Source organism: Thalassospira sp. A3_1 (assembly GCF_017744215.1).
In the GTDB taxonomy this organism is placed as follows: domain Bacteria; phylum Pseudomonadota; class Alphaproteobacteria; order Rhodospirillales; family Thalassospiraceae; genus Thalassospira; species Thalassospira lucentensis_A.
The window spans coordinates 1325745-1441087 of the sequence record NZ_JAGHQQ010000001.1 but is presented as its reverse complement, the minus strand read 5'-3'; the positions used below and the strand labels follow the sequence as shown (position 1 = coordinate 1441087).

The 115343-nt window shown below is 54.3% G+C and carries 104 protein-coding genes, 1 tRNA gene and 1 riboswitch (2 of these 106 cut by a window edge); of the genes, 46 read left to right on the top strand and 59 right to left on the bottom strand.

The features are described from left to right. The 4 genes in view from rapZ to J7395_RS06495 are tightly spaced (at most 60 nt apart) and all read right to left on the bottom strand, a layout consistent with a single transcriptional unit that may run on beyond the window. Positions 1 to 561, bottom strand: the 5' portion of a protein-coding gene (rapZ, locus tag J7395_RS06510; protein ID WP_097053273.1) for an RNase adapter RapZ. 372 nt of this gene lie to the left of the window's left edge; only the first 561 of its 933 coding nucleotides appear in the window; it begins with the start codon at positions 559 to 561; its stop codon lies off the left edge, out of view. Continuing rightward, positions 558 to 1052, bottom strand: a complete 495-nt coding sequence (locus J7395_RS06505; RefSeq protein ID WP_209220928.1) for an HPr kinase/phosphatase C-terminal domain-containing protein — start codon at positions 1050 to 1052, stop codon at positions 558 to 560. The genes rapZ and J7395_RS06505 overlap by 4 nt, the downstream gene beginning before the upstream one ends. Before the next feature lie 40 nt (positions 1053 to 1092). Then, positions 1093 to 2751: a stimulus-sensing domain-containing protein gene (locus tag J7395_RS06500; protein WP_062949672.1), complete on the bottom strand. Its 1659-nt coding sequence runs from the start codon at positions 2749 to 2751 to the stop codon at positions 1093 to 1095. A 60-nt stretch (positions 2752 to 2811) separates the two neighbouring features. Beyond that, positions 2812 to 3528: a response regulator transcription factor gene (locus J7395_RS06495; protein WP_082824671.1), complete on the bottom strand. Its 717-nt coding sequence runs from the start codon at positions 3526 to 3528 to the stop codon at positions 2812 to 2814. A gap of 322 nt (positions 3529 to 3850) precedes the next feature. Between J7395_RS06495 and J7395_RS06490 the strand changes: the two genes are divergently transcribed. From J7395_RS06490 to J7395_RS06465, 6 genes are all read left to right on the top strand, one after another. After that, complete coding sequence (locus J7395_RS06490) at positions 3851 to 5638, top strand: cache domain-containing protein (RefSeq protein ID WP_209220927.1); 1788 nt, start codon at positions 3851 to 3853, stop codon at positions 5636 to 5638. After that, a complete protein-coding gene (locus tag J7395_RS06485; protein ID WP_209220926.1) occupies positions 5638 to 7047 on the top strand; it encodes a sigma-54 dependent transcriptional regulator in 1410 nt (469 codons plus the stop codon). The genes J7395_RS06490 and J7395_RS06485 overlap by 1 nt, the downstream gene beginning before the upstream one ends. Positions 7048 to 7583: 536 nt before the next feature. Next, positions 7584 to 8549, top strand: coding sequence for a TAXI family TRAP transporter solute-binding subunit (locus J7395_RS06480; protein WP_209220925.1), 966 nt, complete (start codon positions 7584 to 7586; stop codon positions 8547 to 8549). Continuing rightward, entirely contained in the window at positions 8546 to 9052 is a 507-nt protein-coding gene (locus tag J7395_RS06475; protein ID WP_062949680.1) for a DUF1850 domain-containing protein, read from the top strand. Before J7395_RS06480 ends, J7395_RS06475 begins: the two co-directional genes overlap by 4 nt. Positions 9053 to 9064: 12 nt before the next feature. Further along, positions 9065 to 11080, top strand: a complete 2016-nt coding sequence (locus J7395_RS06470) for a TRAP transporter permease (protein WP_209220924.1) — start codon at positions 9065 to 9067, stop codon at positions 11078 to 11080. A 174-nt stretch (positions 11081 to 11254) separates the two neighbouring features. Continuing rightward, the gene (locus J7395_RS06465) at positions 11255 to 12529 is read left to right on the top strand and encodes an MFS transporter (RefSeq protein ID WP_209220923.1); all 1275 of its coding nucleotides are present in this window, start codon (positions 11255 to 11257) and stop codon (positions 12527 to 12529) included. Positions 12530 to 12717: 188 nt separating this feature from the next. On the opposite strand, the gene J7395_RS06460 is transcribed toward J7395_RS06465, so the two are convergent. Beyond that, positions 12718 to 12900, bottom strand: coding sequence for a hypothetical protein (locus J7395_RS06460; RefSeq protein WP_114121642.1), 183 nt, complete (start codon positions 12898 to 12900; stop codon positions 12718 to 12720). Positions 12901 to 13042: 142 nt separating this feature from the next. Here J7395_RS06460 and J7395_RS06455 point away from each other — a divergent pair, with 142 nt between their 5' ends. Beyond that, a complete protein-coding gene (locus J7395_RS06455) occupies positions 13043 to 14032 on the top strand; it encodes a LysR family transcriptional regulator (protein WP_062949686.1) in 990 nt (329 codons plus the stop codon). A 12-nt stretch (positions 14033 to 14044) separates the two neighbouring features. Here the strand turns inward: J7395_RS06455 and J7395_RS06450 are convergent, their stop codons facing one another. The 4 genes from J7395_RS06450 to rmuC all read right to left on the bottom strand — a co-directional run bounded on the left by J7395_RS06450 (position 14045) and on the right by rmuC (position 17753). Further along, positions 14045 to 14560, bottom strand: a complete 516-nt coding sequence (locus tag J7395_RS06450) for a GNAT family N-acetyltransferase (protein ID WP_062949688.1) — start codon at positions 14558 to 14560, stop codon at positions 14045 to 14047. Positions 14561 to 14564: 4 nt separating this feature from the next. Continuing rightward, positions 14565 to 15494, bottom strand: coding sequence for a methionyl-tRNA formyltransferase (gene fmt / locus J7395_RS06445; RefSeq protein ID WP_209220922.1), 930 nt, complete (start codon positions 15492 to 15494; stop codon positions 14565 to 14567). A 161-nt stretch (positions 15495 to 15655) separates the two neighbouring features. Then, positions 15656 to 16174 carry a peptide deformylase gene (gene def / locus J7395_RS06440; RefSeq protein WP_209220921.1) on the bottom strand — a complete coding sequence of 173 codons (519 nt, stop codon included), beginning with the start codon at positions 16172 to 16174 and terminating at the stop codon, positions 15656 to 15658. A 118-nt stretch (positions 16175 to 16292) separates the two neighbouring features. Next, positions 16293 to 17753: a DNA recombination protein RmuC gene (gene rmuC / locus J7395_RS06435; protein WP_062960187.1), complete on the bottom strand. Its 1461-nt coding sequence runs from the start codon at positions 17751 to 17753 to the stop codon at positions 16293 to 16295. A gap of 194 nt (positions 17754 to 17947) precedes the next feature. Here rmuC and J7395_RS06430 point away from each other — a divergent pair, with 194 nt between their 5' ends. The 4 genes from J7395_RS06430 to J7395_RS06415 all read left to right on the top strand — a co-directional run bounded on the left by J7395_RS06430 (position 17948) and on the right by J7395_RS06415 (position 23372). Continuing rightward, positions 17948 to 18256: a hypothetical protein gene (locus tag J7395_RS06430; protein ID WP_209220920.1), complete on the top strand. Its 309-nt coding sequence runs from the start codon at positions 17948 to 17950 to the stop codon at positions 18254 to 18256. Positions 18257 to 18811: 555 nt separating this feature from the next. After that, positions 18812 to 20758, top strand: coding sequence for an acetate--CoA ligase (gene acs / locus J7395_RS06425; RefSeq protein ID WP_209220919.1), 1947 nt, complete (start codon positions 18812 to 18814; stop codon positions 20756 to 20758). A gap of 256 nt (positions 20759 to 21014) precedes the next feature. After that, positions 21015 to 22505 (top strand): SulP family inorganic anion transporter, encoded by a 1491-nt coding sequence (locus J7395_RS06420; protein WP_209220918.1) that lies wholly within the window; start codon positions 21015 to 21017, stop codon positions 22503 to 22505. Between the two features lie 12 nt (positions 22506 to 22517). After that, positions 22518 to 23372 carry a universal stress protein gene (locus J7395_RS06415; protein ID WP_209220917.1) on the top strand — a complete coding sequence of 285 codons (855 nt, stop codon included), beginning with the start codon at positions 22518 to 22520 and terminating at the stop codon, positions 23370 to 23372. A 61-nt stretch (positions 23373 to 23433) separates the two neighbouring features. Here the strand turns inward: J7395_RS06415 and J7395_RS06410 are convergent, their stop codons facing one another. The 5 genes from J7395_RS06410 to J7395_RS06390 all read right to left on the bottom strand — a co-directional run bounded on the left by J7395_RS06410 (position 23434) and on the right by J7395_RS06390 (position 28351). Then, positions 23434 to 24030, bottom strand: a complete 597-nt coding sequence (locus J7395_RS06410; RefSeq protein ID WP_114121649.1) for a hypothetical protein — start codon at positions 24028 to 24030, stop codon at positions 23434 to 23436. 116 nt (positions 24031 to 24146) lie between these two features. Continuing rightward, on the bottom strand, positions 24147 to 25100 hold the full coding sequence (locus J7395_RS06405) for an Hsp33 family molecular chaperone HslO (RefSeq protein ID WP_209220916.1): 954 nt from the start codon (positions 25098 to 25100) through the stop codon (positions 24147 to 24149). Positions 25101 to 25237: 137 nt separating this feature from the next. Continuing rightward, on the bottom strand, positions 25238 to 26155 hold the full coding sequence (gene argF / locus J7395_RS06400; protein ID WP_062949704.1) for an ornithine carbamoyltransferase: 918 nt from the start codon (positions 26153 to 26155) through the stop codon (positions 25238 to 25240). Between the two features lie 11 nt (positions 26156 to 26166). After that, positions 26167 to 27324 (bottom strand): aspartate aminotransferase family protein, encoded by a 1158-nt coding sequence (locus J7395_RS06395; protein WP_082832766.1) that lies wholly within the window; start codon positions 27322 to 27324, stop codon positions 26167 to 26169. Positions 27325 to 27556: 232 nt separating this feature from the next. Next, positions 27557 to 28351: an ABC transporter permease gene (locus J7395_RS06390; RefSeq protein ID WP_062960196.1), complete on the bottom strand. Its 795-nt coding sequence runs from the start codon at positions 28349 to 28351 to the stop codon at positions 27557 to 27559. 94 nt (positions 28352 to 28445) lie between these two features. On the opposite strand from J7395_RS06390, the gene J7395_RS06385 reads away from it, so the two are divergent. The 5 genes from J7395_RS06385 to J7395_RS06365 all read left to right on the top strand — a co-directional run bounded on the left by J7395_RS06385 (position 28446) and on the right by J7395_RS06365 (position 31670). Further along, positions 28446 to 29156 (top strand): RecX family transcriptional regulator, encoded by a 711-nt coding sequence (locus tag J7395_RS06385; protein WP_209220915.1) that lies wholly within the window; start codon positions 28446 to 28448, stop codon positions 29154 to 29156. 127 nt (positions 29157 to 29283) lie between these two features. Beyond that, positions 29284 to 30024, top strand: a complete 741-nt coding sequence (locus J7395_RS06380; protein ID WP_114109140.1) for a MauE/DoxX family redox-associated membrane protein — start codon at positions 29284 to 29286, stop codon at positions 30022 to 30024. Between the two features lie 77 nt (positions 30025 to 30101). After that, on the top strand, positions 30102 to 30443 hold the full coding sequence (gene arsC / locus J7395_RS06375) for an arsenate reductase (glutaredoxin) (RefSeq protein WP_062949712.1): 342 nt from the start codon (positions 30102 to 30104) through the stop codon (positions 30441 to 30443). Positions 30444 to 30576: 133 nt separating this feature from the next. Continuing rightward, entirely contained in the window at positions 30577 to 30945 is a 369-nt protein-coding gene (locus J7395_RS06370) for a CidA/LrgA family protein (RefSeq protein WP_062949714.1), read from the top strand. Continuing rightward, positions 30945 to 31670, top strand: a complete 726-nt coding sequence (locus J7395_RS06365) for an LrgB family protein (protein WP_209220914.1) — start codon at positions 30945 to 30947, stop codon at positions 31668 to 31670. Before J7395_RS06370 ends, J7395_RS06365 begins: the two co-directional genes overlap by 1 nt. 29 nt (positions 31671 to 31699) lie before the next feature. On the opposite strand, the gene J7395_RS06360 is transcribed toward J7395_RS06365, so the two are convergent. The 3 genes from J7395_RS06360 to J7395_RS06350 all read right to left on the bottom strand — a co-directional run bounded on the left by J7395_RS06360 (position 31700) and on the right by J7395_RS06350 (position 35709). Beyond that, on the bottom strand, positions 31700 to 33403 hold the full coding sequence (locus tag J7395_RS06360; RefSeq protein ID WP_062949718.1) for a Cache 3/Cache 2 fusion domain-containing protein: 1704 nt from the start codon (positions 33401 to 33403) through the stop codon (positions 31700 to 31702). Between the two features lie 256 nt (positions 33404 to 33659). Next, a complete protein-coding gene (gene truA, locus J7395_RS06355; RefSeq protein ID WP_097053402.1) occupies positions 33660 to 34406 on the bottom strand; it encodes a tRNA pseudouridine(38-40) synthase TruA in 747 nt (248 codons plus the stop codon). 82 nt (positions 34407 to 34488) lie between these two features. Continuing rightward, positions 34489 to 35709 carry an argininosuccinate synthase gene (locus J7395_RS06350; protein ID WP_062949720.1) on the bottom strand — a complete coding sequence of 407 codons (1221 nt, stop codon included), beginning with the start codon at positions 35707 to 35709 and terminating at the stop codon, positions 34489 to 34491. Positions 35710 to 35929: 220 nt separating this feature from the next. Between J7395_RS06350 and J7395_RS06345 the strand changes: the two genes are divergently transcribed. Then, positions 35930 to 36646: a SprT family zinc-dependent metalloprotease gene (locus tag J7395_RS06345; protein WP_097053294.1), complete on the top strand. Its 717-nt coding sequence runs from the start codon at positions 35930 to 35932 to the stop codon at positions 36644 to 36646. Positions 36647 to 36664: 18 nt separating this feature from the next. Continuing rightward, a complete protein-coding gene (locus J7395_RS06340; RefSeq protein ID WP_209220913.1) occupies positions 36665 to 37297 on the top strand; it encodes a LysE family translocator in 633 nt (210 codons plus the stop codon). A gap of 5 nt (positions 37298 to 37302) precedes the next feature. Here J7395_RS06340 and J7395_RS06335 read toward each other — a convergent pair whose 3' ends face one another. Then, on the bottom strand, positions 37303 to 38208 hold the full coding sequence (locus J7395_RS06335; RefSeq protein WP_097053296.1) for a LysR substrate-binding domain-containing protein: 906 nt from the start codon (positions 38206 to 38208) through the stop codon (positions 37303 to 37305). Between the two features lie 152 nt (positions 38209 to 38360). On the opposite strand from J7395_RS06335, the gene J7395_RS06330 reads away from it, so the two are divergent. The 4 genes from J7395_RS06330 to argE are packed head-to-tail and all read left to right on the top strand — an operon-like array spanning position 38361 to position 42641. Then, positions 38361 to 39350: a tripartite tricarboxylate transporter substrate binding protein gene (locus J7395_RS06330; protein WP_062949728.1), complete on the top strand. Its 990-nt coding sequence runs from the start codon at positions 38361 to 38363 to the stop codon at positions 39348 to 39350. 37 nt (positions 39351 to 39387) lie between these two features. Beyond that, complete coding sequence (locus J7395_RS06325; RefSeq protein ID WP_209220912.1) at positions 39388 to 39918, top strand: tripartite tricarboxylate transporter TctB family protein; 531 nt, start codon at positions 39388 to 39390, stop codon at positions 39916 to 39918. Positions 39919 to 39935: 17 nt separating this feature from the next. Then, the gene (locus J7395_RS06320; RefSeq protein WP_209220911.1) at positions 39936 to 41435 is read left to right on the top strand and encodes a tripartite tricarboxylate transporter permease; all 1500 of its coding nucleotides are present in this window, start codon (positions 39936 to 39938) and stop codon (positions 41433 to 41435) included. Between the two features lie 27 nt (positions 41436 to 41462). Beyond that, complete coding sequence (argE, locus tag J7395_RS06315) at positions 41463 to 42641, top strand: acetylornithine deacetylase (protein WP_209220910.1); 1179 nt, start codon at positions 41463 to 41465, stop codon at positions 42639 to 42641. Between the two features lie 276 nt (positions 42642 to 42917). Here argE and J7395_RS06310 read toward each other — a convergent pair whose 3' ends face one another. The 9 genes from J7395_RS06310 to mutM all read right to left on the bottom strand — a co-directional run bounded on the left by J7395_RS06310 (position 42918) and on the right by mutM (position 56522). Next, entirely contained in the window at positions 42918 to 44795 is a 1878-nt protein-coding gene (locus J7395_RS06310; protein WP_247741976.1) for a PBP1A family penicillin-binding protein, read from the bottom strand. A 334-nt stretch (positions 44796 to 45129) separates the two neighbouring features. Further along, positions 45130 to 47049, bottom strand: coding sequence for a transglycosylase domain-containing protein (locus J7395_RS06305; RefSeq protein ID WP_209220908.1), 1920 nt, complete (start codon positions 47047 to 47049; stop codon positions 45130 to 45132). A 137-nt stretch (positions 47050 to 47186) separates the two neighbouring features. Further along, positions 47187 to 49646, bottom strand: a complete 2460-nt coding sequence (gene gyrB / locus J7395_RS06300; protein WP_114109148.1) for a DNA topoisomerase (ATP-hydrolyzing) subunit B — start codon at positions 49644 to 49646, stop codon at positions 47187 to 47189. A 19-nt stretch (positions 49647 to 49665) separates the two neighbouring features. Further along, positions 49666 to 50826: a DNA replication/repair protein RecF gene (recF, locus tag J7395_RS06295; RefSeq protein WP_209220907.1), complete on the bottom strand. Its 1161-nt coding sequence runs from the start codon at positions 50824 to 50826 to the stop codon at positions 49666 to 49668. A 64-nt stretch (positions 50827 to 50890) separates the two neighbouring features. After that, the gene (dnaN, locus tag J7395_RS06290; RefSeq protein WP_062949740.1) at positions 50891 to 52009 is read right to left on the bottom strand and encodes a DNA polymerase III subunit beta; all 1119 of its coding nucleotides are present in this window, start codon (positions 52007 to 52009) and stop codon (positions 50891 to 50893) included. A gap of 311 nt (positions 52010 to 52320) precedes the next feature. Further along, positions 52321 to 53901 (bottom strand): chromosomal replication initiator protein DnaA, encoded by a 1581-nt coding sequence (gene dnaA / locus J7395_RS06285; RefSeq protein ID WP_209220906.1) that lies wholly within the window; start codon positions 53899 to 53901, stop codon positions 52321 to 52323. A gap of 392 nt (positions 53902 to 54293) precedes the next feature. Next, positions 54294 to 54554 carry a 30S ribosomal protein S20 gene (gene rpsT, locus J7395_RS06280; RefSeq protein WP_062949743.1) on the bottom strand — a complete coding sequence of 87 codons (261 nt, stop codon included), beginning with the start codon at positions 54552 to 54554 and terminating at the stop codon, positions 54294 to 54296. Between the two features lie 176 nt (positions 54555 to 54730). Further along, on the bottom strand, positions 54731 to 55507 hold the full coding sequence (locus J7395_RS06275; RefSeq protein WP_062960207.1) for an enoyl-CoA hydratase: 777 nt from the start codon (positions 55505 to 55507) through the stop codon (positions 54731 to 54733). A gap of 175 nt (positions 55508 to 55682) precedes the next feature. Further along, the gene (mutM, locus tag J7395_RS06270; protein WP_209220905.1) at positions 55683 to 56522 is read right to left on the bottom strand and encodes a bifunctional DNA-formamidopyrimidine glycosylase/DNA-(apurinic or apyrimidinic site) lyase; all 840 of its coding nucleotides are present in this window, start codon (positions 56520 to 56522) and stop codon (positions 55683 to 55685) included. A gap of 194 nt (positions 56523 to 56716) precedes the next feature. Here mutM and J7395_RS06265 point away from each other — a divergent pair, with 194 nt between their 5' ends. Next, positions 56717 to 57520, top strand: coding sequence for a TSUP family transporter (locus J7395_RS06265; RefSeq protein WP_209220904.1), 804 nt, complete (start codon positions 56717 to 56719; stop codon positions 57518 to 57520). Positions 57521 to 57605: 85 nt separating this feature from the next. Here the strand turns inward: J7395_RS06265 and J7395_RS06260 are convergent, their stop codons facing one another. The 8 genes from J7395_RS06260 to aroA form a co-directional block, all read right to left on the bottom strand. Beyond that, positions 57606 to 58814, bottom strand: coding sequence for an MFS transporter (locus J7395_RS06260; protein WP_209220903.1), 1209 nt, complete (start codon positions 58812 to 58814; stop codon positions 57606 to 57608). Between the two features lie 234 nt (positions 58815 to 59048). Beyond that, a complete protein-coding gene (gene pyrF / locus J7395_RS06255; protein WP_209220902.1) occupies positions 59049 to 59771 on the bottom strand; it encodes an orotidine-5'-phosphate decarboxylase in 723 nt (240 codons plus the stop codon). 125 nt (positions 59772 to 59896) lie between these two features. Then, positions 59897 to 60211 carry a LapA family protein gene (locus tag J7395_RS06250; protein WP_209220901.1) on the bottom strand — a complete coding sequence of 105 codons (315 nt, stop codon included), beginning with the start codon at positions 60209 to 60211 and terminating at the stop codon, positions 59897 to 59899. Between the two features lie 190 nt (positions 60212 to 60401). After that, positions 60402 to 60677: an integration host factor subunit beta gene (gene ihfB, locus J7395_RS06245; protein ID WP_007088342.1), complete on the bottom strand. Its 276-nt coding sequence runs from the start codon at positions 60675 to 60677 to the stop codon at positions 60402 to 60404. A gap of 73 nt (positions 60678 to 60750) precedes the next feature. Continuing rightward, positions 60751 to 61674, bottom strand: a complete 924-nt coding sequence (sppA, locus tag J7395_RS06240) for a signal peptide peptidase SppA (protein ID WP_062960211.1) — start codon at positions 61672 to 61674, stop codon at positions 60751 to 60753. Between the two features lie 254 nt (positions 61675 to 61928). Continuing rightward, positions 61929 to 63632, bottom strand: a complete 1704-nt coding sequence (rpsA, locus tag J7395_RS06235) for a 30S ribosomal protein S1 (RefSeq protein ID WP_209220900.1) — start codon at positions 63630 to 63632, stop codon at positions 61929 to 61931. 225 nt (positions 63633 to 63857) lie between these two features. After that, positions 63858 to 64502: a (d)CMP kinase gene (cmk, locus tag J7395_RS06230; RefSeq protein ID WP_209220898.1), complete on the bottom strand. Its 645-nt coding sequence runs from the start codon at positions 64500 to 64502 to the stop codon at positions 63858 to 63860. Positions 64503 to 64604: 102 nt separating this feature from the next. After that, positions 64605 to 65951, bottom strand: coding sequence for a 3-phosphoshikimate 1-carboxyvinyltransferase (gene aroA, locus J7395_RS06225; protein WP_114109155.1), 1347 nt, complete (start codon positions 65949 to 65951; stop codon positions 64605 to 64607). A gap of 346 nt (positions 65952 to 66297) precedes the next feature. Here aroA and J7395_RS06220 point away from each other — a divergent pair, with 346 nt between their 5' ends. After that, positions 66298 to 66603, top strand: coding sequence for an FYDLN acid domain-containing protein (locus J7395_RS06220; protein WP_007088347.1), 306 nt, complete (start codon positions 66298 to 66300; stop codon positions 66601 to 66603). Between the two features lie 100 nt (positions 66604 to 66703). Next, a tRNA-Ala gene (locus J7395_RS06215) sits at positions 66704 to 66779 on the top strand. A gap of 392 nt (positions 66780 to 67171) precedes the next feature. Here J7395_RS06215 and J7395_RS06205 read toward each other — a convergent pair. Together J7395_RS06205 and J7395_RS06200 are read right to left on the bottom strand one after the other, a co-directional pair. Next, a complete protein-coding gene (locus J7395_RS06205) occupies positions 67172 to 67789 on the bottom strand; it encodes a hypothetical protein (protein WP_209220894.1) in 618 nt (205 codons plus the stop codon). Between the two features lie 91 nt (positions 67790 to 67880). Further along, positions 67881 to 68855: a methyltransferase domain-containing protein gene (locus J7395_RS06200; RefSeq protein WP_114109734.1), complete on the bottom strand. Its 975-nt coding sequence runs from the start codon at positions 68853 to 68855 to the stop codon at positions 67881 to 67883. 310 nt (positions 68856 to 69165) lie between these two features. On the opposite strand from J7395_RS06200, the gene J7395_RS06195 reads away from it, so the two are divergent. The 6 genes from J7395_RS06195 (at position 69166) to J7395_RS06170 (ending at position 73866) form a co-directional block, all read left to right on the top strand. After that, positions 69166 to 69597 (top strand): YeeE/YedE family protein, encoded by a 432-nt coding sequence (locus J7395_RS06195; RefSeq protein WP_209220892.1) that lies wholly within the window; start codon positions 69166 to 69168, stop codon positions 69595 to 69597. After that, a complete protein-coding gene (locus tag J7395_RS06190) occupies positions 69527 to 70051 on the top strand; it encodes a YeeE/YedE family protein (RefSeq protein WP_247741974.1) in 525 nt (174 codons plus the stop codon). The genes J7395_RS06195 and J7395_RS06190 overlap by 71 nt, the downstream gene beginning before the upstream one ends. Before the next feature lie 207 nt (positions 70052 to 70258). Next, positions 70259 to 70984 (top strand): gamma-glutamyl-gamma-aminobutyrate hydrolase family protein, encoded by a 726-nt coding sequence (locus tag J7395_RS06185; RefSeq protein WP_209220891.1) that lies wholly within the window; start codon positions 70259 to 70261, stop codon positions 70982 to 70984. Positions 70985 to 71172: 188 nt separating this feature from the next. Further along, the gene (locus J7395_RS06180; RefSeq protein WP_209220890.1) at positions 71173 to 72843 is read left to right on the top strand and encodes an adenylate/guanylate cyclase domain-containing protein; all 1671 of its coding nucleotides are present in this window, start codon (positions 71173 to 71175) and stop codon (positions 72841 to 72843) included. A 236-nt stretch (positions 72844 to 73079) separates the two neighbouring features. Continuing rightward, the gene (locus tag J7395_RS06175) at positions 73080 to 73583 is read left to right on the top strand and encodes an Hsp20 family protein (protein ID WP_062949777.1); all 504 of its coding nucleotides are present in this window, start codon (positions 73080 to 73082) and stop codon (positions 73581 to 73583) included. 16 nt (positions 73584 to 73599) lie between these two features. After that, on the top strand, positions 73600 to 73866 hold the full coding sequence (locus J7395_RS06170; protein ID WP_062949779.1) for a DUF1150 family protein: 267 nt from the start codon (positions 73600 to 73602) through the stop codon (positions 73864 to 73866). Positions 73867 to 73946: 80 nt separating this feature from the next. On the opposite strand, the gene J7395_RS06165 is transcribed toward J7395_RS06170, so the two are convergent. The 7 genes from J7395_RS06165 to cobA all read right to left on the bottom strand — a co-directional run bounded on the left by J7395_RS06165 (position 73947) and on the right by cobA (position 81014). Beyond that, positions 73947 to 74699 (bottom strand): MBL fold metallo-hydrolase, encoded by a 753-nt coding sequence (locus J7395_RS06165; RefSeq protein ID WP_231886987.1) that lies wholly within the window; start codon positions 74697 to 74699, stop codon positions 73947 to 73949. Positions 74700 to 74891: 192 nt separating this feature from the next. Further along, entirely contained in the window at positions 74892 to 76382 is a 1491-nt protein-coding gene (locus J7395_RS06160; protein ID WP_209220889.1) for a PAS domain-containing methyl-accepting chemotaxis protein, read from the bottom strand. Between the two features lie 183 nt (positions 76383 to 76565). Beyond that, the gene (locus tag J7395_RS06155; protein ID WP_209220888.1) at positions 76566 to 77027 is read right to left on the bottom strand and encodes a YcgN family cysteine cluster protein; all 462 of its coding nucleotides are present in this window, start codon (positions 77025 to 77027) and stop codon (positions 76566 to 76568) included. Positions 77028 to 77111: 84 nt separating this feature from the next. Next, a complete protein-coding gene (locus J7395_RS06150; protein WP_209220887.1) occupies positions 77112 to 78449 on the bottom strand; it encodes a cobyrinate a,c-diamide synthase in 1338 nt (445 codons plus the stop codon). Positions 78450 to 78500: 51 nt separating this feature from the next. Continuing rightward, positions 78501 to 79121, bottom strand: coding sequence for an SCO family protein (locus J7395_RS06145; RefSeq protein WP_209220886.1), 621 nt, complete (start codon positions 79119 to 79121; stop codon positions 78501 to 78503). Positions 79122 to 79277: 156 nt separating this feature from the next. Further along, the gene (locus tag J7395_RS06140; protein ID WP_209220884.1) at positions 79278 to 80066 is read right to left on the bottom strand and encodes a sulfite exporter TauE/SafE family protein; all 789 of its coding nucleotides are present in this window, start codon (positions 80064 to 80066) and stop codon (positions 79278 to 79280) included. Positions 80067 to 80144: 78 nt separating this feature from the next. After that, positions 80145 to 81014, bottom strand: coding sequence for a uroporphyrinogen-III C-methyltransferase (gene cobA, locus J7395_RS06135; protein ID WP_062960221.1), 870 nt, complete (start codon positions 81012 to 81014; stop codon positions 80145 to 80147). 234 nt (positions 81015 to 81248) lie between these two features. On the opposite strand from cobA, the gene J7395_RS06130 reads away from it, so the two are divergent. From J7395_RS06130 to J7395_RS06120, 3 genes are all read left to right on the top strand, one after another. Then, positions 81249 to 82382: a cobalt-precorrin-5B (C(1))-methyltransferase gene (locus tag J7395_RS06130; RefSeq protein WP_209220882.1), complete on the top strand. Its 1134-nt coding sequence runs from the start codon at positions 81249 to 81251 to the stop codon at positions 82380 to 82382. A gap of 26 nt (positions 82383 to 82408) precedes the next feature. Continuing rightward, complete coding sequence (locus J7395_RS06125) at positions 82409 to 83194, top strand: cobalt-precorrin-6A reductase (protein ID WP_209220880.1); 786 nt, start codon at positions 82409 to 82411, stop codon at positions 83192 to 83194. 114 nt (positions 83195 to 83308) lie between these two features. After that, positions 83309 to 85456, top strand: coding sequence for a methyl-accepting chemotaxis protein (locus tag J7395_RS06120; RefSeq protein ID WP_209220878.1), 2148 nt, complete (start codon positions 83309 to 83311; stop codon positions 85454 to 85456). Between the two features lie 77 nt (positions 85457 to 85533). Here J7395_RS06120 and J7395_RS06115 read toward each other — a convergent pair whose 3' ends face one another. Together J7395_RS06115 and J7395_RS06110 are read right to left on the bottom strand one after the other, a co-directional pair. Then, a complete protein-coding gene (locus tag J7395_RS06115; RefSeq protein WP_209220876.1) occupies positions 85534 to 86541 on the bottom strand; it encodes a complex I NDUFA9 subunit family protein in 1008 nt (335 codons plus the stop codon). A gap of 151 nt (positions 86542 to 86692) precedes the next feature. Beyond that, complete coding sequence (locus tag J7395_RS06110) at positions 86693 to 87598, bottom strand: SDR family oxidoreductase (protein ID WP_062949803.1); 906 nt, start codon at positions 87596 to 87598, stop codon at positions 86693 to 86695. Positions 87599 to 87840: 242 nt separating this feature from the next. Between J7395_RS06110 and J7395_RS06105 the strand changes: the two genes are divergently transcribed. Further along, positions 87841 to 88653, top strand: a complete 813-nt coding sequence (locus tag J7395_RS06105; RefSeq protein ID WP_209220874.1) for a tetratricopeptide repeat protein — start codon at positions 87841 to 87843, stop codon at positions 88651 to 88653. A gap of 72 nt (positions 88654 to 88725) precedes the next feature. Continuing rightward, a complete protein-coding gene (locus tag J7395_RS06100) occupies positions 88726 to 89757 on the top strand; it encodes a substrate-binding domain-containing protein (protein WP_062949807.1) in 1032 nt (343 codons plus the stop codon). 32 nt (positions 89758 to 89789) lie between these two features. Here the strand turns inward: J7395_RS06100 and J7395_RS06095 are convergent, their stop codons facing one another. The 9 genes from J7395_RS06095 to cobU form a co-directional block, all read right to left on the bottom strand. Next, entirely contained in the window at positions 89790 to 90596 is an 807-nt protein-coding gene (locus J7395_RS06095; RefSeq protein WP_209220872.1) for a class I SAM-dependent methyltransferase, read from the bottom strand. Beyond that, positions 90593 to 91264 (bottom strand): glutathione S-transferase family protein, encoded by a 672-nt coding sequence (locus J7395_RS06090; protein ID WP_209220870.1) that lies wholly within the window; start codon positions 91262 to 91264, stop codon positions 90593 to 90595. Before J7395_RS06090 ends, J7395_RS06095 begins: the two co-directional genes overlap by 4 nt. 192 nt (positions 91265 to 91456) lie before the next feature. After that, positions 91457 to 92971 carry a cobyric acid synthase gene (locus J7395_RS06085; RefSeq protein ID WP_209220868.1) on the bottom strand — a complete coding sequence of 505 codons (1515 nt, stop codon included), beginning with the start codon at positions 92969 to 92971 and terminating at the stop codon, positions 91457 to 91459. Between the two features lie 48 nt (positions 92972 to 93019). Further along, positions 93020 to 93646, bottom strand: a complete 627-nt coding sequence (gene cobO, locus J7395_RS06080) for a cob(I)yrinic acid a,c-diamide adenosyltransferase (protein ID WP_097053329.1) — start codon at positions 93644 to 93646, stop codon at positions 93020 to 93022. A 53-nt stretch (positions 93647 to 93699) separates the two neighbouring features. Next, positions 93700 to 94497, bottom strand: coding sequence for an endo alpha-1,4 polygalactosaminidase (locus tag J7395_RS06075; RefSeq protein ID WP_209220867.1), 798 nt, complete (start codon positions 94495 to 94497; stop codon positions 93700 to 93702). A gap of 167 nt (positions 94498 to 94664) precedes the next feature. Beyond that, positions 94665 to 95351 (bottom strand): hypothetical protein, encoded by a 687-nt coding sequence (locus J7395_RS06070; protein ID WP_209220864.1) that lies wholly within the window; start codon positions 95349 to 95351, stop codon positions 94665 to 94667. Between the two features lie 199 nt (positions 95352 to 95550). Further along, positions 95551 to 99318 (bottom strand): cobaltochelatase subunit CobN, encoded by a 3768-nt coding sequence (cobN, locus tag J7395_RS06065; protein WP_209220863.1) that lies wholly within the window; start codon positions 99316 to 99318, stop codon positions 95551 to 95553. A 102-nt stretch (positions 99319 to 99420) separates the two neighbouring features. Beyond that, positions 99421 to 100461, bottom strand: a complete 1041-nt coding sequence (gene cobW, locus J7395_RS06060) for a cobalamin biosynthesis protein CobW (RefSeq protein ID WP_062960231.1) — start codon at positions 100459 to 100461, stop codon at positions 99421 to 99423. 32 nt (positions 100462 to 100493) lie between these two features. Next, complete coding sequence (cobU, locus tag J7395_RS06055; RefSeq protein ID WP_197467401.1) at positions 100494 to 101033, bottom strand: bifunctional adenosylcobinamide kinase/adenosylcobinamide-phosphate guanylyltransferase; 540 nt, start codon at positions 101031 to 101033, stop codon at positions 100494 to 100496. Positions 101034 to 101092: 59 nt separating this feature from the next. Then, positions 101093 to 101304, bottom strand: a riboswitch (cobalamin riboswitch). A gap of 59 nt (positions 101305 to 101363) precedes the next feature. On the opposite strand from cobU, the gene J7395_RS06050 reads away from it, so the two are divergent. Together J7395_RS06050 and J7395_RS06045 are read left to right on the top strand one after the other, a co-directional pair. After that, entirely contained in the window at positions 101364 to 101570 is a 207-nt protein-coding gene (locus tag J7395_RS06050; protein ID WP_209220861.1) for a hypothetical protein, read from the top strand. Between the two features lie 59 nt (positions 101571 to 101629). Continuing rightward, positions 101630 to 102205, top strand: coding sequence for a hypothetical protein (locus J7395_RS06045; RefSeq protein ID WP_247741973.1), 576 nt, complete (start codon positions 101630 to 101632; stop codon positions 102203 to 102205). Between the two features lie 59 nt (positions 102206 to 102264). Here the strand turns inward: J7395_RS06045 and J7395_RS06040 are convergent, their stop codons facing one another. Together J7395_RS06040 and cobS are read right to left on the bottom strand one after the other, a co-directional pair. Beyond that, on the bottom strand, positions 102265 to 102876 hold the full coding sequence (locus J7395_RS06040) for a histidine phosphatase family protein (RefSeq protein ID WP_062960232.1): 612 nt from the start codon (positions 102874 to 102876) through the stop codon (positions 102265 to 102267). Between the two features lie 70 nt (positions 102877 to 102946). Next, the gene (cobS, locus tag J7395_RS06035; protein ID WP_209220860.1) at positions 102947 to 103807 is read right to left on the bottom strand and encodes an adenosylcobinamide-GDP ribazoletransferase; all 861 of its coding nucleotides are present in this window, start codon (positions 103805 to 103807) and stop codon (positions 102947 to 102949) included. A gap of 114 nt (positions 103808 to 103921) precedes the next feature. On the opposite strand from cobS, the gene cobT reads away from it, so the two are divergent. Continuing rightward, on the top strand, positions 103922 to 104953 hold the full coding sequence (cobT, locus tag J7395_RS06030; RefSeq protein WP_209220859.1) for a nicotinate-nucleotide--dimethylbenzimidazole phosphoribosyltransferase: 1032 nt from the start codon (positions 103922 to 103924) through the stop codon (positions 104951 to 104953). Between the two features lie 44 nt (positions 104954 to 104997). On the opposite strand, the gene J7395_RS06025 is transcribed toward cobT, so the two are convergent. Next, a complete protein-coding gene (locus J7395_RS06025) occupies positions 104998 to 106227 on the bottom strand; it encodes a hypothetical protein (protein WP_062949827.1) in 1230 nt (409 codons plus the stop codon). A gap of 256 nt (positions 106228 to 106483) precedes the next feature. Between J7395_RS06025 and J7395_RS06020 the strand changes: the two genes are divergently transcribed. Both J7395_RS06020 and rfaE1 read left to right on the top strand, forming a co-directional pair. Continuing rightward, entirely contained in the window at positions 106484 to 107068 is a 585-nt protein-coding gene (locus J7395_RS06020) for a D-sedoheptulose 7-phosphate isomerase (RefSeq protein ID WP_062949829.1), read from the top strand. A 45-nt stretch (positions 107069 to 107113) separates the two neighbouring features. Continuing rightward, on the top strand, positions 107114 to 108586 hold the full coding sequence (rfaE1, locus tag J7395_RS06015; protein ID WP_209220857.1) for a D-glycero-beta-D-manno-heptose-7-phosphate kinase: 1473 nt from the start codon (positions 107114 to 107116) through the stop codon (positions 108584 to 108586). Here rfaE1 and cbiB read toward each other — a convergent pair. After that, the gene (cbiB, locus tag J7395_RS06010; RefSeq protein ID WP_247741972.1) at positions 108583 to 109602 is read right to left on the bottom strand and encodes an adenosylcobinamide-phosphate synthase CbiB; all 1020 of its coding nucleotides are present in this window, start codon (positions 109600 to 109602) and stop codon (positions 108583 to 108585) included. The two genes, rfaE1 and cbiB, sit on opposite strands and share 4 nt — an antisense overlap. A 423-nt stretch (positions 109603 to 110025) precedes the next feature. Here cbiB and J7395_RS06005 point away from each other — a divergent pair, with 423 nt between their 5' ends. The 5 genes in view from J7395_RS06005 to cobJ are tightly spaced (at most 36 nt apart) and all read left to right on the top strand, a layout consistent with a single transcriptional unit that may run on beyond the window. Next, the gene (locus J7395_RS06005; RefSeq protein ID WP_209220854.1) at positions 110026 to 111060 is read left to right on the top strand and encodes a sirohydrochlorin chelatase; all 1035 of its coding nucleotides are present in this window, start codon (positions 110026 to 110028) and stop codon (positions 111058 to 111060) included. Positions 111061 to 111096: 36 nt separating this feature from the next. Beyond that, positions 111097 to 111789 (top strand): precorrin-8X methylmutase, encoded by a 693-nt coding sequence (locus tag J7395_RS06000; protein WP_209220853.1) that lies wholly within the window; start codon positions 111097 to 111099, stop codon positions 111787 to 111789. After that, complete coding sequence (gene cbiE / locus J7395_RS05995) at positions 111786 to 113039, top strand: precorrin-6y C5,15-methyltransferase (decarboxylating) subunit CbiE (RefSeq protein ID WP_209220845.1); 1254 nt, start codon at positions 111786 to 111788, stop codon at positions 113037 to 113039. The genes J7395_RS06000 and cbiE overlap by 4 nt, the downstream gene beginning before the upstream one ends. Next, positions 113036 to 113776: a precorrin-2 C(20)-methyltransferase gene (cobI, locus tag J7395_RS05990; protein WP_209220843.1), complete on the top strand. Its 741-nt coding sequence runs from the start codon at positions 113036 to 113038 to the stop codon at positions 113774 to 113776. The genes cbiE and cobI overlap by 4 nt, the downstream gene beginning before the upstream one ends. Beyond that, positions 113773 to 115343 carry the 5' portion of a precorrin-3B C(17)-methyltransferase gene (gene cobJ, locus J7395_RS05985; RefSeq protein WP_247741971.1) on the top strand. It continues 379 nt past the right edge of the window, so 1571 of the gene's 1950 nt are visible here — the first part of the coding sequence; its start codon is at positions 113773 to 113775; the stop codon falls past the right edge of the window. Before cobI ends, cobJ begins: the two co-directional genes overlap by 4 nt.

Sequence of the window (115343 nt, the reverse complement as noted above, 5' to 3'; positions counted from 1 at the left end):
GACAAAGACCGCCATCGCATCCTTTTCGCCAATGGCAAACTGGTCCTGAAGGATCTTGCGAAGCTCGGCCGATTTAAGCCGTGAAGTATCGATAATCATGTCCGCCGTCGCGGCAATCGGCGCCATCAGGCGTTTTTCATGTTCAATCGCATCGACAAGTGGCCGGTCATGGGTCAAGGGATGAGGACGTCTGCTTTCCGTAAAGCGGCGCTGCAAAATGCCGGTTTCCGCGTCGACAAAAACCACCATCGGATTGACACCGGGCTGCTTGCGCAAATCGCTGACAATGTCGACAAACTGATCGACACCAAAATCGCGTGTACGGATATCAAGGCCAATCGCCAACGGCTGATCAAGGTCCGTCCCCCCGCTCAGCAATGCAGGCAATAACCGCAGCGGCAGGTTATCCACCGCGTCAAAGCCGAAATCCTCAAAGATTTTCAGCGACGTCGTCCGACCGGCACCGGAAACTCCGGTCACCAGCACAAGTCGCGTATCCCCGGCAGTGTCGCCGGTGCCATTACCCTCTTGTTTCGGGCCTATTGCATCTGCATCGGTCATGTTTCGAGCTGCATCTCACCTGTTGCCAAAGCCAAGGCTACTTCAATCTTGGCCTCGACGGCCATATCGAATGGCCAGATTTTCCAGGACGGAATCGAAATACCACAAAACGTTTCTGATCGGGGTTCAGGCATCCGTTCGACCCCGGCCGGGTCGGCCACCAGATCAAACAAAACCCGCACATCGCCTGCCGCCTGATGGGCAAGCCCGCGGACGATACCAATCCCGCGCACTTCGCACAATCGTGCAATCTGTATCGGCGCGCTGGCAATCAGTTTGCCCTCATGCGCCACAAGATCGGTTCTGTCATCGGAAACAAGCCGCCCGCCAGCCCGGACAAGCCGCAGAGCAAGGTTGGATTTGCCGCTGCCAGATGGCCCGCGCAAAAGGATCGCATGAGGGCCAAGCGCGACACAATTTGCATGGATTTGTGTCATATCGGGCAAAACGATGCGCGGGTCATCCGGCCTTGTCAAATCGGAAACATGCATATCTATCCTCACGGATAGAAATTACTGCCAATCGGGGAACTCATGCACCTTCTTCAAGCGGCAGGCGCAGGGTAAAGATCGCCCCTTTGACCTCGCCGTTGAGGATTCGGTTTGTCGCCGTCAGGTCGCCGTTATGCGCTGCGGCAATCCGTTTGGAAATCGAAAGTCCAAGACCGGAATGCTGGCCGAATTTCTCGCCCGAGGGACGCTCGGTATAAAAACGATTGAAAATCGCTTCTTCCTTGCCTGGTGGAATACCCGGTCCGTCATCCTCGACCGTCACCACAGCCTGATCCTTGTCACGCCATGCACGCACCCGCACCGACCCGCCTTCGGGGGTAAAGGTGATCGCGTTTGAAATCAGGTTGCGGAACACCTGCACCAATCGACTTTCAAGGGCTGGCACAATCAGGTTTTCGGGAACGGATGCCTTAACCGGCGGACCGTCTGCGTCAGCGTTATAAAGCTCACACAGGGTTTGCAACAGCACGCGCAGATCAACCTCCTCGGTCTCGGCGCGCGACAATTCGGCATCCATACGCGAATAATCTGAAATATCACTGATCAGTCGATCAAGGCGCTGCACGTCTTCGGCAATGATTTCCATCAGACGGCGCTGGCGTTCCGGGTCTTTCAGGCGGGTCGCGGTTTCAACCGCACTGCGAAGCGACGTCAGCGGGTTCTTGATTTCATGGGCAACATCGGCGGCAAAACGTTCAATTGCATCCATGCGATCCCAAAGCGTTTCGGTCATATCGCGAAGCGTCGTCGAAAGATCGCCGATTTCATCGCGACGATCCGAAAGATCGGGAATGGTAAACTGACGGTTCTTGCTGCGCCGGACGCGTTCGGCCGCACGTGCCAGCCGATTCAACGGCCGGGTAATAACCCCGGCCAGATAGATCGACAACAGAACCGTGATACCAAATGCAAAGACAAAGATTTTCAGGATATCAAGCCGCACCGCATGCAGGGCGTTTTCGATTGCATCGCCATTCTTCGTCAGCATGATCGATGCCAGAACCTGCTTGAAGCGCTGCACGGGTACAGAAACCGAAAGTACACGACGGCCCTGACTATCTACCCGGACCACCCCGCGCGAATAACCGGCAAGGGCAGCGCGCACTTCGGGATAATCACTGGCACTGGCAACCGGTGGATCAACGTAAAGCGGAAGCGGCTGTTCGCCTTCGAAAATCGAAAGCACGCCTTCGGTCAGCTTGCGCATGATTTCCGCAAGCTTGTCATCTTCACCCGGCGCTGGAAGTTCTTCTGCCTGAACCGCGCCGGTGCCAAATGTCCGGACATTCCGGCTATCCGCAATCAGCTGGCCATTCGCCCCGAACAGTCGCGCCCTGGCACCGGTAATCCCGACCAGCCGGCGCACCATTTCACGCGCGACTTCAAGCTTCACACGGTTGGTGGCGTCATCCCCCTGTCCGACAGCAGATGTCGACAATGCGGCGGCATACATTTCCGCCTGCACGGCCATGGCTTCAAGTTCGGAATGGATCAGTTCCTGCTTGTAACGGCCAAGATAAAGAATACCCGCAACAAGCACAAAAAGAGCCAGCGCATTCACGGCCAGAATGCGCCAGGTTAACGGGGAAAAAAGTCCGTGACGTTCCTCTATCCGTGCGACACGGATTTCGTGTTGCGGCACGGATTGCTGTTCAGCCGAGGCAGGTAAATCGCTCATTCAGACCCGCAATTCTGGCCGGGCCAATCGGCCCGGCACTGCGACAAGAGTGTTATGCTATCAACCCGCAACCGTTGCCGTATCGCGGTAACGGTAACCGACACCATAGAGGGTTTCGATTTCCTTGAATTCCTTGTCTGTCTCGCGGAATTTCTTGCGCAGACGCTTGATGTGGCTGTCGATGGTACGATCATCAACATAAATATGTTCGCCATATGCCGCATCAATCAGCTGATCACGGTTTTTCACGTGGCCAGGATGTTTTGCCAGCGCCTGAATCAGAAGGAATTCCGTGACCGTCAGGTTCACATGCTGGCCTTTCCAGCTGCACATGTGGCGGGACGGATCAAGAACCAGTTCACCACGCTGAATGACATCTTCCGAACCGCTCGGACGAACACCGCCTGCGCGCATGATTTCGGCACGGCGCAGCAAGGTACGGATACGTTCGATCAGCAAACGCTGCGAGAACGGCTTTTTAATATAGTCATCTGCCCCAAGACGCAGACCGGTCAGTTCGTCGACCTCGTCATCCTTGGATGTCAGGAAAATGACCGGCATCTGGGTCTTTTTGCGAAGATGCGTTAGAAGTTCCAAACCATCCATGCGCGGCATCTTGATATCGAGCACGGCAAGATCGGGTTCTTCCTTGGTCAACGCATGCAGCGCCTCGGACCCGTCGGAATATGTCTGGACCTCATAGCCTTCTTCTTCAAGCGCCATCGAAACCGATGTCAGGATATTACGGTCGTCATCAACAAGTGCGATCTTACTCACCTGAACCTCGTCAGTTGGACAGATTAAAATTTGAAACAAGCGTAACAAAATACATCCCATTGTGGCGAAAAAATAACCACTTGAGGCATATTTGAGGCTTTGTTCATGTACGATACAAAGACCCTACCTGATTTCTGCCGTTCCACCCTATGGGAAAGCGACATTCAATACCGGTATTGCCATGCGTCTTTATTGACTCCCCGTCCCGATGCCACATAACTATCGTGCACCCGAACAGGAAGCCGGAGTCCCGTCACCCGACAGGGCAATCAAAACGTCTGGCCGGATCAACGAACCACACTCTAACGCGCGGGAGGCAGGATTGTTCTACTGGTTAAGCACCTATAGCCGCGCGTCGCTGAGTTTTGCGGGGATTGTCATCGCCGGTCTGGTCGTCTGGCTTGCCGTCAACTCGACCGGAAACCTTGCCATCAGCCAGTTGCAGCAAACAGCCCAGGCCCGTCTTGCACTTTATGAAAGCACACTTCGTGCCGCTGTCGACCGGTATCGCTATCTGCCTTATGTCGTGGCCCGCAATCACGAAATCGTCGATGTCGTTACTGGCAATGGCACTGTGGATATAGCCAACCAGTATCTGCAAAAGGTCAATCAGCGCTCGGGTGCTGCCGCGCTTTATGTCATCGACAGGTCCGGCAACACGGTTGCGGCAAGCAACTGGAACACACCGGACAGTTTTGTCGGCCAGAATTACAGTTTCCGCCCCTATTTCACCGAAGCCTTTGCAGGGCAGGAAGGCTTTTTCTATGGGATCGGCGTTACCACCGGGCGATCCGGCCTGTTTATTTCCCACCCGATTGCAAAATCCGGTGAAATTGTCGGCGTGGTCGCAGTCAAACTTGAACTCGATGAACTAGAGCGGAACTGGCAGGACGGGGGTGAAACCGTTTTCGTCTCGGACGCTGACGGCGTCATCATGCTGACCAGTCGCGGGGACTGGAAATATCGGACCATTCGCCCGCTAACCAATCAGGAGCGCGAGCGGATTCTGCGCAATCGCCAATATTCCGGACAGGAACTTTTACCCCTGAATATGGATGAAAATCCATCTGGCGAGGATGGCTTGCTTGAAATCGGCAATGAACGTTTCCTGTTTGAGGTCAAACCGATCAGTGGCAGCGAATGGAACCTGTTTTACCTGACCCCGATGGATTATGTGTCCGAACGGCGCACCAGTGTCATGCTGATCACCCTGATCGGGTCGGGCCTGATCATCCTGATTGTCCTATTCTTGCGCGAACGTGAATTGAAACTGGCGTCACAGCGCAAATCCATGGAATTTGCCCGCATTCAGGCACTTAACACCCGCCTGGAACAGGAAATAACCGAACGCCGCAAGACAGAGGCCGAGTTGCGCGGCACACAGGACGAGCTGGTTCAGGCCGGAAAACTGGCTGCATTGGGTCAGATGTCGGCCGCAATTGCCCATGAAATCAATCAACCAATTGCCGCGATCAGAACCTTCTGCGCCAGCGCCAAACTGATGCTTGAACGCGGAAAATCCGAAAATCTCGGCCCCAATATCGAACAGATTTCCGCCCTGACCGAGCGCATGGGATCAATCACCGGGCAACTTAAAACCTTCTCGCGCAAATCGACCGGCGTGCTTGAACCCGTCAATATCCGGGCCGCCCTTGATAATGTGATACAGCTGCTGTCATCGCAGTTGCATAACGAGGGCTGCGTACTTGAACAGTCCGATTTTGCTGGCGATCTGATCGTCCATGCCGATCTGGTGAGGATCGAACAGGTTTTTGTCAATATCATCCGCAACGCGCTTGATGCGATGGCCAGCATCGATGACAAGGATCCAAAGGCAAAAAAACGGATCATCATCGACCTGTCAGGAACACGCGATCAGGCCACCATTCGCATTTCCGATACCGGTCCGGGCATTGGCGAGGAAACCCTTGGCTTGCTGTTCGACCCATTCTTCACCACCAAGGATCCGGGTCAAGGAGTAGGGCTCGGGCTTTCGGTGACTTACGGGATTGTTCGTGACTTTGGCGGCAGCATCCGTGCCTACAACCGTGCGGGCGGCGGAGCCTGCTTTGAAATACAATTGCCACTGATGCGGGGGACGCAGAAGTAATGCCGCAACCGACAATCGATACCGCCACTGCAAATCCGCAAACGTCACAGGTAATCATCGTTGATGACGAAGAAGCCCTGCGCCTTTCCCTGTCCCAATGGCTTGATTTGTCCGGATACACCATCAGTGTCCATGCCGATGCGATTTCGGCACTTGAACATATTACACCCGATTTCGCGGGCGTGATCCTGACCGATGTTAAAATGCCAAAGCTTGATGGCATTGCCTTTACCAAATCGGTTCTTGAGATCGACCGCGACATTCCGGTGATCCTGATGACCGGTCATGGCGATGTCCCGATGGCCGTCGAGGCGATGAAAAGCGGGGCATATGATTTCGTCGAAAAGCCGTTTGAACCAACCGATATTCTCGAAAGCCTCGAGCGCGCGATTGAAAAACGCAAACTTGTCATCGAAAATCGCACACTCCGTTCACAAATCGCCCAGCAGGGCACGCTTGACAGCCGCCTGATCGGCAACAGCCCGTCGATGCGTGCCCTCAAGGCCGAAATCGCCAATATCGCCCCGACCGAAGTCCCGGTTCTGGTTTCCGGAGAAACCGGCACCGGCAAGGAACTGGTCGCGCGCGCCATTCATGACCTCAGCACCCGGAATGATCGGCGATTTGTTGCCGTTAACTGCGCGGCAATTCCAGAAAGTACCGCCGAAAGCGAGCTTTTCGGTCATGAAAAGGGAGCCTTCACCGGTGCTGCCAGCCGCCGGATCGGCTGGATCGAACATGCCGATAACGGCACCCTGTTTCTTGATGAAATTTCAAGCATGCCACTGGCGTTACAGGCCAAGCTTCTGCGTGTCATCGAACAGCGCGAAGTCGTGCGCCTTGGGTCAAACACCCCGGTAAAGGTCAATTTCCGGCTGATCTGTGCCACCAACGAAGATTTGCCCACCGCCGTTATCGACAAGCGTTTCCGGGAAGACCTTCTGTTTCGGATCAACACATTCGAACTGGAAATCGTACCGCTCCGCCAGCGTAAGGATGACCTGCCGTTACTTTTCGATATTTTTGCCGAACGCGCGGCTGAAAATTTTGATCGCCCTTATGAAAAACCGCATGCAAGTCTGTGGGGCAGTCTTTTGGGGCATGAATGGTCCGGCAATGTGCGCGAACTTAAAAATCTGGCGGAACGCTATGTGCTTTTGACCGGCATGCCCGAAGAACGCTGGGCACGGTTGTTTGGCAATAATGCTGCGATGGATGCATCTGCTGCATCCGATAAAACCGGATCGCTGGCCGATCAGCTCCGCCATTTCGAGCAGCACATAATTCGTGATGCCCTGATCCGCCATAACGGCAATGTCAAAACGGTCATGGATGAACTCGACATCCCGCGCCGGACTTTGAATGAAAAAATGAAGAAGCTGAATATCCGTCGCGACGATATCGAATAGCAGTAATTTATCATGCGGCCATAAAATGTTACGATGACTGCAAATCGGCTCAATCGGCAAGATTTCGCCGACATGAAAACCATCCATCGGCAACAATCCGCCGAAACTATCGGGCATATATTTGTATCTGCCTGATATATAAAGATAAAAAATCATCTTTGGGTTGGCACAACAATTGCCAATCAGAAGGGCAAAACAATAAAAATATTTCGTCAGGGAGAATAACCAATGTCCGGGAAGGCATGCTTTCATTGCATGACATTTGATCGGCCCAAATCCGGGTCAATCGCATCATACCAGCATCGTGTGCTGTCAGGGTTCTGACATCTGCCTTGTGAAGCTGTTTCACGAGGTGTTTGCGCGTGCCGTATTTTGCAACCTGATCGGACAGGATTTTCATCCCCGACACGATATTCGTTAGAGAAGTAAGACGACCAACAACTGAGGAGATACCAAAAGATAACTGCCAATATTCGATTATTGACCGTTTCTGTTGTTATCAATGCAGTGAACATTGATCCTAGGGAGGACTAAGTATGAAATTGCGGAATCTGCTTTCTGCAGCAGCAGCACTGATGATGTTCGGTGCCCCGGCATTCGCCCAGACCCAGCTTTCCATCGCGACCGGCGGTACCGGTGGTGTTTACTACCCGTATGGTGGTGGTCTTGCCGAACTGATCGGTAAATATATTGATGGCTATGACGCCGTTGCCGAAGTTACCGGCGCGTCGGTCGAAAACATGGGCCTGATCGCACGTGGCGACAGCGACCTTGCCATCGGTCTGGCTGACACCGTTTATGCCGCTTATCACGGCACCGGCAAATTCGAAGACCGCAAGCTCGACAATATCCGCGCAATTGCGTCGATCTATCCGAACGCAGTCCAGCTCGTGACTCTTGCTGACAGTGGTATCACCAGCCTTGCCGATCTGAAAGGCAAACGCGTTTCTGTTGGTGCACCGGGTTCGGGAACCGAAGTTTCGGCAAAAGTTCTGCTCGAAGCCAACGGCATCACCTATGACGACATCGAAGAACAGCGCCTGAACTTCAACGAAACCGCCGATGCAATCCGCGACGGTGATATCGATGCAGGCTTCTGGAGTGTTGGCCCGCCCACCAGCTCGATCCTCAACCTCGCAACCACGCGCGACATCAAACTGATTGCTCTGACCGAGGAAGAGGTTGCTGCCGCCATCGACGCGGAGCCGACCTTTGCACCTTACTCGCTGCGTAAAGGCATCTACGAAGGTGTCGAGGCACCGGTTCTGACGATCTCCACCCCGAACGTTCTGGTCGTCAATGCCGACATGGACGAGGAACTGGCTTATCAGATCACCAAGACCCTGTTTGACAAGGTTGACGAACTGATCGCCATTCACCCGGCTGCAAATGACACCACGGTTGATTTCTCGGTCGGCTCGACCCCGATCGTGATGCATCCGGGAGCAATTCGTTATTACGAAGAAGCTGGTGCACCATTCCTGGATCACCTGCGTCCATGACCTCTGCCATGTGGGGGCGGCCGTTTCTGGCCGCCCTTTTCCTCCTTGCTTTGGCACCCTCCGGTCATGCCGGTGACGCCGCCAAAGAAGAAACCGACAAAACCGATCGCCTTGAAATTATCGGGGCGGATGGTCGCATTCTGGCTGAAACCGGCATCCCGCGTCAGGGGGAGTGGTGTCTTTACTGGAACCATTCAGTCACCGGCGATGGTGTGATCGATTGCTATGTCGACGATCACGGCAAGATGGTCCTGCACCGCGCCTATCAGCCCGATTTTGCTGCAGGACTGGGCCATTATCCGGGACGCGGCAAACTGACCAGCGCGGAAAATGGTGGTTATTGGATTGAAGACATTGATGAAGCCGTGCCGGGAAATGCCTATGTCCTTCGGGTCGGCAGCCTCGCGGTAAATCATCGCATCGTCACCGAAAATGACGAGATCAATCTATCGAAAATGGCCGAACATACCCGTGTCACCATACGGCTTGATACCGGGGATTAAGGATTTTAATTGATGACTGAACCGGCTCCTCTTCCGTCCATGCAGGACACAGTTGCCCAGCCCAAAATTGTTCTGGGGCTGATCACCGTGGTCGCGGTTGCGCTTTCACTGTTCCAGATGTATGGCGCGGGTATCGAACCGCTTGGCCTGTTTTATCAGCGCTCGATCCATCTGGCCTTTGTGATGTTTCTGGCTTTTCTGATGTTTCCGGCATTCGGATCGAACCGTAAACGGGGCGTTCTTGGTTGGGTCATCGATTTGGCATTTCTGGCCGGTGCGTTCGTTACCGGTTTCTATCTGTCCTTCTATCTGGACGAGATTTTCAACCGTGCCGGTTTCTGGACCAGTACCGATCTGATCGTCGGCATCATCGCAACCGTTACCGTCCTCGAAGCCAGCCGCCGTGCTGTTGGCCTTGGCATGACCGTAATTGGCATCGTTGCCATCATCTATGCGCTATCGGGTCCGCGCGGTTCGCTGCCATGGCTTGGCGAATGGCTACCCGGTATTCTTAGCCACCGGGGCGCTGATGTAGACCGCCTTGTCGGTCAGCTTTACCTTGGACAGGAGGGTATTTACGGCCTGCCGATGGGGGTTGCAGCAACCTATATCTTCATGTTCGTCCTGTTTGGTGCGTTCCTTGAAGTGACCGGTGCTGGTAAATTTTTTATCGACATGGCCTATGCCGCGACGGGCAGAAAGGCTGGTGGTCCGGCCAAGGCCGCTGTTCTGGCCTCGGCCGGAATGGGTTCAATCAGTGGTTCGGCCATTGCCAACGTTGTCACGACAGGCGCCTTTACCATTCCGCTGATGAAGCGCCTTGGCTATCGCCCCGCCCAGGCCGGTGGGATCGAAGCAGCCGCATCGACTGGCGGGCAAATCACCCCGCCGCTCATGGGGGCGGGTGCCTTCCTGATTTCCGAATATACCCAGGTGCCGTATCTCGAAATCGTCATGATTTCGATCTTCCCGGCGATCCTGTATCTCGGCACGGTTTATCTGTTTGTGCATATTGTCGCGCTGAAGAACGGTATGCGTGGCATGCCGGTCTCAGAATTGCCGGACTGGAAGCAGGTACTTAAAGAAGGCTGGCAATTCATCCTGCCGCTTGGCGTTCTGATTTACCTTCTGGTGCTGAACATTTCTCCGATGCGCGTCGGTTTCTGGGCGATTATTTCGGTCCTTGCGGTTGCCGCCCTGCGCTACGCGATCTGGTTCTTCTACGTCGCACCACAGAACGGTGAAAAGGCCAGCCATGACCGCCTCAAGGCTGCACTTGCCAATGGCGTCAGGATTACAATCGCTGCCCTTGAACTCGGCGCAAAGAACGCGGTTGCCGTCAGCATGGCCTGTGCCGTTGCCGGGATTATCGTTGGCGTTGTTGGTCTTACCGGTCTTGGCCTGAAATTCTCGTCGATGATGATCGCGTTTTCGGGTGGCAATATCGTTCTTGCACTGGTTCTGGTGCTGCTCGCCAGTCTGATCCTTGGTATGGGCCTGCCGGTAACGGCATCCTATATCGTTCTGATCGTTCTGGTCGGTCCGGCCCTGTCCAACGAGTTCGGCATCCCGTTGCTGATCGCGCATCTGGTGGTGTTCTGGTATTCCCAGGACAGTAACGTGACCCCGCCCATTGCCCTTGCCGGCTTTGCCGGGGCCGCGATAGCCGGGGCCAGTCCATTGGAAACCAGTATGCAGGCGTGGAAATTTGCCAAGGGCCTGTATCTGATCCCGGCCTTCATGGTGTTCAATCCGGAAATCATCACTGGTGGCCCGCTGCCGCTCGTACTGTGGACCGGCTTTACCGCGATCCTGTCGCTAGCTGCCTTTGCCGCAGCACTCGAAGGGTTCATGTTTGCCAAGATCGATCTGGTATCACGCATTCTGATTGTTCCGGCGACCATTGGCATCTTCTATCCGGACCTTCGGGCAGAGATCGCAGGGACAGTCGTCATTCTGGCGATACTGGGCCTGAACTGGTGGAAAGGCCGCCATTCGGATGGTCCGGCAGCCAAAATAGCCACCTGATCTTCCATTAAAACGGCATACTTGATCCAAAAGCCCTCGCAAGAATATTTGCCTTGCGGGGGCTTTTTCACTTTATGCACGCACATAATACCTATGCATTCGGGCAGTAGACGCAATTACCCTCGATCGATAAGATCGGCGGAAAATAATTCCTCATACTATTGATTGAACCCCATGCAATTCCTTAGCCTTTTGCGTCAGGCACCCCGCCCGCTGGCATTCGGGGCGCTGCACAGTTTCGGTTCGTCATTCGGTCAGACCTTTCTGGTAGCCCTTTTCGTTCCGTTCATCGGCGCCAGCCTTTCGATCAATGAAACCGAATTTGCCAATATCTATGCCGGGATCACCATCGCAAGTGCGTTGTGCCTGCCTTTCATCGGGCGATTGATCGACCGCATTGATATGCTGCGATACAGTCTGGCAACCATGGTGTTGCTGACCATCGGCTGCCTTGCGATTGCCTCGGCTCAATCGGTCTGGATGCTGATCGCGGCCCTGTTCATTCTGCGTCTGGCCGGGCAGGGATTAATGAGCCATGTGAGCATGACTGGCATTGCGCGCTATTTTGATCGCAGCCGCGGACGTGCCCTCGCCATTGCAAGCTTCGGCTTTCCGTTGGCAGAGGCAATCATGCCTGTAACTCTGCTGGCACTTATCGCCGGATTTGGCTGGCGGGCGACCTATGCCGGGGCCGGTATTTTTATCGTGGTTATCCTGATGCCGATTGCGATCCTGCTGATCCGTGATAATGCAAAATTCCGCGAGGCACCGGGCAAAACGGAAAAGGATGGCAAAGCCGCCAGTACTGATCACAGCACCGATCAGGACGCATCCCCCGCAAGCAGCCATCCACGCCTGTTCCGGTCACGCTATATCTGGTTCTGCATGCCGATGCTGGCCGCCCCGCCGCTGGTGATGACCGCCCTGTTTTTCCATCAGGGATCGATTTCAGCGAGCAAAGATATCGACCTTGCCTGGTTTGCCGCCGGTTTTACGGTTTTTGCCATTACATCCGTGATCGGGGCGTTTGGTAGCGGTCCGCTGATTGACAGCCATACCGCTCGCAAGCTGTTCCCCTATCACCTGATCCCGGCCATCGGGGCGGTGTCGCTACTGGCGATCACTGAAACACCGGTCATGATCCCGGTTTATATGGGGATGCTGGGCGTCACCACCGGCTTTGCCACAACATTGCGCACGGCAATCATTCCGGAACTGGTGCCACTTAGTGAAATCGGCGCAGTCCGCAGCACATTGACCGCGGTCATGGTTCTGGCATCTGCGATTGGACCTGCGATCTATGGCTGGATGTTTGCCGCCAATATCGATATCGCGACGACGCTTTGGATCACCATCGTCGCAATGGCGGTTGTGTCAATGCTGTCCTGGATGTCGGAACGGCCCGGATTTTATATCCCGCCGGGTGTCGCACGCCAAACCGGCGAATGAGGCAGCGGGATTGCAAAGCCTAAGATCGGCGATGAGACAAAAAAATGGCCCGGAGCTCAAAAGAGCCCGGGCCAGTCGGGAAAACAGCGTCGTCTAGGGAGGAAGACGCTAGAAAAAACGCGGTAGTCCATCGCGGGAGCGTCGTCTGGGGAGGAAGATCAAACGTCGCTCGACCGCGAGGTCGTCAATTAGGCAGCACCGCCAACGGTGCCAGCCGGATGCTTGATGTCGGCGGACTTGTCAGCGCCTTTGAACAGGCTGCGGAACAGGCTACCGATATATTCAGCACGAAGCTGTTGGCCTTTGCGCACGCCAGCTTCAATCTCGCTGGTTTTGATGTTCAGCTTGGTGATGTCAGCATAAGTGGTCATGGCAGACCTCCTTTGAGAATTTGGTTCATTGCGACAACGTGTCGCGTTTGATGAACCCAATCTAATTTCCTTTACGGCAGAAGAGAATTACCTCAATATGCACATTACTTGTGAATATGCGTCATAAATAGGAAACATGCCGATGGATCGCGCCGCAGAAATGGAAATCTTTGTCCATGCCGTTGAAGAAGGCAGCTTTTCAGCTGCTGCACGGACCATGCGTCTGTCACCTTCGGCGGTTTCAAAATACATTTCGCGTCTTGAAGACAGGCTTGGCGCACGTCTTTTGATGCGCACCACCCGCCAGCTTAGCCTGACCGAAGAAGGCCGTGCCTTTTACGAGCGCGCCCGCACGATCCTAAACGAGATCGAAGAAGCCGAAGAAGTCGTAACCCAGCTTTATGCCGCCCCGCGCGGAACGTTACGTATCAACGCATCGGTGGCCTTCACCAAATATCAGGTCGTGCCGCTGATTCCGGAATTTCTGGCGCGTTATCCCGATGTAAGGATTGAATTGACGCTGGATGATAAATTCACCGATCTGGTCAACGATGGTTACGATCTGGCGATTCGCCTGTCCGCCCTTGAAGATTCATCCCTGATCGCACGCAAATATGCGGTCAACCGCCGCATGATCGTCGCATCGCCGGAATATCTGGAAAAGAACGGTATCCCGCGCAAGCCGCAGGAACTTGAAAACCACGACTGTCTGCATCTGTCATCACGCGAAAGCTTTAACGACTGGCATTTCGACACCCCCGAGGGCCATGTTTCGTTCCGCGCACAGGGCAGTTTTTCCGCCAATGACGGCGACGCATTGCACGAAGCGGTGGTCGCCGGCCTCGGTATGGCACGACTGGCAGAGTACCTCGTGCATGAAGATATCCGGGCAGGTCGCCTGACGCCGGTTCTGACGGAATATGTTCACGATCTGGCATGGATTTCGGCTGTGTATCCGCACAAGCGTCACCTGTCACCAAAGGTCCGTGCCTTTGTGGACTTCCTGGCCGAAAAATTCACCCCCATCCCGCCATGGGAGCTTGGCCTGCGCGATGCGCGTTCGGTCCGCAAACCCGAAGCCGTTGCCGAAACCAAGGCCATTGCAGCCCCGGTAACCGAGCAGCAAGGCTAGACGCAGAATAGCTTAGCCAATCCGAAACCGGATATCGCCCGGACGGGCTTTGAAGCAATATTCAGACGAAGCGCTAAGATCATCAAGAGTGCGGGTTTCGCCGGTTCGGGCGAACCCGCATTTTTCATAAAAGCGATGCCCGGCTTCGAACCGTGTGTCGGTCCAAAGGACAAGATCGGTGCAATCGGGATGGGTTTGCTCCAGCCAATCAAGGGCGGTTTTCAACATGCGCTGGGCAATGCCCTTCCCACGGGTGGCGCGATCCAGATAGACCTTGTGCAATTCGGCCTGTTTTTGTGCCGGATCGAATTTGATGCCAAGGCATCCCAGGACACGTCCATGCCCTTCGACCACCCAGATGCAGCCGTGATCAGCGCTAAAATCATCAGCGATGGCATCAAGTTCGGGAAACTCGCCCGCACGATCAAAGATGCAACCGGGATAATCAGCAAAGACCTCCGCAATCAGGGTTGCGATTTGATCACCATCCCGATTGGTGGCTTTGCGAATGTCGAATACCATTTCCATAGACCTAACCCTGTAAGACAATGCCCTTGGCAAGCTTGTCATAACCCCGCAGAACGGCATCGGTATCCATAACCGCCTTGCCCGGCCGTTGAATACGGGTCGGGCGCAGGGCGCCGCTACCGCATGCAATCGTCAGATGATCGTCAAGGATGGTGCCTGCCGGACCGGATTGATCGGTAACGATGGCAGCCTGCACCTTGATGCGTTCCTTGCCAAATTCGAAATAGGCACCCGGCCATGGTGTGAAAGCACGTACTTTGCGTTCAAGTGCCGCGGCATCATCGGTGAAATCAAGCTTGGCCTCGGATTTCTCCAGCTTGGCGGCATAGGTCACACCGTCTTCTGGCTGTCTGATTGGGCTCAGTACGCCACCCGGCAGCTTTTCAAGCGCCTCCACGATCATTTTGCCCCCCAGTTCGGCAAGATCGTCATGCAGGGCATTGGCATAGGTTTCGGACGTGATCGGGATGTCACCAACCAACAGCATATCGCCGGTATCAAGCCCGACATCCATCTGCATGATGGTCACACCGGTTTTGTCGTCACCGGCCAGAATGGCCCGCTGGATCGGGGCCGCACCGCGCCAGCGCGGTAAAAGGGACGCATGAATGTTCAGACAGCCATATTTCGGCGCATCGAGAATAGCCTTTGGCAGGATCAGGCCATAGGCCGCGACCACCGCAACATCGAGATCAAGGTCGGCAAAGGCCTTTTTCTCGTCATCGGATTTCAGGGAAACAGGCGTGCGGACCTCGATACCCTGTTCTTGCGCCCATGCATGAACCGGGGTCGGCGTTTCCTTTTGCCCGCGACCGGCAGGACGGGGTGGCTGGGAATAGACGCAGACAACATCATGACCGGCTGCGACCAGTTTCTTAAGCGCCACAAGGGCGAAATCCGGGGTTCCCATAAAGGCAATGCGCAGCTTGGTCATTGGTCACGTCCTATCGTCATCAATCAGGTAGCTGGCGGCAATTTGGCGTTATCTTGGCCAAATGACAAGCCAAGCCTTAAAAGGCGGGCACCCGCTTTGTCAGATTTCCAAAACAAAAGGGCCGGAAAATCCGGCCCCTGAATTCTGTGATGCGTTTCTGATCAGGCAGATTTTTTCGTCTTTTGCAGCTTCTGCACTTTTTTCAGGATCATGTTGCGCTTAAGCGCACTCAGATAATCGGTGAACAGGATGCCATCAAGGTGATCAAGTTCATGCTGGATGCAGGTTGCGAGAAGGCCGTCGGCCTCGATTTCGTGTTCCTTACCGTTTTCATCCAGATAGCGCAGGCCGACTTCGGCCGGGCGTTCAACATCGGCATATTGTTCCGGGATCGACAGGCAGCCTTCCTGATAAACCGATGTATCCTCGGACTCCCAGATGATTTCCGGATTCACGAGTTTCAGCGGCTGGGGCTTTTCCTTGTCATCGGAAACGTCCATGACAACCAGGCGCTTCATCACGCCGATCTGGGGCGCGGCAAGTCCGATACCCGGTGCCGCATACATGGTTTCAAGCATGTCATCGAGCAATTCACGGATTTCGTCATTCACCTCTGCCACCTCTTCGCATTCCTGCTTGAGGCGGGGATCGGGAACAATGAGAATGTCGCGCAGGGCCATGTGTCTTCTGTCCGGGTTTGGAAATCTATGCGTTCATCGCATTATAGCGAAATCAGCGCTCCGAGATAAGGTTTCGTCGCACTTTAGTCAAGCAAACAGCCCTGTATTAACGCGCAACTCACCCATGATCGGTACCGGTATGGGCCGTTTCGTCGTCATCATCACCGGTTTGGCCCGTCAATAAATCGGAAGGAGCCCCAAGCAATTCGGTTTTGGTGATTTCACGGACATGGGTTTCGGCATGAAGCGGTTCTTCGATGGCGCGATCATCGGCAACGATATGCTTTTCCTTAAGCTTGCGGGCGGACACCAGTACCGTGCCTTCAAGCGTGCCAAGAGTCTTGTTGTAGTTTTTGACCGTACTTTCAAGCGACTTGCCCATAGAGGCAAAGTTTTTGGCAAGGGTCCCCAGACGATCAAAAAGCTGCTGACCGATTTCGCTGATATCGCGGGCATTTTCGGCAAGAGCTTCCTGACGCCAGCCATAAGCCACGGCCTTCAGAAGCCCAAGCAGGGTCGTCGGCGTTGCCAGAATGACGCCATCGCGGAAGCTGTCTTCGATCAGGCGTGGATCGCGTTCAAGTGCTGCCGAGAAGAAGCTTTCACCGGGCAGGAACAGAACAACAAATTCCGGAGAATCGACTGATTTCCAATAGGATTTCTTCGAAAGGTCCGAAATCACCTTGCGCACATTGGTGACATAGGTGCCCATCAGAGCCTCGCGGCGGATATCGTCGTGCTTTTCCTCAATCGCCTCAAGATAGGCCGATGTCGGGGCCTTGGCATCGACGACGATGTTTTTGCCGCCCGGCAGATGAATGACCATGTCCGGCTTCTGCGCGCCTTCATCGGTATTGAAATGTACCTGTTCTTCGAAATCGCAATGTTTGAGCATCCCGGCCAGTTCAACGATCCGGCGCAACTGCAATTCACCCCATTTGCCTGATACCGACGAACTTGACCGCAGGGCGGAGCTTAACGTCTGGGTTTCCTTGGACAGGCGGGTTTGCGATTCAACCAGCTGGCCGACCTGATTGCGCAATTCGCCGTAAGCTTCCTTGCGCGAGTTTTCCAGTTCGTTGACCTTGGTATCGAAAGCCTGCAAGCGTTCCTGAATCGGTTTGACGAGCCCGTCAATTGCCTGCTGGCGTTTTTCCAGATCGCCTTTGGCCCCTTCCTGCATGCGCGAGAAATTCTCACGCGCCAGCTTCATGAACTCGTCATTGTTGACTTTAAGCGCGTCAGACGACAGCGCCTTGAAACTATCAAGCAGTTTGGTGCGCGCATCATCAAGCATTGCGAGCTTTTCGGTGGTGGCCTCGCGTTCCTTTTCCAGTCTGGTTTCGGCAATGGCGCGTTTTTCGGCTTCTTCGGAAAGCCGGTTACGCGTCATTGCCAGTTCAGATACCAGTTCGCGACGGGCTTCATCAGCCTGATCAAGTTGCGCCGCCAGCAGGGCGGTTCGCGACTCTGCCTCGGCCATCGCCGCTTCTTTGGTGCGTTTGACCATCAGCACACTGAAAACCAGTGCGACGACAAATGCCGCAATTGCGCCCGCTGCAAGAGAGATCGGATCCATATTCCCACCGTTTGGTTATAACCTGATTTCTTTGTATCTGTTTTGTTCTTTCAAATCCAGTCTCAGGAAGGGAATTTCCCTCGAGGATTGGCGTGACAGACCTAACAGATCAACATTTCTATTTTAGATAAAATTTGATTAATATTTTCTAATATATATAATTTGCTATCTTTAATATTCAATCTGAGGATGTCATGCCAACAGTCTATGCTGAACTTAGAAATGCAATACAAAACAAGCAGCAAGTTTCTTGCACATACCATGGTCTGCAGAGAGAAATTTGTCCTCATGTTATCGGAACTAAAAATGGACAAAGCAAAGTATTAGCTTACCAATTCGGCGGACGTAGCTCCAGAGGCTTGCCACCAGATGGTGAGTGGAGGTGCATGTTTGTTGATGAAATCACTAACGTAAGTGTTGCCAACGGCGAATGGTACACAGCCGAGAATCACTCCAAACCGCAAACCTGCGTGGACGAAATTGATTTAGAAGTTGCGTACTAAACTTTTCCGCATAAGCCAATGCTGACGCAATACCTTTGCCTCACAATTTCCTGCTACAGATCCGCAAGAGTTGGGGTCTCTAAAATTGTGTCATAGTGAAACCGGCAAATCGCCAGATCGTGACTGGCGAAATTACGATAATATCACTATGTTTCAATTACCTACTTCAGGGAATTCTCGTGTTCCGGTATCCAGACGGGATCACCGGGAGGTATTGGTTGCGCCCCCGCAACCGGACCGGTTACAAGGCAGGGAAAGCAGGACGGTATCGCGCCCATTGCGAACCATTTTGCCCCCCGTCTTAAGTTGTATTCCCTGAAATCCATCAGCGCACTAGCATAGGGCGCAAGCGACAGGAACCGATTTACGCCATGCCGTCCGGCTGATCTTGCATCGCCCGTTCGGTTATCCTGCACCGGTTGTAATAACTGTTATTCCAACTGCAAAAATCGGCATCTGGCACGCACAAGAATATCGTACCGGCCCAAAGACCTTTCAGCGGGCAGGTGACCGGTACGAGCGTACAGACAACAGGAAACGAACAAGAGGCCACATATGTCTGCGAACGTTTATCCCGTCTCCGACGACATCGCGAAGGGCGCGCTGATCGACAAGGCAAAATACGACGCCATGTACAAGCAGTCGGTCGAAGATCCCGAAGGCTTCTGGGGCGAACACGGCAAGCGCATCGACTGGATCAAGCCGTTTACCAAGGTCAAGAATGTCAGCTTTGATGCCAAGGACCTTTATATCAAGTGGTATGAAGACGGCACGCTGAACGTTGCAGCCAACTGCCTTGATCGTCATCTGGCGAAGCGCGGTGACCAGACCGCGATTATTTTCGAAGGCGACGATCCGTCCGTTTCCGAACATATCACCTACAAAGATTTGCATGAACGTGTCTGCCGGTTTGCCAATGCCCTGAAATCGATGGGTGTCGGCAAGGGCGACCGCGTTGTCATTTACCTGCCGATGATCCCGGCCGCAGCGGTTTCGATGCTGGCCTGCGCGCGCATCGGTGCGATCCATTCCATCGTGTTTGGCGGCTTTTCGCCTGAAGCCCTCGCGGGCCGCGTGGAAGATTGCGGTGCGAAGGTTGTCATCACCTCGGACGAGGGCCTTCGTGGCGGGCGCGGTGTGCCGCTGAAACGCAATGCGGACGAAGCCCTTTCCCATCCGGGTGTCAAATCCGTCGAAAAGCTTGTTGTCGTCAAACATACCGGCAAGGACATCGCATGGAATGATGCGCGCGACGTCTGGTATCACGAGGTTTGCGAGGCAGCATCACCTGATTGCCCTCCGACCGAGGTCAATGCCGAAGACCCCCTTTTCGTTCTCTATACTTCGGGTTCGACCGGCAAGCCGAAGGGTGTTCTGCATACGTCGGGCGGTTACCTTGTTTATGCGTCGATGACCCATCAGTATGTCTTTGATTATCACGAAGGCGATATTTACTGGTGCACGGCCGATGTCGGCTGGGTTACCGGGCACAGCTATATCGTTTACGGGCCGCTTGCCAACGGGGCAACGACCCTGATGTTTGAAGGTGTGCCAAGCTATCCGGATGCATCGCGTTTCTGGCAGGTGTGCGAGAAGCACAAGGTCAATATCTTCTATACCGCGCCAACCGCGATCCGTGCCCTGATGCGCGAAGGCGAAAGCTTTGTGAACAAAGCTGATCTTTCGAGCTTGCGCATCCTCGGCTCGGTGGGCGAGCCGATCAACCCCGAAGCCTGGGAATGGTATCACGAACATGTCGGCAAGCGGAATTGCCCGATTGTCGATACCTGGTGGCAGACCGAAACCGGCGGCATCCTGATTACGCCGCTTCCGGGTGCGACCGACCTTAAACCGGGTTCGGCAACCTTGCCGTTCTTTGGTGTTGAACCGGCCCTTCTGGATAATGAAGGCAAGGAACTGACCGGCGCAACCGATGGCAACCTTGTGATCAAGGATAGCTGGCCGGGTCAGATGCGCACGGTTTATGGCGATCATGAACGGTTTATCCAGACCTATTTCAGCACATTCGCCAATGTCTATACCACCGGCGACGGTGCACGACGGGACGAGGATGGCTATTACTGGATCACCGGCCGTGTGGATGACGTGATCAACGTTTCGGGTCATCGCATGGGCACTGCCGAGGTTGAAAGTGCGCTGGTCGCGCATGCCAAGGTGGCCGAAGCCGCCGTGGTCGGCGTACCGCACGATATCAAGGGACAGGGCATCTATGCTTATGTCACGCTGAATGCCGGTGAAGAACCGACCGAAGAACTGCGCAAGGAACTGGTTCAGTGGGTGCGCAAGGAAATCGGCCCGATTGCCAGCCCCGATTATATCCAGTGGTCACCGGGACTTCCGAAAACCCGTTCGGGCAAAATCATGCGCCGTATCCTGCGCAAGATTGCCGCCAACGAATATGACCAGCTTGGCGATACATCAACCCTTGCCGATCCGGGCGTGGTTGATGATCTGATCGAAAACCGTCAGAACCGGAAATAGTCTGATCTGCCTAAATCGCAGAGATCAGAACTTCAGGACAAAACCCGCCGCTATTCCGGCGGGTTTTTCCGTTCCAGACTGGGTTTTGCACAAAATGCCCGGCAAAGATCACGCCCCCTGCGGTTGTGCCATATTTTAAATTGGTATAGGTACAGCCTTCTGCATTGCAATACTGACCGTTAGGGACGGCTTTCATGCCGCCAGATGACACTCCAGCCCCGGGGACAGACTGGGCTGTTTGATACGGAGAAGTTCTGTGAATACCGATTTCCTTCCGCGTTTGCGGGCCGAATGGCTTGGCAATATCCGTGGTGATGTGCTTTCAGGCCTTGTGGTGGCACTTGCACTAATCCCCGAAGCCATTGCGTTTTCCATCATCGCCGGGGTCGATCCCAAGGTCGGGCTTTATGCATCCTTCTCGATTGCAGTGATTACCGCGATCTTTGGTGGACGGCCGGGCATGATTTCGGCTGCCACCGCGGCAACCGCCGTGCTGATGGGATCGCTTGTGCGCGATCACGGACTTGATTACCTGCTGGCGGCAACCGTGCTTGCCGGGGTGATCCAGATGCTGGCCGGGGCGCTTCGGCTTGGAAACCTGATGCGGTTTGTCTCGAAATCGGTGATGACGGGCTTTGTCAACGCGCTCGCCATTCTGATTTTCATGGCACAATTGCCGGAACTGACCGGTGTCAGTTACATGACATATGTGATGGTCGCGGGCGGCCTTGCGATTATTTACCTGTTCCCGAGGATCACGAAAATTGTCCCCTCGCCATTGATCTGCATTATCGTTCTGACGATCCTGTCCCTGTTTATTGATGGTGATCTGCGCACGGTCGGTGATATGGGCGCATTGCCTGATGCCTTCCCGGCGATTTATCTGCCTGATGTGCCGCTGAACCTTGATACCTTCCTGATCATCCTGCCCTATTCGGCGGCGGTGGCGGCGGTCGGGCTTCTGGAAAGCCTGATGACGGCACAGATCGTGGACGAGCTGACCGATACACCATCGAACCGCATCCGCGAATGCTATGGTCAGGGGATTGCCAACTTCTTTACCGGTTTCATCGGTGGCATGGCTGGTTGTGCGATGATCGGCCAGTCGGTAATCAACGTAAAATCGGGTGGGCGGTGCCGACTTTCGACCTTCCTTGCCGGTATTTTCCTTCTGATCCTGATTGTGGTCCTGGGCGATCTGGTGGCGATCATCCCGATGGCCGCCCTTGTAGCGATCATGATCATGGTATCGATCGGGACATTCAGCTGGTCTTCGATCAAAAACCTGCGCGAACATCCGCGCAGTTCATCCATCGTGATGCTGGCAACCGTTGTGACCGTGGTCGGCACGCATAACCTTGCAATTGGCGTTCTGATCGGTGTTTTGCTTTCGGGGATATTCTTTGCATGGAAAATCGCGCAGATCTTCCGGGTTACCAGCACGCTTTCAGCCGATGGCACATGGCGGACCTATGAAGTACGCGGGCAGATTTTCTTTGCCTCGGTCGAGGATTTCACCAAGGCATTCGATTTCCGCGAGGCACTTGATAAAGTCACGATTGATGTCAGCCACGCCCATATCTGGGACATTTCAAGTGTTGCGGCCCTTGATATGGTCGTGCTGAAATTCCGCCGTGAGGGAGCCGAGGTCGAGTTGATCGGTCTCAATGAAGCCAGCGAGACAATTGTTGATAAGCTGGCGATCCATGACAAGCCCGGCGCGCTTGAACGCCTGATGGGCCACTAAGGGGAACGTTCAATGACACGTCTGATCGCACTGATCGATGGATCGGGCTATTCGCAAAGCGTTCGCGACCTGACCTGCTGGGTAGCCAAACGCACCGAAGCATCAGTTGAGCTGATGCATGTGCTGGGCCGTCGTGGCGTGGGCTCCGAACCCGCCGACCTTAGTGGTAACCTCAAACTTGGTGCTCGTACTGCCCTTTTGCAGGAACTGGCCGACCTTGATGAACAGAAGGCCAAGCTGGAGCTGAAACGCGGTCGTTTGCTGCTTGAAGAAGCCAAATCGGGCCTTGAAGAAGCCGGACTTTCATCGGTTTCGACCAAACTTCGCCATGGCGATCTGATTGATGCGATTGGTGAGTTTGAAGGCGATGCCGACCTGATCGTGATTGGCAAGCGCGGCGAGGCCGCCGATTTTGCCAAACTGCATCTGGGATCAAATCTTGAACGGGTTGTCCGGTCCGCGACCAAACCGGTTCTGGTCGCATCGCGCGCATTCAAGCCGATCAACAAGTTCCTGATTGCGTTTGATGGTGGTGAAAGTGCGATGAAGGCCGTGCGCCACATTGCGGGTGGCAAGCTGTTTACAGGACTTCCGTGCGTCTTGCTGTGCGTTGGCAAACCAACTGACAGCCTTCAGGAAAAGCTTGATGACGCAGCAGCCCTTCTGCGCAAGGCGGGCTACGAGGTTGAGGCCAGTTTCGAAGCCGGAGAACCTGAAGACGTGATTAAAAACCGTATCGAAAGCGACAATATCGATCTTCTTGTCATGGGCGCCTATGGCCATTCGCGCATCCGCAACCTGATCATTGGCAGCACGACGACCGAAATGGTCCGGTCCTGCCAGGTGCCGGTAATGATGTTCCGCTAATGACCAAAAGCCCGGCAGTTTTCCGGCCGGGCTTTTGGTATAGCAATATGGATACCGGAACTTAGCGCAACAGGAAACGCCCGAAATTGGCATTGATCTGACGTTCGAGTTCACGATCAAGGTCCATCAGGAGCGTTGCGGTTTCATCATAAACCGCCTTTTCACGTTCGGCGACGGACATCGATTCCGCAAGGGTCCGGGTGCGAACCGCGGTTGCGGCAACTTCGCCCTTCTGGGTGCCATTCGGATCAAGAACCTCAAGCTTGGCCGAAACTTTCATTTCGACTTTTTCGGACTGATCATCGGTAAAGACGCCCGAAAAACCCTTGGTGGTTTTAAGCGCGTTTGAGGTGATGGATGCCTCGGTCACGCTATAACGCAGAATATCACTGGTGCCTGCCGTCTGGATGCGGTCATCGGGCCAGTTCATTGCCATCTTGCCTAGGCTGAACGGCAGATAGCTTTCAAGGTTGTTGTCACCCCCGGCCGGATAGGCCGCCACTTTTTCAATTGGCCCGGCTGCAAATACAATCGGGTCAAGATGGCGCCAGGTCACATCGGGATAGGTCTGCACCGGTGCGCTGGTACAGGCCGCCAGAAGGGCAACAACTGCACCCGCCAGGGCCACGCGCATTCCATTGATGGACAATGCCTTCATCAAGTCTTTCTCCTGCCTCAAATAAAAACGCCACCATACCTTTGTGTGGGCATGGTGACGTTGCTTGATGATTAAGGCAAGGCTGTGACAATCAAAAACCGCGCCGATGCAGCAAGTTATGCGTCATCGCCGGATTTAAGTGCACGCAGGTCGGCCTCGTTGAAGCCATATCGCGTGTTGCAGAACTGGCAGGAAACCGCGACTTCGCCGCTATCGGGTTCGCGCATGTCCAGAAGTTCTTCAAGCGGATAGGACACAAGCGCACCTTCGATTTTCTGACGCGAACAACGGCATTTGAACTGCAACGCCGTCTGATCAAACACGCGCGGTTCTTCGTCGTGGAACAGACGCCAGATCAGGTCATGCGCCGAAAGCGAAATATCGACCAGTTCGTTTTCAGTGGCACTCGCCATCAGGATCTTGGACCGGTTCCAGTCCTCGGTAATCTTTTCGGCTTCTTCCGGAGTTGCCGCTTCGCCCGACGCACTGGCCGGAAGACGCTGCAGGAACAGCCCACCAACCCACCAGTCATTGGCCTGTTCGCCCTGATGGACTTCAAGCTTGAAGGCAGCTTCGATCTGTTCGGACTGACGGAAATAGGACTCAGCACATTCCGAAAGCGTATTTCCTTCGAGCGACACAATACCCTGATAGCGTTCGTGATCGCCGCCCTGATCGACGGTGAAGGCGATGTGGCCATGCCCCATCAGCTTGTGCACCTGCCCGCGCAGAGCATCTTCACCACCGTCTTCGGCCGCAATCATGGTGCTGAGGCAGTCTTCGTCTACACGCACACAGGCGCGAATGTTGCCGTCGCTATCGACGTCGACAACCATCATGCCAATTGGACCGTCAGACGAGGTCTGAAGGGTAAACAGGCCTTCATATTTCAGCGCCGAGGACAGCAGAACAGCCAGCCCGATAATCTCGCCCAGCAGATGATTTGCAAGCGCAGGATAGCTGTGCTGACCGATGATGGTCTGCACGGTCGGGCCAAGCCGTGCGAAACGGCCGCGAATATTGGAATGATCCAGCGTGAAGGGCTGACAAAAATCGACAGCGATCTGCATTTTCGGGTTCCGCGTTTTTACGTGTTCCGGGGCGTATAACAACAGCAGAACCGCATTGTCCAGCCATGTCACGCCAAAACAAAGGGGCGAACATCACTGTCCGCCCCGAAATTCTGATGCTTATTTAGTCTGCACCGTCAGGAAGGCAAGCCATTAAAGCAGTATAGCAGAACCCCTTTCTGCGCATGCAGACGGTTTTCAGCCTCGTCAAACACCACCGATTGCGGCCCGTCGATCACATCGTCGGTGACCTCTTCGTTACGATGGGCAGGCAGGCAATGCATGAAGATCGCATCCTTGTTTGCCTTTGCCATCGCGGCCGAGTTCACCTGATAGGGGGCCAATGCTTCCATGCGGGCGTCGGCGTCCTCGTCCCCCATCGAAACCCAGCAATCGGTAACGATGACGTCGGCCCCGTCCAGCGCGCTGTCCATATCGGTCATGCGGACCTTGCCACCCTCGGCATTGGCCGTTTCGATCAGACCCTGATTGGGGCGATAACCCGCCGGGCAGGCCATATCAAGCGAGAACCCGAATTTCGGCGACGCATGAATAAAGGACGCCGAAACATTGTTGCCATCGCCGACCCAGGCGAATTTCAACCCATCAAGGCGTCCCTTGTGTTCCTTGACGGTCATAAGGTCGGCCATGATCTGGCAGGGATGGCTTTGATCGGTCAGGCCATTGATGACCGGAACGGTGGCATATTTCGCCAGTTCCAGCAGTTTCGATTCGTCCGTCGTACGGATCATGATCGCATCGACAAAGCGCGACAGAACGCGTGCGGTATCGGCAATGGTTTCCCCACGGCCCAGCTGCGAACTTGCCGCATCAAGGATGACAACATCACCGCCTAGCTGGCGCATACCAACTTCGAATGACACGCGTGTACGGGTCGATGGTTTTTCAAAAATCAGAGCAAGTGTCTTGCCCGCAAGCGGCTTGTCACCAAACGGTGCCTTGCCTGCCTTTTCCACAGATCCAAGTTCAAGAATATCGTTCAGCGTTCCCGCCGACATTTTGTCGAGATCGAGAAAGTGCCTGATATCAGTCATTTCAGTCTTCCTTATTGCGCCAAGGCTGCCGCGGCGGCATCGATTGCTGCCAGCGCCTCGTCAACATGGGTTTTGGTGATGTTAAGCGGCGGCAAAAGACGCACCACGTTATCGCCCGCCGGAACGGTCAAAAGACCCAGTTCACGCAGTTTTGCGACAACATCAACATTGGTCGGCACAGTTTTCATACCCAGAAGCAGGCCCATGCCACGGACTTCCGCGATAAAGCCCGGATGTTTTCGGGCAATGGCCGCAAGGCCGTCACGGATCAACTGGCTCATGGCAAGAACATTGTCCATGAAACCGGGTTTAAGGATGACGTCAAGAACCGCATTGGCCGCCGCCATGGCAAGCGGATTACCACCAAAGGTCGTGCCATGCATCCCCGCAGGCAATGCCTGTGCCGCGCGTTCGGTCGCCAGCAACGCGCCAACCGGGAAACCACCGCCAAGCCCCTTGGCCGATGAAATCAGATCGGGCTTCATGTCCGACCATTCATAGGCATAAAGCTTGCCCGTGCGGCCAACGCCGGTCTGGACCTCGTCAAACATCACAAGCAGGCCGAATTCGTCAGCCGCTTTTCGCAGACCCTCAAGGTAACCTTCGGGGGCCTTGCAGATACCGCCTTCGCCCTGGATCGGTTCGACCAGAATACCTGCGGTCTCAGGCGTGATCGCATCGCGCAATTCGTTCAGATTGCCAAATGCCACACGATCAAAACCATCAGGCATCGGGCCAAAGCCCTCGCGGTATTTATCGCTATAACCGGCGGTCAGGGTACCAAGCGTCCGACCGTGGAAGGCATTGGTTGCCACCAGAATCCGGTTCTTTTCGGCATGACCGCTGACATACTGGTAGCGGCGCAGCATCTTGATGCCGGCCTCGTTGGCCTCCGCCCCGGAGTTACAGAAGAACACCGTGTCGGCAAAGGTATTTTCAACCAGACGTGCCGCCAGTTTTTCCTGCCCCGGAATCCGGTACAGGTTCGACGTATGCCAAACCTTTTTCGCCTGTTCGGTCAGGGCTTCGACCAGATGCGGATGCGCGTGGCCAAGGGTATTCACCGCAATACCCGACCCGAAATCGAGGAATCGTCGGCCATCCTGCGCATAGAGATAAGGTCCTTCACCTTTCTCAAAGGCCAGATCGGCCCGCGCGTAGGTCGGCATGACGGGAGTAATCACTTCTTCATTCCTCAATCAGGGATAAAAAATCATTCCTGACCAGAAGGTCAGTTCCGGCAGAATACCGGGAAGCCGCGGAGTATCAAGAGATTCCTGACCTCTGTCAACGACGCAAAACCCCGTATACGAACAGGGCTGATATGAAAAAGAGCAGCATCCGATGCGGAATGCTGCCCTTAAACGGAATTTAATGCTGAAAGCCGCACTGTTTTGGCGATCAGGCCTTAAGCTTGTAGCCGCTTTTGATCATGCGATAGCACAGAATCCAAAGCAGGACATTGACCACGGCCAAGACCACAACTCCGGTCATTACCGTGCCGTCCGAAACCCCGGTAAAACCATAGCGGAACCCGTCAATCATGTAGAAGAACGGGTTGTAATGGACCAGTACCTTGCCAGCTTCGGGCAGGTTTTCGGCGCTATAGAATGTGCCCGACAGGAAGGAAAGCGGAGTAATGACAAAGTTGGTGACAACCGCGATATGGTCGAATTTCTCGGACCATACACCACCGGCAATACCCAGCAGCGACAACATCAGCGACGCCGAAATCCCGAAATACAGGATTGCCCAGATATTATGGACGCCGACATCAACAAAGAACGCCATGACAATGGTGGTAGCAACGCCAACCATAATCCCGCGTGTCACCGCACCGAATGCAAAACCGGCAACCATTTCACCGGCCGAAAGCGGCGGCATCAGAACATCAACAATGTTGCCCTGTACCTTCGAGATGATGATCGAGCTTGAGGTATTGGCAAAGGCATTCTGGGCCATGGTCATCATGACCAGACCGGGGGCAAGGAAGGTGGCGAAAGGAACGCCGTTTACCGTCTCGACCGCGCGCCCGAGTGCCAGAAGGAAGACCGCCATGAATAACAGGCTGGTAACCACCGGTGCTCCGATGGTTTGCAGATGGACGTTCAGAAAACGTCGAACTTCCTTGGCATAAAGCGTCCACAGACCGAGCCAGTTGATCGCGCCCATTTGACGCGGTGCTAGCTCTTGCATGAAAAATCCTTCGGAAAAATGCAGACAATTGCCGGTAAAATAGGGAGAGTTGGGCATCAAGTGCAAGGGTGTGTATTGATCAGCATTGGATGAAATGAAAGAATCACACGAAAACCGCAGTGATTTAGCGCCTGACAGCAAGGCGGAAAAATTTGGCAGTAACGCCAGTTTTTCCCGCAAAAGTGCCGCCAAAGGCAAAGATCGCAACCCGCGCGAACCCCAAAAGCCGCGCAGGGTAACGCGCGACTATCTGATGAATTATGCCACCTGGTATCTGGAACGCTTTGCCACATCACGCGCGCGGCTTGAAAAACTGATGCGCGGTAAAATCAGGCTTTCGATCGCGGAATACGGCACCGATCCCCAGGAAGCCGAAGAATGGATGAAAAGCGTTCTGAACACTTGCGAGAATGCCGGCTTTATCAATGACACCGCCTATGCCAAGGGACGTGCCAGATCGCTTTTGCGCAAGGGCAAGGCCATGCGGGTTATCGCCGCAGATCTGAACGCACGCGGCATTGCATCGCACATGATTGATGACACCATCACCGACCTCAGACAGGAAGCCGATCAGGCGGCCTATGAAGATATCCGGGGTACCGATCCCAACCTTGCCGCCGCCGCGGCCTACGCCCGACGCCGTCGGCTTGGACCATTTCGTCGGCCTGACCAGCGCGATGAAAAACGCGACAAGGATCTGGCCGCACTTGCCCGGCAGGGATTTGGCTATGACACCGCCACCCGGATCATTGATGGCGATCTGGATCACCTGAACGATCTGTTATCCATGATTGACGGCATCTGATTGCTGGGCGGGCGTTTTTTTTTTTCGGGCACCGAAAGACTACCTTTCAGCGTTGCGTGGAACAAATGTCTCCCCGACAAGTTCCATAAAAGCGTAGACCCAAGGGCAAGACGAGAGAGATCAAGTCATGACCGCACATACACGCAAGGCAACGCTTTACCGGATGGTGATGGACGACCATATCTGTCCGTTCGGCCTGAAATCGCGCGACCTTCTAAAAAGGGAAGGATACGCCGTCGATGATCACTGGCTGACCACCCGGAAAGAAACTGACGACTTTCAGGCAGAATACAATGTCGAAACGACCCCTCAGACATTCATTGATGGAGAGCGGATCGGCGGCCATGACGAATTGCGGGAATATTTTGGCAAGCCGGTAAATGATGGCAATTCGGTTACCTATCAGCCGGTCATTGCCGTTTTCGGCATGGCGGCACTTATGGCGCTGGGCCTTAGCTGGGCCGCATTTGGCGATTTCCTGACGGTTCGGGCGGTTGAGTGGTTCATCGCGACGTCGATGTGCATTCTTGCCATCCTGAAGCTTCGGGATCTGGAAAGCTTTTCGAACATGTTTCTGGGTTATGACCTGCTCGCGCAACGGTGGGTACGATATGCCTATCTTTACCCGTTTGGTGAGGCACTGGCAGGGGTCCTTATGATTTTTGGCGCGCTCATGTGGCTTGCCGTTCCTGTTGCCCTTTTCATCGGGACAATCGGGGCTGTATCGGTTTTCAAGGCGGTTTATATCGATAAGCGTAACCTCAAATGCGCCTGCGTCGGTGGGGACAGCAATGTTCCGCTTGGTTTCATTTCACTGACGGAAAACATCATGATGGTCGCCATGGCGATCTGGATGATGGTGAAATAGACAACAACGGGCTGGTGCAATCGGGATCGAGCCCCTAAAAGAGCCGATACAGGCTACCTTTTGCGTGAAGGAGAACCATGAATATGATGGTCCGCATCTATCACAATCCGCGTTGTTCCAAGTCGCGCCAGACCCTTGCACTGATCGAGGAACAGGGAATTACCCCCGACGTGATCCAGTATCTGGATACACCACCCACCCCACAGGAATTAAAAGAAATTCTTGGCATGCTGGGCATGGCCCCGGAAGATATCCTGCGCAAGAAAGAAGCCAAAGAAGAAGGCATTGCTGATCTTCGTGGTGACACATTGATCGAGGCCCTTTGTGCCCATCCGCGCGCGATTGAACGCCCGATTGTGGTCAATGGCCACAAGGCGGCCCTTGGGCGACCGCCGGAAAGTGTTCTGGAAATCCTTTAGAACGACCTGAAATATCGAATGACTTCAAACGCCTGTGCCATTTCCGCACGGGCGTTTTTCGTTATTAATAAAAGTCGAACGGGCGCAAAGTCATTATGTCTAATCCAAAGACATAAATGTCGGGAGGTTGCTGATGATTGCTGCGTTTGCCCTGATCCTTGTCTGCCAGCTGTTTGGCGAGGTGATATCGGAACTGTTTGACCTGCCTGTACCCGGCCCTGTGATCGGGCTTGGGCTTTTGTTTATCGGACTGATCGTCAAACGCCACCCGCCCAAGGTTCTGACCGATGCCGCCGATAACCTTCTGATCCATTTTTCGCTGCTGTTCGTTCCGGCCGGTGTCGGGGTGGTGACACAGCTTGACCGGCTGCGTGGGGACTGGTTGCCGATTACGGCCGCCCTGATCTTTTCTACCTTGCTTGCGATGGTTCTGACCGCCCTTCTGATGTCGAAACTTCTTCCCAAACCGAAGGCATCCATCGGCGACGGGGACGCAAAATAATGGACGAGACAGATATCACGCAGCTTTGGGTTTATCTTTCGACCAAGCCATTGACCGGCCTTACCATTACGCTTGTCGCCTATTCCATCGGGTTCTGGCTGTATCAGAAAACCGACCGCAATCCGGTTTGCAATCCGGTGGTCATCGCCATTGCATTGATTGCGTTGCTGCTCGAAAGCACCGGCACCCCCTATGCGACCTATTTCGAAGGGGCACAGTTCGTGCACTTCCTTTTGGGGCCGGCGACGGTGGCACTTGCCGTACCGCTGTTTCGCCAGATGGAAACACTGAAACGGGCATTGCCGGTGATTATTTTCGGTGTGCTGTTCGGATCGCTGGTTGCGAGTGTCAGCACAGTTGTTCTGGCCTGGATCCTTGGCGCGAGCCCGGAAACACTGGCTTCCCTGGCACCGAAATCGGTCACGACACCGGTTGCTATGGGTATTGCCGATGAAATTGGTGGTGTCCCGGCCCTGACTGCGGTTTGCGTGATCGCAACCGGCATTGTCGGGGCAACACTGGGCCCGATGGTGATGAATTTGGCCCGATTGAAAGACTGGCGCGCGCGCGGATTTGCCATGGGGGTTGCCGCACACGGAATCGGAACGGCACGGGCATTTCAGGTCAATGAAACAGCCGGGGCGTTTTCAGGATTGGCGATGGGGTTAAATACGCTGGCCACCGCCCTGACCCTGCCATTCCTGTGGCATTGGTTCTTCGGGTGAGCCGAAACTCACCCGAAGCCACAAAACCCTTAACCGGCACGTAGCTGTTTGAGGAAGTCGGAGACCGTTCTGTGAAGGGTTTCGATCTGCCCTGACAGGGCACCGACATTTGTATCAAGCTCGCTTGCGGCAGCACCGCTGCTGCTTGCGGCCTGATGGATTTCCTCGATATTGCTGACAACCTCGCTTGAACCGCTCGACGCGGTCGCGGCACTGTTGGCGATCTCACTGACGGCAGCATTCTGTTCGGAAACAGATGCTGAAATACCGTTGGTGATATCGTTGATGGTCGCGATGGTCTGGGTCACTTTTTCGATGGCCTCGACCGTCAGTTTGGTTTCGCTTTGAATCGCCCCGATCTGCTGGGCGATTTCATCTGTCGCCTTGGCTGTCTGATTGGCAAGGTTTTTGACTTCCTGCGCAACGACGGCAAAGCCTTTGCCTGCTTCGCCGGCACGGGCGGCCTCAATCGTGGCGTTTAGTGCCAGCAGGTTGGTCTGGGCCGCAATGTCGTTAATCAGACTAACGACTTCGCCGATCCGTTCCGCTGCATCGGCAAGACCGCTGACCATTTCGTTGGCCCGCGATGCTTCACCCACCGCGGTATCAGCGATTGATGTCGATTCGTCGACCTGGTTTCCGATGCCGGTAATCGATGCGGAAAGTTCTTCGGTTGCGGCGGCAACAGTCTGCACGCTTCGGGCTGACTCGTTGGCCGCTTCGCTGACATGGCTGCTTTGGCGAACCGAATGATCGGCAGAATCCCGCATCTGACGGGTCGAGCGCATCATGCCCTCGGTTGCCTGACGGACCGAGGAAACGATCTGCCCGACAGATTCCTCAAGCTCCTTCGCAAGGCGGTTACGCTGCTGAACGCGTTCATCCTCGTTGCGTTTTTCAGCCGAAATTCTGGCTTCCTCGGCTTCCTTGATCTGGCCTGCTGTTTCTTTCCAGCGAACAAGACCATCAGCAATCACACCGATTTCATCCTTGCGCGCCGTGTAGGCAACATCGCCGGAAAAATCACGATCCACAAACCGGGCAATGGTATTGCCCAAAACATGAAGCGGACCGAGCTGCCAGCGGAGCAGAACCACCAACAGGACACCGGCAATCAGGGCAACGATAATACCCGCAATCGCAATGCGAAGCTCAATAGCCGATGCGACCTCGGCAACTTCGGCCTTTTTGATCCCGACATACAGAATGCCGATCACATCGCCAGCCGGATTGAAGATCGGCGTATATTGCGTGACATAGGCGGTACCAAGAATGACAGCCTCACCGCGGAAGGTTTTCCCCGATGTTGTCGGCGCATAGGCCGCACTGCCATTGCCAAGCATCGTCCCGACCGCGCGCTGGCCATCCGGTTTGATGATGTTGGTGGAAACGCGGATAAAGTCCTTTTCCGCAGGCACCCAGGAAAACACGGTTGCCGTCTGACCGGTTGCCGTTCCGATACGATCAATCAGACTGTGCGATGACAGATCGGGAATTTCGGGCATGACCAGCTTGGTGGTTTCGCCGTCGGCACCGATCGTTACCTTCAAATCCGGATAAGCATCCTGCAGCAACAGGGCCGCAACACGCAGATTGAGCTTTTGCGATTCCAGGCTGGTATCACTTACCTGCTGATCAATACGCTGCATGATAACCACGCCAAGCAGAAAGATACCGCTGACGAGGATGATCAAGGCTGCCAGCGCAACCTTGAAAACAATACTTCTGGACATAATTATTCGTCCCCTGACCCCAATGCATCGAGCCCAATGGGACCAATGCAAATAACTGCCCACAACCCAAAAACCTGACCGATAGTCAGGCTGGATCAGACTTCAACACTACAGCGATTTAATAATCGCACTTATGTCTTTGGAATCTGGTGATCTTTATTTGGCAGTTCAAGAATGTAAAATCAAAACAGCTGAACATTTGTGCAAAAAATGATCAAAACTGCCAGAAATCCGGGACTCACTCAAAACAGAATGCTCAGTAATCGACTTTTACGAAATAAAGCCCATCGGCTGGTGCCGTTGGCCCGCCTGCCTTACGATCGCAAGCTTCCAATGCTGTTTTGACGTCAATCGGCTTCCAGTTGCCCTTGCCCACCAGAACAAGAGTACCGACCATATTGCGAACCTGATGATGCAGGAAGGACCGGCTTTCGGTGTAAACACGAATATCCAGCGGATCGTGTTCACCCCGGGTCACGACAAGCTTTTCCAGAGTCTTCACCGGACTTTTGGCCTGACATTCACTGGCGCGAAACGTGGTGAAATCATGCGTGCCGATAAGGTGGGCGGCGGCTTCGTTCATCGCATCAATATCAAGCGGTTTGAAAATGCCCCATGCAAGGCCGGCATCAACGGTCAGCGGCGCACGACGATTGATGATGCGATACATGTAGTACCGTTTCTTGGATGAAAACCGGGCATGGAAGTTTTCATCGACCTCAACACAGTCAATCACAGCCACCGGATCGGGTTTGAGGTGATGATTGATTGCATTCATCACGGTATCCGCCGGATAGGTGCGCGGCAGATCAAAATGCACCACCTGGCCAAAGGCATGTACCCCGGCATCGGTACGGCCAGATACATATACGCGCACAAATTCGCCGATGAACTTTTCCAGTGCGGTTTCAAAAACCTGCTGGACCGAGATCACCTCTTCCTGGAACTGCCACCCGTGATAGGGACGTCCATTATATTCGACGGTACATTTATAACGCTGCATCGGGTGCTTATAACCAAGCTTCAAAACAAAAACGAGGGGTGATGAACACCCCTCGTTTCGTAACGGATCACGACAGTGAAACTTACTTCACGCCGTCGCGGTCAAAACCAAGACGCAGGCGAAGAGCATTCAGCTTGATGAAGCCTTCTGCGTCGCGCTGGTTGTAAACGGTGTCGGCTTCGAACGTGACATGCTCTTCGGAGTAGATCGAGTTCGGCGACTTGCGGCCGGTAACCGTGACGTTACCCTTGTAAAGATCAAGACGGACAATACCGTTGACGGTTTTCTGGGTTTCGTCGATCAGGCGCTGCAGGGCCTGACGTTCCGGCGACCACCAGTAACCGTTATAGATCATCTCGGCGTAACGCGGCATCAACTCGTCCTTGAGGTGACCTGCGTTACGGTCAAGCGTGATGCTTTCCATTGCACGATGCGCGACCGACAGGATGGTACCGCCCGGGGTTTCATAAACGCCGCGTGACTTCATACCGACATAACGGTTTTCGACCAGATCAAGACGTCCGATGCCGTTTTTGCCGGCAACATCGTTCAGCTTGGTCAGAAGGGTGGCCGGGCTCATACGTTCGCCATTCACGGCAACCGGGTTACCCTGTTCGAACTCGATTTCGATCGTGGTGATCGCATCGGGTGCATTCTGCGGCGATACGGTGCGTTCAAACATCTGTTCGTTCGGCTTGACCCACGGATCTTCCAGCGCCTTGCCTTCATAGGAAATGTGCAGAAGGTTGGCATCGGTTGAATAGGGGGGCTCGTCCCCGCCGAGTTTATCAGCCGAAATCGGAATCTGGTGTTCGCGCGCAAAGTTCAGAAGTGCGGTACGCGAATTCAGTTTCCATTCACGCCACGGTGCAATGACCTTTACGTTCGGCTTAAGCGCATAATAGCCAAGCTCGAAACGGACCTGATCGTTGCCCTTGCCGGTCGCGCCATGGGAAACGGCGTCGGCACCGACTTCTTCGGCGATTTCGATCTGGCGCTTGGCAATCAGCGGACGCGCAATCGAAGTGCCGAGCAGATACACACCTTCGTAAAGGGCGTTCGCACGGAACATCGGGAAGACATAGTCGCGAACGAATTCTTCGCGCAGATCTTCGATGAAAATCTGTTTGACGCCAAACATCTCGGCTTTCTTGCGGGCGGGTTCAAGTTCCTCGCCCTGGCCGAGATCGGCGGTGAAAGTCACGACTTCGCAGTTATATTCTTCGCGCAGCCATTTCAGGATGATGGAGGTATCAAGCCCGCCTGAATAGGCAAGCACCACCTTTTTGACCTGATCGCTCATTGGAGTGACGCCTTTCTTCTTCCGATGTAAACCGGGGCGCGGCACATGCAAGCCAACGTCCCTTGCGGGGCTGCAACAAATACATTGCAAAAGTCCCCTAGACCTTGAGCGCGGAGTATAGGAAAACACTAGTGCCGGGCAAGGGGCAAGATGCCCTTCCGGCCAAAAAGGCGCAAAAAGTACGAAAATTCCACCCCGCTTTTGGAAAAATTCACTCTGAATGCTGCGAAATATCGAAGAAACCGAAATCGATCTGCCGCAAATCGGCCCCCTGCCGGTCCGTTTGCGCCCGAGTGCGCGTGCGACGCGACTCAAATTGCGGATCGATCCGGCGTTTGACGGTGTTGAAATTGTCGTTCCGAACGGCATATCGCGCAAAACGGCGATCTCGATGCTGTATCAACATGGCGACTGGGTCACTGCCCATATGAGCCGCCTGCCCGAACGCGTACAGTTCGTTCCGGGCGCATGGGTGCCTTTCATGGGAAATGAACATGCCATACGCACCGTTCCCGACGCCAAGCGCGGCGTCTGGGCCGAAGCAGGTGTGATCTGGGTTTCGGGATTGCCCGAGCATACCAATCGTCGGGTTTCTGATTGGCTGAAGAAACAGGCCAAACTTGAGATCTCCCCCCGTGCGCATGCCTATGCCGAACGGATCGGCAAAAAAGTAAACCGTATTTCATTAAAAGATACGCGCACACGCTGGGGCAGTTGCTCATCCAACGGTAATCTGTCTTTTAGCTGGCGACTCGTTCTGGCCCCTGAAGATGTGCTGGATTACGTGGTTGCCCACGAAGTTGCTCATCTTCAGGAACTGAACCACAGTGCGCGTTTCTGGGCTGTCGTCGAAAACCTTTATGGTCCATCAAAAAAGCAGCAGCACTGGTTAAAAAAGAACGGTTCAGCCCTGCATCGATATGGCGCAGGTACTTGACCCTAACGGAGTCCCGATATGCTGATCCCGATTGAAACCCTGCTGATTTTCATTCCGACCGCACTGGCGCTGAACATGACACCGGGCAACGACATGCTGTTTTGCCTTGGTCAGGGTATCAAGTCAGGACCACGGGCCGGTCTGGCCGCCAGTTTCGGGATCGCAACAGGTGCCATGATCCATACTCTTCTTGCCGGTCTCGGACTGGCAGCAGTGGTCACTGCCCACCCGGTGGCGCTGGAGGTTCTGCGATGGGCCGGGATTGGTTATCTGGTGTGGCTGGCGTTTCAGTCGTTCCGGGACGGTGGCGGCGTTTTAAAACCGGCGAAAACTGCACCGGCAACCGCCATGAAAGCCTGGCGCGACGGCATCGTGGTTAACCTGCTTAATCCAAAGATCATCGTTTTCGTGTTGGCCTTTATTCCGCAGTTCGTCGATCCGGCACGTGGATCGGTTCTGGCACAGTTTCTGATCCTTGGTGTGATCCTGAATATCGGTGGCACGATTATCAATTGCCTGGTTGGTGGTTTTGCCGGAAAGCTTGGCCAGTTTCTGTCGCGTTCGGCCCGTCTGGCACGCACGTTTCAGATTTTTACTGGTTGCGTATTTCTGGCACTTGCCGCCCGGCTGGCTTTTGACAAGCGAGCATAATCGCATCACAAAACACAACCCGCCTTGCGCAGGTCGGGCAATTCCGCACGCAGGAAGCTTAGAAAACTACGTTCGACCGCGCTGAGTTCGCCTGAAGACCGGAACAGGGCAACGTCCCATTCGATTGCAGGGGTCAGGGGACGGGCAACAACCTTTTCTTCGTCCACCAGCAAAGTCGCAAACGGATCAATAACCGCAATGCCGACATTGCGTTCAACCAACCGGGAAATGGTTCGGATGGTCCGGGCTTCGACCGCAATTTTGCGCGGCCAGCCTGCAATCTGAAAAATGTAGTCGATCTTGGTGCGGAGCGGCGATCCTATCGAGAGTTCGACAAAACTTTCACCACGCAGTAAATCGATATCGATGGTTTCAAAACCGGCCAGCCGATGATTGCGCGGCATCAGGCACACCGCCCGGCATTGCGCCAACGGCATAACTTCCATATTCGGATCCTGAAGATCAAGCGTGATGCCGATACCCAGATCACATTGCCGGGTCGTGACCATATCCAGCATACCTTCAAGACCGGTATCGGCAATACTGACCGAAACGTTGGGGTGAGCACGCTTAAACTTGGCCACCACATCAAGAAGATAGGTGTCAACATAGATCGGTTGTGCCGCAATCCGGATACTGCCAAGCTGCTCATTGGCGATGGCACGCGCCTGTGTTTCGATTTCACGCAGAGAATTGAGCGACCGCAAGACGGTTGTATGAAACTGCAATGCCTCGGTCGTTGGCGACAACTGGTTTCGTTTGCGGTTGAACAACGCGAACCCGACAGATTTTTCAAAACTGTTTAGCAAACGGCTGACCATGGGCTGACTGATATTCATGGCCTGTGCTGCCTTGGTGACGGAGCCATAGGTCATAAAGGCATTGAAGCTTTCAAGTTCGCGCAAATTCATTGTCTGGCTCAAAACTAATTTCAGTATGTAAATTAGTTATACTGAAATTAATTTTTTGCGTCACGAGTTATAGTTTGCGATGAAATGTATACAAAATAAAAAACCGACGAGCTCGGGCAATCCTGCCACCAACCATCCAGGGAGACATGAAAATGTTTCGACAGCTCAAAAAGGCCGCGACATTTGCGGCTGCAGTTCTTGCAACCACAACACTGGTTTCAACCGCACAGGCCGCTGACTACCCGGAAAAAGCCATCACCCTTGTCGTGCCTTATGGCGCGGGCGGTGCATCGGATCTGGCCGGTCGCGCACTGGCTGAAACCGCACGCAACTACACCGACGAACAGCCGGTCGTTGTTGTGAACAAAACCGGCAATGGCGGCATGAACGGTGCACGTTACGTCACCGAACAGAAGCCGGATGGCTATACCCTGCTGCTGTCGCGCGTCGGCATGGCACTTTACCCGGCCGTTTATACCGATAGCCCGGTTGGCTGGGACGATTACACCTTTCTTGGTATTCTGGAATCGACCCCGATGATCCTTGCGGTTAACGCAAACTCGGACATCAAAACCGTCGACGACCTGCTTGCCAAAATCAAATCAAGCAATGGCGCAACCACCTATGCCGCATCCGGCCCCACCGCGATTGACGGCTTTACGGTTCAGGCCCTTCTTGCCGATGCCGACCTGGATCCGCTGTCTGCCTCCACCCTCGTGCCATACAAAGGCGGCAGTGCCCTTGCCGCAGCCCTTCTCGGTGGACATGTCGACTTCCTCGCCATCGCAGCCGGTTCTTTGATGCCCCATATCGAAGCCGGTAAAATGCGGGCGCTGATGGTTTATTCGCCCAAGCGCATGGACGCCCTTCCGGACGTCCCGACCGCCAAGGAACTTGGTTATAACCTGGCCGGTCAGGTTGACGGCTGGAGCGCCTTGTTCGCCCCGAAAAATCTGCCGGAAGACGTTGTTGCAAAGTGGAAAGACATTCTGTCGAACGTTGCAACCAACGAACAGTGGCTTGACCTTGCCAAGAAACGCGGTTCGGTCTCGGTCGTTGGTGACCAAGACCCGGCTGCCTTCGTCAAGAGCCAGTACGAACTCTATAACGGCATGGCCAAGAAGTTCGGTTACATTCAGTAATCCCCATCCCTTAAACATCTGAATGCGAGACGGAACCATGACCCCAAATCGCGATTTTTATACCGGACTGGTTGCAACAGCCTTCTTTGCTTTTGTCCTGTTCGTCCTGATCCCGATCTATGTGAAGGTTCCGTCTTTCATCCCCGGTTTTGCGCCGCCGCCTGATATGTGGCCACGCGTGATTACCGGTGTCGGGCTTGCCATGGGCATCCTTGCCATTATTTTTGCCATTCCCAAAATGCGGCTGGCCAGCGGTGAGCGTGTCACGACCATTGGTCAGACCTTGAACCGCAACCGTAAACTGATTGCGCGCTTTGTTGCCGTACTGATCGGATTTGCCGCCTTTACCTATGGCATGCCGGTGATCGGTTTTGTTCCTGCAACCATTTTACTTCTGGCCTACCTGTTCCTGATGACCGGCAATTACAGCCGGAAAATCTGGATGATCGGATTGTCCATTATCTTTCCGATCCTGCTTTATCTTGTTTTCACCGAAGTCACCCATACGCCTTTCCCCGAAGGCCATCTGTTTTCGGCCTATATCGCCGATTCCGTGACCCTGATCTGATTTGAAAGCGCCCCTTCATGTGGAACGAATTGCTTTACGCCTTTGAAGCCGTCGCAACGCTGCCCAACTTTATTGCCATGGCAGCGGGAATCTGGGGTGGTGTGATCATCGGTGCCATTCCGGGCATGACCGGTACAATGGCCGTGACCCTTGCCCTGCCATTCACCTTCTATCTGCCCCCTGTCACCAGCATTTTGCTGCTGGTTGCCCTATACAAGGGATCGACCTATGGCGGATCAATTTCAGCGATCCTGATCAAGACACCAGGTACCGCATCCGCAGCCTGCACCGTTCTTGACGGTTATCCACTGGCCCAGCAGGGAAAAGGTGGCAAGGCGCTGAATATGGCGCTGGTTTCAAGCTGCATCGGCGACTTCGTTTCGAACATCTCGCTGTTCTTCCTGGCGATGCCGCTTGCGTTATTTGCGCTTCGGGTCGGTCCGCCTGAATATTTCATGCTGATGGCGTTCTCGCTGACGATTGTTGCCAGCATTTCCGGTCGTTCGCTATTGCTGGGTATCATTTCAGCCTGCATCGGTTTGCTTTTGGCGACCGTCGGCGAAGATATCTATGGCTCGTTCCGCTTTGCCGTTACCGAAGACATGAAATCCGGTCTTGGTGTCGTCCCGGTCCTGATCGGCCTGTTTGCCTTGCCCGAACTGATAAAAATGATCGTCTTCCGGCCCGAGGACAACAATGCGGCGATGAAGCTTGGTGATAACCGCCTGACCATGTCAGAATTCCGCGGCAGCCTGAAATCGATCCTGCGCGGCAGTGTTATCGGCGTGGTCCTTGGTGCCATTCCGGGGATCGGCCCGTCGACGGCCGCCTTCTTTTCCTATAGCGAAGCACGCCGCACATCGAAAAACGGTGACAAGTTCGGCGAAGGTGAGCTCGAAGGTGTTGCTGCATCCGAGTCCGCCAATAACGGCTGTTGTGGTGCGACCATGATCCCGCTTCTGGCACTTGGCGTGCCGGGGGATGTGATCACGGGTGTCATGCTTGGCGCGTTCATGATTCACGGCCTGACACCAGGTCCACTGTTGTTCCAGAACAATATCGGCGAAGTCTATTCGCTGTTTATCGGCATCCTGTTCAGTTCCGTCTTCCTGTTTGTTGCCGGAAAACTGACCGCCGGAGCCTTTGCCAAAATTTCGCGTATTCCACAGATGCTGCTTTTACCCTGCATTCTGGTTCTCTGCGTGTTTGGCATCTATTCCATCGGTGCCAGCCCGTTTGACGTCACTGTGCTTCTGGTCATGGGCGTTGTGGGCTTTGCAATGATGATCCTCAACATCCCGGCAGCACCATTCCTGATCGCCTTCATTCTGGGGCCGATGTTCGAAGACAATATGCGCCGCTCGCTCGCGATTTCGCGCGGTGATCTTGGCGTCTTTTTCCAGTCATGGATTTCATGGGGGTTCTTTGCCCTTACCGTTCTGTTCATCGCCCTGACCATTCGCCGCGAATGGCAGAAATGGCGTGAGAAATCCCGAAATACGGCGCAGTCAGCCTAATATTCCGAGAAACGAGAAGCGATAAAAATGAGCAAACCCAACATGTCCCGTCTGCATAATGCCATCGATCTGCTTGGCAAACTTGTGGCGTTTGACACCACCAGCAAGAACTCGAATCTCGGTCTGATCCATTTTGTTCGCGACTATCTGGCGCAGTATGGCATTGAAAGCACCCTGTTTCATGACGAGACAGGTGAAAAAGCAAACCTTCTGGCGACCATTGGCCCGAAAGACGTTCCCGGTATTGCACTTTCGGGACACACAGATGTTGTACCCGCCCTTGAAAAAAGCTGGATCAGCCCGGCCTTCGAACTGACCGAGCGTGACGGCAAACTGTTTGGTCGCGGTTCTGCCGATATGAAAGGCTTTTCTGCATGCGCGCTGGCGATGGTGCCCGAACTGGTCAAACGCGACCTGACAATCCCATTCCATCTTTGCCTGTCTTATGACGAGGAAGTCGGTTGCCTTGGCGTTGGTTCGATGGTTGATCATCTGGCCGCCCTTAAAACCCCGCCACGCCTTGCCGTTATTGGTGAACCGACCGAGATGAAGGTCATCAACGGGCAGAAAGGCAAGTTTTCGATGCGGGTATCGGTTACCGGGACAGCCGGGCATTCGTCCTTCGCACCGCGCCACGTCAATGCCATCGAATATGCGGCACGCGCCATCGCAATGATTTCCGACCTTGCGCGCGAGTTCGAGGAAAACGGCCCGTTTGATAACGACTTCACGGTCCCGCACAGCACCATGCTGACCACCACCATCGGCGGTGGTACAGCAACCAACGTGACCCCGGATTTCTGCGAATTCACGTTTGAAATTCGCCATCTGCCGGAACATGACGCCAAGGCCGTTCTTGACGGTATCAAAGAAAAGATCATTTCGACCCTTGATGCCGAAATGAAAGCCAAGGAAGCCGAAACCGGGTTCGAGTGGGAAGAAATCTTTTCCTATCCCGGCATGGGCGATTGCACGGATGCCGAGGCATTCGCGCTGGTTCGCAACATCATCCCCGAAGTATCGGGCAAGGTTTCCTATGGGTCCGAAGGCGGGATTTTCGAAAAACAGGGCAATATCCCGTCCATCATCTGCGGACCGGGCAGCATCAAACAAGCCCACAAGGCCAACGAATTCATCGAAATTTCGCAGATCGAGGAATGTCTCGAATTCCTCGAGAAGCTCAGTGATCAGGCTGTAGCGGCCTGATGCTCTCGCCGATATACCGCCCTGAACGGTGCATGCGGATATTCATGCGATGCAAGGGAAAGATTGCACCCCTGACCCTTGATCACATCGCGATATTCGACAGGTGAGATCTCCCTCGGCTTCATCGGTCTCCCCCGATGAAGCCATGCAAACTGCAAACTTGATGGCCGGTTCATCCCCCCAGGATACCGGCCATTTTTTCTTGGACGAAACGCAAACGGGTCGATGCATCAGCACCGACCTAAATTACATTTGCAATCAAGACATCAAAGCCAGTTACTGCTTTGTATTCCCGGTTGTGAAGCCGGATGTAAATTCACGCCAACTACCGTCCTCACCGACTTTCTGCGACCGTGCAAGTGCCGCCTTGCCAAGAGAACGAACCGGCAGGTTCTGATGCGCATGAAGCATGAAATCATGCCAAAGCTTGGCTGGCAGATCACCGCCGGAAACATCATCCATCGGGCTGCCGTTGTCGTTCCCCATCCAGACCCCTGCAACCAGTTCGGCGGTATAACCGATGAACCATGCATCACGTGAATCCGACGTCGTGCCGGTCTTGCCCGCAGCAGGGCGATCAATGATCGCATTTCGTCCTGTGCCCTTGGCAACCACCGAAGACAGCATATTGTTCATCTCACCGGCATGCAGCGGGTTCATCAGACGCACAGGGAACTCATCGCTGCGTTCAAACAGAACCACGCCACCCTGACCGACAATTTTACGAATTGCGTGCGGGAAGACGGAAAAACCGCCATTGGCGACGATTGCATAGGCACCTGTCAGATCAAGCATCGATACCTCGCTGGTACCAAGTGCCAGACTGGGTTCCCGTCCAAGCTCGGACGAAACGCCCATATCGTGGGCCTTTTTGATCACATTATCCAATCCGACTTCCATCGCGACCTGAACAGCAATCGAGTTGTTCGAGGTTGCCACCGCGTCACGGATTGACATCGTACCATGATGCTTGCGATCAAAGTTGCGCGGCTCCCAGCCATTGATCGAAATCGCCATATCACGCATCCAGTCATTCGACCCGATGCCTTTGTCCAGCGCCGCCAGATACACAAACAGTTTGAACACGGAACCGGGCTGCCGCCGGGCCTGTGTCACACGGTTATACTGGCTTTCGAAATAGTCACGCCCGCCAACCATCGCACGCACCGCGCCATCCGGCGTCATCGCCAGAAGTGCAGCCTGCCCGACATGTTTTTGCTGGGCAACCGGACTTGCCAAAGCACGTTCAAGGTTGAGCTCCGCGATTTCCTGAAGACGGGAATCAAGCGTTGTATGGATCGTCAGGTCCTGATCGACATAGCCGATGTAATCACGAACGCGATCAAGGACCCAATCTGTGAAATACCGGACACCCGGCCCACTTTTGCCCTGTCGCGTGGTGCGCACGGTGCGCTGCTTGGCACGTTCCGCACGTGCGGCAGTGATGACACCGTTTGATGCCATCGCGTCAAGAACGACGTTGGCACGTTTTGCGGAATCTTCGGGATCAACCAGCGGGTTGTAACGGCTTGGTGCCTTTGGCAAACCGGCCAGAACAGCAGCTTCGTAAAGATTAAGCCGTCGCGGGTCTGTTCCGAAATAATGTCGGGATGCGGCATCAATCCCGTACATCCCCGATCCGAAATAGATGCGGTTCAGATAAAGCGACAGGATCTGTTGCTTGGTAAATTTGAATTCCAGCCACAATGCAAGAAGCACTTCTTCGATCTTGCGCCCGAAATTGCGTTCGGGTGACAGGAACAGGTTTTTTGCAAGCTGCTGGGTAATCGTGCTGCCGCCCTCGGCAATGCGCCCCGATGTCAGATTAACCCAGCTGGCGCGCAGGATGCCCAGAATATCGATACCAAAGTGATCATAAAAACGACGATCTTCAATGGATACAAAAGCCTGCCCGACATGATCAGGCAGATCGGAAACCTCCACCGGACTGCCGTAACGATCACCATAAGACCCAAGTACGGCGCCATCCACACTGATCACACGGATGGATGGTTTACGTTCGCTGGCAACTTCGAAGCTTATCTTTTCCGGTAGTCCATAACCGTAATAGGCAACGATCCCGCCACCAATAACCAGTCCCCAAATACCCATAATGACAATAAAACGTGCAATCGCCTCGGGTCCGGGTATCATCCCGCCGATTTTACTTAAAATACCCGACCCGCTTTTCTTGCTGCCGCTACTGCCCGAACTGCTAACGCGTTTCTTGCGTTTTCGCGGCGTCGTTGCACCCTTGCGTACGGTCTGTTGTCTTTTGAATGGTCTTTGGGCCACTAAGCACCTTTGATATCATATAGGGACGCCGGTTTGTGCCCGTGAACGCCTGATCTGTCAACGTATCTGCCAGACAGGCAGAAGACAGGCGAACAAGGCCTCAAACCGCGCCACTCAGCCATTTCGGCTGAAATTTATATGGTTATGCCCCAACGTCTGCGGGAGACCCCGATCCCCCGGTTCTTCGGCAATTTTACTGCTGTTCATTCAACAAGTCGTGTTTCCACATATCCGTCACGCCATCATTTTCACGTCGGCGTTGCGAGGCGGCACGAATCATCGAACGAATAGGCAAACCGTCATGTGCATCCAGCATAAATAACCGCCAAAGAGACGCAAGCTCTACATCGCCGCGGATCTGAGGAATTCGGCTATTATCATCATTTCCGGCCCAGACAACCGTTATCAGATCGGATGTAAAACCGGTAAACCATGCATCAGATGCCCCGGTATCCTGCGTACCATAGCCCGCAAACGGTCGATCCAGACGAAGTTGCGGATCTGTCACACTGGAAAACAGTGTATAGGCCCCCTGAATGGCTTCGTCAGTCAGACGTTTTTCAACGGTTTGTTCGACCCGCTGATAGACCAGTTCACCAGTTCCGGCGAAGGCAACACGGTTAACCAGACTGAGTTGCACCGGCTTACCCGAGTTTTGTGGCAAGGCATGAATTGAAGCAATGTCTGCCAAGGACACCGGATCAAGCCCGACAACGGTTCGGATATCGTTTGATAGCGGACTTTGAACCCCTATGGCACGGGCATAATCCTTGACATTTAGCAAGCCGAACTGATCGGCCAGATTGACCGGAACAGTATTAACGTCGCGAACGAATGCCTCGCGCAATGAAATCTGGCCACGATATTCGTGATCCGGATTAACCGGACGCCAGCCTCCCACCGCCATACGGTTGTCACGCACCCATTGGGCCGGATCGCTGTTTTCGTTCAGCGCGTAGTAATATGGCACGATCTTGATCATTCGGCCGGGGAAATGGCGCACATCCCAGGCGCGGTTCGGACGGAACGGGCTGTAATTCACCCCACCAACAATCGCACGAATACGCCCGTCCGGGCTCATGGAAAGCAGTGCAGCCTGTTCGACCCCCTTGGGCCTTAGACGCAGATTGGAAACTTCACGCACAACATCCTGTGCCAGACTCTGAATGGTTAGATCTATGCTGGTGATAACTTCGATATCGCGACTGGTATAGCCGATGCGCGCAGCGACTTCGTCCATGACCATGTCGACAACATAGCTTGAAACCACGCCATCCTTGTACTGAACATCCAGCTTGGGCTCCACCAGGGTAAGGGCGGATACGCGATCAAGTTCGATATATTTATAGCGCCCCATATTCAGAAGGATCTCGTTGGCCGCATTGGCCGCATCCTTGGGGTGGTATAAGGGATCAAACTTTTTCGGATCATTGATTGCAGCCGCCAGAACAGCGGCCTGATGCAATGTTATCCGCTCGGCAGGGCTTCCGTACCAGATGCGTGATGCCGCGGTGATCCCGAATATGCCGCGGCCCATATAACTGCGCTCAAGATAACTGCGCAGGATGGTTTTCTTGTTGAACTTGAATTCAAGCCAGAGCGCGACCAGAAGCTCCTGCAGATGACGGCCTGCACTGACTTCAGGGGTTTTAAAGAAGCTTCGCGCAACCCGCATCGTTATGGTCGATCCGGGGATATCGTTGCTTGTGAAAACACGCACGAAATCGCTGGCCGATACACCAAAATGCCCATAAAAACCGGGATCAGTACCTGCGACGAACACATTCTGTATCCGTTCGGGAATGGTCGTCAGCGAGACGTCCTGGCTATAGCGCCCCTGAACAATTTCAAGCGTCGCACCGTCAAAACCCATGATCCGGACTTCGGGGCTTCTGATCATGTTGCGGCTGAAATCAAGATTGGACTGGATTGTCAGAACAATCGCCATCACCGCAGCAAAACCGGTCAACGCGAAAAGACCGATCATCAGCATACGCCGCCGACGACGGCGGCGCCTGATGATGCGCAGTTCACGTTCTGCAATTTCCTGCATCGCCGCATGGGCGGCGTTTGCACCGCCGCGTTGCGGTTCGTCCTGCTCTTCTTCTGCCACGCCCGGTTCCGCTTTTATCAACAGATTGACTATGCCAACGTACAGTAAAGCGCCAAGCTATTAAGAAAGTACTTCATCCAAACGCAAACAGGGCAGCCCGATGGACTGCCCTGTACGAATTGCGCACCTGATGCCACTTATACGTCGAGATTGGCAACTTTAAGCGCATTGGACTGAATAAAATCGCGACGCGGCTCAACGACATCACCCATCAGGGTAGAGAAGACTTCTTCTGCCTCGTCCGCGTGATCAACACGCACCTGAAGGAGCGAGCGGACATTCGGGTCAAGGGTGGTTTCCCAGAGCTGATCCGGGTTCATCTCACCCAGACCTTTATAGCGCTGGATCGAAATACCGCGACGGCCATATTCCATCACCGCATTGACCAGATCGACCGGGCCACTGATTTTCCAGACCTTGTCCTTGGCACCGAATTCGGCACCAGTTTCAAACAGTTCGCGCAACTCGCCAAGCAGGCCGGCAATCGCGCGGCTTTCGGCTGAACGCAAAATATTGCCGTCGATAACATAGCGTTCCTCAACCCCGCGCAGCATACGCCACATGACGATTTCATCCTGCGATGCTTCGCCCTTCCAGCCGCGATCAAAATCTTCCGATAGAAGATCAAGACGACTGGCAAGCGTATTCGCCGCTTCCTGACGTTTGGCATCATCGTCAAGCAATGCCGGGTTCAGGGCACCCGCCAAGACAGCCTGCTCAAGAACCGAGATCGGCAGTTTCAGCGAAAGCGGCTCAAGCAGCCCCTTGGCCTTGCGCGCCAGTTCGACAATCCGGACCAGGTCCGGACCGGCAACCTGAACACCACCACTAAGCGTCAGCAATGCATCTTCGGTCCCCTGCGCAGTCAGGTACTGTTCCATCTCGCGGTCATCTTTGAGGTACTGGACCGAGTTACCGCGTTTGGCACGATAAAGCGGCGGTTGCGCGATATAGAGATACCCGCGTTCAACCAGTTCTGGCATCTGACGGTAGAAGAAGGTCAGAAGCAGGGTCCGGATATGCGCACCATCGACGTCGGCGTCAGTCATGATGATGATTTTGTGGTAACGCGTTTTTTCAATGTTGAAATCGTCACGACCGATCCCGGTGCCAAGGGCGGTAATCAGTGTGCCGATTTCCTGACTTGATAGCATTTTATCAAAACGCGCACGCTCAACGTTCAGGATTTTACCACGCAATGGCAGAATTGCCTGGAAACCGCGTTCACGACCCTGTTTGGCTGATCCACCTGCGGAATCACCCTCCACGATGAACAGTTCGGCTTTGGACGCATCGCGTTCCTGACAATCGGCAAGTTTGCCCGGCAGGGACGAGATATCAAGCGCGCCTTTGCGGCGGGTCAGTTCACGTGCCTTGCGGGCGGCTTCGCGTGCCGATGCGGCTTCGACCACTTTGGTGACGATTTTGCGCGCATCCTGCGGATGCTCTTCCAGCCATTGCTGAAGCCTGTCGTTCACGATGTTTTCGACAACCGGACGGACTTCGGACGAAACCAGTTTGTCCTTCGTCTGGGACGAGAATTTCGGATCCGGCACCTTGACCGAAATCACACAGGTCAGACCTTCGCGGGCATCATCCCCGGAAAGGCTGACCTTTTCCTTCTTCACGATCCCGCTTTCCTGCGCATAGGAATTGATCTGACGGGTCAGTGCCGCACGGAAACCGGCCATGTGCGTTCCGCCGTCACGCTGCGGAATGTTGTTGGTAAAGCACAGCGTGGTTTCGTGATAGCTATCATTCCACTGCAAGGAAACTTCGACGGTAATGCCGTCTTTTTCGCCGACGATCGTAATAGGTTCTTCGATCTGCGGAGCCTTGTTACGGTCGAGATATTCCACAAAGGCGCGGATACCGCCTTCGTAATGCAGTTTGGTTTCAACCGGTTCGCCATGGCGTTCATCACGCAACGTCAGGATCACGCCAGAGTTCAGGAAGGCCAGTTCGCGTAGACGATGTTCAAGCGTCGGCAGGTTGAACTCGGTCATCGTGAAGATTTCGGCATCGGGATAGAAGGTAACCTCGGTCCCGGTCAGCGGCTTTCCCTCTGCCGTCATTGGCGCATCACCGACAATTTCCAGCGGCTTGATCGCATCGCCACCGGAAAATTCCATGTAATGCTCCTTGCCGTTGCGCCAAATACGCAGCTTCAGCAAGGTTGAAAGCGCGTTCACAACCGACACACCCACACCGTGCAGGCCACCGGAAACCTTATAGGAGTTCTGGTCAAACTTACCGCCGGCATGCAGCTGGGTCATGATGACCTCGGCCGCCGAAACGCCTTCTTCCTTGTGCAGGTCAGTCGGAATACCACGGCCGTTATCGCGGATCGTTGCCGAGCCATCGCCATTCAGCTGTACCCAGACGGTATCGCAATATCCGCCCAGCGCCTCGTCAATCGCGTTATCGACGACTTCATAGATCATGTGATGCAAACCGCTGCCGTCATCGGTATCACCGATATACATGCCCGGGCGTTTACGCACCGCTTCAAGACCCTTGAGAACCTTGATCGATTCTGCACCGTAATCCTGCGCCTGTTGTTCGGCGGTTTTCGGAGCTTCTGTTTCGTTGGTCATAGCGTCACAACCTCGGCATTCACGGAGTGGTTTCAGCGGTCAGTGTGGCATCTTCCACGCGAAAGAATTGCGCACGTCCGTCCAAACCTTCAAACAGCGCCCGGTCCGTACCTGTCATCCAGGCCTGGACGCCAAGCGCCACGATTTCATCAAACAGGTAGCTGCGACGTTCTACATCCAGATGCGCCACAACCTCGTCAAGCAACAGCAATGGGCCAGCTCCGCGCGCTTTGCTTTGCAAGCGGGTATTGGCCATGATCATCGATAGCAACAGAGCCTTCTGCTCGCCGGTAGAACACTGATCTGCGGACTGGTTCTTTGCATCATGCCACACCAGCAAATCACTGCGCTGCGGCCCAACGGAAGCCCCGCCATAGGTGGCATCGCGTGACCGTCCGTCGCGCAATGCCGCCCGCATCCTGTCTTCAACCTCGATCGCCGGTAGCTGTTCCAGCCAGTTTTCAAGGTCCCCTGCAAGCGCAAGCCTTGCCGCCGGAAACGGTCCAACAACCATTGTTCCGGCGCGGCCAAGCTTTGCCAGCAACTCAGCACGTGCAACCGCAACGGCAATCCCGTGGCGAACCATCGAGTCTTCGATCGAGGCCAGCCACTTGTCGTCCCCTTTGCCTTCTTTCAAAAGCTTGGCCCGGCTGCGCAGGCTGTGCTCATAGGCCGCTACCCGGCTGCTATGTTCGGGATCAAGGCCGTAAACCAGCCGATCCAGAAAACGGCGGCGCGCCGACGGACCATCCAGAAACAGACGATCCATTTGCGGCGTCAGCCAAACCGCGGCACAAACCCGCCCCAGCGACGCCTGACCGCGCTGGTTTTCACCATCAATACGCACAGCCCGTTTTTCACGCCCCTGCGCAAGAGCCGCAGGATCAAGGCCCGATCCGACCTGATAGTCCCCATCCGGCGTGGTCAGTTGTGCCGACACGGCCCATGCCCTCACGTTTCCCTCGTCTTCACCGGGAACCCTGCGCGATATCTCGCCCAGCTTGGCCCGTCTTAAGCCGCTTCCCGGCGATAAAAGCGATACCGCTTCAAGCAGATTGGTCTTTCCTGCCCCGTTCGGGCCGGTCAAAACCACCGGTGCCCCGTCAAGCGACAGGCGCAGACTTTCGTAACACCGAAAATCACCCAGTTGTATACGGGAAACGGCAAGACGGTTCGTCATGGACGTACCGTCTTGGGGTGGAAGATTATGGGCAAGAACAGCCACAGCAAAAGTGCGCTAACCGTCAGACGCGCATCGGCATCAGAACGTACAATGCCGAAAGATCATCGGTATCACGCAGAATGGTTGGCGATGACCCGTCCGACATCAGAAGGTTCAGGGTGTCCCCCTTTACCTGCTTGGCGATATCGAGCAAATAACGCGAATTGAAACCGATTTCGATGTCATCGGCATCATAGTTGATTTCGAGTTCCTCGGATGCGGTTCCGTGCTCCGGGCTCGACGCGGAAAGGGTCAGGGTATTCCCCGACATGACGACTTTGACCGCACGCGACTTTTCGATCGAAATAGCGGAAACGCGATCAACAGCATCGGCAAAGGCTTTGCACTCGATATCAAGCGTCTTGTCATTGCCAGACGGAATGACACGCTCGTAATCCGGGAAGGTGCCATCAATCAGCTTGGAGGTCAGCACTGCCTTGCCAAAACCAAAGCGAATTTTGGTGTCGGACATGGCTATGTCTACCGCTTCGCCGGTTTCCTCGATCAGCTTGCGCAATTCGCCAACGGTTTTCCGCGGCACAATAACGCCAGGCATGTTTTCCGCCCCATCGGGAAGCGGTGCCTCGACCCGAGCCAGACGATGGCCATCAGTTGCAACAGCACGCAGGATTTTGGTTCCTTCTGCGTCGGTCGCATGGAAATAGATACCATTTAGATAGTAACGGGTCTCTTCGGTCGAAATCGCAAATTCCGCACGATCGATCAGACCGCGAAGTTCCGCCGCGGCAAGGCCAAAGCTGACCGGAAGCTCACCACCAGACATGACCGGGAAGTCATCAACCGGAAGAACCGCCAGATTGAATTTCGAACGACCAGCAGACAGGGTAAGACGCCCTGCACCCGGCTCAAGCGCGATTTGCACCTGCGAGCCTTCCGGCAACTTGCGGACAATCTCGTAAAGGGTATGGGCGGGGGTGGTGGTTGCACCGGCTTCACTGACTTCTGCAGTGGTGGTTTCAATCACCTCAAGATCCATGTCCGTTGCAGTCAAAGACAGCTGATCATTCTCTGCCCGCAGCAAAATATTGGACAGAATCGGAATGGTATTGCGCCGTTCGACCACACTTTGAACATGGGTCAAAGATTTCAACAGAGCCGCGCGTTCAATGGTCAGCTTCATGCCCGTCCTATCCGTCTGTCAGTATTGGTTTAACAAATTGATTTATAATCGATTTTGTCGCTTTTGCTTCACCCTTTCGGGCAAGGCAGGCGCATTATAACATGCATGTCGGGAAATCGAAGGATTTTTACGGCTTAAACCCAAGCAAACAAAACGAGTCGTTGTATATTTTTCCACCCAATGCACGCAAAAGGCGGAACCCCGCGCGGTGCCTGATTTTCAGCCCGTTGGTCACCGTAAAAATCCGATCGGAATCAGAACGGGTCACCGTTTTCAAACCGTGACCCGCCCAATTATTTTCGAAATCGCAATCAGCCTTCAAGCATGCGACGCAGCAGGTCGATGTCCTCGGACAGCGAAGGATCACTCACATGCAGTTCTTCGATCTTGCGAACGGCATGCATGACGGTCGTGTGGTCACGACCACCGAATTTGCGGCCGATTTCCGGCAGGGAATGCGTCGTCAATTGCTTGGACAGATACATCGCGACCTGACGCGGGCGGGCAACGGCCCGGGCGCGACGGGCGGAATGCATGTCCGACACCTTGATATTGAAATGCTCGGCAACTTTTTTCTGGATTTCCTCAATCGAAACCCGGCGTTCGGATGCACGCAGAACATCGTGCAGCACGTCCTGAACCATCTCGAGACTGATTTCACGCCCGACAAGTTGTGCGTGGGCAATGACGCGGTTCAGCGCACCTTCAAGTTCACGCACGTTCGCGGTGATCTTGTGAGCCAGAAATTCCATCACGCGCTGCGGTAGCTCGATATTCTGGCGTTCCGCCTTCGATTCGAGGATGCCCAGACGCAGCTCGTAGGTCGTGGCATGAATATCAGCAACAAGGCCTGAGCCAAGACGCGAACGCAAACGTTCCTCGATATCTTCAAGGTCCGAAGGTGATTTGTCGGCGGATACAATGATCTGACGCCCCTGATCCACCAGCGCATTGAAGGTGTGGAAGAATTCTTCCTGAGTCGAGTCCTTGCCGGAAATGAACTGAACATCATCGACCATCAGCACATCAACAGACCGGAACTGATCTTTGAAATCAACGGTGTTCTTGTCACGCAGAGCCCGGATGAACCGGTACATAAATTTTTCGGCAGACAGGTAAATCACCGTGCGGTGCGGCTGCGTGCGGCGAATGTGCCACGCAATTGCATGCATAAGGTGGGTTTTACCAAGGCCAACACCGCCATAAAGGAACAGCGGGTTGAAAGGCACCGATTCGGCTTCGGCCAGGCGGCGTGCTGCCGCATAGGCAAATTCGTTCGGCTTGCCGATCACGAAATTGTCGAATGTGTAACGCGGATCAAGTGCGGCCGATATGCCATCATCGGACATGGTGCCAATTGCCTTGCGACCACCGGAAACCAGACCTTTTGCATTGCCCGCATAGGATGGACTGGAACCTTCGACACCAGTCACCTCGTTCGCGACTTTATCCAGTCGTGTGACATCGTCACTGATGCGACCACGCGCACTGTCATTCCCGGACTGGGCACCTGAATTCGAAGCGGAGGAAGAAGGCGGGCTTTTCTGACCATTACCATTTGCCGGTTGAACAACAACGATCTCGACAAAATGGATGTTCTCATCCTCGGAATGCCAGAAGGACTGAATACGATCCAGATAGTGCTGAGTTACCCAGTCACGCATTGCACGCGTTGGCGCACCAAGACGCGCAACACCGGCTTCGACCGCGATCAATGCGACGGGATCAAGCCAATAGCGATAAGCTGTCGCGCCAAACTCCGAACGAAGCTTTTCGCGAACAATCTGCCATGTCGCTTTCGCGTGATCGTCTAGTGCCGCCTGCTGGTCACCCGGAATCCCCCCGTTGGACTCCCCGAGTGCCGATTGCGTTCCCCTAACGGCGTGCTGCACTGTTAGAACCTTTCCCCGCTTAATCAATCTTCACTACCAAACAAAACGCGAAAGACAAAAAAGTACTCGCCCGCGTTGATCACAAACATGATCAACACGCCTGTCTTCCACCAAGTCTTGGAAGCGTACTCGCGCCTTTTGTTTTTTGGTTCTTCGTCTTTCGCCGCGTTGCGCGGCCAGCGAAGTCAAAACACTGTACTGATGCGATCCGCATCAGGCAAGGCGATCTTTAACAGAACGTTAAAAGGATTTCGGCACCAAAACAGTCCTTTGTTTGTGCGGTTTTTTGCGATGCCGCAACCAAGGAACAAAAGGTGATTCGACGAAATCCGGGCAGCGAAAAGGCCGTGCTACAAGCACGGCCTTCGACTCGCCATCCCGTAAGGGATAAATTAAAGCGCTTTGACGCGAGCGGTCAGACGCGAGACCTTGCGAGCGACGGTGTTCTTGTGCAGAACGCCGAGCTGCGCGCCACGTGCCATTTCCGGCTCTGCAACTTTCAGCGCAGCCAGAGCGGCATCTTTGTCGCCAACGTTCAGCGCAGCCTCGACCTTCTTAACGAAGGTACGAATGCGACCGATGCGTGCACCATTAACTTCTGCACGTGCGGCGTTGCGGCGAATGCGCTTCTTGGCCGATTTATGGTGAGCCATTGCGAACCTGTCTCTTAAAAAAAATGTTACGTAATTCGGAGCGCGGCTTATAGCTCCGTCGGAAACCCTCGTCAACCCCCGATACCTTCAATCCCGCTGAATATCCGCGGTTTGCGACTCTTTACTACTGCAAGGCAGCAATGCATCGCAGGTATCGGGGTACGATCCAACCCGAATTAGCGATGCTTGAAGTCCGGTTTTCTCTTTTCAGCAAAGGCTTTCATGCCCTCGGCCCGGTCATCGAGCGCGAATGTCGAATGGAACTCGCGACGTTCAAACATCAGACCTTCGGTCAGAGACATTTCATAAGACTTGCTGACACTCTCCTTCGCCTTCATCAGAACCGGGCCAGAGAAAGAAGCAATTTTATCAGCCAGTTTCATCGCTTCTTCCATAAGCGAGTCGGCCGGGACGACTCGTGCGACGAGTCCCGACCGTTCTGCTTCTTCAGCATCCATCATCCGACCGGTAAGGCACATTTCCATTGCTTTGGATTTGCCAATGGCACGCGTAAGGCGCTGCGTTCCGCCAGCACCCGGAATGGTTCCGATGGTGATTTCCGGCTGACCGAACTTTGCCGTATCCGCAGCAAGAATGATGTCGCACATCATCGCAAGCTCGCAACCGCCGCCAAGCGCAAAGCCCGCGACCGCGGCAATAACCGGCTTGCGGCAGCTCGCCACCCGTGTCCAGCCCTTGGTGATGAAGTCGCTCTTATAGACATCCATATAATCATAATCGGCCATTTCCTTGATATCGGCCCCGGCCGCAAAGGCCCGTTCCGATCCGGTAATGACGATGGCGCGAATGTTTTCGTCATTTTCGAACTGATCAAGCGCCCCACCGATGTCGGTGATCAATGCCGCACAAAGCGCGTTCAAAGCCTGGGGACGATTAAGAGTGATCAGGCCGACATTGCCCTTAACCTCGGCAATGATGTTCTCGTAAGACATGCTGCAATCCTTTGTCGGGAATCAATCCGCTTACATTTGCGATCCGATTCGGTCGAAGACATATTTTGATACTGTTTTACCGATTTTATTTCCAAGCCGCAACCGGACCCGACAGAATCACCGGATTATCCGAATTCTGTCACACGCGTTTCCAGCAAAAGAAAATGCAAAAAGCCTATTTCTGGCAGGTAGGGCAGAAGAAGGTTGATCGACCAGCCTGAACAATCCTGCCCACGTCGCTTTCGCAGCCATCCGCGGTGCAGCTTTCGCCTTCCCGACCATAAACCCGGAAGCTGTGCTGGAAATAACCCAGCTCGCCATTGGCCTGACGATGATCTTTAAGGCTGGACCCACCGGCGGCAATCGCGTCCTCAAGAACCAAACGGATTTCACGATAAAGACGTTCGATCTCGTCCTGTTTCAAATCCTTGGCCAGACGGTCTGGTGCGATGCCCGACCGGAACAATGCTTCGCACACATATATATTGCCAAGCCCTGCGACCAGTCGCTGATCAAGCAACACAGTCTTGATCGGGCTTGCCCGCCTGGCGATTCCTGCGGCCAGGCGGGCGGCGTTGAAACTGTTACCCAATGGCTCCGGCCCGATGCCAGCCAGCATCTTGTGGGTTGCAACCTCATCAGCCGCAATCAGGGTGATGACACCGAACCGGCGGGGATCGGTAAACCGAACCACAGCGCCCCCCTGCATAACAAAATCGACATGATCATGCTTTGCCGGAGCTGGAACACCCACAGCAGGATCATCGAAGATCGTCATGCGGCCGGACATTCCCAAATGAACCAGCAGAACCTGCCCGTCATCCAGATAGCCCAGAATATATTTCGCCCGACGGGTCAGCTGATTGATCCGACGTCCCGCCATCCGCCCCACAAAGTTTTCCGGAAACGGAAAACGCAGGTTCGGGCGGCGCTGAACAACGTGATCAACGACAACCCCTTCCATCACCGGCGTCAAACCGCGTGTCACCGTTTCGACTTCAGGTAATTCGGGCATCTGGAAACTCGCAAAATGAAAGGAGAAACATATCTAGAACCCGGCCCGCTGATTGGCAAGCCGGCACACCAAACAACATTGTCGCCATTACAAAGTAACAATGGACGATGACCGCCAAGTACATATGATTGCGTCGCTTATTGCCACCCGGCGCGTCTGCCCCACCTTACGTGCCATCCACAGGATTTCAGTCAATGGAATTTGGCGTTGATCTTTTACTGATACTTTTTGCGGTCGCCGCGTTCGCCGGCATGGTTGATTCAATTGCCGGCGGCGGCGGATTGATTACCATCCCGGCCCTGCTTTGGGCGGGTATTACACCGGCACAGGCCTTGGCAACCAACAAGCTGCAGGGCAGTTTTGGCAGCCTGACATCTTCAATCAACTTTATCCGCAAGGGCTATGTCGATCCACGCGATATGGTATTGGCAATCGTCCTGACATTTGCAGGGTCGGCACTTGGTACCGTCCTGGTGCAGATGCTTGATGCCAGCATCCTGCTTAAAATCCTTCCGGCTCTGTTGATCCTGATTGCACTTTATTTTCTTTTCTCGCCACGCGTTGGCGATATTGACGCGCATCAGGTTATCAGCAAGTCGGTCTTTGCCTTTACCGCAGGCTTTGGCATCGGCTTTTACGATGGCTTTTTCGGACCGGGTACCGGATCTTTCTTTTCCATCGCTTTTGTCGCTTTGCTTGGTTTCAACATGACAAAGGCAACAGCCCACACCAAGGTTCTGAACTTCACATCAAATTTCGCATCGCTTGTGATGTTCATTGCAGGGGGCGAAGTTGTCTGGATGATCGGCCTTGTCATGGCTGTCGGCTCATTGATCGGGGCCCAGATCGGATCTCATCTGGTGATGAAAGTCGGTGCAAGGCTGGTGCGGCCGCTTCTGGTTGTTACCTCGATTGCCATTTCGATCAAGCTGATCATCGATCAGTATGGCAGCACCATCAGCCAGTATTGGGATCAAATGCGGGTCTGGATCGGATAGAAACCCGGTTTCCCCATTCCCAAGCAAACAGCAAAAGCCCGCCGCGACATTGTCCGGCGGACTTTGTTTTTGACATTCAATTCATTCAGGCGCTGGCAGTCGTCTCGATAAAGACTTCGTCAGGACGGTCAATCAGGTGGCTCCAGATCGAAAACAGCAACGCGATCACGGCAATTCCCGCGCCAAGCCAAGGGATATCCTGATAGGAAACGCCCTGTGTAATTGCGATACCACCAAACCAGGCACCCGCAGCATTACCAAGATTGAATGCCCCCTGATTAAGGGTCGACGCAAGGTTCGGTGCATCGGTCGCTTCGTTGACCACCCGCATCTGAAGGGGGGACACCAGTGCAAAGGAAACCACACCCCAGACAAAAACCGTTGCCACAGCCGGGATCACATTGGTGATCGTTTCAGCAAATACGACCAGTATCGCAATCAGCAGAACAAACGTCGCAATGATCGCGGGCATCAGGCGCCAATCACCCAGACGGCCACCGATATAGTTGCCAATCGTCAAACCTGCGCCGAACAGCAACAGCACATAGGTTACCTGTCGCGCTGAAATGCCGGTGATATTCTGCAGCATCGGAGTGATATAGGTAAACACGCTGAACATGCTGGCCGCGGCCAGAACACTGATCAGCATGGCAAATATAACCTGGGTTTTAAGCAGCGCACGGGCTTCCGCCATCAAACTACCACCCGTCGCCGCGATCTTGCGTGGCAAACAAAAATAAAGCGCGACAGCCGCAACCATACCGATCCCAACAACCGCCCAGAAAGTCGAACGCCAACCCAGTTCCTGACCGAGAGCCGTACCAAACGGAACCCCAAGCACATTGGCAAGAGTAAGCCCCGAAAACATCAGGGCAATGGCCTGAACCCGTTTATGCGGTGCAACAAGGTTAGCAGCAACCACCGCACCCAGACCAAAAAACGCCCCATGGCAGAAAGCAGTGACCACACGGGCCGCCATCAGAAGCCAGTAATCCGGTGCAATCGCGCAAAGGAAATTGCCAATGATGAAAATCGCGATGAGCATCATCAAAGCATGCCGACGATCCATTTTGGACGTTGCAATCGCAAGAAACGGCGCACCAAACGTAACACCCAGCGCATAACCGGTTACCAGCAACCCAGCATCGGGAATGCTGACACCAAGATCGGCCGCCACATCCGGCAACAAGCCCATAATGACAAACTCGGTCGTCCCGATCCCGAAGGATGCAAGGGCAAGGGCAAGGATCGGAAGGTTTCCAAAGAAACCTGTGCGGGCAACAGCAGCTGTCATGATCGATACGTCCAAGGGTGCCAAGCACCAATGCGGGATAATGGTGGGCGACAGGATTTCGGGAGATTTTCGAAACGCTTGAACCAACCGAAAATTGAAACGATTCAATTTTGCGTGCAGCGCACAAATTTCACCATCGCAAAATTGGCATAAAAACTATGCAATCCCGTCACAACTGAAACAGGCCCGGTTGAACACCGGGCCTGTCGGAAAAACAAAACGGATAAATCCGGATCAGGAAAGTTCGTCAACGATACGTTTTGCAGCTTTAACCGGATCGTCGGCCTTGGTAATCGGGCGCCCGATCACCATCACATCTGTGCCCATCGCAACGGCATCACGCGGTGTGACAATACGTTTTTGATCATCAGAACTTGACCAGGCCGGACGAATACCCGGGGTGATCAATTTGAAATCCGGTCCACAGGCAGCACGTACCGCGGTAATTTCCTGTGCGGAGCACACAACTCCGTCCAGACCGGCCTTTTGGGTCAGTTCGGCAAGTTTGACGACACGCTCGCTGATCGGTCCAGCCAGACCGACATCATCAAGATCACCCTGATCAAGGCTGGTCAGGACCGTTACGGCAATCACCCACGGAGCATCGACACCCGCCTTGTCAGCAGTTTCACGTGCTGCTTCCCCGGCACGTGTCATCATTTCAAAGCCACCCGTAGCATGAACATTCACGATCTTGAGACCAAGGGGCGTTACGGCGCGGATGGCACCGGCAACCGTGTTAGGAATGTCGTGATATTTGACGTCCAGAAAAATCGGCAATCCGGCCTTGGCGACTTCACGGACACCCTGCGGGCCGTGGGCTGCAAAGAATTCCTTGCCAAGCTTCGCGCCGCCAATCACCCCGGACAGATTTGAAGCAAAATCAATTGCATGAGCAAGATCAGTGGTATCAATGGCGCAAAAAATCCGATCGTGCGGGGCAAGCTTATCGGTCATGGTGTCCTCCGGCGGGCTGGAATTTCATCATCGGCCCACGAAGATGCGACGGACCGGGCATGACTTAGCCGATTTCGCCTGAAATACCAATCCCGAATTGGCCATAACCTTTGGCAGGATTCCTCTCAGGATGCCTTTTGCTGGCTGATCACCTTGTGATCATTCGATATGTCGCTGCCGGTTTCATCCGGACGCAGTCGGCGCAGCTCGCTATCCATCCGCTTGACGGCACGGCGATGTTTGCCATGTACGAACCATTCATACGTCAACCCGATACCAAGCCCGATCAACAATGCCACCATGATCGGCAGGAAAAGCGGCATGTCAATTTCATAAGGCAAGGGCCACAATGACAACGTCACCAGCGCCCGGTTCGACACGGCAAAAATCGCAATCAGGAACGCAAGCGGGATAGAGATGATCCAGTAAAGAATGCGCATTTCAACTCCTCGTGCCGGCATGCAAAAAGGCAGGGGTCATAGCCCACGCACCGGCTGAAACCAGAGAATGGACCCGATATGGTTAAACGGAAACATGTGCAAATGAATTTGCAACCATCCTGCAGAATTTCCACAAGACTGGTTTAGCGCAGTTCACACGCCAACAGCAAGCCGATCAAACAGGCTGCGATCAGTTAAGACGTTCGCGCAACTGCTTGCCAGTTTTGAAATAGGGAACCTTTTTCTCGCCCACAGGTACGGCTTCACCGGTACGCGGATTGCGTCCGACCCGGGAATCACGCTGCTTTACGGAAAATGCGCCAAAACCACGCAGCTCGACACGATCCCCGCGTGCCAGCGCTTCGGTAATTTCGTCAAAGATCGTCGCCACGATCCGCTCAACATCGCGCTGATACAGATGAGGGTTCATCTCAGCCAGCCGGGCGATCAGTTCTGATTTTGTCATATTCAGGCCCCATCCTGTTCGTTCTGACAGATATCCAATCAACCAAAGGTTAGATTACGTCACGTCGGCGCTTTCACTCAGGTTGCCAGACAGTCAGCAAACCGTCAAGTTTAAGCCCCTCAGATGACAGCATTTTTCCGATGTTTCCTTCGAACAATGCCGTCATAAGGGAGTCTTCCGGATAATCAATTTCGAGCGGCACGACTGCCGCATCCGGCGATACTCCCATTTCGTCCTGCAGCCAGCGCAAAGCTTCGCGACGACCACCAATCTCGTCGATCAGACCATTGGCAACAGCCTGCTGACCGGTATAAACCCGGCCATCGGCCAGTTGACGCACGGTTTCGGTATCCATACCGCGTCGTTCGGCAACCATGTCGACAAACACGCCAAACATGTCTGAAATCAGGCTTTCCATAGCCGTTCGCGCGGCATCATCCGTCGGTTCGAACGGGTTCGGAACGGCTTTAAGCGGGCCACTTTTAACCGTCAGCGGCTCTACACCCAGTTTTTCCAATGTGCCGGTAAAGTTCATCGACTGGAAAATCACACCAATCGATCCGGTCACCGTTCCGCGATGTGCGATGATGTGGTCAGCGGCAATTGCCGTCATGTAACCACCAGACGCGGCAACAGTTCCCATTTCGGCAACGATCGGACGGGTTTCGCCAATCCTGCGCAGGCTCTCAAAAAGCGCCTCGCCACCGACCATCGTACCGCCAGGGCTGTTGATATGGACGATCAGACCCGCGACATCGCTGTCTCCCTCAATCTGCTCCAGCGCATCAAGAAGGTAGGGATCCTCGGTAATCACCCCTTCGATATTCACCTCGACAATGCGCGGGCCAATATTGCCCCACACCACGTCGTCCGCACCGCTGCGCGCAAAGGCCACCACGATGGCAATGATGATTGCGACCACCGCCAGCACCCGCCAGCGGAAAATCGATTTTTTCAAACGTCGACGATCAAGAAGGATATCGGCATCAAGTGCCATTTAATGCGCCCCGGTATTCAGTAATGAACTAACAGCTTCAAAAACCTGCCTTTTCAAATGGTTTTTCTTCATTCGCTTGGCAAGGACAAAAACTGTTTGAAATCAAAATTCTCGCTAAAAAATGACATCGCAGCGGCAAAGTCGCGTCCAAACCGGGAATTTTGGACAAAAGCGACAAAAAAACGGGCCGTGCAACGCACGACCCGTCTTTGTGATCTGCCAGAGCAGATCCTGTCCGATCAGGAACAGATGCCTTATTCGGCACCTTCCTGTTTCTTGCGAAGTGCTTCGCCGAGAATATCGCCAAGCGATGCACCGCTGTCAGCCGAACCGTAATCCGCCATGGCTTTCTTCTCGTCAGCAACTTCAAGAGCTTTGACCGAGAGGGTGACCTTGCGGGTTTTGGCGTCGATCGTGGTAACACGCGCATCGACTTTCTCGCCAACCGCGAAACGTTCCGGACGCTGGTCCGAACGGTCACGTGCGAGTTCAGCCTTACGGATGAAGCCTTTAAGATCGGTGCCACCAACAGCAACCTCGATACCACCGTCGTTAACTTCGGTGATTTCACAGGTTACGGTTTCACCGCGTTTGATGCCGGTAACGGCTTCTTTGAACGGGTCACCCGAAAGCTGTTTGATGCCAAGCGAGATACGCTCTTTCTCGACGTCAACATCAAGAACCTTGGCTTTGACGATGTCACCTTTTTTGTATTCTTTGATGACTTCTTCACCAGCGCGGTCCCATGACAGGTCCGAGAGGTGAGCCATACCGTCGATACCACCCAGAAGGCCAATGAACAGACCGAATTCGGTGATGTTCTTGACTTCGCCTTCGATCTCGGACTCGACCGGATGAGCAGCCAGGAAGGCATCCCACGGATTCGAGGTGCACTGCTTGAGACCAAGCGAGATACGGCGTTTCTGTGCATCGACGTCGAGCACCATGACTTCGACTTCCTGCGAGGTCGAAACGATTTTGCCCGGGTGGATGTTTTTCTTGGTCCAGGACATTTCGGAAACGTGGACCAGACCTTCGACACCAGCTTCGAGTTCGACGAATGCGCCGTAATCGGTGATGTTGGTGACACGGCCTTCGAATTTCGAACCGACCGGGTATTTGGCTTCGACACCTTCCCACGGATCAGCTTCAAGCTGTTTCATGCCAAGCGAGATACGCTGGGTTTCGCTGTTAAAGCGGATAACCTGAACCTTGACGGTCTGACCGATCTGAAGAGCTTCAGACGGATGGTTGATGCGCTTCCATGCGATGTCGGTGACATGCAGCAGGCCGTCAACACCGCCGAGATCGACGAATGCGCCGTAATCGGTGATGTTTTTGACAACGCCGTCAAGAACCTGACCTTCCTGAAGGTTCTGGATCAGTTCGGCGCGCTGTTCAGCACGGGTCTCTTCGAGAACGGCACGACGCGAAACCACGATGTTACCGCGCGAGCGATCCATTTTCAGGATCTGGAACGGCTGCGGATTGTTCATCAGCGGGGTAACGTCGCGAACCGGACGGATGTCAACCTGGCTGCCCGGCAGGAATGCCACGGCGCCCGACAGGTCAACAGTGAAGCCGCCTTTAACACGACCAAAGATGGTACCGTCAACGCGTTTGCCTTCGTTGAACTGTTTTTCAAGCTCGACCCAGGCTTCTTCGCGACGCGCTTTTTCGCGCGACAGAACGATCAGGCCATCTTTGTTTTCATAGCGATCGACATAAACATCAACGGTATCGCCGATATTAACGTCGCCTGCGCCAAATTCTTTGAGCGGCACGCGGCCTTCGGACTTCAGACCCACATCGACGATTGCATCGTCGTCGGTGGTTTTGACGACCGTACCGGTCATCACGCGGCCAATAAAGCCTTCGTCTTCAGAACCGAGGCTTTCGGCCAGCAGGGTGGCGAAATCTTCGCCGGTGGAGAATTGTGCTTCTTCAGCGGTTGTCATTAAAGAGACTTCCTTTCGAGTGTATCGTCACTATTCCGGCCAATCGGTTGTATCCGATGGTCTTGCCACAAAATCGTGGCGGGTTTTTGCCAATCGATGTCCCGATCCCGTTCGCGGAAAACCAAACGGTTTTCCATAGACGAAAAGGTGAACGCACATGTCGTTCACCTTAGGGTAGCTACCCCTGAGATCGTTCTGCCGCTTGACGGTTAAAACGCCCGTGTGTCAGTCATTCTCGCCCATATGGGTTCGAATATGCGCCATGACTGCATTAAACACCGCATCAGCATTCAGACGATCCGTATCAATGTGGATTGCGTCCGATGCCATCTTGAGCGGCGCAACATCCCGCGCACTGTCTCGAGCATCCCGTTCTTCAAGCTCCTTGAGAACGCGCTCGTATATAGCAGCGGGATTTTTTTCCTGCAACTGTTTGAACCGACGGTTTGCACGTTCTTCAACACTGGCCGTCAGATAGAACTTGATCGGAGCATCCGGACACACAACCGTCCCGATGTCGCGACCATCAAGAACGGCACCCCGTTTACCACCGGGCGGGCTGCTGGCAAGATTGCGTTGAAAATCGAGCAACACCGCACGAACCCTTGGAATCGCGGCAACTTTTGATGCTGCATTTCCGACTTCTTCACTGCGAAGTTCTTCGCCGTCAAGATCGTTGGCGCCGAGTTTTTCGGCCACCCCGACCGCCACATCCTCGTCCGAGGGATCAAGCCCAAGCGCCAAAACCTTTGCCCCCGTCGCCCGGTACAAAAGTCCGGTATCAAGATAGGCATAGTCCATTGCCCCGGCGACTCGACGTGCCAAAGTGCCTTTTCCCGATGCTGCCGGTCCGTCAATCGCGATGATCATGCGCGGGCGCCCCTATCTGTTTTGATGTCACTTATATTTGTGTGCCAAGAAAGGCTTTACGAGCCCCGGAATGCGAATAACGGAAACCGATCACGAAACAGATCATGAACCAGCCGGGGAAAGGTTTGCCCCCAATTCGCGCATCAATGCCTCGAAACTCGGGAAGCTGGTCGCAATCGGGTTGGCATCATCAACCGCAACCGGATCATTTGCCCCAAGTCCGAGGACAAGGAAGGACATGGCGATACGATGATCAAGATGGGTTTCAACCATACCACCTCCGGGTACCTCGCCACCCGTGACAATCAGGTCGTCACCTTCGATGCGGTGAATGACCTTGTTTGCTGCTAGCCCCGCGGCCACAGCGGCAAGACGATCCGATTCCTTGACCCGCAATTCTTCAAGTCCGCACATCCGGGTTTCACCCTGTGCATAAGCGGCAGCAACGGCCAGCACCGGATATTCATCAATCATCGACGGGGCACGTTCCGCTGGCACGACAATACCGGTCAGGCGATTTTTACCGCTAACGACAAGATCACCGATGGTTTCACCGGCTTCCTCACGTTCGTTAGCGATCGTAATGTCACCACCCATTTCGATAAGGGTCGTAATCAGGCCGGTCCGCAACGGGTTCAGACAAACGTCACGAATGGTCACTTTTGATTCCGGATTGATCAAAGCCGCCACCAGCGGGAATGCTGCCGAGCTCGGATCTGTAGGAACCACAATATCGGCTGCTTTCATTTCGACCGGGCCGGTCAGACTGACCGTGCGCCCACCGTCATCATTGATGCTGACATCAACATCGACACCAAAATGGCGCAACATGCGTTCGGTGTGATCACGCGATGGTTTCGGCTCGATCACGGTGGTCGTTCCAGCAGTATTCAGTCCAGCCAGCAACACAGCGGACTTGACCTGTGCGGATGCCATAGGAAGCGTATAGGTCACCGGTTTTGCCTCATCGGTTCCGATGACGGCCATAGGCGGACGACCGCGTTCGCGCGTGATGAATTGCGCGCCGAATTCCGCCAGCGGATCGGCAACCCGGCCCATCGGACGCTTGCAAAGCGATGCATCGCCGGTAAAGAAGGTGGTGATCGGATGGGTCGCAACAATACCAGCCATCAGACGAATACCGGTTCCGGCATTACCCATATCAATGACGCTATCGGGCTCCCGCAAGGCGCCAACGCCGACACCGGTCACATGCCAGGTCCCGTCTTCGTCACGGGTCACCGTCGCACCAAGTTTGCGCATGGCTTCTGCGGTCGCCAGAACATCTTCACCTTCGAGAAGGCCGGTAATTTTCGTCTCGCCAATGGCAAGGCCGCCAAACATCAGGGAACGATGGGAAATTGATTTGTCACCGGGAACCCGGATATCGCCGTTAAGCGCACGGGACTTCAGCGATTGAAGCGGACGTTTGGTCTGCGAAGAGCTCATCGGGCCTGCCTGTCTATTCTTGTTGTGACCATCAAATCATCGGTTTTCCGGTCATTGAACCGCACTTCGATGCTGCCGCAATTCCGGGCGCAAATCGTACATTCGATTACCGGGGGCAAACTCGTATCATATGCGCTTTTGACGCACCAGTATCGAAGCCAAATTTTGCTTGAAGTTTATAGCGGTGCGTGGCGCAGAATCCCGCCTTTTGGAGGCTTGTGATAAAATCGGACAATTTCCTTTTGACAAGCCCGTCCCAAGATGGCAATTGGGCCAACTAGAAGAAGGTGAATTCGGCCTTCAACCCATTCTTTGATGATAACGGTATTTAAGAGGGTTTGCCGTAATGTCAGCACGCGGTAAGAAACGTCACTGCCAAGCCTGCGGTACCAAATACTATGATTTGAATCGTACGCCGGTCGTGTGCCCCAAATGCGCAACCCCCGACGGGGTGACCAAAATCAAGAAAGCCGCGGTTGCAAAGCCGAAGCCGGAAGAAGACGAAGACCTGGATGATGACGTCGATCTTGACGATGATGTCGACACCGATATCGATGACGATATCCTTGAAGATGCGTCTGATCTTGGTGAAGATGACGATGATCTTGGCGAAGTCCTTGAACATGTCGAAAGCGACGAAGACGACCGCTAGGATTTTTTGAAAATAGGTCTTGCCAAGATTTGGCGAACCTTCTAAATATCCCCCGCGCCGCGACGGAAACACTGGATTTCGTTGCGACGCGGACTAAAATGGGGCCGTAGCTCAGTTGGGAGAGCGCTACAATGGCATTGTAGAGGTCGTCAGTTCGATCCTGATCGGCTCCACCATCAAAACCCGTCGCCTAAAGCGACGGGTTTTGTCGTTTCCGGAAAGAAATTTATCGATCTCGAACAGACCGGAGACAAAAAATTCCAAAAGCCAGCCCAATACCGATTGAATTGGCAAGCCCATCCTCAATGCTAGCAAACCGGCCTGGTATCCATCCTTGGGCAATCTCGATGAAAATGCCATAAATCAGACAGCCAATAACAATCCGCCAGACACGAGCAGGATAAGCGATCAATCCGGCAGCAGTTAACATGCAATAGGCAATCAAATGCTGGATTTTGTCCCATACCTGTATATCAGGCATACTGTCAGCCGATTGAAGCGACAAAAACCCAATTAACACTGCCAATACCCAGAAAATTGCAGCTGCCCAATATCGAAACCGCATTCCCTAGCGCGCTCTGATCGCCAACATGCGTCCGGCCATCCATCGAAACATCGAATAAATTGCGACCCCAAAGTGATAAAGAGTGGGTAAAAGCGCAGACGCCCCCATCATCATCCCAAAATAAATGTTGCAGATATTGTCCGGTGCGAGCGGATTCAGAATCGCTTTCCAGAAACGTCCTTCGTACAGCTCCGTGCGGTACGTCAATGTTTCCGGACGATCAAGTACGATACTGACAACCCAGCCAGAGGCAACAAATGCAAACAGGACCCAGAAAGTAGCGAGAACAGCAATAAAAACATCTACGCTGAGATAGCTGACAAAGCGCACATTGCTTTGTGATGCCAACGCGCGGCGGACGATTGCCAAAGTCACATAAAATGACATCGCATCAAATATTGCCCCCAGTACCGCTACCGGAAAACCCAAAAGGACATATTCGTCCCCCTTCCAGGATGCCAGATGTTGCGGATATGTGGTTAGCAGGGCCCACCAATAGCACACCAGATTGATCAGAACAAAAAGCAGAAAAAGCTTGGGGAAAAAGAACCTGATATGCGCACGCTTACGAAGGAACCAATCAAGAAATTCCTGAAGTGAGTTTCTCCAATTCGCAAACATCGCTTTAAAAGACTCCTAGCCACCCCCGGATTTGCATGACCGGCAACACACACAACAGAAAAGCTGAAACCCTGAGAATAATCAACGAAACTCAATGAACAATTCTGTCGATTGATCGATCAGGATCAGGAAGACGACCCAACTCGCCAATCAATTTTGATATTCCATCCCCTGCACGTACCACCATGATACGACCTGAAACAGGGTTTCCCTTTTCCTGCCGCAGAATTCCCGTGGCATCGGCAACAACTTCGAACTGGCAATCTTTCAGCCAATCATGAATTGCATGTTCATGATGGCGGAACCTTTGCCCCGGGCCAAGATCGAACGGGAATGTATCGCCATGTTCAAGCGTGAAGACCATCAATCCCCCGGGTACAAGCCGCTCATGGGCGGCCCGCAATGCCGGGACAAGATCGCCCAGATAGTTCAGGACATCGGCCGCAACAACCAGGCCATAGTCGCGATCAAGGCCATCAGGCAAATCCGTGATGTCCGCAGCAATCAAATTACGATAAAGCCCCTTGGCACGTGCGCGGTTGATCATGCGCGGTGACAGATCGACACCGTCAATCACATCAACATGCCCGGCAAATACATCCGCAACCAGACCGGTGCCACACCCAAGATCAAGCACGCGCAGCGGACGCAGCAATTCCGGCAAATAGGGCCGAATGGCTTCAAACAGGAGTTCCGGACCACGATAGGCCAATCGGTCGCGTAGCGAGATTTCAAAACGCGGCGCGTAGTCGTCAAACAGCGCCCTTACATAGTCGGGTGGCAGACGATCGCGCATGGCAACCGCGCCCAATAATGTCAGTCGAACTTCCGCGCCCATACGATCAACAGGATCGAGGGCAAGGCACTGACGAAATGCCTCAATCGCATTTTCATGCTGTCCCATGCGCTCGAAGATATCGCCCAGCACAAAATGCGCTTCTTCCCAATCGGGATCAGCCGAAATTGCAGCCCGGGCCACATCGATTGCAGCCTCGGTATCATTTTGCCCGACAAGCGCCAGCGCGACATCAAGCCGCCGACTGGCCAACAAACGATCTTTGCTCATATGTGCGAAGAAATCCGAAAAGGTCCCGGGCAGGATGACCGGAAACATCAAAACCAGATCATCGCTGTATCTTCTGAATCCGGAACTTTGGCAAGATGGATAATATCATTTTTAATCATATACTTAACCAGTCTCACTGTTTGCAGGAGCGCAAAATCATCTTAAGAGGGTGCCTTCCTTCGGAATCGGCAGCAGACTGCATTGCAACTGAATGGCGCCAAGCTTTCCTTCGAACACACCGAATAAATTGATTTAAACATAATATATTAATATTATGTTCTTTCGTTATCGCCTTACCCCGGGAGAAGAGATGGAAAATTTTACGCCTTATTCTGCGCTGCTGGGTGGTGCGCTGATCGGGCTGGCGTCGGGCCTTTATTTTTTGCTCAATGGCCGAATTGCAGGCGTTAGCGGCATCCTTGGAAGCATGCTTGCAAGCAAAACGCCGACATCTGATCGGATTGAAAAACTTGCCTTCATTGCCAGCATGATCATTGCGCCAACTGTCATACTGGCCATTTCATCTCTCAACGCCCAAAGCATCGTAACCGCATCCTGGCCCGTTATCATTATTGCCGGATTGATTGTCGGGTTTGGCACACGACTTGGCAGCGGCTGCACCAGCGGGCATGGAATCTGTGGCCTGTCGCGCCTTTCCGCAAGATCAATGGTTGCGACGCTATGCTTCATGGGCGCAGGCGCTACCAGCACATATATCATTCGCCACGTCATCGGGAGCTAAAACAATGCGTATCCTTGCTTCTGTTCTCTGTGGCGCGCTATTTGGGGCCGGCTTGCTGATTTCGGGGATGACGGATCCGCAAAAGGTCCTTGGATTTCTGGATATTGCTGCAATACAAACCGACCACTGGGACCCCAGTCTTGCCTTTGTCATGGCGGGCGGCCTTGTTGTTGCGTTTCCCTTTTTCCGATTTGCCCAATCACGTAAAAGTGCGGTTTGCGGCGGAAAGATAGAGCTTCCGACACGTCGCAACATTGATCACAACCTTGTCATTGGCGGGCTCCTGTTCGGCATCGGATGGGGAATGGTCGGTTATTGCCCTGGGCCCGCCATTAGCGCGCTTGCATTCGGACACACAGAAACAATCGTTTTTGTCATCGCAATGATCACTGGAATGGTCGTTCACAAACTGATGATGACCACACTGGACAAAACCGCATTCACACGGAAATAACAAAGAACTTTGACAGGTCTTTCAGGCACCTTTTGCAGACCAGCCATACGGTCCAGTTTTCCATGTCGTGAAAAATCAATCTGTTAGCATTCAAAATTCGCACGAACCAGCTTGGAAAGCCTGAAATCTCGCTGCAACATGCTTGTCTTTGCAACAACACTGGCATATGTGCAAAACAGCATCACACCATGATTTCAAAGGCCCCGCATGAAAATCGGCATTCTTGAAACCGGTCTTGTTCCGGAAGAACTTCGCGATGAATTCAAAAGCTATCCGAACATGTTTGAAACGATGCTCGGCCCGCTTGATCCCGAACTGACATTCCAGACATGGACTGTTCTTCTGGATGAATTCCCCGAAAATCTGAATGCTGCCGATGCGTGGATCGTGACCGGATCAAAGCACGGTGTTTATGAAAACGAACCCTGGATGATTCGCCTGCAGAGCTTGCTGCGCGATATTGTCACAGCACAGGTTCCGGTTTTCGGTGTGTGTTTTGGTCATCAAATTCTGGCGGCGGCTCTTGGCGGCAAGGTCGTTAAATCCGGCAATGGCTGGGGCATTGGCGTTCATGAATACACTACCGGCAAGCAGGCACCGGCATGGCTGGGCAATGCACCGGAAAAATTCAAACTTAATGCCTTCCATCAGGACCAGGTTGTCGAACTTCCCGAAGGAGCCACTGTCTGGGCCAGTTCTGAATTCTGCCCTTATGCAGCCCTTCTGTATGGTGAAACCGCTGCATCCATTCAGCCGCACCCAGAATTCCAACGCCCTTACGAGGAAGCCTTACTGAAGGCGCGATATGCATTGCTGCCCGAAGACGTACATTCAAACGCAACGGCGTCGCTTGACGAAACCACGGATAGCGCCCTGTTCGCCAACTGGATGCTGACATTCCTGCGCGGCAAACGGGCTGTAAAGGCCGCCTGAACCAGCGTTCGGACTTGATCGTTTTTTAAACGGGCCGTCACCGACAGGGGCGGTCCGTTTTGCATTTCACCGGATCGCACAGCATTTTCCAAACCTGAAAGCTTTGAACTTTTCCAAAACACCATTTATTTATGATTGCGTCGGATACTGAGTTTCTCGCGCATCAACCGCCCATAATACGGAACGCCATGATCCAGAATTTGCGGCTCTATTCCGGCCTGACGCTTTTTGCGTATGTCTTCATGCATCTGATCAATCAGGCTGCGGGCATCATATCGCCCGAAGCGATGGAAGCCGCCGACTTACTGACAACCGGAATCTGGCAGTTTCCCCCTTTGGAAATCCTGCTTCTGGCCGCGGCAATTACCCATTTCCTGCTGGCCACGACCCGCCTGACCAGCCGCCGGTCCCTACGCCTGCGCAAATCGGAATGGGCACAAATGATTTTGGGCCTTTGCATTCCGTTCCTGTTATTCCGCCATATTATTGCGACCCGGATCATCGAGCTGGGATTTGATGTCGATCCAGCATTTGAACGGGTACTACTTGATCTTGCGGTTTTCCTTCCCAGTCAGGGCATTCTGCATGCCATCGCCGTGATTGTTGTCTGGACACACGGCTGTATCGGCATCCATTTCTGGCTGCGGTTAAAACCGTTCTATCCGAGATGGCGCGGTGCGCTGGGTGCAATCGCTGTTCTTGTCCCCACACTGGCGCTTGCCGGTTTTGGTGCGGCATCGGCTGAAATCATTCGCCGCACCGAAGAAGGCGGTCGCAAATATGTTTTTGGGGTTCTTGATGCTGCCAACGTCAATGATGCGGCTATCAAATTCTATGAAAATGCGGTTCTCCCGGGCACCATAATCGCCATAGCACTGGCCTTTGCGCCATTTGTTGTGCGGCAAATTCGCCAGACCATTGACCGGATCAAACGCGGGCCGATGTTATCGATGCCCAATGGTAAAATGATCCGCGTGGCCCCCGGAGCGACCGCACTTGAAGCCCTTCGCGATGCTGGTGTGCAGATGGCATCTGTTTGCGGCGGGCATGGGCGCTGCACGACCTGCCGCATTCATTGCGGATCGGGCATTGATCAACTCGCCGCACCCGGCAAGATCGAAGCTGCGGCACTCGCGAGTATCCACGCCCCACGTGGCATGCGACTGGCATGTCAAATCCGTCCGTTAAACGATCTCGCCGTTGCACCACTTTTGCCGGCCAACGCCACGGCACAGGATGGAAGACGTCCCGGCGGCCTGTCCGGCAGCGAACGCCAAGTTGTCTCGATTTTTACTGATTTGCGGGATTCGACACGTCTGGGTGAAAAGAAAATGCCCTACGATGTTCTGTTCATATTGAACCAGTTTTTCGCCGAAATGACCGAAGCCCTGCGTGAAAGTGGCGGGCTTTATGCCCAATTTACCGGTGATGGACTGATGGCACTTTACGGTCTTGATACAGATGACACTGAAACCATGATCCGGGACGCCCTTCATGGTGCGGCGGGAATGTTGCGCCGGATCGAAAACCTGAACGAACACCTGAAATCAGAGCTACCCCATACACTACGTATCGGTATCGGCATCCATATGGGCGAGGCAATTGTCGGCGAGATGGGGCCTCCGGGCCGCGAAAATATCAGCGCCATCGGTGATACGATCAATACGGCCGCAAGGTTGGAAAGCCAGACCAAAAAGCATGGTGTACCACTGGTGATATCAAAAGCAATTTTTGACCACGGGCCGATTGCGCTCCCTGAAAACGCAGTAATGCATGAAGTGGCGTTACGTGGAAAGGATCAGACCGTGGCCTATTATGCGCTGGAAAATATGCCGGAACTGCCGGAACGCGTTGTATGATCTTCCCTGATCAGTCATGATCTGCGTATTACACAGGTCTGATATCTCATATTCCCAAGGTTTCCGCGGGTACAGTATCAATCCGGGTCTTGACTATGCGATAGAAAACCACATTTATTCGATTAGATAGATATGTCTGATGCCGAACGGGTCGGGTCAGATGTTCAGACGCCCGAAACGCCAAAAGCGTGGGGTCTGGTCGATATCACACTCGCTCTGCTGAGGAGGTGCTGCCAATGTCACGAATTTCTATGTTTAACAGCCCGCTGCTATTGGGGTTTGACCAGATCGAACGTGTTCTTGATCAGGTTTCCAAAACCAAGGCAGAAGGCTATCCCCCTTATAATATCGAGCAAATCGGCGAAAATCATCTGCGCATTACAGTCGCAGTCGCAGGATTTGCCGAAGATGACCTTTCGGTCACCACCGAAGACAATCAACTGATCATTCGTGGCAAGCATCAGGAAGACGAAAGCAACCGGATTTATATCCATCGCGGGATCGCATCCCGGCAGTTCCAGCGTTCATTCGTACTGGCCGAGGGTATTGAAGTTGTTGGCGCCCATCTTGATAACGGACTTTTGCATGTAGATTTGAACCGGCCTGTTCCCGAACCGGTGGTACGTGAAATTGCGATCAACTCTGCCAAGAAGAAAGCCGTCTCGTCACGCACCATAGATATGACCGTCGATGCTGAAAATGGCGCAGACGCGGTCGAAGATAAAAGCCGCAAGGCGTAACAAGGAGAGTGGTTTTATGAGCAATCGCATCTCAGACCATGACACCAAAGAAGCCCACGGTGCAGAACAGGATTTGAATCTGCTGTCGTCTGGTGATTTTGCCATGCTTGGCATTCACGATTTTGCCTATGTGCGGGCGATGGAAAATCCTGAAGACGAAAGCAACGAAACGGTCTTTGGGGTATTTACCGCCGATGGCACCCATATCGCATCGTTCGAAAGCCAGGCCGTGGCCCATGCGGCAATCCGCCAGCATGACATGGACCCGCGTTCGGTTCACTAACGCGATCCAATCAGGATATCCCGGAAGTCAAAAGGCAGCCAATAGGGCTGCCTTTTTGCTGGGTTTCATCAAGCATAACCCTAACGGATTTCGATCACTTCGCCGGGTACGGCAACCCGCACCTGTGGATTGTCACGCAGAAGTTCGACGATCTCGCGCCTTGCATCACGTTTGATGTGATAAAGCCAGAAACGCGATCCGGGCATATCAGATGCCAATTGCAGAACAGTTTCCAGATCGCAATGTGCGGCATGTCGTGGGTCATGCTTGGGCAAATATGTTTCCTGAAACACCAGATCCGCAGCGGTAAAAAGTGCAGTGGTATCGGCAGTCACGTTGCCATCACCGGAATAGGCAAATCCCTTGTTCTCGAAACGCAGCAAAATTGCATGGTTTTGAACGCTGTGATCGGACCGGGCAAATTTGGTTTCGAACGGGCCAACTTGCGTGGTTTCCGGCACCGCATGCCAGACAATTTCAAACGGCCATGCACTCCCAAGCCCGGCAAAGCCAAGCTCCATGATCTTTTCCAGATGATTGCGTACCGCCGGTGTCGCGATGATATGAATCGGTTTTGATCGGCCGTCATCGCGCCAGTTCAGCATAACCGGCACCAGCCCGAAAACGTGATCAGGGTGCATGTGGGTAAAATAAATCGCATCAATGGCATCCGGATCGGGAAACTTGCGCATCAACAATCCGGGCACCGTTGCCCCACAGTCAATCATCAACCGATAGCCACTTGCACTCACCACAACGGATGAATTTTCAAAGGCAGGATCGAATGCCTCGCCAACACCCAGAACATCTATGCGCATATATTCACTCGACATTCCCCGTCACCGCGTTATTTGCGGATCATTTGCAAAGAATGTCTATTTTTGCTGAGACAACAAACATTAGGCAAGCTGTTCAGATTTGTTTTCGCCATAAAGTCTCAAAACCGTCACCATACAAACGAAACAGGGTGGCCGAACGTGCCGACCACCTTGGAGTTCGATACATCTGTATAGGAAATCAGGCGTTTAACGCGCCAGCACTTCCGCGGCCTTGCGCGTCCGGCTGACCGAGTCGGCTACCATTCCCGTTGTAGACTTGATGTTATCAAGGTTCCGGGAAAGACCATCGACCGCGCCTGCCATCAGACGCATGTTTTCCGAAACACCTTCGGTCACCGCACTCTGTTCCTCTACCGCCGAAGATATGTTTGTAACACTATCCCGTACCGTTTCCACCGAATGACGAATGGTTTCAAGAGCACCGACAACCTCGGACGAGATCGACTGAATGCCTGAAATTTCATCGGAAATCTGCTCGGTCGCACGAGCTGCCTGATTGGCAAGATTCTTGACTTCGTTGGCAACAACGGCAAATCCCTTGCCGGCGTCACCTGCACGTGCGCTTTCGATTGTCGCATTCAGTGCCAACAGATTGATCTGCCCTGCGATGTTCTGAATGACTTCAACAATGCTGCCCATCGATTCGACAACTTCCGCCATTCGCTGGGTAGAATTGTTGGCACTGATCGTCTGATCAAACGCGCGCTCTGTTTCATCACGTGACTGCGCCATGCTGCGAGAAATTTCTGCAATCGATGCCGCCATCTGCTCCGCACTGGCCGCAACAGTCTGCACCGTTTGCGATGTTTCCTCGGACGTGCTGACACTTTGACTTGCCGAATTGCCCAAGGCTGCAATGTTGCTATCGATCTCGGTAAAATTCTGATCAATCATGGTTTTAAGCTCAAGCAACAGGCGGGTTTGCTCGGTAATGTCTGTTGCGAACTTGATTACCTTGAAAGGCTTTCCAACCGGATCAAGAACCGGGTTATAGGACGCTTCAATCCAGATTTCCTTGCCACCCTTGCCGACACGCTTAAATTGGCCCGTATGGAAATTCCCGGTTTTCAGGGTTTCCCAGAACGAGCGATATTCGGCAGAGTCACGATATGCTGGCGCAACAAACATGCTATGATGCTTGCCGATAATTTCATCAAGTCTGTATCCCATGGCATCGAGAAAATTCTTGTTTGCCTTAAGGATAATGCCGTTCAGGTCAAACTCGATCACAGCCTGCGATTTTTCCATCGCATCAAATACACTTTGCAGGACCGCACGTTCAATGCGTCGCGCTGTAATGTCGGTTGCAAACTTAACAACTTTTGTCGGCTTTCCGTCTTTGTCAAAGATCGGGTTGTAAGTCGCTTCAAGCCAGATCATCTCGCCATTTTTGCGCACACGCGGCACGGCACCTGACGAAAATTTGCCGTTGCGAAGCTGTTCCCAGAATTTCCGGTATTCTTCGCCATTGCTGATTTCACGCGGAACAAATATCGAATGATGCTTCCCGACGATTTCCTCAAGCGAGAACCCCATCGTTTTAAGGAAGTTCTCATTGGCAGTCAGAATTTTACCATCGATTGAAAACTCGATGACAGCCATCGACAAGCTGAGCGCATTTACAATCTGCTGCCCCTCGTTCGAACTGCCATTCTTGAAAAGTGACGCAAAACCCATCCGGATATCTTCCTTGTGCTGTCCGGATTTCTAACTGCAAACCCGGTCATTTATAGGCATACATAAAAACAAACCGAACAATTGCGCTTGTTCTGCACAATTGTTCGGTTTGCAGGATACCTATACTTAAGAAGTAATCAACCACCTATTTTGGCGTAGACGTATCTACTCTAGGTCATACCTTCAAGCGGGCCACTTTACAATATACCGGGTCAGATCAGGGTGGGCGTCATCCTCCGAGATCACCATTCCCTTAATAGACATTCCGGCCGAGATAGTTGAATCTGAACGCCCTGTAATAAGTGGGTGCCAGTCAGGTAACCCTTTTCCTTCAGCCATCAAACGATAAGCACATGTTGACGGCATCCAGGACAATGTCGTGACATTCTCCTGCGAAAGTTGCACACAATCAGGGACATGCTGCGTTCGATTGGGATAATCCTTGCAGCTGCAGGTTTCGCAATCCAGCAACCGACAGGCAACCGACGTGTAATAGACAAAGTCGGTATCTTCGTCCTGAAGTTTGTGCAGGCAGCACTTGCCACAACCGTCACAAAGGGCTTCCCATTCCTGCGGCGTCATCTGCTCCAGCGTTTTGGATTCCCAAAACCGGGCGTTTTCCGCTTCATGCGTTGGCTCTCTCATCGTCTCTCTCGTCCGGCACCATTTTATTATTGTTGGATTGTAGCATATGGCGGACTTCCAAACCGCAAAGATCGCCAATCGAAGCTACTGGCAGATCAGATGAAAGAACGAGCCGAAAACACTTCCCTTCATCAAACCGGCACAGCCAAGATCATCACCAGTTGCTGTGGCCATTTTGCCAAGGGGCGTACCTTCGGCTTTGATCGTCGAGGCATAGTGAAACTCATGCCCGCGCAAGATCGTTCCAATCGCCCCCAAAGCTGTCGCCTCGGACAAAACCAGTGTCCGATATCCCAAATGCAGTTTGCGATCCGCAAAACTCGTGACAAGTGGCAGAAGCCCAAGCATCTCGTGATGTTGGCCTGACGCATCAATCATTGCCTCGCCCAGCACCATGTAGCCACCGCATTCACCATAGATCGGGGCATTTTTGGCTGCCATCGCCGCAAGGGTCGCTTTGAAATTCCCTGCTCTCGCCAATCGTTCACCATGCAGTTCCGGATAACCACCGGGCAGATAGACGGCATCAGCCTCCTTGTGGGGGGCTTCATCCGTTAGCGGGGAAAAGAACGATAATTCCGCGCCCTGACGGCGCCAGTCTTCAAAAAGATGCGGGTAGGCAAAGGCAAAGGCTGTGTCCCGCGCGATGGCAATATGCTGCCCCAATGGCGGGATACCGATGACCGCATCCGAAACATTACCAGCCCCCGCTAATAGTTGCCGACCGCTTACCAGGCCGATCAACTGATCAAGGTCCACGTCCTCGGCAATAATCCCGGACGCCTGATCAAGGAACGCATCAAGCGCGTCATGCTCTCCTGCCTGCACAAGGCCCAGATGCCGTTCGGGCAGCGATAACGCATCACTGCGCCGGACCGCCCCGATCACAGGAATTTCCGGTAGATGTTCGCGGCACGCCGTTTCGATCATCACACGGTGCCGATCACTGCCAACCCGATTAAGGATCACAGCCGCAATCTTCACATCCTTGCGAAAACTGGCAAACCCGGCGATCACCGCGGCAGCCGATACCGACTGCCCCTTGACATCAATAACCAGCACAACCGGCCAGTTCATCATCGCCGCAAGATCGGCAGTCGATCCATTGCCGTCCGCCGCCCCGTCAAACAGGCCCATCACACCTTCACACAGAAGAAGGGACTTGTCCCCGGCCTGCCGTCGGGCAAGCGCAGCAAGCTGGTCGCCTGACATCGCCCAAGGATCAAGATTGATACATTTTTCTCGGCACGCCGCGGCCTGAAATGCCGGGTCGATATAGTCCGGTCCGGTTTTTGCCGCCGCCACACGAACACCCCGATTGGCAAGAGCCCGCAAAAGACCAAGTGTCAGAACCGTCTTGCCGCTATTTGACGAGGGTGCCGCAATTATCAGGCCCGGAAGCTGCGCTGCAGATAGTTCCATATTCCGGCTTCCCTGAATGCCGCACAAACTGATCCCGACACAAACGGTGGATCATCCGTTCTTTTTGATGACCTCAGCAATGCCCTTGGCCATATCTTCCGGGGCTGTTCCGTAATTAAAGTGACGGATAAATGATCCATCACGTCCCATCAGATACACAAAAGATGAATGATCCATCAGATAGGCATCCGAATCCTTTGATTCCCCATCGGCATATGCCTTGGCGTAGTACACACGGAAAGTCTTTGCGGCGGTCGTAGTCTGTTCAAGCGTTCCGGTCAGGCCAACCATACGTTCGTGAAAATGCGGAACATAGGCCGCAATCGCGTCAACCGTATCGCGTTCCGGATCAACCGAAATGAAAACCGGCGTTACCTCATTGGCAATTTCTGGATCAAGTGCATCAAGCGCATTGCCCATCACCTGCAATTCGGTCGGGCACACATCCGGGCAATAGGTATAGCCAAAATAAATCAGCATGTATTTCCCGCGGAAATCCTGTTCAGTGCGGGTCTGGCCATTCTGGTCAACCAGTTCAAACGGCCCGCCGATCGCCGCAGCCCCCGAACCGGAAGACGTCGTTTCCGATCCCATCATCATCAATCGATAGGTCAGACCAATACCGAGAACCAGCGCAATCGCCAGAATGATCACAAGTGTTTTCTTGCTCACGCCGTTACCTGTCCTTCTGTTCCGGGATTACGAGCCTGCGCCAATCAACCGGATAAATAAGCCACTGTCTTGCGGGCACTATAAATCCGCAAAACGATCATGCAAGACCCGTAACTGTGCCACGGCTCACAATGACGTCATTGCGAATTCTCAAAATTATCCGATCTGATGAAATGCCAACATGGCAAGGATGACAGCGTTAACGACCATAAGCCCCCGCCCAACCGGGGCCATAAAAGCACGAAACCGTCTGGTGGCATATTGGCCGATCACACCGGTTGCAAACAGCATCGGCACAGTGCCAAGCCCGAATACCGCCATGACAAACCCGCCCGTCAATGCGTTGCCGCCTGCGGCCGCGAGAACCAGCGCACCATAAATCAGGCCACATGGGATAAACCCAAGCATCATGCCTAACAGGTAACCCCGCCAGCCGAACGGCGCACCAAATAACGGTTTGATGCGGTCACCAACCATCCGGTTCCACCATGCACCCGTAGTGTTTCCTACTGTCATGTCTGAAAACAGTCCGGCAAGATGAGGAACCAAACCGATCACCCCGAAAACCAGAAAGAACATCGCTGCACACAAAAGCAATACAGGTCCCAACCACCAGACTTTGGTCAGCACTGTGATGCTGTCAGCAAAAAAGCCAGCTATCACGCCAAGCAGCGTATAAGTCGTCAATCGGCCAAACTGATATGGCAAAAGCGCGGCCCCGGTCAGCCGGCGAAACTCGCTCATTTTCTCAAGCGGCAGCTTTTCCATGCGCGACGTGATCTGACTAATCACAAATGGTCCGCACATCCCGACACAGTGGGTGGCACTGCCGACAAGGCCCGCAATCAGTGCCGTCGCCAAAACACCGCTGTCCTCCTGAAGGACAGTGGCGCATTGTGCCCAGCCGCTTTCGATGATGCGGATCAGTATCTGTTGTTCGTCCATGATCCATCCGGATTAATCAGTTGTTCTGATTGTGACGTCCAGACCGGATAGGAACAACGATATAGATCAATTCAAAGCTCAGGAATTCGAAGCTGTCGGATCACTCGGCACGGTAATGAGATCAAGGACCTGTTCGAACGGCACATGACGCACTGCTTTGACGTCATCCTGCGGTGAAAGCCAGTTCAACCGATCACGCAGATCAACCACCTTACCCAGAATGCAGACCGCAGGTGGTTCAACACCGGCCTTTTCGACATCGTCAGCCGCATTGGCAAGTGTTGAGATCAGAATACCCTGATTGGGCGTGGTCGCCTGGTTGATAACCGCAAGCGGCTCGTCACCGGATCGTCCATTGGCCATCAGTTCCGATGAAATACGACGCAAATGCTTCATCGCCATATACATCACCAATACAGGTGCACCTTTGGCAAGGGCAGCCCAATTGATGTTATCAGGCATTTCGCCACTCGAACCATGGCCCGTGACAAAGGTTACCGATGAATTGCAATCACGGTGCGTTGTCGGAATCCCGGCATAAGCAGCACCGGCAATACCGGCCGTAATACCCGGTACAACCCGGAACGGTACATTATGTTGAACCAGCGTCAGACCTTCCTCACCGCCGCGGCCAAACACGAACGGGTCACCACCCTTAAGACGCAAGACCCGCAACCCCTGCTTGGCATAATCAACAAGCTGCAGAGATATATCCGTTTGCTTTGAGGACGGGCGCCCACCACGTTTACCGGCATAAACACGCTTGGCATCAGAACGCAAAAGATTGAGAATCCGGTCATCAACCAACGCATCATAGACAACGATATCTGCCTGTTGCATCGCATTGACGGCATGGAGCGTCAGCAAACCGGGGTCCCCCGGTCCTGCGCCGACCAGCCAAACCCAACCCGGCTCAAATACCGGAAAATCAAGACCAAGTGTCGTCATTACGGAATTCTTTATCTCTCGGGCAATTGGTCCATCTGTGCAGGACCGGATCGTTTGGATATGTTAAACAGCATCTGGGCGTCAGGTCCAACATATTAGTCCGTATTTTTCTCGTTATTTATCTGATATCACATCAATTTTAATGTTTAATAGAGAAACTCTGACAAAAAAGCATGCAGCCATAATAATGGTTAACCCAGATATTCAAAGCCATAAACCGGGATCACCTGCCGCATGACCCGAAAGCCGGACGGACCACTACGCAAGGGATGGACAACGGGGGCCTGTGCCACCGCCGCAACCCGTGCGGCGTGGCAAGCCCTGCTTTCTGGTGAGTTTCCCGATCCGGTCACCATCACCCTTCCCCGGGGCGAAACACCCTCCTTTAGCCTGATCAAGGCTGAAACAGGAGAAGGCTGGGCGCGGGCAAGTGTGATAAAGGATGCCGGTGATGACCCCGATGTCACCCATGGCGCGGAAATCATCGCAACAATCCGACATGGAAAACAGGGTTCAGGCATCACTTTCCGTGCAGGCGACGGTGTCGGGATGATTACGAAACCCGGCCTGCCAATCCCGGTTGGCGAAGCCGCGATCAACCCCAAACCGCGCGAAATGATGACACAGCAGATCGTCGAACTGGCAAACCGGTTTAACGCAACTACCGATGTCGAAATTGAAATTTCCATTCCCGGCGGGCAGGAGATCGCCCTGAAAACCTGGAACCCGCGGCTTGGAATTGTTGGCGGGCTTTCCGTATTGGGCACCACCGGCGTTGTGATCCCGTTCAGCTGTTCGGCATGGATCCATTCCATTCATCGCGGCATTGATGTCGCGCGCGCCACCGGTCGCAGACATGTGGCCGGGGCCACCGGCAAAACGTCCGAAGCTGCCATTCGGCAATTTTACAGTTTGCCGGACGAGGCGATCCTTGATATGGGCGATTTCGTTGGCGGCATGCTGAAATATCTGCGTCGCCATCCGGTCGAATTTGTCACAATTTCAGGCGGCTTTGCCAAACTGGTAAAACTGGCACAGGGACATATGGACTTGCATAGCAGCCGATCCGAAGTCGATTTCGAAAAACTTGCTGAAACCGTTGCCACGCTTGGAGGTGATACCGGTCTCGTATCCGAAATTGCCAGCGCCAATACTGCCAAGCAGGTTCTGGAACTTTGCACATCCCGAAACGTTGACATAGCACGAACCATTGCCCTTCAGGCCGCTGAAGCTGCCCGCGCAACAATCGACGGTGCCTCCGCCATCGAAATTGTCGTCGTTGATCGCGCTGGCAGGATTGTTGCCCGTGCCGGACATGGCGATTTTGACGCCTTTCTTCCTGCCAAAGCGACAAACCCGAACCTTTAAAATTAACAAAAACAGGCCCGCAACACATGATCCCCCCACGAAGCACAGCTACACCGCTAAACATTCTTATTTTTGGCGGTACGGGGGATGCCAATCGTATTGCTGCTGATCTGTTGCAGGAATTCGGATCGGATGTGCGTCTGCAGCTTTCTCTTGCCGGTCGCACCAGCGCACCAAGATTACCAGACGGCATCCCTGTCCGTATTGGCGGATTTGGCGGGGCCGAGGGCATCATATCCTGTCTGGGTTCGGAAAAAATCGATCTCGTGATTGATGCAACACACCCATATGCCACCCAGATATCCAGTCACATTGCCCAAGCCTGTCACGCGGTGGCAACGCCCTGCATTCAGTTTCAGCGATCTGCATGGCAAAAAACGGATAAAGACCGCTGGATCATGGTCAGAAGCCTTCAAGAAGCAGCCCAAATCCTGCCCGACCACGGAAGACGCGCCTTGATCGCAAGCGGGCGCAAGGATCTTGCCCATTTCGAAGGACTGGAAAAAACATGGCTCCTGGTCCGGACTGTCGAGTCCCCCAAGGATCCGTTCAACCTTGCATTCGGTGAATGGCTGATCGCGCGTGGTCCCTTTACCGCCGAAGGCGAAATCGAACTTTTGCAGCGCTACGAAATTGATGTGATTGTCAGTAAAAACAGCGGCGGGTCGGCTACAGAGGCCAAGATTCTTGCGGCACGCGAACTGAACATCCCGATCATCATGGTAGAACGTCCCGGTGCGGCACCGGTTGAACAGGCTGAGGCCATATATGAAATAATTGAAAAAGTCAGAAACACTCTTGCCAGTGTCTGATTTTCGGCGATATTCCTAATCCCAACTATGGACCTTTCAGGGCGGTCCAGAATTATCAGTCGAGAACGGCAAAAATAGCCGCCGACACCCTGAATTCCATGAGTGGGAACTGTAATGACCGGCAAAATTGGTTTGCGCGGAAGGTTGATGTTGGCGATTGTGCCAATTGCCTTGCTCGCCGTATGTGCCGCCGCTATGGCGGTGTTTTCTTTTAGAATTACCGAACAACAGCAGAAAATCGTTGCGAATGATGCTATCCCGGCCCTGATTTCCGGCCAGGAACTCTATTCCCGCAGCGACGCGGTCATCAGCATGGCGCGCGCCGTCGCCAGCGCGCGCAACGAAGATCAGGTCGCGGCCGCCACCGCAAATCTTGATGAAACCGAAAATGTCATGAACGACCAGATCGCAACATTGGCGATGCATGGCGTTGACGGTACGATTCTGAACGAATTTTCCAGCCAGACCGGTGAAATGATCGTCAATATCCGGTTGTTACAGGACACCATGCGTAGTCTGTTCAACACGCGCAGCGCTCATAACGCCATGCTGGGCGACGTCGTCACATCGACGAATGCCGTTGAACTGATTGCCCGCGAACTGTCAACCAATGCCAACATGCAGTTAACCAATAATGCAGGCGAACTTTACGGGCTGGTCGGCGATCCGGAAAAATCCGACAAAGCATTTGAAATGCTCGACAAGCTTCTCGACGAAGATGCACTGACGTCGCAGAATATGGCGGAACTGCGTGCCGTAGCATTGAAAATCCCCGATCTGGCCCGCATGACGGCAACAGCTGCCAATCAGGAAGACCTTGATCGCATCAAGTTCTGGTCCGGCCCCGTCCTGACCCAGATGGAAAGCAGCATCGCTGAAATCCCGCTCAATACGCCACGCGAAAAGGCACAAGCCGCCTTTACGGCAATTTCAAACGGCCTTAATCCCAATAACGGCAATAACCTGTTCAGCCTGCGCCAGAAGGAAATCGAGGACGAAAAATCGCTTGATGAACTGCTGGCAAAAACAACTGCAACATCGCAAGCAATCGGTTCGACAGCCGACCGTCTTCTGAGCGATATGCGCGCAAAGATCGACGATGCAAACCACGATGTTTCAACCACGATCAGCGCCGCAGAAAAGGCAATGATCGGTGTAGCCGTGGCCGCAATCGTCATTTCTGGCCTGATCATCTGGCTGTATGTGCAACGTAACCTGCTGGCCCGCCTTATCGGGTTAAGTTCTGCGATGGGTAGGCTGACCAATGGCGATCTTGAAACACCGGTTTCCGATCGTGGTAGCGACGAGATTGCCGATATGGCTGCAGCTGTTGAAACCTTCCGCGAAAATGCCCGCGACGCCGAAAAACTGCGCGAGGAAAACAAGGCCGCCGAACGCCGTGCCGAAGAACAGCGTCGCGAGGCTTTGCTCGAAATGGCGAACGGCTTTGAAAGCTCGGTCAACGGCCTTGTCACCGAATTACTGTCACAGGTTGGCGATATGCGCGATGCCGCCGATAACATGGCGCAGAATGCCGGTGACAACGTTCATCGTGCCATCGAAGTCAGCGAAGCATCCCAGAATGCCTCCCAGAATGTCAGTTCGGTTTCTTCCGCGACCGAAGAACTGTCTGCATCGATTGCAGAAATTGAACGACAGGTTTCCAAGGCGGAGGAGGTTTCCCGCTCTGCCGTTTCCGAAGCCCGCAAATCTGATGAAACTGTTCGCCAGATGTCCGAAACCGCGGATCGTATCGGCGAAGTTATCGAGCTGATCACAACCATTGCCGATCAAACCAACCTTCTGGCTCTTAACGCGACCATCGAAGCCGCGCGTGCCGGGGATGCAGGCAAGGGCTTTGCCGTTGTGGCAAACGAGGTCAAAAACCTGGCATCCCAGACACAGCGCGCGACCGAGGATATCGGCAAGCAGATCAATGAAATGCGTGCGGTCAGCACCGAAGCCGTCGAAATGATTTCGACCATCGCCCAGACCATTGGCGAAATCGATACGATCTCAAGCTCAATCGCAGCCGCCATGCGCCAACAGGGAGCCGCCACCGCCGAAATTGCCAGCGGTTCCGAAGAAGCAGCCAATGGTGTACGTCACGTATCAGAAAACATGCTTAATGTTTCACGTGCCGCCGAAGCGGTTCAGGACCTCTCGGGTTCGACCCGCAACACGGCCGAAGAACTTCTGCAAAAGGCACATCGCCTTCAGGACGAGGCGAACAACTTTGTCGCCCGCGTTCGCGCCGGTTAGTTAGCCGAGACCCAAAGAAAAAGCCCCGCCGATGGATTTCGGCGGGGCTTTTTTATCACTTCTGCAACAACATCCGATCAGACAAAGCGGCGGAATTCACCACTTTTGCGCGGCGGGCAGAAACGTTTCAGATAGGTCGGCGCAATCGCTTCAACGCTGTTGGGCGTAATACCAAGTTCGGCAAAACCTTCAGCACCTTCGGAAACGACATTGTCGGTTTTAAGCAACCGAACCTGATCCGGGGTCAAAAGCGGCTTAGGCAGGAATTGCAGGAAGAACGCCTTGATCGATGCCAACCAGAACGGTACGGGCATCAGAATGGCGCGTTGACGAGTCATCTGCAGCATATCGCGCAGAAGTCCCATGAAGCTGTATACTTCCGGCCCACCCAACTCATAGGTCTTGCCAGCAGATTTGCCCTCGACCAGTGCAGTTACGAACGCTTCGGCTACGTCGGCAACATAGACCGGCTGGAATTTCGGACCACCATCGCCAAGCATGTCGACCTTGCCTTTATCGAGTTCGACCTTCGGCAGGCCCGGCGCACCAATAACCGGCAGAACCGGGGAATAACGCGCCATGGTGGCAAACTGGTTCAGGAAATTATCTTCCGGACCAAAAATAACCGACGGGCGGAAAATCACTGCATCCGGGAAAGCTGCGCGAACAGCCTTCTCACCAGCCAGTTTCGAAGTCGCATAAAGCGCATGCGGATTCTTATCAACGCCAAGGGCGGACATGTGCAGGAAGGTTTTAACACCACAGGCCTTGGCTTCTTCGGCAATACGTTTTGCGGCTTTGACATGGATATTCATGAAGCTGCTGCTGCCGCGCTGATACAGAATGCCCAACAGGTTGATCACCGCTTCGGAGCCTTCGATCGCGCCTTTGATCGACTCTTCATTGCGAACATCGCAATGTACCGGAACCACCTGCCCAAGATAGCCCATCGGCTTCAGTTTCTTGACGCGCTCAAAGCTGCGGGTCGGAACGCGGACGATAAAGTCACGCTCAAGCAAACGCTTGACGATATGACGCCCGACAAATCCGGTGCCGCCAAAAACGGTTACGATACGACGATCCATGCTTGCTCTCTCCTTGCCGGCCGACGATGTGGCGATGATCCCGCCATCACGATCCGGCGCTGGGTACCATCAGGGCCAAATGCGGATATCGGCCCGATCAAAATTCCTAAGCGGTTATATACGACCCGCAGGGTGCGTCAACAATGCCCTTTTAAAGCGTATCTGTCCCGGCCCCGTTGATTTTAGCCAATATTTCGTCATGTAGCGCCAGTAAACCCGCCTTGTAGTCGGCAAAACGCAGCTTCACACCAAGCTCGGACTTGATCCGGTCATTGGCCACCCTCTTGTTATCTTCATAAAAGCTTGCAGCCATTGGGCTCAGATTGGCTGTCTCGAAATCCTCCTCCGTTGGCGGATCCATGCCAAGCAAACCACAGGCATAAGCAATTACATCCTGCGGCGGGGCGGCATCATCGTCACATACATTATAAGCTGCACCGGCATTCGGGCACCGGATTGATGCCAGCACCGTCTGGGCAATATCCTCGACATGGATACGAGAAAAAACCTGTCCGGGCTTTACCACACGTCGCGCCCGGCCCGACCGGACGGTTTCAAGTGCATTGCGCCCCGGCCCATAGATTCCGGCCAATCGGAAACTTTGCACGCAAAGACCATGACGTTGCCCCAGATCGAACCATGCCTTTTCTGCGGCCACCCGTCTGCGACCACGTTTGCCACTTGGTATCAGGTCGTCTTCTTCGGTAACGGTCGCACCATCGCGGTCGCCATAAACACCTGTTGTCGACAGATATCCGATCCATGTTCCACCGGGCAGGGCGGCAAGATCACCGGCATGATGGGCCAGAACAGGATCACCATTCCCCCCCGGTGGTACCGAAATCAGGACATGGGTGACATCTTTTAGGGCCGCACGAATATCGGCCACCGGCACGTCATCGGAAAAAATATGGGGCTCGATCCCCTGCGCGCGCAACGCGTCAGCCTTTTCCGCACTGCGCGTGGTACCGGCTATTTTCCAGCCTTCCTCGCGCAGCTGATTGGCAACAAGGCGTGCTGAAAATCCCAATCCGAAGCAAAACAGCTTTTCGGTCATTATCAAATCCATATGCCGGGGAGACTATCTCTAAGCGTGGAACACTATCGGCCCCGGTCGGCCATGACAAAAGCTTTCCGGACCATGTTGCGGAAAGTTTGAAATCACAATCATTTTCTTGCCGCTTTCATGATTTGCAATGCGGACCTGATAAACAGGTTCTGGTCGGTACGAGCAATACACCCGTATGCTGGCCAACGCCTCGTCGCTTTTAAAACTGACGCCAAACTGAAAGGCCTACCATGTCTGAACTGTTTGCACGCAAAACCTTGCGCGCATCATCACTCGTTGCGATGACCCTGTTTGGCATGATGCTGGTTTCGTTTGGCACGCAAAGACAGGCCTTGGCACAAGGCACAAATATGAGTGCCGATGACGCCAGGCAATATCAGGACTGCCTGAAACTCGCTCGCCTCAAACCAGAAGACGGGTTTGAAAGTGCCATTGCATGGCGTGATATGGGTGGCGGGGAACCGGCAAAGCATTGTGTCGCGGTCGCGCTGATTGCGCTTGAAAAATACGAAGAAGCCGCAACCCGCCTTGATGCACTTGCCGATGAAAGCACATCCCCCCAACAGGTCGTTGCCGGGCTTCTGGCACAAGCCGGGCAAAGCTGGATGATGGCTGGCAATCTTGAGTTTGCCTGGCGCGATCAATCACGTGCCTTGGACATGGTCAAAAACGATCCAACCCTTTGGGTTGATCGGGCAATGGTTCTGGGCATGGCCGGGCAGTATTGGGACTCGATCGACGATCTGAACAATGCGCTTGATCTTGATCCAGACAATGTCGAAGCCCTGATCTATCGTGGCACGGCATGGCGTATGCTGGAAACCTACGACCTCGCCATGACCGATATTCAACGCGCTCTGGAACTATCCCCCAACAATATTCAGGCGCTTTTCGAACGTGCAAACCTGCATCGGATTGCCAAAAATAACGATCTTGCGCGTCAGGATTATCTAACTGTCATAGAAAATTCAAACGGAACCCCTGTCGCTGATGCGGCAAGAGCGAATATAGAAAAGATGGATGTTCAGACCGGATCGGAATAGGTTCTGATCCGCATTTGATATGTGCCCGCCGGTTTCGGGACCATATCGCCAGATTTTCAGCCGGGGGACCCCATGCGTCGTTTGATTGCCACGACCGCCATTGCCGCATCCGTAACGATGATGATTGCCGCTAGCACGGCACAGGCCCGCGACCAGATCAGGATTGTCGGTTCTTCGACGATCTTTCCACTGACCACCAAGGTCGCCGAATATTTCGGCAAGACCACCGGTGAACCGGCCCCGGTGGTTGAGAGCACCGGCTCGGGTGGTGGTTTCAAACTGTTCTGCGGTGGAATCGGTTCGGAATATCCCGACATCGTCGATGCATCGCGCCAGATAACCGGTTCGGAAACCGCCATCTGTGCCGCCAATTCGGTGCGCAATATCAGCGAAATCAAAATCGGCTATGACGGCATCGTCCTGTTGGGATCACGTAAAGCTCCGACAATGACGCTGTCGGCCCGCCAGCTTTATCTGGCACTGGCACGCACCGTTCCGGTTCAGGGGGCAAGCGTTCCGAACCCGCATGTCAAATGGTCCGATATCGACGCCAACCTGCCAGACATTCCGATCCGCGTTTACGGCCCGCCGCCGACTTCGGGCACGCGAGACCTGATGGGACAGCTTCTGATGGATAAGGGCTGTGCCGAATTCAGCGATATCGCAAGCCTCGAATCGACCGATCCTGAAAGCTTCCGCCTGCTTTGCCGCACCATCCGCGAAGACGGTGCCTATATCGAGGCAGGTGAAAATGATCGACTGGTGATCAGCAAACTTGAAAAAGATCCAAAATCCTATGGTGTGATGGGTTTCAATAACCTTGATCGCAACCGTGAAGCCATGCAGGGCATTCCGATCAATGGTGTTGCACCTGATTATGACACCATTCTGGATGGCAGCTATCCGGGATCGCGTGCACTTTACCTTTATGTAAAGGACGATCATCAGCAACTGGTCCGCACGCTGGGTGCATTTGTCGCAACCTATACCTCGGACGCCGTGATTGGCGAAGAAGGCCTGCTGGCTGATAACGGCCTTGTTCCCCTGCCCGAAAACGAACGTCAGGAAGCGTTGGCAGGTGCCCAAAAGTTCTCCGGGAATTAGGTTGCGCAGGATTTAAATAAAACGGCCGGACATCAGTCCGGCCGTTTTGCCATCCAGACCTGATTGGCGGCATAACGCGGCGGATTACCTTTGAAGTCAGAAAATTCCGATATCGAAACAAATCCTGAAATCTGCAACATCAACCGCATTTCACTGCGATGAACCCATCGCATATGATGCCAGCAATCCTCGCATCGTAGGACATTGCCCGTAAGATCAATTTCCTCGAACCGCCAATGTTCTTCAAACCGCTGGGTCAGGGGATCGCTGGTTCGTTCCATCGCAGTGATCCGCAATCGGCTGTCTGGCGCACCAACGCCATCTGGCATCGGAAACAGCGGCAGTTCAACACTTTCCGGGTCACCTTCCGGCAGACAATAACGTAAATCCGGATCAATCAGATCAAGAACCAGCATTCCGCCCGGCCGCAAATGAGCAAAGACCGCGGCAAGGCATCGCTGCTGATCATTGCCATCAGTGATTTCCTGAAATCCGCGAAACGGAATAATGATCAGGGCAAATTGCCGCCCCAGATCAAATTTGCACATATCGCCCTTGTGCCAGATCATGTCGGGATATTTCGCGCGCGCCTGTGCCAGCATCGCATCGGAAAGATCAAGCCCTTCAACCCCAACACTGGCCTCACGAATGGCGGCAGTAATCCGGCCGGTCCCGCAGCCCAGTTCAAGAACCGGACCACCGGTTTTGAAGGCAATATCACGATAAAACGGGATCGGATCTTCGAATAATTTGCGATCAAGGTCGGCACGAAGGTCATAGCTGGCGGCGTTAAGGCCACCTTGCGGGTAAAAGCTGTCGACCTTCGAAGAACCCGTCATTCAAAGTCCAGATCGGCATAATGCGGGGATGGAGGGAAGCTTGCCTGCCGGTCCGCCAGAATATCGCGCATCGCAGGGCGGCTTTTGATCCGCATATACCAATCCCTCGCGCGCGGATGTTTTGACCAGTTGATATCACCCATATAATCAATCACGGAAATCTGGGCAGCTGCTGCAATATCGGCCATGGTCAGATGTTCACCCGCCAGCCAGTTCCGACGCTCAAACAGCCAGCCGATATAGTCAAGGTGATACGCCGCATTGGTCCGCCCGGCGCGCAAAATTTTGGTATCCGGCGTGCCGGTCGAAAAGAAGCGTTTCAACAGCTTCTCGCCCAGAAGATGATCGGTGACCTCGCGGTTGAACTTGCCGTCAAACCATGCGACAAGGCGGCGGATTTCCGCACGTTCCTTGGCATCCGCCCCCAAAAGAGGGGTGTCGGCATAAACTTCATCCAGATATTCGCAGATCACGGTTGAATCGCACAGGACCGTGCCGTCTTCTTCTTCCAGAACAGGCACTTCGCCCGCCGGGTTCAGCGACAGAAACGCGTCGCGTCGCTCCCAGACAGGTTCTGCCTTAAGCTCGAATTCAAGCTTCTTCTCGGCCAGAACCAGACGCACTTTGCGCGAAAACGGTGATAGCCAGAAATGATGTAATTGACGCATGGAATTGAAGATACCCAACCAAGGATGAACGTTTTGCAAACCGGGCCGCATATGGCGGTTTGATACCATAGGGCGTCTGTGCGCCATTCATTACAGGACCGGAATTTCAAATTCTCTCAAACCACGCAAATGCGCCAATGTAAAGGCTTTGTCGCGCCAAACAGCACCAATCTTGCGCTTTTTGTCATCCGTTCAATCCGACCGGCTTCGCGCCAACGCCAAAAGCCCGTCAAGATCAAGACACGCTTCGACATGATCGGCCAGTTCATCAAGCGCTGCTTCAATCCCGGCCTCGAAATCGGCACTGCCATCACGCAACCGCCCGGCAAGCCCCGCCAGATAGGCCGACCGGAACGCATCACTGCCAAACAGACCATGCAAATAGCAGCCTGCAACACGACCGTTCACACTTTGCGCGCCATCCGCAATCCCGCCTTCAAGACAAAGCCAGCTTCGGTCGCGATCCGGCCCGGATGTCTCGCCCATATGGATTTCATAGCCACTGACCGGAATATTGACCGCAACCCCGCCAAGTTTCGCCAGCCCGGCGGTTTGACGCAACGTCTTGTCACCGCCCATCACGGTTTCAACATCAAGCAATCCAAGCCCGGCTTCTGATCCCGCCGCACCTTCGATCCCGTCGGGATCATGGACCATGCGTCCCAGCATCTGATACCCGCCGCAAATGCCAATCACGTGACCGCCCCGACGGTAATGCGCCAGAATATCGATATCCCAACCCTGCTCTTTCAGGAAACGAAGATCGGATGTGGTCGATTTGCTTCCAGGCAAAAGCACAAGGTCGATATCGGCCGGAATAACCTCGCCCGGTTTAATGATCAGAAGTTCGACATCCGGCTCGGCCGCCAGCGGATCAAGGTCGTCAAAATTCGCAATCCGCGGCAGATGCGGCACTGCAATCCTAATCAGTTTTCCACCCTTACCGGCCCGCACATAACGTCCGGCTTTTTCAAGCGCGACACCATCCTCGGCAGGCAGGCGATTGGCCCCATGCCAATATGTTGCGATACCGTAACATTCAAGTCCCGTTTGATCGCGGATGATCTGCAAGGCAGACTCGAACAGCGAGACATCACCGCGAAACTTGTTGATGATATAACCACGCAGCCAGTGACGGTCCCCTTCGGACAGCAGGGCATGCGTGCCGACAATCGATGCGATCACCCCGCCCCGATCAATATCCCCCACTAGCACCACCGGGATTTTTGCCGCCTCGGCAAAGCCCATATTGGCAATATCAGCCGCGCGCAGATTAACCTCAGCCGGTGATCCTGCACCTTCGACAAGCACAAGATCGGCGTCCTGTGCCATCAGGTCGAAGCTTTCAGTCACACGCGGCAGCAAATCGCGTTTCAGCCGGTAATAATCCCGCGCCTTCGCACTGGTCAGGACCTTGCCCTGCACCACGACCTGTGCGCCGATGTCACTTTGCGGTTTCAGCAGAACCGGGTTCATGTGGACCGATGTGGGCACCCCGCAAGCTCGTGCCTGTAACGCCTGTGCCCGGCCAATTTCACCGCCATCATCGGTCACGGCCGCATTGTTGGACATGTTTTGCGGCTTGAACGGACGCACCCGAAGCCCGCGCCGCGCAAATGCACGGCATAACCCGGCTACCAGCAGGGACTTGCCGACATCCGAACCGGTACCTTGCAACATCAAAGCAGGAACAGGGCGCGCACTCATTCCGGTTTCAAAACCTTCCTGTATCTGGCTATCCACCGAAGCCGCAGATCAGAACTCGACACCGATCTGTGCCTTGATGCCCTGTTCGCGGAACGGATGTTTGATCATGGTCATCTCGGTCACAAGGTCCGCCGCCTCGATCAGGGTATCGGGCGCATTTCGGCCGGTCAGGACAACGTGCTGGTCGGGCAGTTTATCCGCCAACGCTGCCAGAACATCATCAAGCGGCAGGAAATCATAGCGCAGAACGATGTTGATCTCGTCAAGGATCACCATGGCAAAGCTTGGGTCGCGCATCATCTCAAGCGCCTTGTTCCAGGCTTCACGCGCCAGTGCCACATCCTGCACCCGGTTCTGTGTTTCCCAGGTAAAGCCCGCGCCCATGGCGTGAAATTCGCAAAGATCGGGAAACTTCTTCAAAAGCTTTGCCTCGCCGGTTTCCCAACCACCCTTGATGAACTGCACAACGCCGACTTTCATGTCATGTCCGACACACCGCATCGCCATGCCGAATGCCGATGACGACTTGCCTTTGCCCTTGCCTGTATGAACGATGATAAGGCCCTTTTTGTCGATCTTCTGCGCCATCATCTTGTCGCGCGCGGCCTTGATCTTCTTCATTTTTTCGTCATGGCGAGCATTCAGGTCGGTATCAGGCGTGTTGTTGTCGGTCATTGCTTCATCCCTTTGTATTTCTGTCGGAACAATGCGGCGAAGCGCGCCCCTGATCAAGGACAGTTTTCGGGTTTCTGATCCAGTTCAAGATGCGCGACGATACCCTGGAAACCGTATTTTCGGGCTTCAGGGCAGAACCGGTCTGGATCGGTCCCTTCTTCGATATATTCGACCGCAAAAACCGGCTTTTTCATCTTTGCATAAGGTAAAAACGCATCCATGAAGCCAAACCGAAATGATGATTCAAGCAGGACAAAATCCATCCGGCCGACCAGTTCCGGAACCAGTCCGCCGGCATTCTTCTGCCCGGTGGCAAGCCCGCGGGCATGCGCCTGCTCAATCAGCCATCCGACATAACGAAGCTGATCGGAACGTGTCAGTTCAAACCCGGTTTTCTTGTTCGACCCATCCGCTTCGTAAGCATCGATATTATCCGGCTCGACACCCAGAAAACCCTTTTCCCGACACAGGTCAAACCGTGCCTCCATGATATGGGCGAATTGCTCGAACCGGCTGATATCAAGCCAGTTTTCGCCTTCCCAACCCCAATAGGGGTTGCCAATCACATCCTTGGGGAATTCGGCATAATCGTCGTTCCAGTCCTCGACCGCGCCAACATTGATGTAGCAGATCGGGAAAATACCGGCTTCGCGCCATTCCTGAACCTGATTGGTCGTCGTTTCAAACAGATCGCTATCGGTTACCCGAATATTGCCGCCGATATCAATGTCGCCCTGCAACTGCCAATGCAGCGGCCCGTTCGGGACCTTTGGCCAGTCATGCGCCGCCGCAATGCCGCTCCCCGCACCAAATTGCAAAACCAGACCGGCAACGGCAAAAAACGCGCGCATCCATATACCCCCGGAAAATCAATCTTGCGAGTTTGCCCGTCTGACAGACTATCGACAACCACCCAAAAAGAAAGCGCGGCCGTTTCCAACCGCGCTCTTGCACCCGTAACGGGTGCGGTCCCCCGGAACCCCACCGGGTTCGGTTCACTGACATGTCTGTTACGACTTCAACCTGATGACAATCCAAGATCGCCGGTCACCAGATCGGCCCATTTATCAGGCTCGCGCATGTCGGTATTACGCAATTCGGGGCGGCGCATCCGTGCCTTGTTGAACAATTGTAAACGGTCACCCGGTGACATCTGACGCAGGCGAAACAATGCCTTGCGCACAGCATCATTCGGGGCATGAACCGGTTTCTGGAAACTTTTTTCGATCACTTCAAGCCGACGCTCAAGCCAGTTGCGCGTCGTAACAACATCCGCAATCAGTAACTTCAATTCGCGAACCACGGGAAAATGATTTAACGCCACATGAGCCCTTGAAATGGTTGCCCGCCAGATCTGACGCTCGACACCTTGAAGATAACGCCAGTAAATCCGCACCTTGGCATCGATTTCGATGGCTGTTTGATCTGGTCCCGGCAGATGGCGCGCCAGTTCGTCCAGGCCATCACGAAATTCTTCGATACTGACCGGTGCATGAACACCGTTAAACCGTTCACGCAGGTCAAGAACCGAACGGATCGCACCGCGGGCCGGGCGGTCATGACCCTGACCGTGCAAATCGGCGCGTAACCAGTCAGGAAGGTCGGCATCAGCAAGCAGGAAATCGACAATGTCTGCATGTCCGGCATGAACCGGCAGAGGGGTCTGCAGATAGTCAGGCAAACGAACGTGTTTCGTTCTTTCCATAGTGGCCTCCTAACTCTGTTGCCGATCCGTCTTTTGCGGTTATCGGCTCGATAGGTGTGCCCCGTCCCTCAACCAATTGATTAACACTTGGTTAAAAGAGATATGGTGCGAAAACGAAACGTTTCAACTCCCCGGTTTGTTCCGACTATTCATTTCAACGGTAAAATTCTCGTGATTCACGATGACGGCCAAGGCCCGGTTATGCCGTGCCGTTCCCCATCAGATCGACTGATACGGAATTCCGGCGCGGCTGCCAAAGACCACGATCAATCGCCTCGCGAAGACGATTGCGAATATCGCAAAACGCATCGGGATTGTGATCCCTGATGAATTCACGCACATCCGTATCGCCAAGATACGCATCATAAACCAGATCAAAATGATGATCTGCGACACACCGCGCCGTCGCGGCAAAGGCAAACAGGTAATCCACCGTCGCCGCCATCTCAAATGCGCCCTTGTAACCATGGCGCATCACGCCTTTGATCCATTTCGGATTAACCACGCGGGCCCGGACAACACGGGCAATTTCTTCTTCCAAAGTTCGGATTTTCGGGCTTTCCGGGCGGGAGTGATCACTGTGATAGACCGTCGGCTGCCTGCCGGACAGATGTCGAACCGCCGATGTCATTCCGCCTTCGAACTGATAATAGTCATCGGAATCCAGCAAATCATGTTCGCGGTTGTCCTGATTATGAACAATCGCATCGACCCGCGACAGCCGCGTTTCAAACAGATCACGCGCCGCTTCGCCTTCTGCCCCGTTGCCATAGGCATAACTGCCCCACGCCAGATAGGCATCCGCCAGATCGGTCTCGTCTTCCCAAAGTTCTTCGTCGATCATCGCCTGCAACCCCGCGCCATAGGCACCAGGTTTGGCGCCGAACACGCGAAATGCCGCCTGTTTCCGTGCCTGATCGTGACTTTCCCCAGCCTCACACAGCTTAGCGGTTTCTGCCGTAACCCGAACCGCAATCGGGTTCATGTCCGGCGCTTCGTCCGCCTGTTCGGCCACCGCACGCACCGCGCTGTCAAACAGGTCAATCAAGCCGGGGAATGCATCGCGGAAGAAACCCGATATGCGCAACGTCACATCAACGCGCGGACGCCCCAACAGGGATGCGGGCATAATCTCGAACCCGGTGACCCGGCGCGATGCACTGTCCCAGGTTGGCCGTACCCCCATCAGGGCAAGCGCCTGGGCAATATCATCGCCCCCGGTGCGCATATTGCTGGTGCCCCAAACCGAAAGACCCAGGGCCGCGGGCCATTCACCGTGATCCTGAACATGCCGTTCCAACAACAGTTCGGCTGATTTCCAGCCCAATTGCCATGCCGCCGGGGTCGGAACCGTCCGCGTATCAACCGAATAGAAATTCCGCCCGGTTGGCAAAACGTCCGGTCGACCGCGCGTTGGTGCACCCGATGGCCCCGGTTCGACAAACTTGCCCGCAAGACCGCGCAGCAATCCGGCAATCTCGGCATCGCCACAGGCTGTGACCGCTGGACGAATAGATGTTTCGATATCGGAAAGAACCTCAATTGTCCGCTGCCATGCACTATCGGCCGCGATCACACCGCGCACCAGATCGCGCGCCAAAAGCTCGATCCGTTCCACCGTATCACCCGTGGTGCGCCACGGACCAACATCATATCGCGCAAGGATTTCGGGCTTCAGGCCCGGCCAAAACTCGGCAAAGGCACAATCAAGCGGATCAAAACCGGGATCACCAAGAATATCGGCAGCAAGGGCACGATGAAGCGATGCCTTCGGCCCCTCGCTCGCGCCCCTTGGCAATCTTGCCAATGCGACCAGAAGGTCGGTCAAAAGATCGCCTTCCGGCGCTTTGCCAAAGATGTGCAAACCATCGCGAATCTGAAGTTCCTTCAACTCGCACAGATAGTTATCAAGTTTGGCAAGTGCGCTTTCCTCATCCTCGTCCGGCTCAATCCCGCAGTCACGGTCAAGGCCGATGCGAATGGCAAGTTCAAGAATATCGCGCTTCAGGATCAGCAGCCGCCTTGGGTCGACCGCGGCTGCGTCGTAATATTCATCGACCAGCGCCTCCAGATCCTTGAGCGGCCCGTAACTTTCCGCCCGCGTCAAAGGCGGTGTCAGATGATCAAGGATCACGGCCTGCGCACGGCGCTTGGCTTGTGTGCCTTCACCCGGATCATTAACGATAAAGGGATAGAAATGCGGCGTCGGGCCAAACACGGCCTCGGGGAAGCATTCTTCCGACAGCGCCAACGACTTGCCCGGCAACCATTCCATATTGCCATGTTTGCCGAAATGAATGACCGCATGCGCCCCAAAATGATGACGCAGCCAGATGTAGAACGCGAAATAGTTATGGGGCGGCACCAGATCGGGCGAGTGATAGCTTTCAAGCGGATCGATATTGTATCCACGTGCCGGTTGCAACCCGACGACAACATTGCCCATCGGCAGGATCGAAAGGGCAATCGCCGCCCGATCCGGCAGATAAAACGGATCGCTTTCCGGATCACCCCAGGCATCTGTCACCTGCTGGCGAATGCGCGCTGGCAGGGCGGCAAATGCCGCGCGATAATCCGCAACCGGGATCGTCACCCGAACAATCCGATCAGCCAGCGACTTGTAATCATTGGTCGGCCCGGCCTTAACCGCGGCAATCAGCACATCGCCATTTTCCGGCAGGTCGTCAATCCTGTACCCGGCATCCTTCATCGCACGCAGTGTCTCAATCATCCCGGCCGGTGTATCAAGCCCCACACCATTGCCAAGCCGCGCATCCTTGTTGGGGTAATTGGCCATGATCATCGCGACTTTGCGCATCGGAGCGTCCGTCTTGCGCAATTTGACCCAATTGGCCGACAGTTCTGCAACAAAGGCAACACGATCGCGTACCGGGATATATTTGACCAGATCAATCTGTGTCAGGGCATCCTTGCCCGCCGATCCCTTGAATGACACTGCACGCGACAGGATACGCCCATCTACTTCCGGCAATGCTACATTCATCGCAATATCGCGCGCGGCAAGCCCGTTGACACCATCACGCCAGGACGCTTCACCACCGCCCGACAGCACAACCTGAAAAACCGGTGCGTCTACACCGTCAAACGGTCCGCTCTGGCGTTCGATACCCGGCACCGCAAGGGAAAAACCGGTGGTATTGAGGATCAGGTCTGCTTTGGTTGCCCCCAGCCATTCTTCGACCAAGGCAGCAGCAACCGGATCTTTCAGGCTGGCAACAAAAATTGGCAACGGGTTTAGTTTATTAGTCTGAAGTTCTTCAACCAGTGCATCAATTACGTCCAGATTACCGGCCTGAATTAACGCACGGTAGAAGATTATCGGAACAACAGAATGATTTTGTTTCCAAATTTGTTCAATTTCTTCAAGATTTGCCGTTGTTTTTCCCGGCCAGTACAACCCGGCCTTGACCAAGGGTGCCGCCGGTTTCCAGTTCCAGCTGACAGACGGGTTTAACTTTTCATATATAAGACGAAGTAAATGTTCGGCATTTTCCGGCCCACCTTCGATCAGGTAACGCCAGATTTGCTGATATGTGCTGCCCTTAACCGTCGATAGGGACAGAAGCTCTGCATCGGGTTGATCGTCACCGGGCAACAGTACCAGCGGCACATCGTTGCGAAGGGCCAGTTCGACCAGTTGTTCGATCCCGTATTCCCAATATCCTCGCCCGCCCAGAATACGCACGATGATGAATTTGGCCTCTGCCAGAACGTCGTCGACATAAAGATCGACCGACATATTGTGCCCCAGCTGCAAAAGGCTCGCCAATCGCAGGGAAGGGACATCCTTGCCAAACCCCGCATCCAGCCGTGCCTGCGCACCCGCCAGACAGGCAAGCTCGGACTCTGCAGCCGACAGGATAACAACATCGCCCGGGCTTTGCCCCAGATCGACGGCCTCGCTTCCATCGGTGACCAGTCCCGGCTGGGCGGCAAGTAGATGCATCGGGAACTTCCGTTTCTTTTCTCGGATATCAGGGTCCTGAAATCACCCGGCCTGCACTGGCGCAGCCGGATGATCTCAGTGTTCAAACATGAACGCGCCGCTTCAAGACGCCTTGATGGCCGCTTCGATAGCGTTGCGATCCAGACCATGCAGGCCAATCACTACCAGTTCCGACCGGCGCTTTTCGGTTGCCGCCCACGGACGGTCGAAATAACGCTGGAACCGTTCACCAACACCCTGAACGACCTGACGCATCGGTTTGCCGGGAATATCAAGGAACCCCTTGATCCGCAGCACATCAAACTGACGCACAACATCAATCAAACGCTTCTCAAGCGCTGCGGCATCCTCAACATTATCAAGCGACACGACAAAGCTTTCAAAATCATCATGGTCATGTTCGTGACCATCGTCATGATGAGACGGGCGACTATCAAGGTCGTCCTCGGCTGCCGCACCAAGACCCAGCAACACAGCATTTTCGACCTTTGAATGCGCGGTTGCGATAATCTTGACGGACGGACGTTTCAGCTCGGCCCGGACATCTGCCTCGACCTTGGCAATTTCGGCCTCGCTCAGCAGATCGGTTTTGTTCAGAACCACCATATCCGCACAATGGAGCTGTTCTTCAAACAGCTCCTCAAGCGGGCTTTCGTGATCCAGATTGTCGTCCGCTTCGCGCTGTGCCTGAACCGCGTGATGATCATGGGCAAACAGCCCGTCACGCAACGCCGCTCCATCCAGAACGGCAACGACGCCATCCACCGTGACGCGCGACCGGATTTCCGGCCAGTTAAACGCCTTGACCAACGGTTTTGGCAATGCAAGCCCGGATGTTTCGATCACGATATGATCTGGCGGTGTATCACGATCAATCAACCCCTTGATGGTTGGCAGGAAATCATCGGCCACCGTGCAGCAGATGCACCCGTTTGCCAGTTCGACAACGTCGTCCTCGGCACAACCCGATATGCCACATCCATTAATAACCTCGCGGTCAACACCCAGATCGCCAAACTCGTTGATGATCAGTGCAATCCGCTTACCCCCGGCATTTTCCAGCATATTGCGGATCATCGTGGTTTTTCCTGCACCAAGAAAGCCGGTGATCACTGTTGCCGGGATTTTTCCAAGCTGTGCCATGTTCAATTGTCCTTAAATCCATAAATTCTGTTCTATTTAACTGCCATCGGAATGCCGGCAACCACAAGCGTCACCTGATCAGCAAGTTCGGCAATTCGCTGATGCAATCGTCCTGCGTGATCCCGAAAGCTGCGCGCCATGGTATTTTCCGGCACAATCCCGAAGCCAACCTCGTTCGACACCAGAAGAACCGGAATGTCCAGCCCAGGAAGGATGTCGCATAATCGGTCAAATTCGGCCTCGATATCGCGATCTTCCAGCATCAGATTGGTCAGCCAAAGCGTCAGGCAATCGACCAATACCGGTTTGCTGCCATCACTATTGCAGGCAGACAGGACCGTGCAAAGATCAAGCGGTTCCTCGATCGTTTGCCACATCTCGCCGCGCGATGATTTGTGAAGTTCTATACGGTTTGCCATTTCGTCGTCCCACGCACGACCGGTCGCGATATAGATACCGCCGCCTGCATGGTTGATCCGGTTTTCGGCAAACCGGCTTTTGCCCGATCTGGCACCGCCAAGGATCAGATGGATCCCGGCAAGCTGGCTGTTTTCAGCCATATTCTGGGTCATACCCGTTTTCCTTCGCTTTGACCTCCCACCGAGGCCCGATTGCGTTACCCCATATCCTTGCGAACAGGGATACCGATGGCTGGTTTCCTGGCTGCGGGCATGAAAGCAATCCGCCTTCCCGGCATGTTGGCTACGCATCAACATTACCGGTGGCTGGTGACATCACATCACCCGGATCACCCAACCCGTTACAGTTGCGGGGGCAGCACCGGCATCACACCGGTTTCCCATCACCAAACGGCAGCGCCGAACCTAGCAGCTTTGCCCCTATGACCAAAGCCCAAACTCCGACCTAGCCATAAGGTCAGTATTTGTAAGAATTGACTGCTTGTGAGCGGTTATTCTTTAGGAGAACATAATTTTATCACGTTGGAATCAGAGCTGCCAAAAGCCGCCAGCGTGATCGCCGAACATTACAAAACAAACAAAGTCCGGATGCTGGAACCGCAAAAGGTTTCGGGTCAACTCTTGGGGTTAATTGGAAATTTGCTGATCAAATGGCAATTCATGAACAAATTCAACGAATTCGGAACCTGAAATCAACAACCTGGCAAACCGTATCACGCGAAGACATGTGGCGCGGGTTGCTTGATAGATTGAACTATAATGATCAATCCTTTCCCGAATTCCTGCAACATCATGCCGTGAATGGTGAAATATCATTGGCGCGTCGTGATGTTCGAAACATTTATGCCAGCCGTCCGACCTGTGGTGTTGTCGCGACCATTATCTGGTCGCATGCGCGTGGCATTCGCGTAAATGCGCTTTCGCTTCTGGTCCGTGACCTGACCAAACTCGTGGAACTGTTCGAAAATGACGATTTCGACGAGGATCAAATGTCACAGCTTCTGGGTCAGCCGGGGATATCCATCCCGACCGCCAGCAAAATGCTTTCAGCCTGTGGCAAGAAATACAAGGGCAAACCAGCGGCCATCATCGACGACACGATTATTCAGGTGATAGAGGCACCGGAATTCACGTCCGATTTCACTGAAATCAACGAGCTTCGCGGCAAATCGCGCAGCCGCCCTATTCCCTACTACGAAGCCTATCTCGAAGATGTCGCGTCAATCTGTGGCAGATACGATGTCACTGCCGATATGGTAGATCGCTTTTTGTCGGAATACGCCCTTTCTGGTTCGCGTGAAACCGAACAGCGAAAATCAGCCTGAAACAGATACCCTGCCTGATTTTCGCGCGGGGTTCTTTTCATCCAAAATCGCCAGATCGTCTAATAGCGCAAATTCACACCGGTTACCCGCCAGCCAGGCTGATCGACACCGGCAATATGTTCGATCCGCGTCAAACCGAGTGTATCGACATGAAACGACAACGCCGCCTCAAGTGGCAGACCAAGGGCGCTTGCCAAAGCCGCGCGTACCGTTCCCCCATGAATAACCGCGACAATATCTTTCCCTGCCCAATAGCGCGTCAACCGGTCAAACAACGGGCCGACGCGTTCGACAACATCCCCGAAACTTTCTCCATTCGGGGGGTGCTGTCTGGCAAAATCCGTCCAGAAACGTGTGGTCTCCCCCTTCGGAAGGTCATTCCAGTGCTTCTTTTCCCACGTACCGAAATGCTGCTCGGCAAACCCGGTCTCACGGGTCGGCAGGATGTTTTCATCCATCAGTTCCAGAAGTTTTAACGCGGTATCAAGCGTTCGCGACAAATGACTGGTAACCCAGATCGCCTCGCGAGGCAGTTGACGCGCCAAGGCCCGCAACGCTTTTTCATCCGACAGATTAACCGGCATGTCACTTCGACCATAAACAAGCCGTTCCGGATTTGTCACCGGCGCATGGCGAACAAGCCACCACCGCGTCGTCACTGCCTTCTGCATTCTTCCCCCAAGGAAAAATGTAATCCATGAAATGCCGGTCAATTTGCGCGGCGGTATTTTTATGATCTTATCACCAAGTGACCTGCAACACTGCGATAAATGCAATGCCGACAAATAGCTCGGAAATGATTTGCGTCATACCCAGCACATCACCGGTATGGCCACCAATCTGATGCCGGGCGATCCAGCCGACGATCGATGCCCCGACCATCATGGCAACCAAACACATGAATGCGGTCAATGCCCCTGCAACAATCACCACCAGTATCAAGGCAACGGCAAGTCCTGCCGCGACCATTCTGATGTCGGGACGTCCGGCTCCCTTGCCAAGCCCGTCTTCACGCGCCGGATCAAAAACATAGGTCACAATCGGCATCGCCGCACGCGATAGTGTCGCCATCACAATCAGAATGGCGGCCATGCTGCCGCTTTCACCCGCAGCCGCCAGAACAGCAACACGCATCGCAAGGCATAAAACAAGTGCAACAACACCATATGTGCCGATGCGACTGTCACGCATGATTTCAAGTTTACGCAACTTGTCCTGCCCGCCACCAAATCCGTCTGCGCAGTCGGCAATACCATCTTCATGCATCGCCCCGGTTAACAGGATCAGTGCCAGCGTCGCGACAATGGCCGCAATCATGCCATTTCCGGTGAGAACTTCGGTCAGATATGCCGGGATGATCGCGATACCTGCAATAAACAGTCCCACCAATGGCCAGCACCAGACCGACCGCGCGATCGCAACCGGGCGAAAGTCACATGTTGCAGAAACCGGAACACGGCTCAAAAGGGCCAGCGCCCGCCAGAAATCGGTAACCGGTCCCTTTGGCGACGAAATGTCTTCGTCGTGCTCAATCTTGCTGGCAATGCCCTCGTCATCAGGGCTTTGCGATTTCATTCCGGCTTGATTATGATCATTTGTCACGGGTGATTTCCCATATTCGAACTGGCATTTTGCACGCAATCAGACTAATCATGGGCGCGACAGAAGCCAAGCAGAAGACGCTTTGCATCCTCGTCCGCCAGCCGGAGATTTTCCATGTTCGACCCCAAGCATCCCCCGCAAAGCCTTGATGAAATCCGCACCCTGATGGCCGAATTGCCCGGTGTCGATACCGAGGCACAGGCCGCCGTCAGCGCGCGCGAGCCCGAACTGACCAAACCCGCAGGCGCACTTGGTCGCATGGAAGATATCAGCCTTTGGCTGGCCGGGTGGCAGGGAAATTCACGCCCGAACATGTCACGTCCGCGTGTCACGGTCTTTGCCGGAAGTCACGGTGTTTGCGCCCAGGGCGTGTCCGCCTTCCCGGTCGAGGTCAACCAGCAAATGGTGGAAAACTTCATCAATGGCGGTGCGGCGATCAACCAGATCTGCAAAACAGTAGATGCCGAATTGCGCGTGATGGAAGTCGCACTTGAAATTCCAACCAACGATTTCTCACAAGAACCCGCCATGGATGACGAAGGCTGTGCCGAAGCAATGGCCTTTGGCATGAGCGCAATCGAAAAGGGGCTCGACCTTTTTGTGCCCGGTGAAATGGGAATCGGCAATACCACCTCGGCAGCGGCTATTGCCCACGCACTGTTTGGCGGTGCAGCCGCCGACTGGACCGGACGCGGTACCGGCATTGACGATCAAACGCTTGAACGCAAAACACGCGTGGTAGGCGACGCCATCATCCTGCACAAAAATCAGATGCATGATGCACTTGATGTTCTGCGCTGTGTTGGTGGTCGTGAAATCGCGGCGATGGCCGGTGCCATTCTTGCTGCTCGTTATCAGCGGGTGCCGGTTCTTCTTGATGGTTATGTATCCTGCGCCGCTGCGGCAACCCTTGCCGCCATCCGCAGCGATGCGCTTGATCATTGCATGATCGGGCATGTCTCGGCCGAGCCGGGCCACAAGCGCCTGATCGAAAAACTGGGTAAACAACCGCTTCTCGATTTTGGCATGCGCCTTGGCGAAGGATCGGGGGCAGCCCTTGCCATCCCTCTTTTGCGGGCATCAGCGGAATGCCACAACGGCATGGCAACCTTTGCCAAGGCTGGTGTTGCAAGCTGCGGTGCATAATCGTTTTGACTTCGGAATTAAAAGACGCCAGCTATTTGCTGGCGTTATTTTTTAGTGCGTTCGCTTAGCAGCTGCTCAACATAACGCCCCTGAAACATGGTGATATTGATGCCATGACCGAACTTGATCGCGCGTTCATCATCACAACGGCACATGATCACACGCGTATCGCCTGACTGCGCGACCGCTTCACGCATCGCATTGCCGTGTTCCTCGTCCAGATTTTCCATTTCCGGGTCCCAGATCATCTTGATCATATCAACGCCAAGCTTGTTGCGGTTGATATAGGGCAGCGACAGATGGCTGATGCCATCAATACAAATCCGGTATCCGCGATCACGGCAAAAATCGCGCGCAAAGAAAAACGCCCCAAGATCAGCGAAAATATCGATCTTCTGCAGCTCAAGCACGATTGTGCCGCGCTGGCCTGCTTTGACATTGCTGTCAAACGTCAGGAAATCCGGCGATAGCAGCGTCGAAACATTCAGATTGATACTGACCGAGCCGGTAACCGATGCGTCATTGCTGCGCGTAAGCAGGGATAACATCCGCCGATCAAGAATTTCCGTCAGGTGCTGGAACAGCCAGCGATTCGACAGAACATTGACATCAGGCAGCAACGTCTGCTGCAAATCCTTGATCGAAATGAACAGTTCGTGGAAAACCGGCGTCGGGTTTGCATCACCAACAACGGCACAAATCGCCTGTCGGCGCATCAGGTTCGAAAGATCGGCACGACGCAATGCCTCGTCGATACGACCAAGGATTTTCGGCGTCAGTGGTGCACGACCGTCTTCAAGATCAGGACTATCGTTATGGCGCTCGGCCGCCTTGCTGACCTGACGCGGACGGTTGGCGTTCGATCGCACAAGCGTCTGGGTCAGATGCAGGAAATCCTTGTATTGCTGGGCAACGTCAAAATAGTCGGTAAAGGTCGCCGGTGCGCCACTTTCATCCTTGCCATCACTGATCAGTGGATCGTCATTGAACAGGAATTTAAGCCGGAAGATGACGGCATTGACCTCGTCAATCTCGGCCGCATCAAAGATAAAAATCAGATCCTGATTGGACAGCGTAAAGATGCGCCCGGTAACTTCTGGCACGATGTCTTCGAACGATGCAATTGCCGTGCGGATGTGATGGTCACGCCGGTTGAATGGCAGAAGTTTTGAAAAATGCACATGAATTGCCCCCACGCCATCCTTGCGACGTTCAAGACGCCGCACATAATCGACCAGAAAGGCTTCGGGTGAGGGTAACGTGCTTTCAGACATACAGGATGACCAGATTTTCCAATGTGCAACGCGCGGGGAAAGTCCCGATTGAAATACAATAGTTCGCTGCCTGTTAACAGCTTATGTATTTATCATTGTGATAAATTGAAACCAAACGGGAAAAACGGGCACTTTCTGACGTTCCGCCAATTGCCGCAAACACTGCTTTCCACAACGATAAGTCATGGCAATACATCATCCAAGCTGCTAGTTTCAGCCCGATTTCATCGCCTCGAACATTCCAGAGATCAAAAACATGGATATCAATGCCTTCTTCGATGCCGAATTTGACGAGCATCTTGATCTGGTCGACAAAACCCGCGAAGCAACGCGTGCGCCCTTTGCAAAGCTGGTATCGATCTGCACCAATGCGCTGAATGAAGGCAACAAACTCCTGTTCTTTGGCAATGGCGGATCGGCCGCTGACGCGCAGCATATCGCAACCGAATTTACGGTTCGCTACATCAATGACCGGCGCGCTTTACCAGCCATCGCACTGACAACAGACAGCTCAGCATTGACCGCCATCGGTAACGATTTCGGTTTCGATTATCTGTTCTCGCGCCAAATTGAGGCACTAGGGCGGCCGGGCGATATCGCGATTGGCATTTCGACCTCCGGCAACAGCAGGAACGTCAATCTCGGCCTTGAAAAGGCGCGTGAGATGGGGCTGATCGCCACCGGATGGACCGGTAAAACCGGCGGCGCGATGGTCGATCTGTGCGATCCGCTAATGATCGTGCCCAGCAACACCACCGCCCGCATTCAGGAAATGCATATCCAGATCGGGCAGATGCTGGTTGGCGCGCTGGAACATACCCTTGGCCTGACCAAAGCCTGAGCCGACCAAACACCTTCGACTTAACGAACAGAAGACGATACGAACATGACCGATCTTAGCCATCTGGCCCAACTGGTTGAACAGCTGCCCAATGCCAAGGTGCTTTGCATCGGCGATGTCATGCTCGACCGGTTCGTATATGGCTCGGTCACGCGCATTTCGCCCGAGGCACCGATCCCGATCATTCGGGTCGAACGCGAAAGCGCCATGCTGGGCGGGGCGGGCAATGTCACGCGCAATGCGACGGCCCTTGGCGCATCGGTCCGTTTCCTGTCACTTGTCGGTGATGATCTTCCGGGCCGCGAGGTCATGGAATATGTCGCCAATGACAAGGGCGTCGAACCCTATATCCAGATTGAACGCAACCGCCCGACCACGATCAAGACCCGCTATATCGCAGGCGGACAACAATTGTTGCGATCTGACAACGAAACTACCGCAACGCTTGCGGCGGCAACCATCAGCAACCTTTCGGCTTTGGCTGCACAACTGGCCCCCGATGTCAGCGCTATCGTCCTTTCCGATTACGGCAAGGGTGTTCTGCATGGTGACGTTGTCGCCGCAACCATTGCCGCCGCGCGCAAGGCTGGAAAGCCGGTAATCGTCGATCCCAAGGGTACGGATTATAGCATCTATCGCGGTGCCACGGTCGTCACTCCGAACCGCGCGGAAGCCCAGGCCGCAACCGGCATCGACATTCAAAGTGATGAGGATGCAATTGCCGCGGCCACCAAAATCATCACCGAATGCGGCATTGAAAACGTCCTTCTGACCCGAAGCCAGGACGGCATGACGCTTGTCACCAGCACGGGTGAGGCCATTCACCTTCCAACCGAGGCCCGCGAAGTATTTGATGTTTCCGGTGCCGGTGACACGGTTGTTGCCTGCCTTGCCTCGGCGATTGCCGGGGGTGCGTCGCTTTCCGATGCAGCCCGCATTGCCAATGTCGCGGCAGGCATTGTGGTTGGCAAGATCGGCACGGCTGTTGTTTATCCGGACGAGCTGGTTTCTGTCCTGCATCATCACGACCTGATGATCGGCGAAGCCAAACTGATGCCGCTTGACCGCATGGTGGATCGTGTCGAACGCTGGCGCCGCAAGGGATACAAGGTTGGCTTCACCAATGGCTGTTTCGATCTTTTGCATCCGGGCCATCTCAGCCTTCTGCAACAGGCGCGATCCAATTGTGACCGTCTGATTGTCGGGCTTAATTCCGATGCGTCGGTCAAACGGCTTAAGGGCGAAGCACGACCCGTGCAATCCGAAGCCGCCCGTGCGGCTGTCCTGGGGTCTCTTGAAACCGTCAGCGGTGTGGTGATTTTCGGCGAAGACACCCCGATCACTGTGATCGAGGCCCTCAAACCCGATATTCTGGTCAAGGGTGCCGATTACACCATCGACAAGGTTGTCGGCGCAGATATCGTTCAGGGGTACGGCGGCAAAGTCGTTCTGGCCAATCTCGCCGACGGTTTTTCGACGACCTCCACCATTGCGCGCATCAATCAGGGCAAAGACTAGTCCAGCCCAACCCAGATCATCTTCAGTAATATCGGCCACGTAGCGTTCAGAATGCAGGACGTGGTGTAAAGCTTAAGTGCGCGGTCGATATCGCTGGCATCGGCATCCCGCCTGCCATCGCCAATATAGGGATCCTCGACCAGTTCCGCGCCGTATTGGCGCGGCCCGGCAAGCGACAAGTCAAGCGCCCCGGCAAAAGCCGCTTCCTGCCATCCGGCGTTCGGCGATTTGTGCTTTGACGCATCGCGCAGCATGGTTTTCCACGCATGCGCACCGGAAGTTTTGCGGCCTATCACGGCGGCCAGGCAGATCACCCCACCGGCAATCCGTGCCGGAATAAAGTTCACAACATCATCAAGCCGGGCCGCGAACCTGCCAAAATAAAGATAACGGTCACTGCGATGACCGATCATCGAATCAAGCGTATTGATCGCCTTATAGGCACAAAGCCCGATCGGCCCGCCCAGCACATACCAAAACAGCGGTGCGACCACCCCGTCCGAAAAGTTTTCCGCACAGCTTTCAATCGCCGCCCGGCTGACCCCGGCCTCGTCAAGCGATTGCGGATCGCGCCCGACAATCATCGAAACCTCCGCCCTTCCGCCCGCAAGTCCATCGCGCTTTAACGCGACAGAGACAGCTTTGACATGCTGATAAAGCCCCTTTTGCGCAATCAGGATGGCAAGCAGCAGAATATCGGCAAACCGGAAAATACCACCAAACGAGGATATCAGCTGGATAACGCCACCAAACACCGTCGCACAGGCAATCACCGCTAGACTGGTAAGGCTTCCGCGTAAAAAGCGATCACTGTTGCCATATCGCGGTTTGTTCAGGCGTTTATCAAACCACGCAATCAGATTGCCAACCCAGACCACCGGATGCGGCACCCGCCCGAACAGCCACGGGAAATCGCCAAAAACGGCATCCAGCACCAGCGCCAGTACCAGCACGGTGAAAAGTGGGCCCGTAAAACCGGGCTGCGGGATCAGAAATTGAAGGATCGCGGTTTCCATTGCGGCAATGTGCGTTGCGCACGTATTTCCGTCAATGCTCATACGATGTTAAACGGGCAACCGTCTGAACGAACGGCACGATTTGCCAATCCGACCGGGCTTTGGTAGAAGCAATTTCATACTTTTTATTTTTTCTTCATAACAATGTTGACTATCATGTTTAACATCCGACGTCAGGAAGCCGTCCCCATCCCTATCCGCGTTTCGGACGGCAAGGTGCATCACCACAACATCTGCAAACGTCTGTAAAACGGACCACAACAGTTTGTATTTCCATTCCTGTCTGCCCTCGCGACCATTGTTCAATCAGCTGCGGCTTGCATTCCGCAGTCCAATCGGTGAAAACGGGGGTGGCATCGGGTACCGTGGCGGTTTGTGACCGTCATGCACAAAAACACGAGAGAGACAAAGGAGCAGCCTTTTATGTCCCCCAAAGGCGCCGTAATGATTTGCGGACACGGTTCGCGTGATGAGCGCGCTGTTTCACAGTTCAACGCCATGGTTGAAACAATGAAGCAGACCCATCTGGCCGATTATGATGTCGAAAGCGGCTTTCTCGAATTTGCCCACCCGATCCTGCGTGACGGCTTTGAAAAACTCAAAGCCATGGGCCACAAGAAAATCTATGCGCTTCCGGGCATGCTTTTTGCCGCCGGTCACGTCAAAAACGACCTGCCAAGCGAGGTGAACAACTTCGCCCATGAAAACCCTGATATCGACGTGAAATTCGGTCGCGATCTGGCGATTGATCCCAAGCTTCTGCGCGCAAGTGCTGATCGCATCGAAGAAGCCCTTGCAACGGCTGATGATGGCATCACGCGCAAGGATACCCTTCTGATGGTCGTCGGTCGTGGCACCAATGATCCGGATGCCAATTCAAACGTCTATAAGGTCGCCCGCATGCTGCAGGAAGGCCTTGGTTTCGGTCGTACCGAAATCAGCTATTCCGGTGTTGCGCATCCACGCGTCAATGCTGGCCTGCGCGAAGCCATGAAGCTTGGTTACAAGCGCGTGGTAGTCTTCCCGTATTTCCTGTTTGCGGGCATCCTGATCGACCGGATTTACACCCACACCGACGAAGTTGCCGCCGAATTCCCCGATGTCGAATTCATCAAGGCGGAATATCTGCGCGATCATCCACTGGTGCTGGAAAGCTTTGCCGAACGTCTGGCCGAGATCGATACCGGCGAAAACAACATGAACTGTCAGCTGTGCAAATACCGCGAACAGATCATCGGGTTCGAAGGTGATGTCGGCACAGCCCAGGTCGGCCATCATCACCATGTGATGGGGATCGGTACAGACGGGCATAGCCACGGCCACAGTCATGGACATAGCCATGGACATGGTCATGGGCACCATCACGGACATGGGCATTCACACGATCATGGGCACAGCCATACACATGACCACGCCCACGATCATGCCCATGATGTCAACAAGGCGACCGGCTCCTGACCGGTCGCCCTTCGTTCCTTTGCGAAAGGCGCGGCGATGTTCGACTATCTGCGGGACCCGCAGGAAATCTATCGGCAAAGCTTTGCAACCATCGAAGCCGAAGCCGATCTCGCCCGCTTTCCGGAAGAATTGCGTCCGGTTGCCGTGCGGATCATTCATGCCTGCGGCATGGTTGAAATTGCAGATAAAATTGCATTTGGCGAAAATGTCGCACCTGCTGCAATAGGCGCCCTGCAAAAGGGGAAGCCGATCTTGTGTGACGCGGAAATGGTCCGTCAGGGGATCATTTCCCGCCTGTTGCCCGCCGATAATCCGATCATTTGCACACTGAATGCAGATGGCAATGATGAACGCGCAGGCAAACTTGGCACCACACGGTCGGCTGCTGCCATCGAATACTGGGCAGATCATATCGATGGTGCAATAATTGCCATCGGCAATGCACCAACCGCGCTTTTTCATCTGCTCGAAGCTCTGATTTCGAACCGTCTGGCGAAACCAGCACTGATCATCGGCATGCCGGTGGGCTTCGTCGGGGCCGAGGAAAGCAAGGAAGCCCTGATTGCCCATGCCGGTGACATCCCGTTCGCCACATTGCGCGGCCGGTTTGGCGGCAGCGCAGTCACCGCGGCAACGCTCAACGCATTGGCGCGCCTTGCAGCGCCGGGGCAGACACCGGATGGCACGACCGCAAACCCCAGCGGCGCTGACAAAGGGGATGGCAAATGAACGAACAATCGCCCCTGAACGGCAAGATCACCGTGATCGGCATTGGCGAAGACGGTTATGACGGACTAAGCACGATTGCCCGTCAGATACTTGAAACCGCCAGCGTGATCTTTGGCGGCAAACGCCATATCGCCATGCTGCCCGGATCAAATATTGCCATCCAGAACAGCTGGATTACCCCGTTCGAAGCCAATATGCCCCTGATCGAGGATTGCCTTGATCAGAACCCGATTATCCTGGCCAGTGGCGACCCGATGTTGTTTGGTGTCGGCAACACACTTGTCAATTATTTCGGCTCCAAATCAATTACCGTAATCCCGCATCCCTCCAGCATCAGTCTGGCAGCCGCCCGCATGGGCTGGGCACTTGCCGAATGCGATGTGATCACGTTGCACGGGCGCGAACCGGAAATCCTGCGATCGCGCCTGCACCCGCGCGGTAAACTGATCGCGCTTAGTGCCGATGGCAGTACCCCTGCACTGGTGGCGGTTATGCTGTGCGAAGCCGGCTACGATCAAAGCCAAATGACGATTTGCGAACGGCTGGGCGGCACACAGGAACGCATCACCACCCAAACCGCACAGACATGGCAATCCACCGCAACCTCAATGCCCGATGTCAAACCGGTCGATCCGTTGAACCTGATCATGATTGATCTGGTGGCCGGGCCCAAAAGCCGCGTTCTGGGCAATGGTGCTGGTCTGCCCGATGATGCCTTCATCCATGACAGCATGATCACCAAATCGGAAATTCGCGCCCAGACACTGGCATCCCTTGCGCCATGGCGCGACGCCATGCTTTGGGATCTGGGGGCCGGCTGCGGTTCGATTTCCATTGAATGGATGCGTGCTGGCGGTCAGGCCATCGCCATTGAACGCGATGCAAAACGGTGCGATCTGATCGGCAAAAATGCCATCCGCCTTGGCACACCCGATCTGGTCATCCGCCAAAAGGCAATCGAGGACGCAATTGCCTTCGCCGATCAGCTCCCGACACCCGATGCGATTTTTGTCGGCGGTGGTATTACGATCCCCGGTCTGATGGATCGGTGCTGGGATATCCTGCCGATGCATGGGCGGCTGGTGGCCAATACGGTCACGCTGGAAGGCGAAGAAGAATTATTACGGTTTTACAATAAAAATGGTGGCACCCTGTCGCGCCTGTCGGTTTCCCGGCTGGTTCCACGCGGCAGTTTCAGGGGCTGGAGCAACCTTGCCCCCGTCACCCACTATGTCGGAGTAAAAGTATGAGCGACGCGGCCACCACACCCGCCAGCGCATTGCCCGTGGCGGGTACGGCCTATGGCCTTGGCATCGGGCCGGGCGAACCCGACCTGATCACGCTCAAAGCCTATAACATCCTGCAAAAGGCAGATGTGATTGCCTATCCCGCCCTCGAAGACGGTGCCAGTCTGGCCCGCCAGATCGTCGCCCCGCATGTCCCCGATGGCCGGATCGAAATTGCCATTCGCATCACCATGGGCCAGCCCGCCGACCCGATCTATGATGCCGCCGCCCTTGAAATCGGCGAATATCTGAAAGCCGGAAAAAGCGTTGCCGTCCTGTGCGAAGGCGATCCGTTCTTTTACGGCAGCTTCATGTATCTGTTTGGCCGCCTGGCCGAGGCAGGACATCCGGTTCAAACCGTGCCGGGTGTCAGTTCAATGATGGCCTGCGCCGCCCAGCTTGGCGCACCGCTTGCCGCCAGAAACGATGTGTTGCAGGTCATTCCGGGACCCTTATCCGAAGAACGGCTGCGCGCGCAGCTTGGCGATACCGATGCGGCCGCCATCATCAAACTTGGCCGCCACTTCGCCAAGGTCCGCAAGGTGATCGAAGAACTTGGCCTGACCGGCCGGGCGCGCTATATCGAACGCGCGACGCTTGAAACCCAGAAAATGGTCCCGCTTGGTGACCTTCCGGAAGATACCATCGCACCCTATTTCTCGATGATCCTGATCCACCGTCGCGGAGATGCATGGCGATGACGACCCCGAATTCCCCCGACGCCAGCACGACCAACCCGATCCTGCCGACGGACCCGATTGCGCCGATTGCGGTCATCTGTCTGACACAGCGCGCCCTTGCCACCGCCAAACGCATTACCGCAAATCTGCAGGGCGCATCGGTTCACGGCCTGCGCACGCGCGTTTCGGCAAGTGATGTCGATGTCGCGTTCGACGATACCATTACACATCTGCAACAAACATTTTCAGCCGATCATGTGATTATCGGTGTTTGCGCATCGGGCATCCTGATCCGCGCACTGGCGCCGCTTCTGGCCGGCAAATGGCAGGATGCGGCCGTTATCGCCGTCGACGAAGCTGGCAGCACCTTTATTCCGCTTCTGGGCGGGCATCATGGCGGCAATCGGCTGGCACGCGATCTGGCCGAACGGCTGGGAGGGCAGGCGGCGATCACCACGCCGGGCGATGCGATGCTGGGACTGGCCCTTGATGAACCACCCGTGGGTTGGCATCTTGCCAATCCACAGAACGCCAAACCTGCCACCGCCGCCCTTCTGGCCGGTGAAACCGCCCGGTTCGAGATCGAGGCAGGATCGGCGGCCTGGCTGACCAACAGCAATATCGAACGCAGCGACACCGGCAAGGTCATCATTCGCACCACCGCCAAGGCGATGGAAATGAATAGCGACGACAGGAACAATCACGAGATTGTCTATCACCCGCCGGTTCTGGCGCTTGGCGTCGGATGCGAACGTCATTGTGAACCGGACGAGCTGATCAAACTCGCAACCGAAACTCTTGCCGAAAATGGCCTGAGCGCGCAAAGCGTTGCCTGCGTGGCATCCATCGATCTCAAGGCCGATGAAGCCGCTGTTCACGCACTGGCCGATCATCTGGGCGTCCCGGCACGTTTTTATGACGCTGAAACATTGGAAGCCGAAGCCCCCCGCCTTGCCAATCCGTCCGACATTGTCTTTGCCGAAACCGGCTGCCACGGCGTTGCCGAGGGCGCGGCACTTGCCATGGTCGGCAAGGACGGCACTCTGATCGTTTCGAAACAGAAATCAAAACGGGCCACCTGTGCCATCGGGCTTGCCAGCAATGATATCGACCCGATGCAATCCGGTCGTCCACAGGGACGTTTGTCGATTGTCGGCATCGGCCCTGGACAGCCCGGCTGGCGCAGCCCCGAAGCCAGTCGCCTGATTTCGCGCGCCACCGATATTGTCGGCTATCAGATGTATCTTGATCTGCTGGGACCGCTGATTGACGGCAAATCCTGCCATCATTCCGACCTTGGTGCCGAAGAAGCCCGTGCCCGACACGCACTTGAACTGGCCGCCACCGGCAGGGACGTCGCCCTGATCGGGTCCGGCGATGCCGGGATTTACGCGCTGGCGACACTTGTGTTCGAACTGCTTGATCGCGAAAATCGTTCTGACTGGAACCGCGTTGCCGTGCAGGTATCGCCGGGCATTTCCGCCCTTCAGGCCGCCGCATCGCGGATCGGTGCGCCACTGGGGCATGATTTCTGCGCGATATCGCTTTCAGACCTTCTGACCCCGCGCGAAGATATCCTGCGCCGCCT

Bases quoted from the DNA above. Each gene is read 5' to 3' on its own strand.
- J7395_RS06505 (WP_209220928.1), bottom strand. From the start codon at position 1,052: ATGCATGTTTCCGATTTGACAAGGCCGGATGACCCGCGCATCGTTTTG.
- J7395_RS06500 (WP_062949672.1), bottom strand. From the start codon at position 2,751: ATGAGCGATTTACCTGCCTCGGCTGAACAGCAATCCGTGCCGCAACAC.
- J7395_RS06485 (WP_209220926.1), top strand. From the start codon at position 5,638: ATGCCGCAACCGACAATCGATACCGCCACTGCAAATCCGCAAACGTCA.
- J7395_RS06480 (WP_209220925.1), top strand. From the start codon at position 7,584: ATGAAATTGCGGAATCTGCTTTCTGCAGCAGCAGCACTGATGATGTTC.
- J7395_RS06475 (WP_062949680.1), top strand. From the start codon at position 8,546: ATGACCTCTGCCATGTGGGGGCGGCCGTTTCTGGCCGCCCTTTTCCTC.
- J7395_RS06470 (WP_209220924.1), top strand. From the start codon at position 9,065: ATGACTGAACCGGCTCCTCTTCCGTCCATGCAGGACACAGTTGCCCAG.
- J7395_RS06465 (WP_209220923.1), top strand. From the start codon at position 11,255: ATGCAATTCCTTAGCCTTTTGCGTCAGGCACCCCGCCCGCTGGCATTC.
- J7395_RS06460 (WP_114121642.1), bottom strand. From the start codon at position 12,900: ATGACCACTTATGCTGACATCACCAAGCTGAACATCAAAACCAGCGAG.
- J7395_RS06455 (WP_062949686.1), top strand. From the start codon at position 13,043: ATGGATCGCGCCGCAGAAATGGAAATCTTTGTCCATGCCGTTGAAGAA.
- J7395_RS06450 (WP_062949688.1), bottom strand. From the start codon at position 14,560: ATGGAAATGGTATTCGACATTCGCAAAGCCACCAATCGGGATGGTGAT.
- fmt (WP_209220922.1), bottom strand. From the start codon at position 15,494: ATGACCAAGCTGCGCATTGCCTTTATGGGAACCCCGGATTTCGCCCTT.
- def (WP_209220921.1), bottom strand. From the start codon at position 16,174: ATGGCCCTGCGCGACATTCTCATTGTTCCCGATCCCCGCCTCAAGCAG.
- rmuC (WP_062960187.1), bottom strand. From the start codon at position 17,753: ATGGATCCGATCTCTCTTGCAGCGGGCGCAATTGCGGCATTTGTCGTC.
- J7395_RS06430 (WP_209220920.1), top strand. From the start codon at position 17,948: ATGCCAACAGTCTATGCTGAACTTAGAAATGCAATACAAAACAAGCAG.
- acs (WP_209220919.1), top strand. From the start codon at position 18,812: ATGTCTGCGAACGTTTATCCCGTCTCCGACGACATCGCGAAGGGCGCG.
- J7395_RS06415 (WP_209220917.1), top strand. From the start codon at position 22,518: ATGACACGTCTGATCGCACTGATCGATGGATCGGGCTATTCGCAAAGC.
- J7395_RS06410 (WP_114121649.1), bottom strand. From the start codon at position 24,030: ATGAAGGCATTGTCCATCAATGGAATGCGCGTGGCCCTGGCGGGTGCA.
- J7395_RS06405 (WP_209220916.1), bottom strand. From the start codon at position 25,100: ATGCAGATCGCTGTCGATTTTTGTCAGCCCTTCACGCTGGATCATTCC.
- argF (WP_062949704.1), bottom strand. From the start codon at position 26,155: ATGACTGATATCAGGCACTTTCTCGATCTCGACAAAATGTCGGCGGGA.
- J7395_RS06395 (WP_082832766.1), bottom strand. From the start codon at position 27,324: ATGCCGACCTACGCGCGGGCCGATCTGGCCTTTGAGAAAGGTGAAGGA.
- J7395_RS06390 (WP_062960196.1), bottom strand. From the start codon at position 28,351: ATGCAAGAGCTAGCACCGCGTCAAATGGGCGCGATCAACTGGCTCGGT.
- J7395_RS06385 (WP_209220915.1), top strand. From the start codon at position 28,446: ATGAAAGAATCACACGAAAACCGCAGTGATTTAGCGCCTGACAGCAAG.
- J7395_RS06380 (WP_114109140.1), top strand. From the start codon at position 29,284: ATGACCGCACATACACGCAAGGCAACGCTTTACCGGATGGTGATGGAC.
- arsC (WP_062949712.1), top strand. From the start codon at position 30,102: ATGAATATGATGGTCCGCATCTATCACAATCCGCGTTGTTCCAAGTCG.
- J7395_RS06370 (WP_062949714.1), top strand. From the start codon at position 30,577: ATGATTGCTGCGTTTGCCCTGATCCTTGTCTGCCAGCTGTTTGGCGAG.
- J7395_RS06365 (WP_209220914.1), top strand. From the start codon at position 30,945: ATGGACGAGACAGATATCACGCAGCTTTGGGTTTATCTTTCGACCAAG.
- J7395_RS06360 (WP_062949718.1), bottom strand. From the start codon at position 33,403: ATGTCCAGAAGTATTGTTTTCAAGGTTGCGCTGGCAGCCTTGATCATC.
- truA (WP_097053402.1), bottom strand. From the start codon at position 34,406: ATGCAGCGTTATAAATGTACCGTCGAATATAATGGACGTCCCTATCAC.
- J7395_RS06350 (WP_062949720.1), bottom strand. From the start codon at position 35,709: ATGAGCGATCAGGTCAAAAAGGTGGTGCTTGCCTATTCAGGCGGGCTT.
- J7395_RS06345 (WP_097053294.1), top strand. From the start codon at position 35,930: ATGCTGCGAAATATCGAAGAAACCGAAATCGATCTGCCGCAAATCGGC.
- J7395_RS06340 (WP_209220913.1), top strand. From the start codon at position 36,665: ATGCTGATCCCGATTGAAACCCTGCTGATTTTCATTCCGACCGCACTG.
- J7395_RS06335 (WP_097053296.1), bottom strand. From the start codon at position 38,208: ATGAATTTGCGCGAACTTGAAAGCTTCAATGCCTTTATGACCTATGGC.
- J7395_RS06330 (WP_062949728.1), top strand. From the start codon at position 38,361: ATGTTTCGACAGCTCAAAAAGGCCGCGACATTTGCGGCTGCAGTTCTT.
- J7395_RS06325 (WP_209220912.1), top strand. From the start codon at position 39,388: ATGACCCCAAATCGCGATTTTTATACCGGACTGGTTGCAACAGCCTTC.
- J7395_RS06320 (WP_209220911.1), top strand. From the start codon at position 39,936: ATGTGGAACGAATTGCTTTACGCCTTTGAAGCCGTCGCAACGCTGCCC.
- argE (WP_209220910.1), top strand. From the start codon at position 41,463: ATGAGCAAACCCAACATGTCCCGTCTGCATAATGCCATCGATCTGCTT.
- J7395_RS06310 (WP_247741976.1), bottom strand. From the start codon at position 44,795: ATGATACCCGGACCCGAGGCGATTGCACGTTTTATTGTCATTATGGGT.
- gyrB (WP_114109148.1), bottom strand. From the start codon at position 49,646: ATGACCAACGAAACAGAAGCTCCGAAAACCGCCGAACAACAGGCGCAG.
- recF (WP_209220907.1), bottom strand. From the start codon at position 50,826: ATGACGAACCGTCTTGCCGTTTCCCGTATACAACTGGGTGATTTTCGG.
- dnaN (WP_062949740.1), bottom strand. From the start codon at position 52,009: ATGAAGCTGACCATTGAACGCGCGGCTCTGTTGAAATCTTTGACCCAT.
- rpsT (WP_062949743.1), bottom strand. From the start codon at position 54,554: ATGGCTCACCATAAATCGGCCAAGAAGCGCATTCGCCGCAACGCCGCA.
- J7395_RS06275 (WP_062960207.1), bottom strand. From the start codon at position 55,507: ATGTCTTACGAGAACATCATTGCCGAGGTTAAGGGCAATGTCGGCCTG.
- mutM (WP_209220905.1), bottom strand. From the start codon at position 56,522: ATGCCCGAATTACCTGAAGTCGAAACGGTGACACGCGGTTTGACGCCG.
- J7395_RS06265 (WP_209220904.1), top strand. From the start codon at position 56,717: ATGGAATTTGGCGTTGATCTTTTACTGATACTTTTTGCGGTCGCCGCG.
- J7395_RS06260 (WP_209220903.1), bottom strand. From the start codon at position 58,814: ATGACAGCTGCTGTTGCCCGCACAGGTTTCTTTGGAAACCTTCCGATC.
- pyrF (WP_209220902.1), bottom strand. From the start codon at position 59,771: ATGACCGATAAGCTTGCCCCGCACGATCGGATTTTTTGCGCCATTGAT.
- J7395_RS06250 (WP_209220901.1), bottom strand. From the start codon at position 60,211: ATGCGCATTCTTTACTGGATCATCTCTATCCCGCTTGCGTTCCTGATT.
- ihfB (WP_007088342.1), bottom strand. From the start codon at position 60,677: ATGACAAAATCAGAACTGATCGCCCGGCTGGCTGAGATGAACCCTCAT.
- sppA (WP_062960211.1), bottom strand. From the start codon at position 61,674: ATGGCACTTGATGCCGATATCCTTCTTGATCGTCGACGTTTGAAAAAA.
- rpsA (WP_209220900.1), bottom strand. From the start codon at position 63,632: ATGACAACCGCTGAAGAAGCACAATTCTCCACCGGCGAAGATTTCGCC.
- cmk (WP_209220898.1), bottom strand. From the start codon at position 64,502: ATGATCATCGCGATTGACGGACCGGCAGCATCGGGAAAAGGCACTTTG.
- aroA (WP_114109155.1), bottom strand. From the start codon at position 65,951: ATGAGCTCTTCGCAGACCAAACGTCCGCTTCAATCGCTGAAGTCCCGT.
- J7395_RS06220 (WP_007088347.1), top strand. From the start codon at position 66,298: ATGTCAGCACGCGGTAAGAAACGTCACTGCCAAGCCTGCGGTACCAAA.
- J7395_RS06205 (WP_209220894.1), bottom strand. From the start codon at position 67,789: ATGTTTGCGAATTGGAGAAACTCACTTCAGGAATTTCTTGATTGGTTC.
- J7395_RS06200 (WP_114109734.1), bottom strand. From the start codon at position 68,855: ATGAGCAAAGATCGTTTGTTGGCCAGTCGGCGGCTTGATGTCGCGCTG.
- J7395_RS06195 (WP_209220892.1), top strand. From the start codon at position 69,166: ATGGAAAATTTTACGCCTTATTCTGCGCTGCTGGGTGGTGCGCTGATC.
- J7395_RS06185 (WP_209220891.1), top strand. From the start codon at position 70,259: ATGAAAATCGGCATTCTTGAAACCGGTCTTGTTCCGGAAGAACTTCGC.
- J7395_RS06180 (WP_209220890.1), top strand. From the start codon at position 71,173: ATGATCCAGAATTTGCGGCTCTATTCCGGCCTGACGCTTTTTGCGTAT.
- J7395_RS06175 (WP_062949777.1), top strand. From the start codon at position 73,080: ATGTCACGAATTTCTATGTTTAACAGCCCGCTGCTATTGGGGTTTGAC.
- J7395_RS06170 (WP_062949779.1), top strand. From the start codon at position 73,600: ATGAGCAATCGCATCTCAGACCATGACACCAAAGAAGCCCACGGTGCA.
- J7395_RS06165 (WP_231886987.1), bottom strand. From the start codon at position 74,699: ATGTCGAGTGAATATATGCGCATAGATGTTCTGGGTGTTGGCGAGGCA.
- J7395_RS06160 (WP_209220889.1), bottom strand. From the start codon at position 76,382: ATGGGTTTTGCGTCACTTTTCAAGAATGGCAGTTCGAACGAGGGGCAG.
- J7395_RS06155 (WP_209220888.1), bottom strand. From the start codon at position 77,027: ATGAGAGAGCCAACGCATGAAGCGGAAAACGCCCGGTTTTGGGAATCC.
- J7395_RS06150 (WP_209220887.1), bottom strand. From the start codon at position 78,449: ATGGAACTATCTGCAGCGCAGCTTCCGGGCCTGATAATTGCGGCACCC.
- J7395_RS06140 (WP_209220884.1), bottom strand. From the start codon at position 80,066: ATGGACGAACAACAGATACTGATCCGCATCATCGAAAGCGGCTGGGCA.
- cobA (WP_062960221.1), bottom strand. From the start codon at position 81,014: ATGACGACACTTGGTCTTGATTTTCCGGTATTTGAGCCGGGTTGGGTT.
- J7395_RS06130 (WP_209220882.1), top strand. From the start codon at position 81,249: ATGACCCGAAAGCCGGACGGACCACTACGCAAGGGATGGACAACGGGG.
- J7395_RS06125 (WP_209220880.1), top strand. From the start codon at position 82,409: ATGATCCCCCCACGAAGCACAGCTACACCGCTAAACATTCTTATTTTT.
- J7395_RS06120 (WP_209220878.1), top strand. From the start codon at position 83,309: ATGACCGGCAAAATTGGTTTGCGCGGAAGGTTGATGTTGGCGATTGTG.
- J7395_RS06115 (WP_209220876.1), bottom strand. From the start codon at position 86,541: ATGGATCGTCGTATCGTAACCGTTTTTGGCGGCACCGGATTTGTCGGG.
- J7395_RS06110 (WP_062949803.1), bottom strand. From the start codon at position 87,598: ATGACCGAAAAGCTGTTTTGCTTCGGATTGGGATTTTCAGCACGCCTT.
- J7395_RS06105 (WP_209220874.1), top strand. From the start codon at position 87,841: ATGTCTGAACTGTTTGCACGCAAAACCTTGCGCGCATCATCACTCGTT.
- J7395_RS06100 (WP_062949807.1), top strand. From the start codon at position 88,726: ATGCGTCGTTTGATTGCCACGACCGCCATTGCCGCATCCGTAACGATG.
- J7395_RS06095 (WP_209220872.1), bottom strand. From the start codon at position 90,596: ATGACGGGTTCTTCGAAGGTCGACAGCTTTTACCCGCAAGGTGGCCTT.
- J7395_RS06090 (WP_209220870.1), bottom strand. From the start codon at position 91,264: ATGCGTCAATTACATCATTTCTGGCTATCACCGTTTTCGCGCAAAGTG.
- J7395_RS06085 (WP_209220868.1), bottom strand. From the start codon at position 92,971: ATGAGTGCGCGCCCTGTTCCTGCTTTGATGTTGCAAGGTACCGGTTCG.
- cobO (WP_097053329.1), bottom strand. From the start codon at position 93,646: ATGACCGACAACAACACGCCTGATACCGACCTGAATGCTCGCCATGAC.
- J7395_RS06075 (WP_209220867.1), bottom strand. From the start codon at position 94,497: ATGCGCGCGTTTTTTGCCGTTGCCGGTCTGGTTTTGCAATTTGGTGCG.
- J7395_RS06070 (WP_209220864.1), bottom strand. From the start codon at position 95,351: ATGGAAAGAACGAAACACGTTCGTTTGCCTGACTATCTGCAGACCCCT.
- cobN (WP_209220863.1), bottom strand. From the start codon at position 99,318: ATGCATCTACTTGCCGCCCAGCCGGGACTGGTCACCGATGGAAGCGAG.
- cobW (WP_062960231.1), bottom strand. From the start codon at position 100,461: ATGGCACAGCTTGGAAAAATCCCGGCAACAGTGATCACCGGCTTTCTT.
- cobU (WP_197467401.1), bottom strand. From the start codon at position 101,033: ATGACCCAGAATATGGCTGAAAACAGCCAGCTTGCCGGGATCCATCTG.
- J7395_RS06040 (WP_062960232.1), bottom strand. From the start codon at position 102,876: ATGCAGAAGGCAGTGACGACGCGGTGGTGGCTTGTTCGCCATGCGCCG.
- cobT (WP_209220859.1), top strand. From the start codon at position 103,922: ATGTTCGACCCCAAGCATCCCCCGCAAAGCCTTGATGAAATCCGCACC.
- J7395_RS06025 (WP_062949827.1), bottom strand. From the start codon at position 106,227: ATGTCTGAAAGCACGTTACCCTCACCCGAAGCCTTTCTGGTCGATTAT.
- J7395_RS06020 (WP_062949829.1), top strand. From the start codon at position 106,484: ATGGATATCAATGCCTTCTTCGATGCCGAATTTGACGAGCATCTTGAT.
- rfaE1 (WP_209220857.1), top strand. From the start codon at position 107,114: ATGACCGATCTTAGCCATCTGGCCCAACTGGTTGAACAGCTGCCCAAT.
- cbiB (WP_247741972.1), bottom strand. From the start codon at position 109,602: ATGGAAACCGCGATCCTTCAATTTCTGATCCCGCAGCCCGGTTTTACG.
- J7395_RS06005 (WP_209220854.1), top strand. From the start codon at position 110,026: ATGTCCCCCAAAGGCGCCGTAATGATTTGCGGACACGGTTCGCGTGAT.
- J7395_RS06000 (WP_209220853.1), top strand. From the start codon at position 111,097: ATGTTCGACTATCTGCGGGACCCGCAGGAAATCTATCGGCAAAGCTTT.
- cbiE (WP_209220845.1), top strand. From the start codon at position 111,786: ATGAACGAACAATCGCCCCTGAACGGCAAGATCACCGTGATCGGCATT.
- cobI (WP_209220843.1), top strand. From the start codon at position 113,036: ATGAGCGACGCGGCCACCACACCCGCCAGCGCATTGCCCGTGGCGGGT.